This is a genomic window from Wandonia sp. (genome assembly GCF_984588085.1).
Genome location: NZ_CFIGVI010000011.1, coordinates 1 through 90,212 on the forward strand (window position 1 = coordinate 1; position 90,212 = coordinate 90,212).

The 90,212-nt window shown below is 38.6% G+C and carries 73 protein-coding genes and 2 pseudogenes; 29 read left to right on the forward strand and 46 right to left on the reverse strand.

Annotated elements, in window-relative coordinates; all coding sequences use genetic code 11:
- Positions 1–40 precede the first annotated feature (40 nt).
- Positions 41–310: pseudogene (locus tag AC4PL9_RS06250) on the reverse strand (IS30 family transposase); the annotation flags it as partial.
- Positions 311–493: 183 nt separating this feature from the next.
- On the reverse strand, positions 494–2,008 hold the full coding sequence (locus AC4PL9_RS06255; RefSeq protein WP_491603899.1) for a hypothetical protein: 1,515 nt from the start codon (positions 2,006–2,008) through the stop codon (positions 494–496).
- A gap of 321 nt (positions 2,009–2,329) precedes the next feature.
- Here AC4PL9_RS06255 and AC4PL9_RS06260 point away from each other — a divergent pair, with 321 nt between their 5' ends.
- Complete coding sequence (locus AC4PL9_RS06260) at positions 2,330–2,980, forward strand: HD domain-containing protein (RefSeq protein ID WP_491603900.1); 651 nt, start codon at positions 2,330–2,332, stop codon at positions 2,978–2,980.
- A gap of 63 nt (positions 2,981–3,043) precedes the next feature.
- Here AC4PL9_RS06260 and trxA read toward each other — a convergent pair whose 3' ends face one another.
- Positions 3,044–3,361 (reverse strand): thioredoxin, encoded by a 318-nt coding sequence (gene trxA / locus AC4PL9_RS06265; protein WP_343787504.1) that lies wholly within the window; start codon positions 3,359–3,361, stop codon positions 3,044–3,046.
- 125 nt (positions 3,362–3,486) lie between these two features.
- Positions 3,487–5,247, reverse strand: coding sequence for a MutS-related protein (locus tag AC4PL9_RS06270; protein WP_491603901.1), 1,761 nt, complete (start codon positions 5,245–5,247; stop codon positions 3,487–3,489).
- A 105-nt stretch (positions 5,248–5,352) separates the two neighbouring features.
- On the opposite strand from AC4PL9_RS06270, the gene AC4PL9_RS06275 reads away from it, so the two are divergent.
- Positions 5,353–5,772 carry a nucleoside-diphosphate kinase gene (locus AC4PL9_RS06275; RefSeq protein WP_491603902.1) on the forward strand — a complete coding sequence of 140 codons (420 nt, stop codon included), beginning with the start codon at positions 5,353–5,355 and terminating at the stop codon, positions 5,770–5,772.
- A gap of 79 nt (positions 5,773–5,851) precedes the next feature.
- Here the strand turns inward: AC4PL9_RS06275 and AC4PL9_RS06280 are convergent, their stop codons facing one another.
- Together AC4PL9_RS06280 and rho are read right to left on the reverse strand one after the other, a co-directional pair.
- Positions 5,852–6,412 (reverse strand): DUF4199 family protein, encoded by a 561-nt coding sequence (locus AC4PL9_RS06280; protein WP_491603903.1) that lies wholly within the window; start codon positions 6,410–6,412, stop codon positions 5,852–5,854.
- 24 nt (positions 6,413–6,436) lie between these two features.
- Entirely contained in the window at positions 6,437–8,086 is a 1,650-nt protein-coding gene (gene rho / locus AC4PL9_RS06285) for a transcription termination factor Rho (protein ID WP_491603904.1), read from the reverse strand.
- Positions 8,087–8,322: 236 nt separating this feature from the next.
- Between rho and fsa the strand changes: the two genes are divergently transcribed.
- The gene (gene fsa, locus AC4PL9_RS06290; RefSeq protein WP_491603905.1) at positions 8,323–8,979 is read left to right on the forward strand and encodes a fructose-6-phosphate aldolase; all 657 of its coding nucleotides are present in this window, start codon (positions 8,323–8,325) and stop codon (positions 8,977–8,979) included.
- A 60-nt stretch (positions 8,980–9,039) separates the two neighbouring features.
- Here fsa and AC4PL9_RS06295 read toward each other — a convergent pair whose 3' ends face one another.
- The 3 genes from AC4PL9_RS06295 to AC4PL9_RS06305 all read right to left on the reverse strand — a co-directional run bounded on the left by AC4PL9_RS06295 (position 9,040) and on the right by AC4PL9_RS06305 (position 12,481).
- Positions 9,040–9,816 (reverse strand): TerB family tellurite resistance protein, encoded by a 777-nt coding sequence (locus tag AC4PL9_RS06295; RefSeq protein WP_491603906.1) that lies wholly within the window; start codon positions 9,814–9,816, stop codon positions 9,040–9,042.
- Positions 9,817–9,877: 61 nt separating this feature from the next.
- A complete protein-coding gene (htpG, locus tag AC4PL9_RS06300) occupies positions 9,878–11,767 on the reverse strand; it encodes a molecular chaperone HtpG (RefSeq protein ID WP_491603907.1) in 1,890 nt (629 codons plus the stop codon).
- 123 nt (positions 11,768–11,890) lie between these two features.
- On the reverse strand, positions 11,891–12,481 hold the full coding sequence (locus AC4PL9_RS06305) for an SRPBCC family protein (RefSeq protein WP_491603908.1): 591 nt from the start codon (positions 12,479–12,481) through the stop codon (positions 11,891–11,893).
- A 71-nt stretch (positions 12,482–12,552) separates the two neighbouring features.
- On the opposite strand from AC4PL9_RS06305, the gene AC4PL9_RS06310 reads away from it, so the two are divergent.
- Both AC4PL9_RS06310 and rbp read left to right on the forward strand, forming a co-directional pair.
- The gene (locus AC4PL9_RS06310; protein WP_491603909.1) at positions 12,553–13,008 is read left to right on the forward strand and encodes a GtrA family protein; all 456 of its coding nucleotides are present in this window, start codon (positions 12,553–12,555) and stop codon (positions 13,006–13,008) included.
- A gap of 174 nt (positions 13,009–13,182) precedes the next feature.
- Positions 13,183–13,443, forward strand: a complete 261-nt coding sequence (rbp, locus tag AC4PL9_RS06315) for an RNA-binding regulator (RefSeq protein ID WP_343787525.1) — start codon at positions 13,183–13,185, stop codon at positions 13,441–13,443.
- Positions 13,444–13,581: 138 nt separating this feature from the next.
- Here the strand turns inward: rbp and AC4PL9_RS06320 are convergent, their stop codons facing one another.
- On the reverse strand, positions 13,582–14,265 hold the full coding sequence (locus AC4PL9_RS06320) for a carbonic anhydrase family protein (protein WP_491603910.1): 684 nt from the start codon (positions 14,263–14,265) through the stop codon (positions 13,582–13,584).
- 499 nt (positions 14,266–14,764) lie between these two features.
- On the opposite strand from AC4PL9_RS06320, the gene AC4PL9_RS06325 reads away from it, so the two are divergent.
- Entirely contained in the window at positions 14,765–16,474 is a 1,710-nt protein-coding gene (locus tag AC4PL9_RS06325; RefSeq protein ID WP_491603911.1) for a M3 family oligoendopeptidase, read from the forward strand.
- A gap of 8 nt (positions 16,475–16,482) precedes the next feature.
- Here AC4PL9_RS06325 and AC4PL9_RS06330 read toward each other — a convergent pair whose 3' ends face one another.
- The gene (locus AC4PL9_RS06330; protein WP_491603912.1) at positions 16,483–18,216 is read right to left on the reverse strand and encodes a M61 family metallopeptidase; all 1,734 of its coding nucleotides are present in this window, start codon (positions 18,214–18,216) and stop codon (positions 16,483–16,485) included.
- A gap of 124 nt (positions 18,217–18,340) precedes the next feature.
- Between AC4PL9_RS06330 and AC4PL9_RS06335 the strand changes: the two genes are divergently transcribed.
- Positions 18,341–18,994, forward strand: coding sequence for a hypothetical protein (locus tag AC4PL9_RS06335; protein ID WP_491603913.1), 654 nt, complete (start codon positions 18,341–18,343; stop codon positions 18,992–18,994).
- Between the two features lie 13 nt (positions 18,995–19,007).
- Positions 19,008–19,934 carry a lysophospholipid acyltransferase family protein gene (locus tag AC4PL9_RS06340; protein WP_491603914.1) on the forward strand — a complete coding sequence of 309 codons (927 nt, stop codon included), beginning with the start codon at positions 19,008–19,010 and terminating at the stop codon, positions 19,932–19,934.
- A gap of 10 nt (positions 19,935–19,944) precedes the next feature.
- Here AC4PL9_RS06340 and AC4PL9_RS06345 read toward each other — a convergent pair whose 3' ends face one another.
- On the reverse strand, positions 19,945–20,502 hold the full coding sequence (locus AC4PL9_RS06345; RefSeq protein WP_491603915.1) for an anthranilate synthase component II: 558 nt from the start codon (positions 20,500–20,502) through the stop codon (positions 19,945–19,947).
- Between the two features lie 51 nt (positions 20,503–20,553).
- Between AC4PL9_RS06345 and AC4PL9_RS06350 the strand changes: the two genes are divergently transcribed.
- From AC4PL9_RS06350 to AC4PL9_RS06380, 7 genes are all read left to right on the forward strand, one after another.
- Positions 20,554–20,931: a RidA family protein gene (locus AC4PL9_RS06350; protein WP_491603916.1), complete on the forward strand. Its 378-nt coding sequence runs from the start codon at positions 20,554–20,556 to the stop codon at positions 20,929–20,931.
- 6 nt (positions 20,932–20,937) lie between these two features.
- On the forward strand, positions 20,938–21,465 hold the full coding sequence (locus AC4PL9_RS06355) for a hypothetical protein (RefSeq protein WP_491603917.1): 528 nt from the start codon (positions 20,938–20,940) through the stop codon (positions 21,463–21,465).
- Between the two features lie 6 nt (positions 21,466–21,471).
- Entirely contained in the window at positions 21,472–23,424 is a 1,953-nt protein-coding gene (locus tag AC4PL9_RS06360) for a glycosyltransferase (protein ID WP_491603918.1), read from the forward strand.
- A 179-nt stretch (positions 23,425–23,603) separates the two neighbouring features.
- The gene (locus tag AC4PL9_RS06365; protein WP_491603919.1) at positions 23,604–24,944 is read left to right on the forward strand and encodes a dihydrolipoamide acetyltransferase family protein; all 1,341 of its coding nucleotides are present in this window, start codon (positions 23,604–23,606) and stop codon (positions 24,942–24,944) included.
- A gap of 56 nt (positions 24,945–25,000) precedes the next feature.
- Positions 25,001–27,343, forward strand: a complete 2,343-nt coding sequence (locus tag AC4PL9_RS06370; RefSeq protein ID WP_491603920.1) for an OmpA family protein — start codon at positions 25,001–25,003, stop codon at positions 27,341–27,343.
- A 60-nt stretch (positions 27,344–27,403) separates the two neighbouring features.
- Positions 27,404–29,752: an OmpA family protein gene (locus AC4PL9_RS06375; protein WP_491603921.1), complete on the forward strand. Its 2,349-nt coding sequence runs from the start codon at positions 27,404–27,406 to the stop codon at positions 29,750–29,752.
- Between the two features lie 112 nt (positions 29,753–29,864).
- On the forward strand, positions 29,865–32,216 hold the full coding sequence (locus tag AC4PL9_RS06380; RefSeq protein ID WP_491603922.1) for an OmpA family protein: 2,352 nt from the start codon (positions 29,865–29,867) through the stop codon (positions 32,214–32,216).
- Between the two features lie 51 nt (positions 32,217–32,267).
- Here the strand turns inward: AC4PL9_RS06380 and AC4PL9_RS06385 are convergent, their stop codons facing one another.
- From AC4PL9_RS06385 to AC4PL9_RS06405, 5 genes are all read right to left on the reverse strand, one after another.
- Positions 32,268–33,527, reverse strand: coding sequence for a M16 family metallopeptidase (locus AC4PL9_RS06385; RefSeq protein ID WP_491603923.1), 1,260 nt, complete (start codon positions 33,525–33,527; stop codon positions 32,268–32,270).
- 5 nt (positions 33,528–33,532) lie between these two features.
- Positions 33,533–34,180: a pyridoxamine 5'-phosphate oxidase gene (gene pdxH / locus AC4PL9_RS06390; RefSeq protein ID WP_491603924.1), complete on the reverse strand. Its 648-nt coding sequence runs from the start codon at positions 34,178–34,180 to the stop codon at positions 33,533–33,535.
- Between the two features lie 5 nt (positions 34,181–34,185).
- Entirely contained in the window at positions 34,186–34,782 is a 597-nt protein-coding gene (locus AC4PL9_RS06395) for a DUF4494 domain-containing protein (RefSeq protein ID WP_491603925.1), read from the reverse strand.
- 44 nt (positions 34,783–34,826) lie between these two features.
- Positions 34,827–35,921 (reverse strand): hypothetical protein, encoded by a 1,095-nt coding sequence (locus tag AC4PL9_RS06400; RefSeq protein ID WP_491603926.1) that lies wholly within the window; start codon positions 35,919–35,921, stop codon positions 34,827–34,829.
- 142 nt (positions 35,922–36,063) lie between these two features.
- Entirely contained in the window at positions 36,064–37,647 is a 1,584-nt protein-coding gene (locus AC4PL9_RS06405) for a S8 family peptidase (RefSeq protein ID WP_491603927.1), read from the reverse strand.
- Positions 37,648–37,773: 126 nt separating this feature from the next.
- On the opposite strand from AC4PL9_RS06405, the gene AC4PL9_RS06410 reads away from it, so the two are divergent.
- The gene (locus AC4PL9_RS06410) at positions 37,774–40,272 is read left to right on the forward strand and encodes a S8 family peptidase (protein WP_491603928.1); all 2,499 of its coding nucleotides are present in this window, start codon (positions 37,774–37,776) and stop codon (positions 40,270–40,272) included.
- A gap of 53 nt (positions 40,273–40,325) precedes the next feature.
- Entirely contained in the window at positions 40,326–40,928 is a 603-nt protein-coding gene (locus tag AC4PL9_RS06415; RefSeq protein WP_491603929.1) for a DUF5606 family protein, read from the forward strand.
- Between the two features lie 156 nt (positions 40,929–41,084).
- Here the strand turns inward: AC4PL9_RS06415 and AC4PL9_RS06420 are convergent, their stop codons facing one another.
- The 10 genes from AC4PL9_RS06420 to lhgO form a co-directional block, all read right to left on the reverse strand.
- A complete protein-coding gene (locus AC4PL9_RS06420; protein ID WP_491603930.1) occupies positions 41,085–41,762 on the reverse strand; it encodes a hypothetical protein in 678 nt (225 codons plus the stop codon).
- Positions 41,763–41,954: 192 nt separating this feature from the next.
- Positions 41,955–43,202 (reverse strand): RNA polymerase sigma factor, encoded by a 1,248-nt coding sequence (locus AC4PL9_RS06425; RefSeq protein WP_491603931.1) that lies wholly within the window; start codon positions 43,200–43,202, stop codon positions 41,955–41,957.
- Positions 43,203–43,205: 3 nt separating this feature from the next.
- On the reverse strand, positions 43,206–43,550 hold the full coding sequence (locus AC4PL9_RS06430) for a YciI family protein (protein ID WP_491603932.1): 345 nt from the start codon (positions 43,548–43,550) through the stop codon (positions 43,206–43,208).
- Between the two features lie 59 nt (positions 43,551–43,609).
- Entirely contained in the window at positions 43,610–45,346 is a 1,737-nt protein-coding gene (locus tag AC4PL9_RS06435; protein ID WP_491603933.1) for a S41 family peptidase, read from the reverse strand.
- Positions 45,347–45,830: 484 nt separating this feature from the next.
- Positions 45,831–46,310 carry a hypothetical protein gene (locus AC4PL9_RS06440; protein WP_491603934.1) on the reverse strand — a complete coding sequence of 160 codons (480 nt, stop codon included), beginning with the start codon at positions 46,308–46,310 and terminating at the stop codon, positions 45,831–45,833.
- A 240-nt stretch (positions 46,311–46,550) separates the two neighbouring features.
- Positions 46,551–47,384: a 1,4-dihydroxy-2-naphthoyl-CoA synthase gene (locus AC4PL9_RS06445; RefSeq protein ID WP_491603935.1), complete on the reverse strand. Its 834-nt coding sequence runs from the start codon at positions 47,382–47,384 to the stop codon at positions 46,551–46,553.
- 60 nt (positions 47,385–47,444) lie between these two features.
- The gene (locus tag AC4PL9_RS06450) at positions 47,445–48,338 is read right to left on the reverse strand and encodes an AAC(3) family N-acetyltransferase (protein ID WP_491603936.1); all 894 of its coding nucleotides are present in this window, start codon (positions 48,336–48,338) and stop codon (positions 47,445–47,447) included.
- Positions 48,339–48,349: 11 nt separating this feature from the next.
- Positions 48,350–49,141, reverse strand: a complete 792-nt coding sequence (locus AC4PL9_RS06455) for a hypothetical protein (RefSeq protein WP_491603937.1) — start codon at positions 49,139–49,141, stop codon at positions 48,350–48,352.
- The gene (locus AC4PL9_RS06460) at positions 49,141–51,243 is read right to left on the reverse strand and encodes a WG repeat-containing protein (RefSeq protein WP_491603938.1); all 2,103 of its coding nucleotides are present in this window, start codon (positions 51,241–51,243) and stop codon (positions 49,141–49,143) included. Before AC4PL9_RS06460 ends, AC4PL9_RS06455 begins: the two co-directional genes overlap by 1 nt.
- 77 nt (positions 51,244–51,320) lie before the next feature.
- Positions 51,321–52,553, reverse strand: coding sequence for an L-2-hydroxyglutarate oxidase (lhgO, locus tag AC4PL9_RS06465; RefSeq protein WP_491603939.1), 1,233 nt, complete (start codon positions 52,551–52,553; stop codon positions 51,321–51,323).
- Positions 52,554–52,859: 306 nt separating this feature from the next.
- Here lhgO and AC4PL9_RS06470 point away from each other — a divergent pair, with 306 nt between their 5' ends.
- The 6 genes from AC4PL9_RS06470 (at position 52,860) to AC4PL9_RS06495 (ending at position 60,557) form a co-directional block, all read left to right on the forward strand.
- A complete protein-coding gene (locus AC4PL9_RS06470) occupies positions 52,860–53,243 on the forward strand; it encodes a hypothetical protein (RefSeq protein WP_491603940.1) in 384 nt (127 codons plus the stop codon).
- 105 nt (positions 53,244–53,348) lie between these two features.
- The gene (locus AC4PL9_RS06475; RefSeq protein ID WP_491603941.1) at positions 53,349–53,840 is read left to right on the forward strand and encodes a GbsR/MarR family transcriptional regulator; all 492 of its coding nucleotides are present in this window, start codon (positions 53,349–53,351) and stop codon (positions 53,838–53,840) included.
- 86 nt (positions 53,841–53,926) lie between these two features.
- Positions 53,927–55,282, forward strand: coding sequence for a TolC family protein (locus tag AC4PL9_RS06480; protein WP_491603942.1), 1,356 nt, complete (start codon positions 53,927–53,929; stop codon positions 55,280–55,282).
- Between the two features lie 23 nt (positions 55,283–55,305).
- On the forward strand, positions 55,306–56,361 hold the full coding sequence (locus AC4PL9_RS06485) for an efflux RND transporter periplasmic adaptor subunit (RefSeq protein ID WP_491603943.1): 1,056 nt from the start codon (positions 55,306–55,308) through the stop codon (positions 56,359–56,361).
- A gap of 24 nt (positions 56,362–56,385) precedes the next feature.
- The gene (locus AC4PL9_RS06490) at positions 56,386–59,565 is read left to right on the forward strand and encodes an efflux RND transporter permease subunit (protein ID WP_491603944.1); all 3,180 of its coding nucleotides are present in this window, start codon (positions 56,386–56,388) and stop codon (positions 59,563–59,565) included.
- A gap of 89 nt (positions 59,566–59,654) precedes the next feature.
- Positions 59,655–60,557 carry a sterol desaturase family protein gene (locus AC4PL9_RS06495; protein ID WP_491603945.1) on the forward strand — a complete coding sequence of 301 codons (903 nt, stop codon included), beginning with the start codon at positions 59,655–59,657 and terminating at the stop codon, positions 60,555–60,557.
- A 4-nt stretch (positions 60,558–60,561) separates the two neighbouring features.
- Here AC4PL9_RS06495 and argS read toward each other — a convergent pair whose 3' ends face one another.
- The 3 genes from argS to AC4PL9_RS06510 form a co-directional block, all read right to left on the reverse strand.
- Positions 60,562–62,460 (reverse strand): arginine--tRNA ligase, encoded by a 1,899-nt coding sequence (gene argS, locus AC4PL9_RS06500; protein WP_491603946.1) that lies wholly within the window; start codon positions 62,458–62,460, stop codon positions 60,562–60,564.
- Positions 62,461–62,482: 22 nt separating this feature from the next.
- Positions 62,483–63,439 (reverse strand): arginase, encoded by a 957-nt coding sequence (locus AC4PL9_RS06505; RefSeq protein WP_491603947.1) that lies wholly within the window; start codon positions 63,437–63,439, stop codon positions 62,483–62,485.
- Between the two features lie 121 nt (positions 63,440–63,560).
- The gene (locus tag AC4PL9_RS06510; protein WP_491603948.1) at positions 63,561–64,157 is read right to left on the reverse strand and encodes a sigma-70 family RNA polymerase sigma factor; all 597 of its coding nucleotides are present in this window, start codon (positions 64,155–64,157) and stop codon (positions 63,561–63,563) included.
- 274 nt (positions 64,158–64,431) lie between these two features.
- Here AC4PL9_RS06510 and uvrA point away from each other — a divergent pair, with 274 nt between their 5' ends.
- The 5 genes from uvrA to AC4PL9_RS06535 all read left to right on the forward strand — a co-directional run bounded on the left by uvrA (position 64,432) and on the right by AC4PL9_RS06535 (position 71,261).
- Positions 64,432–67,224: an excinuclease ABC subunit UvrA gene (gene uvrA, locus AC4PL9_RS06515; protein WP_491603949.1), complete on the forward strand. Its 2,793-nt coding sequence runs from the start codon at positions 64,432–64,434 to the stop codon at positions 67,222–67,224.
- A gap of 287 nt (positions 67,225–67,511) precedes the next feature.
- A complete protein-coding gene (locus tag AC4PL9_RS06520) occupies positions 67,512–68,492 on the forward strand; it encodes a glycosyltransferase family 9 protein (protein ID WP_491603950.1) in 981 nt (326 codons plus the stop codon).
- 66 nt (positions 68,493–68,558) lie between these two features.
- Positions 68,559–70,022: an MltF family protein gene (locus tag AC4PL9_RS06525; protein WP_491603951.1), complete on the forward strand. Its 1,464-nt coding sequence runs from the start codon at positions 68,559–68,561 to the stop codon at positions 70,020–70,022.
- 45 nt (positions 70,023–70,067) lie between these two features.
- Positions 70,068–70,991 (forward strand): tRNA (adenosine(37)-N6)-dimethylallyltransferase MiaA, encoded by a 924-nt coding sequence (gene miaA, locus AC4PL9_RS06530; RefSeq protein ID WP_491603952.1) that lies wholly within the window; start codon positions 70,068–70,070, stop codon positions 70,989–70,991.
- A 63-nt stretch (positions 70,992–71,054) separates the two neighbouring features.
- Positions 71,055–71,261 (forward strand): membrane or secreted protein, encoded by a 207-nt coding sequence (locus tag AC4PL9_RS06535; protein ID WP_343787608.1) that lies wholly within the window; start codon positions 71,055–71,057, stop codon positions 71,259–71,261.
- 2 nt (positions 71,262–71,263) lie between these two features.
- Here the strand turns inward: AC4PL9_RS06535 and AC4PL9_RS06540 are convergent, their stop codons facing one another.
- The 6 genes from AC4PL9_RS06540 to AC4PL9_RS06565 all read right to left on the reverse strand — a co-directional run bounded on the left by AC4PL9_RS06540 (position 71,264) and on the right by AC4PL9_RS06565 (position 76,066).
- Complete coding sequence (locus AC4PL9_RS06540) at positions 71,264–71,869, reverse strand: hypothetical protein (RefSeq protein ID WP_491603953.1); 606 nt, start codon at positions 71,867–71,869, stop codon at positions 71,264–71,266.
- Positions 71,870–71,951: 82 nt separating this feature from the next.
- Positions 71,952–73,082 carry an FAD-dependent monooxygenase gene (locus AC4PL9_RS06545; RefSeq protein ID WP_491603954.1) on the reverse strand — a complete coding sequence of 377 codons (1,131 nt, stop codon included), beginning with the start codon at positions 73,080–73,082 and terminating at the stop codon, positions 71,952–71,954.
- 87 nt (positions 73,083–73,169) lie between these two features.
- Positions 73,170–73,742: a Crp/Fnr family transcriptional regulator gene (locus tag AC4PL9_RS06550; RefSeq protein WP_491603955.1), complete on the reverse strand. Its 573-nt coding sequence runs from the start codon at positions 73,740–73,742 to the stop codon at positions 73,170–73,172.
- A gap of 168 nt (positions 73,743–73,910) precedes the next feature.
- On the reverse strand, positions 73,911–74,504 hold the full coding sequence (locus AC4PL9_RS06555; RefSeq protein WP_491603956.1) for a hypothetical protein: 594 nt from the start codon (positions 74,502–74,504) through the stop codon (positions 73,911–73,913).
- A 200-nt stretch (positions 74,505–74,704) separates the two neighbouring features.
- Positions 74,705–75,169, reverse strand: coding sequence for an ankyrin repeat domain-containing protein (locus AC4PL9_RS06560; RefSeq protein WP_491603957.1), 465 nt, complete (start codon positions 75,167–75,169; stop codon positions 74,705–74,707).
- A gap of 153 nt (positions 75,170–75,322) precedes the next feature.
- Positions 75,323–76,066, reverse strand: a complete 744-nt coding sequence (locus AC4PL9_RS06565) for an HNH endonuclease signature motif containing protein (RefSeq protein WP_491603958.1) — start codon at positions 76,064–76,066, stop codon at positions 75,323–75,325.
- Positions 76,067–76,331: 265 nt separating this feature from the next.
- Here AC4PL9_RS06565 and AC4PL9_RS06570 point away from each other — a divergent pair.
- A pseudogene (locus AC4PL9_RS06570) lies at positions 76,332–76,799 on the forward strand (transposase); the annotation flags it as partial.
- 115 nt (positions 76,800–76,914) lie between these two features.
- Here the strand turns inward: AC4PL9_RS06570 and AC4PL9_RS06575 are convergent.
- The 10 genes from AC4PL9_RS06575 to AC4PL9_RS06620 form a co-directional block, all read right to left on the reverse strand.
- Positions 76,915–80,448, reverse strand: a complete 3,534-nt coding sequence (locus AC4PL9_RS06575; protein ID WP_491603959.1) for a T9SS type A sorting domain-containing protein — start codon at positions 80,446–80,448, stop codon at positions 76,915–76,917.
- Between the two features lie 370 nt (positions 80,449–80,818).
- A complete protein-coding gene (locus AC4PL9_RS06580) occupies positions 80,819–81,961 on the reverse strand; it encodes an alpha/beta hydrolase-fold protein (RefSeq protein WP_491603960.1) in 1,143 nt (380 codons plus the stop codon).
- Positions 81,962–82,119: 158 nt separating this feature from the next.
- The gene (locus AC4PL9_RS06585; protein ID WP_491603961.1) at positions 82,120–82,815 is read right to left on the reverse strand and encodes a hypothetical protein; all 696 of its coding nucleotides are present in this window, start codon (positions 82,813–82,815) and stop codon (positions 82,120–82,122) included.
- Positions 82,816–82,858: 43 nt separating this feature from the next.
- Positions 82,859–83,332 carry a hypothetical protein gene (locus AC4PL9_RS06590; protein ID WP_491603962.1) on the reverse strand — a complete coding sequence of 158 codons (474 nt, stop codon included), beginning with the start codon at positions 83,330–83,332 and terminating at the stop codon, positions 82,859–82,861.
- A gap of 158 nt (positions 83,333–83,490) precedes the next feature.
- Positions 83,491–85,743 carry an ATP-binding cassette domain-containing protein gene (locus AC4PL9_RS06595; RefSeq protein ID WP_491603963.1) on the reverse strand — a complete coding sequence of 751 codons (2,253 nt, stop codon included), beginning with the start codon at positions 85,741–85,743 and terminating at the stop codon, positions 83,491–83,493.
- Positions 85,744–85,905: 162 nt separating this feature from the next.
- Positions 85,906–86,451 (reverse strand): GNAT family N-acetyltransferase, encoded by a 546-nt coding sequence (locus AC4PL9_RS06600; protein WP_491603964.1) that lies wholly within the window; start codon positions 86,449–86,451, stop codon positions 85,906–85,908.
- A 103-nt stretch (positions 86,452–86,554) separates the two neighbouring features.
- Positions 86,555–86,761, reverse strand: coding sequence for a YoaP domain-containing protein (locus AC4PL9_RS06605; RefSeq protein ID WP_491603977.1), 207 nt, complete (start codon positions 86,759–86,761; stop codon positions 86,555–86,557).
- 266 nt (positions 86,762–87,027) lie between these two features.
- Positions 87,028–88,422: a hypothetical protein gene (locus tag AC4PL9_RS06610; RefSeq protein WP_491603965.1), complete on the reverse strand. Its 1,395-nt coding sequence runs from the start codon at positions 88,420–88,422 to the stop codon at positions 87,028–87,030.
- Positions 88,423–88,861: 439 nt separating this feature from the next.
- Positions 88,862–89,338 carry a hypothetical protein gene (locus tag AC4PL9_RS06615; RefSeq protein ID WP_491603966.1) on the reverse strand — a complete coding sequence of 159 codons (477 nt, stop codon included), beginning with the start codon at positions 89,336–89,338 and terminating at the stop codon, positions 88,862–88,864.
- Between the two features lie 308 nt (positions 89,339–89,646).
- On the reverse strand, positions 89,647–90,180 hold the full coding sequence (locus tag AC4PL9_RS06620; protein WP_491603967.1) for a hypothetical protein: 534 nt from the start codon (positions 90,178–90,180) through the stop codon (positions 89,647–89,649).
- Between the last annotated feature and the right edge of the window lie 32 nt (positions 90,181–90,212).

A 90,212-nucleotide genomic window follows, 5' to 3' on the forward strand; every position in this document is an offset into this window, starting at 1 on the left:
ATAAATAATAATTAATTATATTTAATCACTGTCCGAGAAAGGGTAAGGCTACAATCCAAAGCATACCAGAAGCTCTATCGTTTAGAGTAATAATAGCTCCCTTATGGTTTTTTCCAATTATGGTATCTACTTCTAAATGTCCAAATTCGCTTCGTTCTTCGGCTTCTTTTGGTCTTTTTTCAATACCCACACGACCTGTTAAAATACCTCTGGAATCCTTTTGATTACCTCGTTTTCGGTATTTTCTTCCCTTGTGTCTCAAATGTAAATAAAGGTCACCTTTCCTCTTCTTATCTTCCCAAACATATTGTGTAGCCTTACCCTTTCTCGTACAGTGATTAAATATAATTAAATGTTATTTATTTCATTCATTAATCGTTGACCAATAAACAACTGTAGATACCCCATTTAATAGGATAGTTTAAAAATTAGTTAAATCCCCCCCAATCAACAAAACCGGATTTTAGCAAAAAAATGGTAAATTATACTTCTCCTACCTCAAAATAACTCTGCTTTTACGAGATCCTTTCTTTCCGTTGTCGTCGTAGGTTTCAATTTTATGTTCTAACCATTTTACAAAAGGAAGACAGTGTAAACTGATATAATGGAATTCTCCCAGCTCTTCTTTTAGTACCTGTTGCAATTCCAGCAGTTCATTCTTATCTCTTTTCACTCCTGAAATGGTTTTCAGAACAACGTTTAGCTTTAAAGACACATTTTTCAGGTAATTCGGTTCGTCCTCAATCTCATTCAGGTTTCGGATATACCGGTTGACATAGCGTCTGAAAGAGTCTATATTTACATCATACGGTGTATCTTTCAGGTTCTGGTTAATCAGAAACTTCAGAATGGGAATATAATAACGCATAATCCCCATTCCGTTACGGTAAGTATTAAAACGCAAGAGTTGCTTGTCTGCTTCATTAAACTCTCCTGAAAGGTACATTCCTAATATCTTGTAATACTGGATTCTTCGCCGAAGATCAATACTAGACTCGAACAGATTATGCTGCCCCACTCTCTCAAGAAGTTCAAGCACCTCTCCTATTCTACCCGATAAGAAAAGTAATCGCAACACCAGATCAACTTCAAATGGTTGTGACTGAATCCGGTTAAAGAAAGTCTTTGAAAAGATTACATGATCGTCCGGAAGATGTAATTGTATGTTTCCATTCCTAAACTCCTCCAGATAACTTCCAATAGCATCCAATAATAAGAATTCATCCGAAAATTCACTTACCATCAACAGGTCATCCTTGGCTTGCAAGAGACGAATCTGATCCAGATGAAACTGGCAGGGGCTATTATCCTGTTTAATCAGACTAAGAATAAAAGAACCGGCGTGTAAATAAAACCCTATTGTAACTTCGTTGGATTCTACGTAGTACTTATAAATCGAGAGCCGCATACTTTCGAGCCTTTCTAATAGACCTTCATTCAGTTCATTCAGCAGAAAATAGCGCTTACAACTCAAATGAAACAACTTGGCTTCTGTAACGTACAACGAAATCCGGTGCACTTCTCCCAAGCGTTCCGTTAACTCAATCGGGCAGATATCCATATAAAAATTCTCACACTTGACACGCCCCAGTATGATCTGGTTTAAATGCAAATGCTTTAACCGTGCTGTTTCTTCCAGATAATCAAAACGAGCAAGAATCATATCTTTCCCATAGTCGTTTTCTATCAACGTTTTTAATTGCTTTACCGAATCAATGGTTGAAGACACACGGGTAAGCGAATGTCCAGGAGATTCTCTGGTATTGATAATCGACAAAACATCCTGTTGCAGTCGTTTCACCAGTTTTCTGAAGTTTTCTTTAGCATTCGGAGAATCCTTATACAACAGATTTATCGTTTCTATCTTTTTTGGTTTTCCCCGTTTTAATAAAACATCCAGTAATTCATATTTCTTGCGGGACCTTCCCCTTCCGGATGCTAATTTTCCTTCCAGTAAACTTTTTTCCCTTGAATTTAAATTCTCCAGTAATCTTTTTAGTTGGTTCATGTGTGTTTAAATTGTAAAGGCGTCTTAAAGGTTAAAATTTTGGATCAATAATCCTTAAAATCCTAACGAAAAAAATTCTCTTTTATTCGAGTAAAGCGGTTTATGTAACAGAAAACGGAATTTTAACTAAAAATTTCACTCAATGGTTAGATTTAACAGTTTTTATGATTTTTTAATTCATCTATTATCTACTCATTTATAATGAAATAAACAAAATCAGTTACATAAAAAATAATATTTCACATCTCTAAACATTGGAATCCTAAATACATTTACCTCTCTCTTTTCCTGATAAGTTTCATTTTTCATTAGCTTTAATCCATGGACTGGAAAAAAACAATTCAAGCGATTGAAAAAAGTGTGCAGGACAAATTCTCCGGGGAAGCAACCGGACATGACTGGCACCATATTGATCGTGTCAGAAGAAATGCTGTGGCTATTGCAGAGAAAGAAGGTGGAGATCTCATTATTACGGAACTGGCTGCCTTACTCCATGATATTGATGATCATAAATTCAACGGTGGTGACTGGGAAGCCGGAACACGCAAAGCAAAACAAATTTTAGAAGAACATCACGTACCGGAGCAAATTTGTCTTCATATTTGTCAGATTATAGGAAAGGTAAGTTTTAAAGGAGCAAATGTTGTATCTGTTCCCGATTCGATTGAAGGAAAAAGTGTACAGGATGCAGATCGTCTGGATGCAATAGGAGCTATAGGTATTGCAAGAGCTTTTGCTTATGGAGGAAACAAAAACAGAATGATTTATGAACCCACGGAAGAAATAGTTCTCCACGAATCACGGGAAGCTTATTTTAATTCAGGTTCTCATACCATTAACCATTTCTACGAAAAATTATTACTGTTAAAAGACACGATGAATACTCCCACAGGCAAACAGATGGCAGCATCGCGACATGCTTTTATGGAACAATTTCTGAAACAGTTCTATGACGAATGGGACACAAAATAAAAAAAGCCCGTATTACCGGGCTTTCTATAGTATGGTTTTATTCTAAACCACAAAGTCTTTTATTTATAAGATTGCATCCAGTTTGGAAGTCAACTGATTCTTAGGTACAGCTCCAACTGATTTGTCCACTACTTCTCCATTTTTAATGAACAATACTGTAGGAATATTACGTACTCCAAATTTAGCAGAAACTTCAGGATTCTGATCGACATCAACTTTACCAATTAACGCACGTCCTTCATACTCTCCGGACATTTCCTCGATAACGGGACCGATCATTCTACAAGGACCACACCAGGCAGCCCAGAAGTCTACAACAACCGGCTTATCTGATTTCATTACAACTTCCTCAAAGTTGGTGTCTGTGATTTCTAATGCCATAACTTTACTTATTTATTTACTATTTTTTTCAGTTCGTTAAAGATAACGATTGATTTTGGTGTTCAAATTGTTTGCCAATTATTTTTTTATGTCATTCTGACAGTCCTACAGGAAGTTCGTCATTATCAGGTTAGCCCCATTTTCTTTAATAAGAAGGAAGCATTCATATTCTGACAAACACCGGCACGCATTTTATAATCGAATGTCAGTTCGTCCTTTTCAATAATGGAATCAAAGTACAGGTTTTGAAAAGCACTGCTTTCATCTCCCAACCTGCAAAGCGATAAATCATGGGTAGCAATAATCCCTTTCGCTCCCAGTTCATTCAGTTTATTCAAAAATGCTGCAGAGCCTTTTTCTTTGTCGATCGAATTGGTTCCTTTTAATATTTCATCCAGAATAATGAATATTTTCTCACCTCTTTCTATCGCATCTACGATAAAACGCAAACGGGAAAGTTCAGCAAAGAAATACGAAGCAGAATTGGAAAGATCATCCGTTGTACGCATACTCGAATACAATAGTAAATCAGGCATCACAAACTGTTCGGCCACAACAGGAAATCCACAACGTGCCAAAATCAAGTTTACTCCAACGGAACGTAAAAAAGTACTCTTCCCTGCCATATTCGGACCTGTAATAATGGAAAAGGCGGTTTCTCCCGGCGCCTGAAAATCATTATAAATTGTTTCATCCGGAGAAAGTAACGGATGCCCCAATCGTTCCGTTTGAATCCGACTTCCCTCCAGTCTGCCGTAGGTCAGATCCTGACGATTGTGTGCATAATTAGCTGCACAAATCCATACTTCTAAGTGCGCTAAATCTTTTTCCCATTTACCAAAATCACTATTGTACTTTGCCAACCAGTCCATTTGTAACGTTTGCATCCAGAAATCCCAGGCCAGGAAAATGTTTAAAACAATTCCCATAAGCATATTCAAACGATAATCAGCCAGATCTATCAAACGGGTAATACGACGCAATGCTTCACGGGAAGAGTTCTCCCCCTGCAACAATTTTTCTTTAAAAACCTGCATCTCTTTCGAATCAAATTCGCACTTCTCCAGCTCGTTCAATCGAAACAAAATAGATTTCCATTTTTCACCCGCTTTTGAAGAAGTAAACAGAATCTTATTCGTCTCCTTCAGTCTGGCTCCGATCAGAAACATCGGAATCAATAAGGATAATATAAATTGCATGTCAGAAAGAACTCCTACCTGCCAGAAAACCAAAGAAGAAAGTGAAAAAACAGGTAATACCCATCTAAGAATACGAATAGCTACCATCTTTTTAACCGGAAAGTGAATCCATCTCTCTGCCGCTTCCTCCATTTCCTCATCTTCCTGACGCGAAACTGCAAGGTACTTTTGTCTCCAGTCTGTTTTATGTTTCAAATCTTCAATTACAGCCTGTACATGCTTTCGATCTTTACTTCCCTGCAACAGATACTCCGCCAACATCCTTTTTCCTGATCGTGTAGCAGTTCTGTTCAAAAAAGCAAACAGACCATTTTTGTGAAACAAATCCATGTCAATCGCATACGGATGTCCCGGGTCTGAAAACTCACTTCCCGAATCAAAAGCAGTGTACTCTTTTCTCAATGCCGCTTTTTCGGCCTGATTCATAACTACCAGTCGTTCATAAAAAGCCTGTTTTTCCGATAAATCAGTAAAGCGGGATACCAACCAGAGAAATCCCCCCAATAACACAATAACTATCGGAACAATTACTTTCCAATCGGGATAAAGCAAATAACCTGACAAAGGAATCAATAGAAAAACAAGTAACCGTAACCATCCAATAGTTACTTTAGTAGCTGCCACTCTTTTTCTCGCACTCTCAAATTCGTTTACACGACCGTCGTAAAAAGCGAATAGATCTTTCATTTTCATAGCGTGTAAAGCTAAGTATTTTAATGCAAAGCATGGCTGGCGAAAAAATTATATCTACCTTTGGCGCGTTTTTCTAAGCAAAGCATAAAATTAAAAATAATGGCAGGAAACAGAACATTTACAATGTTAAAGCCCGACGCGATCGAGAACGGGCACATGGGGAAAATCATTGATATGATTATCGGTGCCGGCTTCACTATCAAAGCGATGAAATTAACACGTTTGACTGAAGAGCAGGCGAAGAAATTTTACGAAGTACACAAAGAGCGTCCTTTTTACGGAGAATTGGTTGATTATATGACCTCCGGTCCTATTGTTGCTGCAATTCTTGAAAAAGACAATGCAGTAGCTGACTTCCGTACATTGATCGGTGCTACTGATCCTGCTGAGGCAGCAGAAGGAACTATCCGTAAGAATTATGCTGAGTCCAAAGGACGTAATGCAGTTCACGGATCAGATTCTGATGAAAACGCTGAGATCGAGTCTAATTTCCACTTCTCTGCAAACGAGATTGTTTAAGGAATACAGATAAAATTAAAAAACGGTCTACTGAATTCAGTAGACCGTTTTTTAATTCCTCACTATTTTACACTAAATACTACATTCCTCTAAATAGTATTTTGCGGAATAACAATGTGACAAAAAGAGCATAAATCACAGACAAAAGAAGAAACCCCATCAACAAGAATACAAACTGTACCTTTGGATTAAGAATCCCAACTGTCGTTTGTCGGATTTCCTCCACAATCTGCTCCCTTGATTTCAGTTCCGCATCCGGATTTTGTTCCTTAAACAACGTAAGATTTTTGTCATCAGACAGCTCCTTTTCTACCAAAACCATTCTTTCTTCGATTTTATAATCCAAGTACGAACTGTCTACTGAACTCAGATAGTACCAGGAAAAAGAAGCCACAATTACAGTATAGATAACACCTCCTGCGATAGCACTTTTTACATCCTCCAGAAAAGTTACCTTTTCGAATCCTGCCTGTTTTTTGGTAAGATATAAACCAATTGCCACGGCAGATAATAGTAAAAAGTTATTTATCAGGGCACTGATATTGTACCATTCAATACTATAGCCTGACAGGTAAATAAAAAGTTTGGCTGCAATCCACACTGCAGCCAAACTCAATCCTACTTTTATTGAAACTTTCATAAGTAGTTTATTTCATCAAAAAAATTATCCGTTCATTGAAATCAGGAACTCCTCGTTTGATAACGTTTGTCCCAATCGGTCTTTCACAAACTCCATGGCCTCTATCGGATTCATATCTGCAAGGTACTTACGTAATAGCCAAATACGCTGTAAGGCCTCTTTATCCATCAACAAGTCCTCGCGACGTGTTCCTGAAGAAAGAATATCGATTGCCGGGTAAATACGACGATTCGCAATTTTTCTATCCAGTTGCAACTCCATGTTCCCCGTTCCTTTAAACTCTTCAAAGATCACTTCATCCATTTTCGATCCTGTATCTGTAAGAGCTGTTGCGATAATAGATAAGGAACCTCCGTTTTCAATTTTTCGGGCCGCTCCGAAGAAACGTTTCGGACGGTGTAAAGCATTTGCATCCACACCACCGGAAAGAACTTTTCCTGAAGCAGGAGAAACCGTATTATAAGCTCGTGCAAGACGCGTGATCGAATCCAACAGAATACACACATCGTGTCCCGACTCCACCATACGTTTCGCTTTCTCAAGAACAATGTTCGCTACCTTAACATGACGGTCGGCCGGTTCGTCGAATGTAGAAGCAATAACTTCCGCATTTACACTACGCGCCATATCCGTCACCTCTTCCGGACGCTCATCAATAAGAAGAACGATCAGATATACTTCCGGGTGGTTTGCGGCAATTGCATTCGCCACGTCTTTCAATAGAACTGTTTTCCCTGTTTTCGGTTGCGCAACGATCATCCCACGCTGACCTTTTCCTATTGGAGCAAAAAGATCCATAACACGTGTAGACATGCTTTGTGACTTGTGTCCCGTAAGATTAAACTTCTCATCAGGAAACAATGGCGTAAGGTATTCAAAAGGAACACGGTCGCGCACCAAAGCAGGTTCTTTTCCGTTAATATTGTCCACTTTTACCAACGGAAAATATTTTTCACCTTCACGTGGCGGACGAATCGTCCCTTCCACTGTATCTCCGGTTTTCAATCCAAAAAGTTTTATCTGACTCTGACTGACATAAATATCATCCGGTGAAGGAAGGTAATTATAATCTGATGAACGAAGGAAACCGTATCCATCAGGCATTAATTCCATGACACCCTCCGCAGAAACAATTCCTGCAAGGTCAAACGCTTCTTCTTTCGCTTCCTGCTCAGCTGAAGAACGTTTATCGTCATTTCCGTTCTGTCTTCGAATATTATTGGTTGGGTTGTTGGTGGTGTGTTGTCGGCTTTCTTTTTTGAAGCTTTCTCTTACGGGGCGCTTCTCCTGTTGTTCGGGTTCCTGATAAGGCGTTTTCTTTTCACCTTCAGGACTCTCAAACAAATCAGGTTGTTTCGGTGGAGGTGAGGTACTTGTGGCTTTCTCAACCACATTTACTTTTTTAATTACCCGGGCTCTTTTTCGTTTTCCCTCCGAATGACTTTCCGCTTCACCTGCATCTGCCTCCGATTCAGTTTTGGTTTTTTCCCGTTGATTTTTTACCGGAACTTCTTTCTCCTCCACTTTCTCACTCTCAGCCTCCGCTCCTTCACCTATTATAAGGTCTATTAGATCAGCTTTTTTGTATGATTCAACTCTTTTGATGCCGAGTTGTTTAGCAATTACACGCAAATCAGGAAGTTTTTTCGCTGATAGCTCTTCTTTTGTTGACATAAAAAAGAAATAAAATTATTCTTAAAACGTGATGTTATAAACACTATAAATTTGGATTTATCTCAGAAATTCAGACTTAAATTTCAAAAAGATGGTGCAATAATACGAAAAAATTATATTCAAAAAATAATTTCCTTAGTTTTTTAAATTTTCTTTTCCTGTTGAAAACTAGCATCCAACCACTCCGTTTTTTTACTTCATACTCCTTACATTTGTAATTAAACAAAACTAATAACATGAAATTTTTCATCGATACAGCAAATCTATCCGAAATCAAAGAAGCAAATGACCTTGGGATTCTTGATGGTGTCACTACCAACCCTTCACTCATGGCAAAAGAAGGAATTACCGGTCACGATAACATTATGAAACACTACGTTGCTATTTGTTCTATCGTTGATGGTGATGTATCCGCAGAAGTAATTGCAACGGATTTCGAAGGAATGATACGTGAAGGAGAAGCACTTGCTGAGTTACACAAAAATATTGTGGTTAAAATTCCGATGACAAAAGAAGGAATTCAGGCAATCAAATATTTCTCCGGAAAAGGTATCCGCACCAACTGTACGTTGATTTTTTCAGCAGGACAAGCTCTTTTGGCAGCAAAAGCAGGAGCAACATACATTTCACCGTTCCTTGGACGTCTGGATGATATTTCTACGGATGGTACAGACCTTATCGCACAAATTCGCACGATTTACGACAACTATATGTTCCAGACAGAAATTCTGGCAGCATCTGTTCGCCATCCGATGCACATTATTTCCTGTGCTGAAATTGGTGCTGATGTCATTACTGCTCCGCTAAAAGCTATAACTGCGTTATTAAAACATCCTCTTACGGACAGCGGACTTCAGCAGTTTCTTGCTGACTATGCAAAAGGTAATAAATAGTAATCGTTTTCAAAAACATATTTTTCATAAAAAACGGAGCTTATTTATAGCTCCGTTTTTTTATATACCTCTTGCTTTTTTTATATTATCATAAGCATCCTGTACCGCCTGAAACTTCTCTTTGGCTCCGGTTTGGTACTCCTCTCCCATGTGAGCAACTTTGTCCGGATGATACTCTACAGCTAACTTTCGATAGGCTTTTTTCAACTCGTCATTAGTAGCGTTTTCAGGAACACCCAAAATCTTGTAATCACTTGATTCATCCCGGAAGAACATACTCTTCAATCGTTCAAACTCATAACCGGGAATACGCATAAAAACAGAGATTCGCTCTATTACTCCTAGTTCAACCTGACTGACTTTTCCATCCGAATGTGCAATCCCAAATAAATAGTGTAACAATTGCAGACGCACTTCAGGAGTTGTACGCATAAGAAGATCATTACAAATATCTTGCAGCGGAATATGTTCTGATTGCACAAACTGCTTCAGTGTTTGCAAATCATCTTTATCAAAAGCCGGACCAAACTGTCTTCTGAAAAACTGTTTTACATATTCAAGCTCGGCTTTCATTACTTTTCCGTCTGCTTTCATTACAGCAGCAGAAAGAGCCATAAGAACTGCCGAAAAATCACTGGTAGCCGTACGTTGTTGATAATACCGAAAAACATCTTCCGGGTTTCTGTACCCTTGCTGATAACGTCCTCTTGTCGCTTCTGTAACCTCTTCTGCACTATCCAGTAAGTATCCCAGAATAAACCCTGCTAACGCTCCAAAAATGGATTGAGTAACCAAGAAACCTACTCCTGCAAAAATAAATTTGTAAAAACCTTTCATTTGAAATAAAAAGAGACGGCTCTTTTATAAGTGAAGAAGAGCCGTCTCCTGTAATTAATTATTAAACAAGCTCAATACTGCGCTCAATAAACTTATCCAGGGCCTCTCCTTTCAGCATCCCCTGTGACAACAAAGCGAGATCAGCCAATTGTTTTACTGTACTCTTTTTAACAGCTTCATCATCTACCTCTACCAGTGAACTGATTTTGGGGTGATTGGAGTTTACTACAAGATTATAGCTTTCCGGAAATGCTCCCATAAATCCGGCTCCTCCTAACTTTTGCTGCTCCATCATCCGGCGAATAAACTCCGGTTGTGTAATAATAATAGGGGCATCTTTCTCTGACATACTCTGGAACTGAACCGTAAACTTCCCCTTATCAACTGCCTCTTCAAATACCGGCTTGATCGCTTCCTCCTGCTCCTTTGTAAGTTTCGAAGGAAGTTCATCCTCTTTCTGTATCAATCGGTCAAGTGAATCCGAATCAACTCTGGCAAATGAAATATCTGTATAGGTCTGCTCCAACTTTGAAATAAAGTGCGGAGTCAACGGAGAATTCATTTCTAACACGTCATATCCACGCTCTTTTGCACTTTTTACAAAACTATACTGACCATCTTTATCGTTTGTGTATAGAATAACGATCTTATCGTTCTTATCTGTTTGAGAAGCTTTGATTTTCTCTTTGTACTCTTCAACGGTATAAAAACCGCCTTCTGTACTGTTTAAAAGAACAAATTTCTCTGCTTTTTCTGCAAATTTATCCTCCGAAAGAATTCCATATTCAACAAATACCTTCAAATCATTCCATTTCGACTCAAAGTCTTTACGATCCTTGTTGAACATTTCCCGCAATTTATCAGCTACTTTTTTCGTGATATGAGCTGAAATCTTTTTTACGTTACTATCCGCCTGTAAGTATGATCGGGATACATTCAACGGAATATCCGGCGAATCAATAACGCCATGCAACAATGTCAGAAAATCAGGAACGATATTCTCAACTGAATCTGTAATAAACACCTGATTACTGTACAGCTGAATTTTATTACGTTGTACCTCCACATTTTCTTTGATCTTAGGGAAGAACAAAATACCTGTCAGGTTAAACGGGTAATCGACATTCAAATGAATATGAAAAAGAGGTTCTTCAAATGTCATCGGATACAACTCGTGATAAAACGACTTATAATCCTCATCGGTTAGTTCCGAAGGTGATTTTGTCCATGCCGGAGCTGTATTGTTGATCTGACGCTCCTGTTCAACGTCTATTTTCTTTGGATTTCCATCTTCATCTTTCTCTCCCGAAGGATCGTCTTGCTTAATGGTTTCTTTTCCAAAAATCACAGGTACAGGTAAGAATTTACAATACTTATCCAAAATACCTCTGACCCGGTTTTCTTCAAGAAATTCAAGCGAGTCCTCAGCGATATAAAGTACAATATCTGTACCTCTTTCTTTTTTCTCTATTTCCTCAATTGTAAATTCAGGGTTACCATTACTCTCCCACTGAACAGCCTGAGAACCTTCGTGTCTGGATAAGGTCTGAATCTGTACACGCTCTGCCACCATAAAAGCCGAATAGAACCCCAATCCAAAATGACCGATAATCTGTTCAGCTCCCTCTTTTCCTTTATATTGCTGTACAAACTCTTCCGCTCCCGAAAAAGCAATCTGATTAATATACTTGTCAATTTCATCGGCAGTCATTCCGACACCATGATCCCGAATTGTCAGTGTACGTGCATCCTTATCAAGAAGCACTTCCACTTTAAGGTCTCCCAATTCTCCATTAAACTCCCCGGAAGAACTTAAGACACGTAGTTTTTGCGTAGCGTCTACCGCGTTGGAAACCAACTCACGAAGAAATATCTCGTGATCAGAGTATAAGAATTTTTTAATAATCGGAAAGATATTCTCCGTTTGGACATTAATCTGACCTTTTTTCATATCTACTTAGTTTTTTAAGTTATTTTACTACTTGAAACTTTATTCTTTTCGTCGTAGCAACAATCTTCAAGATATGTGCCAGATCATGAAAACTGACAAAATGACAATCGTCCGGAATTGATACTACTTTTCAACAGCCGTTCTGAAGGAAGGCATTATGTGTTTTGGAGCATCCAAAATGAACATATTGACAATCCACGCCGGAAAACCATCTGCCGGGGTCTTTGATTCATGTGTTATACGCGTTGTATATTTAGTCAGTGGTTCAAACAACCACGATCCGGAAAGATTTTGCATCCGCTCATAATCCTCCTTCTCATTCACATAACCGCTAACCGTGTAAAATTTCACTTTTACAACACCATTCCCCAGGTTGTATCGCTTATACTTTGCTACCATATCCCGATCCGCATAAGGCCAGGGGAAATCAACCACACAATAAAGAATCCACTCGGAGTCTGAATTACTTTTTATGATTTCAGCATGGGTAGTCTTATAAGAAGTTTTAGAAAATTTTTCCAAATCTTTCAGATGATCAACACATTTTTCTACTCCAGCCTTTACATCCACTACTCCCCGATACTCTTTCACTGAAGACCCTTCGGCATTTCTAGTATATATTTTCACCCCGTTTTTATCATATTCTTTTTTCCATCCGGAATCATCAGCAATTAACAATCCGGTTATCATTGTCAGAAAAAACAGCGCTTTCATACTCTATTACGATTTTACTTCAAGGTCTACCAAATTTAAAAAGATTTATTTAGATTTGAAGCCTTCAAACCATGAAAAGAGCAAAAGATTTACCAGACATCCAAAAACAGTTGATCAAGTTTACACTGATAGGAATATTCGCTGTCATGGTTGACTTTATTTTTTACTATATGTTCATGCATACTCTCCCTGAAAAGGAGACATTACTGTTGGATAAAAACGATATTTCAAAAACGCTTTCTTTTATTTGTGGTTCTATTGTCACATACAACCTCAATAAATATTGGACGTGGAAACAGAAAGACAGGTCAAACACTCGTTTTACCAAGTTTATCTCTTTATATCTTGTATCCCTTTTACTTAATGTGGGGGTAAATAAAGGAGCTCTCCTTGCTTTTGAGAACGTTGATTTTCTGCAGTCCATACCATTCCAGTTTCCTATTGCTTTTGTTCTGGCAACCGGATTTAGTGCTGTTTTCAACTTCGCAGGACAGAAAGTTTGGGTATTCAAAGTAAAAGAGTCCTGAAATATTTTTTTCTTTTTTCAACTTGCATCAGGACAATATTTTAAAAATTCATGTATCTTTACGCTACATTTTGAAAATCGTTGGTTCAGATCGCTGATCTTTCCCGCTTTTTTTGAGATATTTTAGTTAGTTATCCGGTAAAACGGAGAGTATTATTTATTTTAATTTTTTTTTATGAACATTTTTGTTGCCAGACTTGATTATGGCGTAACAAGCGAAGACCTTAGAGAGGTATTCGAAGAGTATGGAGATGTATCTTCATGCAATGTAATCTTTGATAAAATGACAAGAAAATCAAAGGGTTTTGCTTTTGTTGAAATGCCAGACAACGCTGCTGCTCAAAAAGCAATCGCGGAACTAAACGAGGCTTCTATCAACGGAAGAACTATCGTTGTTAAAGAGGCTGAAAGCAGACCTGCTAATAACAGAAGATAATTAGTAAGCTATTATGCTGATCAAAGGTGACTTTTAGTCACCTTTTTTATTTTATGGAAGTTTTCAGGAACCACCTGTCAACAAAAAAACCGGAGAAAATTCTCCGGTTTTTTTGTTCTTTACATTCTATTCCTGTGATTATTTTGTCACCGGAAACATATCATTCAATGTTCTTTCACAACAAACAAACGTATCATCAAAGAACTCAACCGTTCCTTTTACAACATCATACATCGCACCAATTACACCTATCTCACCGTGGCGAATCAGTTGTTCAATTACCATAGAACGTTCAATCACAGCTTTTACGCTACGCTTAACGTTAATATCAGCTACTTTCTGAACAAACTCAGGGTTACTTCCCGTTCTTTTTTCCGACTCAAGGACTGTTCTTTCTTCATAAATTGCCGGTTGAATCTTTGACAACAGCGAAGTAAGGTTCCCCATTTCAACATGATTACAAGCTCCAGTAACCGCTCCGCATCTTGTATGTCCCAAAACGACAATCAATTTTGAACCTGCACCTTTAACCGCATATTCCAAACTTCCCAGAATATCCGAGTTAACCACATTTCCTGCAATACGAATAGAGAATATATCTCCCAATCCCTGATCAAAAATCAACTCGGCTGAAGTACGACTATCCATACAGCTCAAAATACCTGCAAATGGCCATTGACCATCCCGCGTGTCATTCATTTGCTTTAGCAAATCTCTATCAACGCTTAAATTTTCAACAAAGCGCTGATTTCCTTCCTTAAGGATCTCCAAAGCCTTCTCAGGCGTAATAGTACTTTGTGTTTCTTTTGTGTGTGCTCTCATGTTCATGGACTTTTTTAAGACAAAATTATTTTGTTCTAATCTATATTTATGTACCAATTATTACATACAATAAACCCATGCAGTCTAAAATTCTGAAAACTTCAGAAAACACGGATGAGGATTCCGAAGTACCTTTGTAATCCACTGTTCGACAAATGTCTCTTTCACTTTCGTGAATGCGGCCCGCCATTAGCACCTCAAGTTTTTCCCCAAATGATAAGTTGTTAAGTTTCAAAAAACAACTGCATGGGTTCCCGTTATACGGGTGAGGCTATCCGACCTTATCGGCAGTCACTCTAGAATCAAAAATACTTTTTTTCAACCATTCCGGAAAATGTAATTTCTAACATTTATGAAAAATTAACGTTCATTAAGATTTTCGATTCCTCCCCTATCCTTTTCTACCTGATTTCATACAGAATGAATGTTCCTTTGTTTTCCCTTTTACCTAAGTATGTTTATTATCTTTAACCCAATCGAAACAATTAGGATTAAGGATATGGATTTACAAATAACAGAACGCCATTTTTTACCCGAACAACTTTCCATTCAATCTTTCAGTGATATAGAGCCTTTTTTTGAAGAGTTGACGGATCGGGATATAACTTCACTGGAAAATCTGAAGAAATGGCTATCCGACCGAAGTGAACTAGATGCGGTTCTCGAGGAAAATATGGCCTGGCGATACATCCGGTTTTCAATAAACACGACCGATGAAGAATTAGCACAATCTTATCAATTATTTGTTACCCAAATACAACCTCATATTGCACCTTTTGAAGATCTTCTCAATAAGAAACTATTAGCATCTCCTGCTCGAAAGGAATTGCAAGGAGAAGAATACCGAATTTATCTGCGGTCCATTGATACTTCAGTTAAGTTATTTCGGGAAGAGAATATTGAACTGCAGTCGAAGATCAGCGAAAAAAGTCAGGAATTCGGTACCATATCTGGTGCTCAGAATATTGAGTTCGAAGGTCAGCAGATCACCATGCAAAAGGCAGCTACATTTCTAAAAGACCCGGATCGTGAAAAACGTGAAAAGGTTTTCCGGTTAATGACTGACCGGAGATTACAGGATGTACAAAAGCTCGATCACCTCTACTCAGATTTACTAAAAATGCGTCACCAAACCGCTGTAAACGCAGGTTTTGAAAACTTCCGGGACTATATGTTTGAGGCGATGGGTCGCTTTGATTATACCAAAGAAGATTGTTTCAATTTTCATTCGACGATTGCATCTGAAATCGTTCCGCTCGTTAAAGCATTTCAACAGGAACACTGCGAAAAAATGGGACTGGAAAAGCTGCGTCCCTGGGATACGGATGCTGATCCGGAAGGAAAAGAACCTCTGAAGCCTTTTGAGTCCGGAGAAGAAATGCTCCGTGGAACGATCAATATGTTTACTTCGATTGATCCGTTTTTTGGTGAATGTCTGCATAAAATGGACGAAATGGGACATCTTGACCTTGAATCCAAACCCGGTAAGTCACCGGGAGGTTATAACTATCCGTTGTACGAGACAGGGGTTCCCTTTATTTTTATGAATGCTGTGGGAACCCACAGAGATCTTGTAACGATGGTTCATGAAGGAGGACATGCAGTTCACAGCTTTCTAAGTCGTGACTTGCCGTTAACCGGCTTCAAAAGTTTACCAAGCGAAGTAGCGGAACTGGCTTCCATGAGTATGGAGTTAATATCCATGGATCAATGGCATAGGTTTTATGCTTCCGAAGAAGAATTGAAACGTGCAAAAAAAGAACAATTACAAACCGTCCTGCAGATTCTTCCGTGGATCGCTACAATAGATGAATTTCAACACCGACTCTATGAGAATCCGGAACACACCGAAGCGCAGAGAACTGAAATCTGGTTAACACTTCTGGATAAGTATGGAACCGGGATGGTAGACTGGAGTGGTTTTGAAACTACCCGTGAGAAAAGCTGGCAACGCCAGTTACACTTGTTTGAAGTCCCCTTTTATTACATCGAATACGGTATTGCTCAATTAGGTGCGTTAGGAGTCTGGATGAACTACAAAAAAGACCCCAACCAAGCTCTCGAACAGTACAAATCTGCTCTTGCTTTGGGATATACACGTTCCATTCCTGAAATTTATGCTACTGCCGGAATTCGTTTTGATTTCAGCAAAGAAAACTTACGTGAACTAGTAACATTTGTCAAAAAAGAACTGGAAAACTTACAGTAATTTTATCCTTACAAATCGGTTTCTTCCAATTTGAATCCGGTCCACTTTCTAAAAGCCTGAAGTTGTATAACGGAGGGCTTATAGACTTTTTTCAATGAATAACTCAGGTAATAGTTCTTATCTGTTTGTGGCAGTGTACGCTCTATTAACTTCCCTTTTCGGTTTACAATCATTGTTAGCTGGTCATTGCGGAAATAATCCAGCCATTTATCCAACTCTCCGTCTACAAAATAATTATTCACCGCCATTATCTTATCCCCAATCATTAAGCCTCCAACATCAGCATCAGACCCCGGGTAAACAGTTGTTATCAACCATCCCTCACCTGATTGCATGGTTTTCATACCAATAGCTGCCAAAGAAGTCTGTGATACCGGAGTTGCTTCCATTTCCAATCCCAGGTATTCAAATGAATCTGCCAAAATAGATTCAAATGTTGTTGTTCCATGGATATATTTCTCAAAAATCTCAGACATATCGCCACCGGAAACATCTTTTATTGCCTGTAAATAATCGGCTTCGGAAACACCTTTTTTGTCCAGGTAGTAATTGTAGTATAAATAGCGCATCACATCATTCAGACTTTTGCGATTGTCCGTTTTTTGCATAACAAAAACATCAGTGAGCAATGCGATTAAAGCTCCCTCGTTATAAATACTCACTTTTCTTCCGGGTGCACCCGCAGTATAGCCATCCAGCCAGGTATCGAACGAACTTTCGGCAACGGAATAATGAAATCTCCCGAAATTTTCAAAGTGCTTATTCAACAGCTTATATACTTCTTTTAAATATTCTTTAAGCGAAAACACACCTGATTTTAACAGGTAATAATCCCCCATATACGTTGTAACTCCCTCACATAAATATCCCAGAGGCGAATAATTTTCACGGCTATAGTCATACGGATACATCTCAACAGGACGAATCGATTTTACATTCCAAGTATGGTATAATTCGTGCGAACTGACTCCCAGTAAGTCATCGTACACCGAACCGAAAATATCTATAGATGGTCCCAGAACTATAATTGTCGAATTTTGGTGTTCTACTCCATGGTAAGCTCTTTGCGGCTGAATCAAGAAGATAAAATGATACTCTTCTACCGGAAACTCTCCGAAATCCTTCATTTGAGCAGTAGTAAAAGCCGTAAAATCCCTCAAAATACGCTCCCAGTCAGGACGATTCAATCCGTGGAACCAAATATGAAACACTACCCCGCCGACTTCATATGTATTGTGTTCCAGTTGTTTTGCAAAAACGAAAGGACTGTCAACCAACGCATGGTAACTCTCCGCTTCAATACGGTTTCCTTCTAGTTTTAATCCCCCCGCATATTCTCTGCCTTCAGGAACATTTACTTCCAACACACACGCCTCCTCTTCCCTTCCTTTACAGTAAATACAGCAATTCACAGGATTGACATACAACATACTATCATCCAGATAAGTTGATCCTGCATTCATATCAGCTGCGTAATACGAATATCGAACCTGAATCATTTTACATCCTGATGTATCTACTTTCCACACATCTTTGGAAGTCTTCGAAAAGTCTATTTTTTTACCCTCTTCTGAAAAAACCTGAAATGACCTGACATTTTTCGCAAAATTTCCCAACTCATATCGTCCCGGACGCCATGCAGGAAACTGCAAATACGTTACCTCTTCACGCACATCAAATTCCGCCTTAATTTGAATATATTGTTGTTGAGGAAAATCGGTAGAAAAAATATATTTCGTCATATCTGATTTTTTCTGCGAAATTAACATTTATCGAGTTTACTCTAAAAATGACAAGGCCTTTCTTCAATAATTTCCACAAATCAGCGTTTTTTTCTTACTTTCGGGAAAGAAATCTTCATGTCAGATGAGAAAACTAGCAGTACTTATTATATCACTTTCATTTTTCCTTGGGACATCATACAGTCAGGAAGTATTCAAACCGTCTCATTCACTGAAAGTAGACATGGGTTTACCTGCTTCACAGGGAAACAAACCTTTCAAATTTCTTATGCAAGGTTTATTCAATGTTTCTGCTTATTATCAATATACATTACCATTCGGGCTGAACTTCGGTGGAGGAGGAAACTTCAACTACTTTACACTTAATGAATTCAAACTACCCGGAACCGTCAAAGGCGGTATATCAACGATTGGAGGTTTTGGTAAACTCGGTTTTGAGAAATTCTTTTCTCCTAAACTCGCTATGGATGCCGGAATGAAATTCGGATATAGTTATTCTTTCAGTAAAAACTCAAGCACTATTGAGAAAACAGGTAGGTCTTTTGAATATGATGCTCCTTATCTGGAGCCCATGATTAACCTCTACCTAATGGCAGATGAACAATCGGGGTTTTCATTGAGTATTGGTTATGTATTCAAAGGAGTAAAGTTCAATGCTTCTCATTTAATGGTGGATGAAATTACAGGATTTGAACCGGAGGACTTCGGAGGGAATACACACTATCTGATTGTTGGCTTCGGATATACCTATTACTTCGGGAAAAAGAGTAATAATTAATTCACTTCTGCAAATGCTGCTTTCCAAAATCCTGTTTTACGGAGTTGTGTACCCGTTATCATTCCTTCCTCTTCCTGTTTTGTATCTGGCCACTGATTTCGGGTACTTTCTCTTGTATTTTGTAATCGGATATCGTAAAAAAGTAGTCCGAAAAAACCTAAAAAACTCCTTTCCGGAATTGAATGATACGACAATTCTGAAAATTGAACGCAAATTTTACCATCACCTTACAGATCTGATGGCAGAAGGAATCAAAAACCTGTCCATCTCAAGAAAAGCACTCTCAAAGCGTATGTCAGTTGAAAACCCGGGTATAATGGATACGTTACACGAGAAAAATAAAAGCGTGCTACTCGTCAGCGGACATTACAATAACTGGGAATTCCTAATTACTTCTCAGGCATTCCTTTTTCCGCAACAAGCAGTCGGAATCGGTAAACCCCTTACCAGTAAGTTCTGGGACAAAAAACTGAATGAATTACGCGGACGTTTTGGTATGCGTATTATTAACCATACCAATGTTTCTGACAAACTTACCGAATGGCAAAAAGAATCTCTTTCTATTCTCGCATTAGCTGATCAATCTCCCGGAGATTCACTTAAAAGTTATTGGACGAACTTCCTCCACCAACCAACAGCTGTTCTCTTCGGCCCCGAACTATTAGCCAATCAATACGATATGGCTGTCGTTTTTTTCCACATGAAGAAAGTAAAACGTGGGCATTATTCCATTTATCTGGATCTTATCACAGAAACTCCCCGCGAATTACCTTACGGAACCATCACTGAAAAACATACATCTTTACTGGAGGATGTCATCAGAAAACAACCTGAGTACTGGCTATGGTCACACAAACGCTGGAAACGTGAACTTCCGGAGAATCCCGAAGAATTAAGAAAAAAGCAAAAAGAAAGATTTGAAAAAAAATTCAGGAAGTAAAAAATCCGATCTATAAACTCAAAAAAGTTCGCAAAATATCTTTCCCGTCAGGAGTTAATACGGACTCCGGGTGAAATTGAACCCCGAAAACAGGTAATTCGGAGTGCTCTATTGCCATCACTACATTTTCTTCGGATAAACACGTAACCTTCAATTCATCTGGGATATCTGTCACAGCCCAGGAGTGATAGAGTCCGACAGGGAATTGTTGAGGAAGTTGTTCAAGGAGAATTGATTTCTCTCTCTTAAAGCAATTGAGTTGCTTTCCATGTCTGACTTTTTCCAAATTATACAATTTACCTCCAAAAAATTCGGTAACTCCCTGCATCCCCAGACAAACACCTAAAATAGGTTTTGAGAAAGAATAACTGGCAATTATATTGGGCATAATCCCTGCATCTTTAGGTAACCCCGGACCGGGAGATAAAATTATATGAGAATAAGCTCCTACTTCCTCAATAGAAATCTCATCGTTTCGTTTTACATCTACGGAAACACCAAAAGAAGCAACGTAATCATACAAATTGTATGTAAACGAATCATAATTATCTAAAATGAGTACACGCATCCCCTTGGTTTGGGGCAAAATTATTAAACTTGTCGAACAAAAGCTCTGTGTATGAAAAAAATCATCAGTATCCCGGGAGCACCTGCTCCAATAGGACCCTACAGCCAGGCTGTTTTAAAAGGAGATACACTCTTTGTTAGTGGTCAAATCCCCCTTAACCCGGTATCCGGAGAATTGGAAACAGACTCAATTGAAGAAGCCACACACCGCATCATGAAAAACATTTCTGCATTAGTAGAAACTGCAGGACTCCGTATGGAAGATATTGTTAAAACCTCTATCTTTCTGAAAGACCTGAATGATTTCGCAACGGTCAATACTGTCTATGCGTCTTATTTTACAAAGGATTTTCCGGCAAGAGAAACGGTTCAGGTAGCTAAACTACCTCTGGATGTTCCTGTTGAAATCTCCTGTATTGCGATAAAATAAATAATTATGAAACGTCTGACCACTTATTTACTGATGATAACAACTGTGCTTCTTTTCTGTACATCGTGCAGAAAACTAGGGACTTTCACCCTGGACTACTCTACAGACATTGTGATTCCTTCCCAGACGGGTATCAGCATTCCGTTTACCGTTTATTCTCCGGATGTTGAAACCAACTCGACGTCCCAGTTTGAATCAGAAGGAACCTCTACAAAATATGTAAATACAATTCAACTTTCACAATTAAAACTCTCAATCGTCAACCCCTCTTCGGCTAACTTTGATTTCATTGATGAAATACAGATATTTATTAGCGCACCGGGACAAAATGAAACGTTAATTGCTGAAAAACTTAACATCCCTGAAACACAACTTACATCCTTTCTTTGTAATGTTAAAGATGTTAATCTAAAGGATTTCATTTCTCAGGATTATTATGAGTTACGAGTACGCACAGTAACCGATCAGGTTTTAAGTCAGGAAATAACTATACGCGCAGATCAACTATACACGGTTGAAGCTAACATCCTTTAAAAAAACATGTCTACTAAACTTTCCGTCATTATTGTCAATTACAACGTTGAGTACTTTCTCGAACAGTGTCTCAACTCGTGTCGGAAAGCCATACAAAATGTAAGCTGTGAGCTTTTTGTCGTTGATAATAATTCGATTGACGGATCAGTAGAAATGGTCAGGAGTAAGTTTCCAGAAGTTCATCTGATCGCCAATACAGATAATGTAGGTTTCTCCAAAGCCAACAATCAGGCTATGCGTATCGCCAATGGAGAATATATTCTTCTCTTAAACCCGGATACAGTAGTTGAGGAAGATACCTTCGAGAAAGTGGTTCGCTTTATGGATGAGCATCCGAGCGCTGGAGGTTTAGGAGTACGAATGCTGGATGGAAAAGGAAAATTCCTTCCGGAGTCTAAAAGAGGTCTTCCCACTCCTTCTGTTGCGTTCTACAAGATCTTCGGAATATCGCGATTGTTACCAAAGTCAAAACGCTTCGGAAGATACCACCTGGGATACCTGAGTGAATTCGAAACCAATGAAATTGAAATCCTGAGTGGTGCCTTTATGCTCATGCGAAAAGAAGCTCTGGATAAAGTGGGTTTACTCGATGAAGCTTTTTTTATGTACGGGGAAGATATTGACCTCTCCTACCGTATCATTTTAGGTGGTTACAAAAACTATTATTTCCCCGAAACAAGGATTATTCACTATAAAGGTGAGAGCACGAAAAAGAGCAGTGTAAACTACGTGTTTGTTTTTTACAGGGCTATGATCATTTTTGCGCGCAAACATTTCTCACAGAAGAATGCCCGGCTGTTTTCTTTTTTGATCAATCTCGCTATCTACTTCCGGGCCGGAATAGCTATTCTGAATCGTTTCATTAAACGAGCTTTTCTGCCGGCTGTTGATTTCACCTGTATTTTACTACTCCTTAATTGGTTAACGTCATTTTGGCATGAAAAAGGAACCGATTTCCCCGAGAATATTCTTCGAATAGCTTTACCTGTCTATACGTTAATCTGGATGATTGCAATCCTCTTCTCCGGCGGATACGACAAACCTGTTCGTCTGCAACGTTTTGCAACAGGAGGTTTGTTAGGAACAGGACTCATTCTGGTTTTCTACGCCCTGCTTCCTAAAGACTGGCAATTCTCACGTCTGTTTATTCTGGTAGGAACGGCTTCTACAATTCTGTATTACCTGTTATCACGAATTCTACTTCATTTTACCATAGGCGGTAAATTTGACCTGTACGGAAACAGAAATAAAAACTTTGTTATTATTGGTTCGGAAGAAGAATCTCGGCGAGTAAAAACACTTCTGGAACATACCAATACTAAAATCAATCGTATCGAAATAGTTTCTCCGGCTCACGAGAAAGATGACGCTGCCGTAGGAACAATTAGCCAATTGGATCAAATCGTTCATATCCACAAGATGGATGAGATCATTTTTTGTGCTAAAGACACGACCGCACAAACCATCATTGAATGGATGACGCGAATTGATTCCTCCAAAATTGACTTTAAAATTGCACAACCAGACAGCCTGTTCATTATTGGAAGTAATTCCATTGACTCCAGCGGAGATCTCTATGTATTTGACGTAAACTCCATCTCTAAGCAGAAAAACAGGAGAAACAAGCGCACGTTAGATATTGCCCTTTCTGTCTTTTTCCTACTCACTTTCTGGATCTGGATGTGGTTTTTCACCAACAAATACTCATTTCTTCGGAATATGTGGCAGATTCTTTCCGGCAAAAAGTCTTTTGTCGGCTACCATTATCAATACGATGAATCCAGTCTGTACCTTCCCAGAATCAAACCGGGCATCCTTACACCAGCCGATGAATTCTCCGCTCAGCCACAGAAAAAAGAATCCATTCAAAAAATGAATCTCATATACGCCAGAGACTACTCCTGGTTAAAAGATTTACAGATTCTGTCGAAAAGCTGGAGAAAAATAGACCGGGACTAATGCGGGATTAGTCACTTCTCTTCGCATTGGACAAATTATCAGAAAAGAATCTTTCAAATAGTAAACATCATCGGTTTCAACTTCAATTTAACACAGATATTACTATTCCGAAACCTTGTTCTTTTAGAATTTTAGGTTATTTTTGTGCTCGATTATTCCAAAGAAAGAACATATAATATATGGCACAGATAGAGATTCGACTTCCCAAAATGGGAGAAAGCGTTACCGAAGCGGTAATCACAAATTGGCTGAAAGAAGTTGGTGATACAGTTGAAATGGACGAGCCTCTAGTAGAGGTTGCCACAGATAAGGTGGATAATGAATTACCTTCTGAAGCTGCCGGAGTTCTTGTGAAACGCTTATTCGAAAAGGATCAGACTGTTCAGGTTGGTGAAGTTATTGCGATCATTGCAACTGATGGTGATACATCAGAGCCTGTAGCTGCTCCTGCTGCCGATACTACTTCCGTACCTGCCGCAGCTGAAGCTGTAATGAATACAGTTGCAGAGGTTGCCGGTGAAGTATCCGCTCTTGATAAAAACGGACCTTCCGGGAAATTCTACTCTCCATTAGTACGAAGCATTGCTGAAAAAGAAAATGTTTCTATGGCTGAGCTAGAAAATATCCAGGGAACAGGTGCGAACGGAAGAGTTACAAAAACAGATATTTTAAGTTATCTTGATAATCGCGGAACAGCACCAGTAAGTGCTCCCGCTGCAACGCCATCTACAAATGGAGTTGTGACTCCTGCATTGGATAAACCGGCTCCTGCGCCAGCAGCACCAAAAGGACCGAATGTAGTAGTTAATCCAGGAGATGAAATTATCGAAATGGATCGAATGCGTAAAATCATCGCTGAGAACATGGTCCTTTCGAAACAAACTTCACCTCACGTTACTTCATATGTTGAGGCTGATGTTACCAACATCGTGAACTGGCGTAATAAAGTTAAAAAGCAATTTGAACAAAGAGAAGGAGAAAAAATCACCTTTACGCCTATCTTCATTGAAGCAATCGTAAAAGCGATCAAGGACTTCCCGATGATTAATATCTCCGTTGACGGAACCAATATCATCAAACGCAAAGACATTAACGTAGGAATGGCAGCAGCTCTTCCTTCAGGAAACCTGATTGTTCCGGTAATTAAGAATGCAGATCGTCTGAACCTTGTCGGATTGACAAAATCAGTTAATGATCTGGCAAACCGAGCTCGTCAGAATAAATTGAAATCAGATGAGATTTCCGGCGGAACTTATACGATTACGAATGTTGGTTCATTCGGAAACGTAATGGGAACACCAATTATTCCTCAGCCTCAGGTTGCAATCCTTGCCGTAGGAGCTATTCGTAAAATGCCGGCCGTTATCGAAACACCGGACGGAGACTTTATCGGAATTCGTCACAAGATGTTCCTTTCTCATTCCTATGACCACCGGGTGGTTGACGGTGCGTTGGGAGGACAGTTTGTGCGTCGCGTAGCAGATTACTTAGAGCAATTTGATGCCAACAGGGAATTCTAAAACACTGTAATATTGATCTTTACCCATCCTAAGTGATGGGTTTTTTAGTTTCTACTATGAAAACACAACTATTTGTACTGCTTCTTTTTGTAGCATCTTTTGCTTCAGTAAACGGACAATACACGCAGGAGGAGATGCAACGTATTTTGTCAAAATCCTCGCCGGGAGAATTATTGAGAGAAAATTCTCAACTCTTACTGGTAGCCAATTACTACCAGTCGATTCAGATTATTGATCGCTTACTGGAAACAGAACCGGATAATGCCAATTATAATTATCGTAAAGGATATGCGCTTCTCTTCTCTCAGTCGCAATACGAACAGGCACTTCCCTATCTTGAGAAAGCAGTGAAAAATGTAAAGAAACTTTACGATGCCAGTAGTGAAAAAGAAACGGCTGCTCCCATAGATGTATATTATTATTTGGGAAAATGTTATCATCAAAATGAAATGTTAGACAAAGCCACAGAGTTTTATCAAAAATATCTGGAGAGTTCCACATCAAAAAATGCTTTGTACCCCTGGGCTGAATTAGGTATCACCCAGGTTGGAAATGCAAGAAAAGAGTTAAAAAGCCCGAAAAATTATGAGTTGAAAAATCTGGGAGCTGTAATTAATACAGAAGCCCCCGAATTTTCTCCTGTTGTTTCTCTGGATGGTTCTGCACTTTTCTTCACTGCACGACGATTGTGGAAAAACGGGTTGAATAAAGACATGAAAGATCTGAACACGAACCATTACTGGGAAGACATTTATGTCAGTTATAAAAATCTGAACAACAGCTGGTCTGAACCGGCTCTTCTCGAATTCTGTCAGTCGGATCAGAATGAAGCAACTGTTTCTGTCAGTATGGACGAAAGAAAAATTTATGTCTATAATGATGTCAGCGGAAACGGGGATATTTACTTTTCAGAATTCAAAGGAAATCAGTTTCAGCAAATACAGGCTGCAGGCATCAAAAAACTAAACAGTAAATTTTGGGAACCTCATTTAACTGTAACACCAGATGGACAAACTATGTTGTTTGTGTCTGATCGTGCGGGTGGATACGGTGGACGAGATATTTACCGCATGGTGAAACTACCGGACGGAAGTTGGAGCGAACCCGTTAATCTCGGACCGGAAGTCAACTCCGAATTTGATGAAGACGCTCCGTTTCTTGCCATGGATAATAAAACTCTGTACTTTGCTTCTAACGGAACAAAATCAATGGGAGGATTTGACATATTTATGTCAGTACAGGATGAAAACGGAAACTGGTCTCCGGCCATCAACATGGGAGTTCCTTTAAACTCAACCGGAGACGATATTTTTTATACCACAACGATGGATGGGGCTACGGGGTATCTGACCTCTTTCAGAAAAGGTGGTTTTGGAGAAAAGGATATTTACGAAGTCAAGAATAACGAAACGGGACAACAAGGTATTTCTGTTCTGAAAGGAGAAATTGTTGTGGCAGGAAACCATCCGTTACCTCAGGATCTTTCTGTAACTGTTTCCTGTCTGAACTGCGGAAATAAAACCTCGGTAACCCTTTACCCAAGAGTGCGCGACGGTGTTTATTTTTCGCGTCTCGAAAAATGCAGGGAATATGAATTAGTCTATGCGTACGGTGAAAACGAAACTGAATTCTACAAAGAAAAGATTACAACTAAATGTGATACTGAGTTTGAAGAAATTCACAGCCGTGCCCTTCTCCGTCTCGATAACATGACAATCATTCCGTTTATGAAGTACCATCTCAAAGGAAGTATCTCTGATTTTGCAGACCAAACACCTGTAGAAAAAGCTACTGTTGAATTTTTCTCTGCTGATGGAAAACTACTCGAAAAACATTCTACATCCAACGACGGAATATTTACCTCTGCATTACTGGATAGCAGTTTCTTTGGTGACCCGATCCACTTTATAGTCAAAGTTACCAAAGACGGATACTTAACTCAGCAATTCGAAGTAAAAGAAACTCTTGGAGAAAAAGCGGCTATAGACCTTGCCTATCTAATCGATAAACCGGATGTAGGGAAAGAACTTTCTAAGGTTCTTAAACTGAATCCGATTTATTTTGACCTTGACAAGTCCACTATCCGACAAGACGCTAAAGTCGAATTGGATAAGATTGTACAAATAATGAATGACAATCCTTCCATTCGAATTGAGTTAGGCTCGCATACTGATTGCAGAGGTTCTGCAAACTACAATCTGGCTTTGTCAGAACGTCGTGCAAAAGCCTCTGCTGACTATATCCGAAAGAAAATTTCCGATCCTTCCCGAATTTCTGGGAGAGGGTATGGAGAAAGCAAACTCGTTAACAACTGTCCCTGTGAAGGAGGTATTGTTTCCGATTGTTCGGAAGAAGAACATCAGGCAAACAGAAGAACAGAATTCAGAATTATTGAATAATCTTTTTATTTAATTGGAAATTAGTATATTCGTATCCTTAGAGGTAGAAACAAAGTAAAGATGAAAAAACTAATCCTATTTACCGCTGTAGTGCTAACAAGCTCAATGACTTTGTATGCGCAAAAAACAGATCAGGAAATCATTGAATTTGCGCAAACCGCATCAACCAAACAGCTGCTAAAGAAGAATACCGATCTTTTGATGGATGGACGCTATAGAATGTCTATTATCGTGGCTGATAAACTGATTGAAAGCAATCCCGGAAATTCAAACTTCCTTTATCGTAAAGGATATGCTCTTTCTCAACAGAGTATTAATTACGAAGAAGCAATCAATATACTTGAAAAAGTTAAAGATAATACGACTCTGAAGTATAATGCTTCCAGCGATAAGGAAACGCAGGCTCCGATAGATGCGCTTTATCACCTGGCATCGTGTTATCACCATCAGGGAGATATTGAAGAAGCTAAAAAATACTATCAGTTATACATTGACAAAGCTCCTAAAAAAGCGGCACTGAGAGGCTTCTCTGAATTAGCTCTGATGCAATGTGAAAAAACGGAAGTTGCTACAGATAAAAGTTCGTCTGTTCAAATTCGAAACATAGGAGAATCCATCAATACGGAAGCTCCGGAGTATTCTCCGGCTGTTTCTCTTGACGGAAGCGCGTTGTATTTTACCTCAAGACGTTTGTGGGAAGATTCATCAAATGCCGAATACATTGACCCCAGAACAGATACTTATCTGGAAGACATCTATGTTAGTTACAAAGATTTCGACGGAGCCTGGGAAACACCTATTCGTCTTGAAAATTCACAGCCGAATCAAAATGAGGCTACTATTTCTGTAAGTTCTGATGAAAGAAAATTGTACACGTACAATGACCTTACAGGAAACGGTGATATCTATTATTCAGATTTCCAGAACGGAAGATTTAATGATTTACAAAAATTTGATCTTGAAGGTGTGAATACGGATTCCTGGGAACCTCATATTACCGTTACTCCTGATGGAAACACCATTTATTTTGTTTCGGATCGTAAAGAAGGAATGGGTGGACGTGACATCTATCGTATTACTAAACTACCTGATGGTAGTTGGAGTGAGCCCTATAACCTTGGTGCTCCGATCAACAGTGCTTATGATGAAGATGCTCCGTTTATTGCTGTAGACAATAAAACACTTTACTTTGCTTCGAACAATGAAAATTCAATCGGTGGATTTGATATTTTCGTTAGTGTTTGTGATGATATGGGTGTATGGTCTGCTCCTATTAATATGGGAACTCCAATAAATTCTACAGGAGACGATTTGTACTATACTACTACTTCCGACGGAAGATTTGCATATATTACCTCTTTCCGCGCTGATGGGAAAGGAGAAAAGGATATCTACGAAATTGAAGACAATTACTTCGGACGTAAAAACTCTGCTCTGCTTAAAGGACTTATAACAGTAGTAGGTGGAGAATCTTTACCAGAAGATGTAAACATTACGGTAAAATGTCTGAATTGTGGTGAAACGAATATCCGTACAGTTTACCCAAGAACATCGAACAACACCTATATGAGTAATCTTGACAAATGTCGTGAATATGAAATGGTGTATGCATACAATGATGGAGAAACTGTATTTCACACAGACAAGATCAAAACAAAATGTGATGATGAGTATGAGGAAATATATAAGCCGGTATTGTTAAGACTGGAAGACTGGACAATTATTCCGGCTCTTGATTACGAACTGGCAGGTACTATAACAGATACGGACTCAGGAGAGCCATTGGAAGGTGTTCTGATTGAAATTCTTGACAAAGACGGAAACGTAGTTGAGAAAATGATGACAGATAAAGACGGTAAGTATTCATCTGATATCCTTAAAGGAAAAGAATATGGTGATGATCCGGAACTTAGCCTTCGCGTTTCCAAAAACGGATACGTAACGTATGAAAACCCATTGAATACAAATGACCTAGGAAACGAGTCAACTGTTCTTAAAAATATCGGGTTGAATAAACTGGATCTTGGAAAAGACATCGGAAACATGCTGGCTGTTAATACCATTTACTTTGACCTTGACAAATGGAATATCAGAGATTCTGAAAAGCCAAAGCTGGATAAAATCGTGAAAGTAATGAACGAGAACCCTACTTTGGAAATTGAATTGGGAGCACATACTGACTGCAGAGCTTCTAAAGCCTATAACCAGTCTCTTTCCAACAAACGTGCAAAAAGTTCAGCAGAATATATCAAATCCAGAATTTCCAAACCTGCACGTGTTAAGTACAAAGGGTATGGGGAAACTAAACTGGTTAACAACTGTACATGTGAAGGTAAACAAGAATCATCTTGTTCAGAAGAACAACATCAGTTAAACAGACGTACTGAATTCACGATTACCAAGTTGTAATACAACATACATTATTACGAGAAAGAGGACATTTTTTGTCCTCTTTTTTATTTTGTAACCTTCTGATTATCTTCCCGTATAAAGCCATATCATACATTAATGAATTAAGCTTATGATCAATCGAATTTTACGAATTTCACGTATTCTCCTAATCACTTTAACTTTTTCTGGAATTTCTTACGGTCAGTACAGTGAAAAAGAACTACAACAACTGATCCGGGAAGGTAATCCAGAAAAGTTAGTCCACGCAAACAGCGAACTTCTTTTGAACGGAATGTTCAGACAGGCTGCCACGATTGCGGAAAACCTGGTGAACACTTCTCCTGAAAATGCCAATTTCCAATATCGGCTGGGTTATGCCTACTTATATTATCACCCGGATATCAATAGTCCTGTTGATCCGTTGACAAAAGCCTGTGCCAATGTTACCCAAAAATATGATGCTTCCAGCGCTAAAGAACAACAGGCTCCAATTGATGCTGTATACTATCTTGGTAAAGCACATCACCGGTTAGGAAATATAAAAAAGGCTGTAGATCACTACCAGAAATTTCTTGATCTGGCCGGGAAAAAGAATATTCTTTCTTCGTATGCCGAATTGGGACTTATCCAATGTGAAATAGCAGAAGAACTCATGAATAATCCATCAGATGATAAACTCTCTAATATCGGAGACTCTATCAATACCAGCGGTCCGGAGTATGCTCCTATTGTGTCACTTGATGGGACTTCGCTCTTTTTTACTTCCCGAAGGCTTTGGAAAGATGAAGAAAATGAAGATATGATAGACCCAGCGACAAACAATTATCTGGAAGATATCTTTGTCAGCTTTCAGGATGAAAATGGTAAATGGCAATCTCCTGAAATTCTGGACTTTTGTAAACCCAATCAAAACGAAGCTACTGTTTCAGTCAGTATTGATGAAAGAAAAGTATATGTGTACAACGATGAATCCGGAAACGGAGATATTTACTACTCCCAATATAACAACGGAACATTTAACGCGATTCAACCGATCGATAAACAAACCGTTAATACTAAAAATTGGGAACCACACTTGTACGTAACACCAGATGGTTCTGAGGTCTATTTTGTTTCTGATCGTCCCGGTGGATTCGGAGGAAGAGATATTTATGTCATGAAAAAAACAGGAAACGATTCATGGTCTGAGCCACAAAACCTTGGCCCTGAAATTAATACTCCTTATGATGAGGATGCTCCATTTGTAAGTATCGACAATGAATCCTTGTATTTTGCTTCAAACGGATCAAAATCGATGGGAGGTTTTGATATTTTCTGTGCAAAACGTAACGAAGAAGGAAACTGGGAAACGCCCGCTAATATGGGCTACCCTATCAACTCCCCTGCAGATGATGCTTTTTATACAACAACTACAGATGGTTTCAAAGGATATATCACATCTTTCCGTGCAGGAGGTAAAGGGGATCTTGACATTTATGAAATTCAGCATTTCCCTCCCCGAAACAGCAATACGGCGATTTTAAAGGGACAGATCTTTGTAGTGAACGATCAACCACTTCCCGAAGATATTGCCATTACAGTTGCCTGTACCAATTGTGATAAAAACTCTTCTGTCACTGTTTTCCCCAGAATCCGGGACGGAGTTTACTTTACCAAGCTTGAAAAGTGTAAGGAATACGAGTTAACCTATACCTATAACAATGGAAAAACAACTTTCCATACAGCTAAACTGGCAACAAATTGTATTCCTGAATATGAAGAAATATACAAACCGGTTTATCTACGACTGGATGATATGAAAATTATCCCCTACTACCAGTTGAAAATTGAAACGATTGATATTGCTTCTAATTCATCTGTTGGAACGGTTACCGTTCAGATTTTAGATGAAAACGATTCTGTTCTTGAAGAATTAGAAACGGATGAGATGGGAATGTATACATCAAAAATTCTTCAGTCAAGAGATGAAGGAGGAAATGCTAATCTGAAATTTAAGATTACAAAAGAAGGTTATCTTTCTAAAACTATTGACCTGTCATTCGAATTAACAGATGAGAGTATTCTAAATGCCCAGTTATTGATGGAGAAAGCTTCCGTTGGTGAAGACCTTGGACAAATTCTTAAACTGGATCCGATTTACTTTGACCTGAATAGCTCTTTCATACGTAAAGATGCTAAAGAAAAGTTGCAGAAAATTATTGATGCGATGAACAATAATCCGAATATGGTAATAGAGTGTGGGTCACATACGGACTGTCGCGAATCATACGAATACAATGAGTGGCTGTCAGACAGACGTGCAAAACGCACTGTCAATTATATAAGTAAACGTATCAGTAACCCTGACAGAATCTCAGGAAAAGGATATGGTGAAACACAATTAGTAAATGATTGTGGCTGTGAAGGAGACGTTGTTTCTGATTGTTCTGAGGCAGAACACCAATTGAACCGAAGAACTGAATTCAGAATTATTAAGAATTAAAAAACAAATAGATAAATGGAAACACCTCATTCAAAAGAATGGGGTGTTTTTTTAGATATATAACTCCTCCCCTTCCTCTCGTTGGTTATAGATCAGGTAAGTCAGTTTTTCAGTATCAAAGATTTCATTGGCAATATGCAGCAATTCCTCCGCAGTAATATTATCAATTCCTTTATAAATTTCCCGTGTGGTATCAATCTGGTCAAAAATCAATACACTTTTTCCCAGTGCAAGCATCAAGCCTGAATTGCTTTCTCCCGCCAATGCCAGATGTCCCTTCAGCTGTTCTTTAGCTTTGGACAGTTGTACAACTCCAAGTTTTTGTTCCTTTAACCGCTTCAACTCTTTATGGACCACCCGTAATGTATTTTGCACATGACGTTTATCCGTACCAAAATAAATGGAGAAAAACCCGGTATCCGCATAGGGTGTGTAATTCGACTCAATACTATACGAATAGCCATATTTTTCGCGAACCGATAAAGAAAGTCGTGAGTTAAGTGCCGGACCACCGAGAATATTATTCAACAATACCATTGCCTTTCGTTCTTTGGCTTTATAGGGGTATGCTAGTCCTCCCATAAGTCCGTGTGACTGATAGTTGGACTTATTTTTCTCAACTGTTACCGGAGCATAATTCTGAAAATGATTCAGTACCGGGGCCTTACCCAATCCATTATAATCACCAAAATATCGGGTAGACAATTCTTGTATTTTCCGCTCCGAGAATTGGCCCACAATTGATAAAACCATATTTTCGGGACCAAAATAACGAGCGACATACGCCAATAAATGTTCACGGGTAAACGAGTGAACGGTTTCCTGAGTTCCTAATATATTTCTACCAAGCGGATGATTGGCAAATAGCAGGCTTTCAAATTCATCAAAAATGCACTCTGAAGGACTATCCAGGTAGGAATTAATCTCATCAACAATCACTTCCTTCTCTTTCTGAATTTCTTTTTCAGGGAAAGTCGAATGGAAAACAATATCCGCCAATAGCTCCAGTGTCCGCGCCAAATACGTTTTTGAGAATGAGGCATAGATACAAATCTCTTCTTTAGCCGTATATGCGTTCAACTCTCCTCCTACCGAGTCCAGACGACTGAGAATATGGAATGCCTTTCTTTTGGTTGTTCCTTTAAAAATAGAATGCTCCAGGAAATGAGCCAGACCTTCTTCATGATCTTCCTCAAACCTTGAGCCGGCCAAAACAGTAATACCGGCATGCGCCACCTGATTTTTTACCGGTTGAAAAACTACTCTTAACCCATTTGGAAGAGTATACATATACGGGAGCTTTTCACTCATACTAACTACGGATTCTTACGGTACACCTGCCAGTTTGCACCTTCTTTTCGGAAACAAATTCTGTCGTGAAGACGATTAGGTCTTCCCTGCCAGAATTCATAATGTAACGGTTCAATAACATATCCTCCCCAATGTTCGGGACGGGGAATCGTACCAGCAAACTCCTTCTCCATCAGTTCCGTTTTCAGAATTAAATCCTTTCGGTCCGAAAGCTCATCACTTTGTTCCGACGCCCAGGCTCCTAACTGACTGCCTTTAGGACGGGATTCAAAATACTTGTCACTTAATGAAACGGGAGCTTTTCGGGCAATTCCCTCTATTCTGACCTGTCTTTCGAGAGGATGCCAGAAAAAATGAGCCGCTACTTTCGGGTTTTTTGCTATTTCCCTCCCTTTTTGGCTATTATAATTTGTGTAAAATACAAGACCTTCGTCGTAAAACTCTTTCAGATAAACAAGTCTTGAACTTGGTTGTCCATCCTCCGACACCGTTGCAATATTCATAGCATTGGGTTCAGGAGCAGCAGATTCAATTGCTTCTTTAAACCAAACTCCGAAAAAGTCAAACGGATTAACATTTTCAGCGATCCTTTCCAACTCTCCTTTCGAAAAATTGTGATGATCGTCCCGAAGTGCTTTCAGAAACCTATCCATTTTGCTTACTCTTCTTCACCATCATAATCGTCTTCCACTACCCCCTGAACTTCTTCGTCCGTGTCATCATCATCAGAACCCGAAGCCGAGAAAACACCTGCAGTAGCACCCTTAAAACCAATTGGTTCCGTATTATCCTCTACTGTCTGTTGTTGTTCATGGTACTCCATTTCCTCTTCATTGAAAGGGAAGATATCCAGAATAGGAGATAAAATAATCGATGGAATATCAAATGAAACCATCATCCCCTTCATACTTTCATTTGTTCTGTCAAAGGCCTCTTTTACACTCGAAGCATTTACAAGAAGATTGTTGGAAATACGTTTTTCTTTATCGCTATCCGGATCAGCAGAGACGTAAGTAATCTTTACTTTATACCAGGTATCACAGTCTTCGTAGTGAAAGATATCAGCAAAGTCAGTCTTAGCAATATTTGTGATCAGAAATTCTCCCTTCACCGTCTCTCCTATTTCCTGATAAGCGCGTGCTTCGGCATCAGTAAAAGACATTGCGTTGAACAGGTAAGGCTCGCTGACACGCTTTAACCTTCCATCTTCCAATTGTTTCGTATATTTAACCTTAACGGTAAACCAACTGTTCATAGTTTTATTTTTTTACAAAGATAGTCAGAGAAATGATTTTGTAATTACGATCGGATCTTTCTTCCATCTACATATGCCAGAAAAGAAGAATTCGGCAGTTCACACACAACCATGTTTCCCGAAATATAAAAATCAATCACCGGTTCGTTTGTTATGTTTATTACTTTTCCATCAATAACACAATCCACTCCTTTCATTTGATTTTGAAAAGCAATAACGTTGTTTTTCAGCTTCCATTTTTCGGGTTTGAAATAAGCTGCCGTTACTTTTCTTTTTCCATCCCATACCTGGAATAGATCACCCTCTCCCCAAACGACCATCTGATCTTTGGCATCCCAATAATCCGGAGCATAATTAGATAATGTTTTTACACTATTATTAGCGTAGTATTGTAAATTTCCATTTTGATCTGTATAAGTAACACAAGACCAACCGGCTATAAAGCGTTTGGCATGCATAGACTCGAGATCAAGAAATTCCCCTTTTTCAAAAATAGCAAAGGACATTTGTACCGGGTCATTAAACGCTACAATATCACGTCCACAGGAAAATGTAAGCGGATCACGATACGTTCCGGCTTCATAAAATGCTCCTTTATAGAATACGTAATGTGTTCCTCCAACGGCTGCAAAAGCAACTACGTTATCACCTACCCCCGCAGGTAAGTATATATCACCGATCACGGTGTACAGGTCTTTTATCTGACCATTATACCACACTTTTACGGAATTGAATTGTGTGTCCTCAAAAACAACCAAACTATCCGCTACAACATACCTTCGTCCGAAATTCGTCAGTAATTGTCCTTTACCATCTTTCCAGACCGAAGTAACAGGCCCCGTGTTAAACACAAGAATATTATCGGAAACACTATAGTTATTCGCTACTCCGGCTAATGTTTTTACCTGTTCTCCCTGAAATACTTTTACGTCTCCTTTATTATCGATATAAGCCAGAAGATTGTCTCCTACCTGAAATGATTTAACAGGCAGATACTCCAACTGACGGATAACCCCATTATGAAACGCCTTAAAGTATCCCTGTAGACTGGTAAATGGTCCGATTCCTTTAAACTCCTGCCCATACGATAATTGCACAAAGCATACTGTCACTAAAAGTGTTATGATTCCTCTCTTCATATTATTGATACTACAAAAAAAGTGCCCGAAAGAGGCACTCCCACAAATATAACGAAAAGTTAGACTTTTTCTTACTTTGAGTTTTCGTTAAAAAAGAAAGGGGCTGATCAAAGCCCCTTTACATTTTCTCTATACAACTGAATTAGTTTTTAGCGGCTGCTTTCACTTCTGCAAGTTTAATAGCCTCCATAACATCAACTACTTTTCCTGTTTTTGAAAGTGTAGCAAAGTCAACTTTTTCATCTGTACCTGGTTTTACATGCATCGTTCCCGAGTAATCTTTTCCAGACTCAATGATGATGTCCTTAACTTCTTTCATCGAAAGTGAAGGATAGTACGACTTAATCAAAGCTGCCACACCTGATACCATTGGAGCAGCCATTGAAGTTCCCTGTAATTTCATATATTCATTTTCAGGAACTGTGTTATAGATCTCAAAACCGGGAGCAAAAATATCTACTGATTTCTTTCCGTAATTTGAGAATGCGGCTGCCAATTCGCCTTTCTTTGCATGACGAGTAGACGCTCCAATTGTAAGCAACATTGAATTTTCCTTCTCCTGGAAATCATACATTACAGCCGGGAAATTTGGCTCCTCGTCAAGGTCCTTGCTATCATTACCTGCTGCATGTACTAACAACACTCCTTTTTCTTCCGCATAACGCATTGCCTCATACACTTCTTTCTGATTTGGAGAGTATGCTTTTCCGAAAGACATATTGATTACCATTGCTCCATTATCAACTGCGTAACGAATAGCAAGAGCAATATCTTTGTCATACTCATCTCCGTTAGGAACTGCGCGTAGTGACATCAATTTAACATTCGCTGCTACTCCGTCACCTCCCAAGCCGTTTCCACGAAGAGATCCAACAATTCCTCCAACGTGTGTACCATGTAGTGCATCCGGACCTTTTACATCTGTGTTTCCGTATTTAACATCTGAAAAATCATTCGGCTTGTCACCTACAATTGCACGAAAATCTTTATCCAGACTATAGTGTGTTTCCAACATTCCCTGAATTTGCTCCAACTGCTCTTCCAATACTTCAGGTGTAAGATCTCCTGTTTTCAATGAAATCGCAACCTGCTTCATTTGTTGCATCTGCGCATCTTCAGGCTTCCATTTCTTAAGGTCTTTCAATGTGTAGTCCTCTTTCCCCAATGCTTTTGAGATCATTGTCGGCACCATTGGTAACATCTGATCCTTAAACATAGTAATTTGCATTACATATCCTTCGTACTCGTTCTTTTTAGCATTGTAGTCGTCTTTCACTTTTTTGTAGAAAGCATATTCCTCTTTATCTTCTACTTCATCTTCCGACTTACCGTCATATTTAGCTTTAAGTTGCTGATACAAACGTGTAACTTCCAGTTTAGCATCGTTCATATTTTCTCCATTGGCATTTCCAAGGAAGTTCCAACCATGAACATCATCGATATACCCGTTTCCATCGTCATCAATTCCATTTCCGGGAATTTCCTTTTCATTTACCCAGATTTGCCCTTGTAAATCCTCGTGAAAAGTATCCACTCCGGAATCAATAATCGCTACAACAACTGTAGAAGACTCTTTCTTCTTCAATTTCTTGTAGGCCTTTTCGGTATTCATTCCCGGTGTTTTACCGTTATACCAATTCAGAACTCCCTTTTCCTGTCCAAATGAAACTGCCGACAGTCCTAACGCGAAAAATGCCAGCGATAACTTAACTACTATTTTTTTCATATCTTTAACTGTTTACTACAGTTTTCTGCAGTATTCATGCCAAAGATGATAAAACATCCTGAATTTTGGAATATTTTTTCCATTGATGGTAAAAAAAAGTTGAACATTGGACGAGAAATCTTACGAATGGTAAAGTACTGGCTTTTGATCTTAACAGGAGTTATTTCCTGTATTTCATGGGGACAACTATCTGTCTTTGATACCATACACAACGAAACTTCTTATGGTAATTATGCTGTAAAAATAAAGGAAGGTGTACAACTTCCCGATCCAATTGTCTACCGGTATTCAGCGAACGGATGGGCTTACGTTTCCGCTTCCTTTTCTGAACTCAAAAAAGCGATAAAAGACGGTTCTATAGCTGCGATTAATACTTCTTACCAACCTGTACTCCTCAATGACAGTGCTATTGTAACGCACTCAGTTACTCCAATTCATTCCGGGTTGGAGGGACTACCCTCCCCCTATACAGGGAAAGGGGTTATCATAGGATATGTTGATACGGGCTGTGATATTACACATGGTGATTTTCTGGATAGTGATGGCAACAGCAGAGTATTACGGTACTGGGATCAGACCGCTGCTATAAATGCAAGAACTCCTGCTAAATATGGATATGGGCAGATATATGACTCCAGCGACTTCAATACAGGTATTTATCCGGATTACGCAGGATCGGGACATGGAACCACTGTCGCTGGAACAGGTTCGGGAAATGGTCTTGCGAACGGAAGAAATAAAGGGGTAGCTCCTGAATCCTCCATCATTATTGTAAAAAACCCAGTATCAGGAGGTAATTTCACCACAACAGTGGCAGAAGCTGTCGATTATGTTTTTGCTGTAGCAGACACACTCAATATGCCGGCAGTAGTTAATCTGAGTTTAGGAACTTATCTGGGAAGTCATGACGGAACCGATCCCGCTACGTTATATATAGATAGTCTTTTATCTGATAAACCCGGAAGAATTGTTGTTGCCGCAGCAGGAAATTCAGGAGCATGGAGTCCGTATCATATTCACGGAGAAACAAACTCCGACACGTCTTTTACGTGGTTAATTCCTAATCCTTCTCTTTCTTTCGGAGCACCGGGAGTTTATGTTGATGTATGGGCCGACACCAATGACATTACTAATCTTCAATTTGCTTTCGGAGCAGATGCTCCGGGACCGGATTTCAGAGGAAGAACAGATTTTTTTCAGGCAGGCGCTGTATTAAATACAGATGTTTTTGAAACATTAGAAAACGGAAGTAACACAATCGGACAGCTGATTTATAATCAGCGAATTATCGGACCGAATTATAACCTGAGAGCCTTATTTTTTACCGATAGCCTAGATTACCGGATCCGCTTTATGGCGACCGGAGCAGAAGGTGTTTTTGATGCCTGGAGTCATGTTAATCTGGGGCTTAGTAACTTTGAAACTACTATTCCCGACCCTGTTAGTCATCCGGACTTCCAACACTACATTTTTCCCGACACGCTACAATCTATTGTATCTGCCTGGGCTTGTTCTCCGCAGGTTGTAACGGTTGCCAATATGCAAAACAGGAAGAATTACATTGATTTCGGAGGAAATGTTTATCCACCGGACGGGGGACTTATTCCTTCGGGACAGCTGAGTATAAATTCATCAAAAGGTCCCAACAGAAGAAATATTCTTAAACCAGATATTACCGCTGCGGGAGACCTAACTCTTTCTGCCCGGGTAATGAACGAATCATACGTGACCAATCAACTTGATGAAGGAGGGCTTCATGTCCGAAACGGAGGAACATCCATGGCTTCTCCTGTTGTCGCGGGTATTGCTGCCTTGTATCTGGAAAAATGTCCCAGGTCTACCTGGCAGGATTTTAAAAATGCTCTCAGGGAAACAGCTTTTGCGGATGAGTTTATCACCTCTCCTCTTCCCAATTATGCTTTTGGAGCCGGAAAAGCAAATGCACTTGCGACCTTACTCAGTACGAATTTTGCTCCCGAAGTATTTGGAGACACTTTACTATGTAGTAAGACCGGGTTACTTGAAGTCACTCCTGAACCACTATCAATCAACTGGAGCACCGGAGAAACTTCATACCCCTTAGAAGTGTTTGAAACCAATAATTATTCGGCTTATGTCGAAAACGAAAAAGGGTGTAAAGCACAATCTGACACACTACATGTTGTTTCCGGGAGTACTCCTAACCCGTCACTTATTTCACAATTAAACGGAGCTTTAATAGCCAGTAACAATATTAATTATCAATGGTATCTCAATGATGAACCATTACCGGGCGAGACTAATCAAACTACTTTTCCGCAAATTTCCGGTTATTATAGTGTTGCCGCTACTGATCCGTCAGGATGTACGGTTCGATCAAATACAGTTTTCTTTTCTGTGTTGGATCTTCAGGAAGATGAAATAAAATCGGAAATTACGCTCTCTCCCAACCCTTCTTCAGGAACACTTTTCACTTCAGAATCACTAAACGGGAGCTATACAATACTCAGTATGGATGGTAAACTGGTTCAGCAAGGATCGATCAACGGGAAAGAAATATCTGTCAGAGGGCTTGCCCGGGGACTTTATCAACTTTTCATAGTCACTGATCAATTTGTTAAAGAATCAAAATTCGTAAGGAATTAGCTCTTTTTTTAATGCTTTATGCTATTTTTGGCAACTAAATTCAAAAACACGAAATGAATCTAACAGGAATTATTTCAATTTCCGGAAAACCGGGATTGTACAAGGTTGTTGCTCACGGAAACAACAATGTTATTGTTGAGTCTTTGGTAGATGGTAAACGTTTTCCTGCGCACTCAAACAACAGAATCTCTGCTTTGGAAGACATCAGCATCTACACGTATGAAGAAGACATACCACTTAAAGATGTATTCCGTTCAATTTTTGACAAAGAAAATGGTGGACAAACTATTTCACATAAAGAAAGTCAGAAAAAACTGGCAGATTATATGGAAGAAGTACTTCCGAACTACGATCAGGACAGAGTATATCCTTCTGACATAAAGAAACTATTCCAGTGGTATAACCTTCTTCAAAAGGCCGGTGCACTTATTCTTGAAGAAGAAACAGCGGAAGAAGTAGTTGAAGAGGTAAAAGAAGAAAAGCCTAAAAAAGCAGCTGCAAAGAAAACAACGGATGCAGCTGAAAAGACAGAAAAAAAGGCTCCTGCGAAAAAAGCTCCAGCTAAAAAGGCTGCTGCTAAGACAGATGAAAAAGCCGCTCCGAAAAAACCAGCAGCTAAGAAAACAACTGCAAAAGCGAAAAAAGAAGAGGAATAATCCACGCATACATACTAGAACAAAAAAGCTGTCCCTATTTCTCTTTCGGACAGCTTTTTTGTTTTTCCATATTCTTCAAATATACTTTTACTTCTGAAGTATTTAGTTCCATAATTACAACCTTATCTTTCCCATTCAACTGGGGATCATTTGTTGTTACTCATTCTGAGTAATAGCATTTTTAAACATATTGTTCATTTTCTCAATGTATTCCTTTCGTGCCAATAACTGACTAATATCCGCCTCAAATGTTTTAGTTCTACTCAACTTTGGAAATGACAATCTGTTTTTTGCAAATGAATTTGAAATGAGGATATTGAAATAGTTATAAATTAAGATTACCTTTTCTATACTATCCGTTTTGACAATTTTAAACCCCATTTTTTCTGCAGTTCTATCATTTATTATATAGCTCGTACCGCGAATTTTCATTTGCTTATCGGATTCATATTTTTCTATCAGAGCCACTAATCCTTGCAAATATTGCTGAATTATAAAATTCGTCCTTTGTTTTCCGTTCATTTTCCGATCAATTACGAAATAGTAGTCAAATAACGTTCCACCATGAACTTTTATACATCCATTTTTAGGTTGTTCTGCTATGAACAGTGATGAGTAATAAATCATCTTTCCACTTTTCTGTAGGGATGGTACATCATAGAATGGAGCTATTACAGACAAGATTAACACAAATGTTACAACTCCGATCGAATACACCCCTGATGCTATTGCAATACTAACAAATAAACAGAGAATTAAAACAGAACAAATCCCTATGACAACATGAACTCTATTTTGCTCTTTTTTACTTTTTGTATAAAATCGATGGTTCACTTTTTCATTATTGTATTACGAACATAAAAGAAGGTAAAATTAGTACTTTTCTCAAGTATTGTTTGAAAACGTCATATACCAGTGAATATAGTATTTCATCAGAAATAAAGAATGTAATGAATAAATACTGTTGTTTAAGGTCGGATGAAAAAAGAAAATCCACATCTAAAGTGCTGTTTTACAAAAATAGTATTACCTCCCTTTTTTGATTTTCAGCCGTTCAATTTCTTTTTGTATAGTCAGTTTTTCCGTTTCCGATTTTGTCAGCTTTATGGATTTCTCGTAATGCTCAATTGCTTTTGAGGTGTTTGATTCGGTATATAAGTAGCCTAATAATTCGTGATAATAATTATTTTCTATCAGATGTAATTTCCCGGCTTCCAAAATTGCTTTTTCGTGTCCGTAAACTTTTGAGAAAGCAAATGTACGGTTCAATGCGGTGATGGGCGAATATTCGATTAAAATTAATTGGTTGTACAATTGTAGAATGTTTTTCCACTTGTCTTTCTGGTCAGTTGTATGCCAATAAGCGATTCCTGCTTCTAAATGATATTTCGAGATTTCGTTTCCGTTGGTGGCGTTTATCAAAAAATAACTTCCCTTTTCGATAAGCGATTTGTCCCAACGGTTTTTGTCCTGTTGATTAAAAAGTATGGCTTCGCCTTTTTCGTTGGTTCGGGCTTCAATCCGGGAACTCTGAAAACACATCAACGCCAACAAAGCATTTGCTTGTGGAGTGTTGGTCAAGGGGTTTTCTGTTAAGGCAAAGTTCAACCTGACGGCTTCCGAACAAAGTTCTTTTCGGATGAATTGGTTGTTCGATTGGGAGAAATATCCTTCGTTGAACAGCAGGTACAAGGTGTGTAACGCAGTTTCCTGTCTGGATTGGATTTCAGATCGGGTCAATGTTTTAATCTGGAAATTATCGTTTCGAAGGTTATTGCGCGCCCGTTGCAACCGCTTTTTTATGGTTTCGGTTTTTGCGAGGAACGCATGGGCTATTTCATCCACGCTAAAACCACAAAGAATCTGAAGAGCCAGTGCAATCTGACTTTCAGAGTTATTCGCAGGATTACAAACGGCAAAAATCATGGCCAATTGACTGTCTGAAATGATTTGTTCGTTCAATTCAAAATCGTTATCCTGCCTGAAGTTGTCCTGCTTTATGTCATTTTTGATTTTGGTTTCTACTACCGAAAGGTGTTTGAAATAATCTCTGGTTTTGTTTTTCGCAACCGTGTAAAGCCAGGCCGTAGGGTTTTCAGGAATTCCGTTGAGTGCCCAATATTCCGAAGCTTTCAGAAAGGTATCACTGGCAATATCTTCTGCTATTTCGATGTGTTTTAAACCAAAATGACGGCACAGAACAGCCGTCATTTTCGCATATTCCTGCCGGAACAAATGCGGTAACAATTCGTTGTATGATTGCGTTTTCTTCAACGATCAGTCACGTTTCAGTACTTCACGAACTTCGATACTTCCACCCACCTGTTCAAAAATTGGGTTGGCTTTGGCAATTTCTACTGCTTCATCAATGTTTTCAGCTTTTACAACAACGTAACCGCTAATAAATTCCTTGATTTCGGTGTAAGGTCCGTCCGTAACCACATTATTTGGTTTTACGGTTTTGGCACTTCCCGGAATGGGCAAAAGTGTGTTTCCTTTGTCGGCTATTTTGTTTTGTGCCGCAATACTGCCCAACCAATTCATTCGCTCCTGCATTTGCCCGGGCGAAGGTTTAAAGTCCGAAATGTCTTTTAGTCTGAAAATCAACGCGAATTCTTTCATGCTATTATTTTTAAAGTTCACCCTATTGACGATTGGCGATTCAAAAGGGGGACAACGTTTTAATTCATTGCTTTTAAAATGATCTCAAACGGAATATCTTTTTGATTCAATATATCAGCATCGGTGTAGTGAATTATCTCATCTATTTTAACCCCTACTTTTTGAGTGAGTGTATTATCAGGATAAAACACCGCATTGGCGGTAAACCCAAAGGAATATCCGCCTGGTAGGGTAAGATACTTCATATCACCATCTGCACCTGCCGTCTGTTCGCCAATCGTGATAGCTTGTGGAAATACATGCTGAAAATTCATAGTATTCCATTCGCTCATACTTTGCGTTGCGGGGTCAACAATGATAAAGACTTTCCCGTTGTAGTTGTGCGTGGTTTTGTTTGGAATATCTGGAAAATACTCAATTGTAGCACTTTTGTATACATAGGCATAGGTTCCTATGTTATTGAGGTTTTGCCGATAATATTTCCCAAACCAGTTTTCTTTGGGTGAAAAATAATTATATACATAGTTAAAGGCAAATCCACCCCAATCGGGATATGCCCGCATATCAAAAACAATCGCTTTTTTTGACGCAGCTTCTTCAAAAATTTTATTCATCGTAGCATCTATCTGGTCATCATCCACATCGTCTATCAAAGAGAAGGTTTGATCTGTTCTGAAATAGGCAATATCATCATGTTCCAACTTGCGAGCTGCTTTCTTATTCAACTTTTGTTGGTAGTATTCGTTGATTTGCAGGGCTTGTTCTTTATTGGTCGGATCTATTAATGCAAGCTTTATGGTTGTTTCATTTCTATCCGGGTATTTCTGAATTTGTAAACTTTTAGTTTGCAAATCATCTATCCAGATTAAGTTGTTGATATAGTCCGATAAATAGTACAATAGTTTGTTTTTATTAGAAGTGGAAAGCAGTGTAGATTTCTCTCTGATCATATCTTTCACAGAAATATCATTAATTGACATAATCCTGTCACCTACAGCAATACCGGCTTCTTTACATACGTCCGGAGTGATTAGGTTTGTCACAAGAATATGGTCTTCAAACACGTGATAATCAAAAGGAGCATAATAATTTTTATGGTAGATTTCTTTTTGGTAATGCAATTCTTTGTAAAAACCAAAGGCATGGGTATCCTCAAAAAGAGCGGCAGTTTTTGCCAAAATGGTTTCAAATTCTTTTCTGGATTCGCAGGTTATGGACTGTTGAATTAATTTTTTGAGTTCATCATTTGCATTTTCGGGCATTAAATATTTATAGGGATACAGATAGTCGATGATACCTATCATTTTTGCCATAGCGAGCAACCGATATGCTAAGGGTATTTGCGTTTCTACACCAAAATCGTAAGGTTTTTCATGTGGAATGATGTACTCATAGACGGTTTGCGAAACATCGTAGTAATGTTCCCCCGTAAAGCGATGGGAGTAAATTTTGTTCAGGAGTTTACGATATTTGCGTTTGATGTCTGGATTCTCCCGATACCAACTAAAATCCTGATTTATGCGTAAAACATCAGTTTCTTCATTGGGTTCTGATTTTGTCGTGAATTGATTATTCAAGTTTTTGGTAAGTAACTCAATGGATTCATTGATATCTAGGTACTGAGATTGATTGATGTTTTCCAGAAAAAGACTATCTGCATCGATTTTACCACTCGCTAAATCGGAGTGATAAAATTTTAGAAAGTTCCAAACTTTACTATAGTCATATTGGGGAATGTTTTGAGCAAATGCTTCAGAAACATAAACTACAAATAATAAAGAAATCAGTTTTTTCATTTTTTATTTACTGCATTACAACACTATACTCCATCCGTCTTGCTATCTCCTCAGCAATTTGCTTTCAGAAAAGTTTTTTGACAATATAAAAGGACATCGTTATTCCGGACGAGATCCCGCCTGAAGTAATTATATTGTCCTCATCAACATATCGTGTCCTGCTGTTTACTAAATACTTACAACCCTATACCCGTTAGTGATAGATTTAAAGTTACTATTTTTCGGGTAGAAACAGACTGCAATAGTTCTAAGTAGATTTAGACACTATTGAATCAGCCCAAATTGCAGCTATAGATTACCTGATCGGAACACATTTCCAGTTTAGCATCATCCTGTATTACTCTAATTTAGAAACTATTAGAAATACAAACGACTACTCAAATCAAAGATATTAAAACATTTCAATTCTTGCTTTCCGCTAATACAAACAGCAAAGGCAAGAATTATATTTGTTCAAAATGAAGCTGTAAAACGAATTTACAAATTACTTCGGTAATCCGTCAACGGAGGATTTTTTCCAGGGCTGGCCAGGAGCAAACCACCAGATTGAGTTATCTTCTAAAACGACAACATATCTTGTCCCACTGACTTTACTATATGCTTTTAGCTGATTAATTTTAAACTGTTCTGGTAAACCTTCAACAGAAGATCTTTTCCAGGGTTGTCCCGGAGCAAACCACCAGATTGAGTTATCTTCTAACGCGACAACATAACGACTTTCTCCATCTTCTTTCGAGTAACATGATATGTGTTTTATAGAATAGTTCTCTGGCAATCCATCCACTGATGACTTTTTCCAGGGGGCCTCCGGGGCAAACCACCAGATTGAATTATCTTCTAAAACGACAACATACCGAGAAGACAAATCATTCAGTCTAAGGTAGGATTCAAATAATTTAATGTCTTGTGAAAAAACAGCTGTGTGTAAGAGCAATACTAGTAGAACTAAGAATGATTTTTTCATCATGTTAAATTTTTAAGTTATTCAAAATGCTTGGCTAAAATAACTCTTTGCCTCTATATTTGAAAACGTTTCTATAACAGAATTTTACTTTCTTTTATTTGACAAAAATGATCTGTTCGATTTTTAAATCACCTGATTAAAAAGGGATTAATTGCATTACTTTTTTACAATCTTCACTACACGAACAAAAAAGTCTCCTCTTTTCAGAGGAGACTTTTTCTGTTTTTCTACTGTATCCATTTATGGAAACTTGGGGAATTTCGAAAAATCCCGTTCTCTTTTTTCTAAAAATGCGTTACGACCTTCTACAGCTTCTTCGGTCATGTAGATCAAACGGGTTGCTTCACCAGCGTACACCTGCTGCCCTACCAAACCATCATCGATAAGATTGAAGGCAAATTTCGCCATTTTCACGGCTGTCGGACTTTTTGTCAAAATTTCCTGTGCCCATTCGTAAGCTGTCTGTTCCAACTCTTCATGCGGAACAACGGCGTTTATCATTCCCATATCATACGCTTCCTGCGCAGAATACGACTTACCCAGGAAGAAAATTTCCCGTGCACGTTTTTGCCCTACCTGACGTGCTAAATAGGCCGATCCAAATCCACCGTCCACACTGGCTACATCTACATCCGTTTGTTTGAATACAGCATGTTCTTTACTGGCTAATGTCAGATCACAAACAACGTGTAAACTATGACCTCCACCAACTGCCCAACCCGGCACAACAGCAATAACTACTTTGTTCATAAACCGGATCTGACGCTGTACATCTAATATATTAAAACGATTTACACCATCCTCACCTTTATAACCGGTTGTAGAACGTACACGTTGATCACCTCCTGAACAAAAAGCCCATCCTCCGTCTTTGGGAGAAGGACCTTCACCACTAATCAATACGACTCCGATTTCTTGTGATTCATGGGCTATAATCAAGGCTTCCAGTAATTCGGAAACGGTTTTCGGTCGAAATGCATTTCGGACTTCAGGTCTGTTAAAAGCAATCCGCGCTACTCCGTTACATTTTCTGAAGGTTATATCCTGGTATTCTTTAATAGTTGTCCACTTCATATTTTCAATTTTGACAAAAGTAAAAATTTGCAAGTACTTCTTAGCTTCTATGGAAGAATATCAACTTCCCTGTGGCGTATACATGGTAATTCCGTTTTTTTCATACGCATCGATCATTACATCCAGCATTTTTCGGGCATCGATCAGTAAGGTTTCCGCTTCTCCCACCTGTACCTTCTTGAGAACTCCACGTTTTTCAAAAAGGGGTATCAATTCATCACATTTACGTTTTACCGACCACTCCGGGTTGTGAATTTTTGTTTCAACGATCTGTTCATTTCCCTCGTAATCCCTGATCTTTACTTTTTGAATTTCGTGATAATAGATCGGAAACTTAAAGTTCGTTACAGCATCTTCGAGACAATGAAGATTAGTCCCCGCGTTGTCCAATGTTACTCCTATCATCAGGATTTTACCGTTTTTCTCGGCTACTCTGTAAAAAGGACTGTTCTCGCTATAAGGTGTTAGTTGTCCGAAATGATCATCTACAAGATACTCTGTATCCGGTCCGATACAGGAAACCGGCTCTGTTGGATGTATACTCCTTTTAGCTTCCGGTAACTTCCTGAAATACTCTGTCACAGCTCCCAATCGCGAAGGTGTTTCCTGAACATCAAACACCTCCAGTTCTTTAATGTAATCCAGTTGTCTCTTATTATTGGGAGAAGTTGGCATTAGAATATTTCCTGTACTTCCCACTGTCTCCAGTAAAGCATCCACCAATGTACGGGGTCCATCTTTCAGGTAGCCTATTTTTGACAAAGCAGAGTGAACAAGGACCGTATCTCCTTCCGTAATTCCAATTGTACGCAGTTCTGCTATCAGATCTTCCTGTGTTAATCCACCTGTTTTTGCCTGTTGGTGCAATACCCGGTTTCTTCGCTTTTTTTTGAATTGCTGAACACTTTTGATAAAACGTTCCGGAGCAAAACGGAAGATTATTTTCTTTAACATACCGGTCATCACTACTTCGAATCAAAATTGTACATGATAAACCCGTCCTGCGATTTAGGCGCCGATTCCTTGTAAGCAAACCTGGATTTTAACGCATACTCTTCCGCTTTTTGTATCATACAGTTGTTCGCGTTCACTGATTTTTCAGCAACATAACGTGCAGAAATTACATCTCCGTTCTGATTAACACGAATCGCAATAACAACAGTCCCGTTGGAACCTGATCCACACGTATATCCCGGGTTGCGAATATACCAGTCGTTATTATTATGTGGTTTTCTTCCTTCCAGATCATAATTTACCATCGTTCTTCCTGCATATACCTTATCTCCACCAGAAGAGGAGCCCGATTCGTTATTCTGTGAGTCTGTTGTAGATGTACGTTGATTATTGCTTGTCCTTTGTTCCGTTGTTTCTCCGGAAGTTCCTGTCTGAGGACGAGAGTTTTTATATTCATTAAAAAACTCCTGTTCCAAATTCTTCACGTCCTGTTCCACTTTGTTATCGACAGATGACCGCGAAAACCCTTCATTTACCTTTTCCCGTTTATCGTGTACATCTTTTGTCAGGTTTTTAACCTCACCGCTTTGCTGCTGCATTTCCTCCGGAATCTCAATCTCGTCCGGTTCAATCGGAATCATTTCTTCGGGGACCTCAATCCTTGCATACACCTCGTTATCACCGAAGTACACATTTGAAGAATACGTTTCCAGCTGCAAATAGAGAAAAATACCCATGTGGACAACAAATGTCGTCAGAATCCCAAATCGGTGCTTTTCTATGAAGTCAAAAAACCTGTCCACTACTCTGCTGGTTCAATAATACAATCATTCTCTATCAAATAGTACTCCATTTTATCTTCTCTGAATAAACGAAGAATTCCCGGTAAAATCAACTCCACCCGTGAATAAGCGTGCGGAAGTTTCAATTTTCCCGATTTATCATAGATCCGGAAACCCTTATCATTATGAATCCGAAGTAAGTCTGAAGTAATTTCAATGATTTCATCATATTCCGGGGGAAGAACAAACTCTCCGTTTCGTCCGAACAAACCATACCTGTTCTCATCCATTACCACTGCCGTGGGTCCGGAAAACGATTCTGCAAGCGCAAAACGTCTGTTCCACACCCGATTCATTCCAGAATCAAAAAACTCCCAATACTCGTTTCGTTTGGCCGCAAAAATATCTGAATAATAGGAAATATCCTGATAGCGCGGTGCCACTTTCCATTGTCCTGTCGTATCAATCAATCCATATTTACCTGAACGTTCATCTAACATCTTGGCATATCCATTCTTAAACTGACCAAAAAGTAACACATTGGGATAACTGGCAAACTGAGGTTCAATTTTTATTTCCCCGTTTTCATTTACAAAACCTACTTTATCATGTTCCACATACGGAATGTATGCTCCTGTCTTCGGACCAAATCGTACAACCTCTCCTGAGAAAAGTGTATCCCCCGACAAGGCTACGATAAAGGTCGAATCCCCGTCTTCAAACAGGAATCCCGATCCGAAACGGGTTATTTTTTCCTCGCGTTCCAAAACTATCGTACCTTGTTTGTCAATGACAAGGTAATTTTCGTTCTGAATTACAACAGCTGTTCCACCCTCAAATGCTTCGACCTGATCAAATACACCTGGAAAGGCTCTTTTTCCGGATGGGTCATAAAACACATACCCTTCATCAGTCAGGACGTAAAACAATCCTTCCGAAGGTTCACCTATCTCCTCAAAGTCTGTTTCCAGAATCATTAATCCTGTGCGGTCAATAATACCGTAATAATCGTCTTCATCCGCAACAATGGCTATACCGTCTTTAAAAGCAGAAGCATCCGCAAATATCGGTTCTACAATCTGAGCACCAAGTGCATCAATATACCCCAGAGCACCATTTAACTGGACAACCGCCATACCTTCATTAAAAAGCGAAGCGCCATCAAATCGGGGACGAATAATAACCGTTCCTTCTCTGTCAATATATCCCCACTTTCCATTCTTTCTATACGGAAGTAACAAACGGTTGAGTGCATATAGCTCCCGCTCCAGTTCTTCCATAAACGGATAATTAGGAAACTCTTTTTTGAATTGCTCTACTTTCGCCAGAGAGAAATCCCTTATATACGCCCGGTATAGTAGTTGCCAGGCTTCCTCAATATGTGGATTATCCGGATATTGTCTGATGAATCTCTCGTACTCTGAAACCGTATGTTCTGAGGTAGCCACCTCGTACAGTTCTTTTTCAGCTTCAGAAACATACGGGTTATAGTGATAACGCGTGACAAAATTGGCAAAAGCTTCTTCCGTTCCGGGCTCAACCTGTTCAGCATACTGACTTCTGAAAAACAACTCTTTAGCCAAATTAGCAAACTCCGATTTGGGGTACTTTTCCAAAAAGTGTGCATAATCATGTGATGTATTGGATCGTTCTGCTTTTTCAAATGCGAGGAGATCTCTTCTGTACTTTGCCTGTTTGAGTTCTTTTGCCCAGGGATGCGCCGCAATAAAACGCACGTAAGCCAACTCTGTGTTTTCCAATTCTACATTTTGGAAAATTTCGGAAGAAACAGCTTGTCGTAAAACAAGAATTGAATCGTACGTATATTTCCATTTTTCCGCATACTTCTCCCTGGTCTTTTCCTTCTCCTCTTTATACTTCCTTTCGGCTTTTACAATCTTCACATACGCTGAATCCAGATTATGAAAGGGGTTGTCATCCCGTAAGTATATCACTGAAAGCCCAAAAGCAGCTATAGAAGGAGATTTCTTCTCTTTTTTTTCAAAGATTTTCTTTGCCTGAAAATAGTCATACATAGCAAGCGCCTCAAAGCCCTTATTCAGGTTTTGACCGGAAACAGATCCGGAAAATACGATAATCATGCACAACTGAACTAACCTCATACTACTGTTTGTATGCTAATTTACCCAATACTTAACGATAATAGTAGTAAAGTTGGTATAAATAGACAGAAACCTTGCTATTTCTCTGCTACGAGACCAAAGTGTTCCACCGCTTTTTCAGTCACATAGGAACCAATTGCCAGAGAAGCTGTTGCTGCAGGAGATGGTGCATTCAGAACATGGATAGAGTTCCCCTTGTATTCAATACGAAAATCATCCCGGGTATCTCCGTCCTCTCGCAACAACAAGGCTCTCACTCCCGAACGCCCGGGTTTCAGATCATCCATAGTCAGGGAAGGAACCATTCGTTGTAGTGTTTTCAGAAATAACTTTTTTGAAAATGCTCTTCGGTATTCATTAATTCCGAAACTGATATTGGAAAAGAATAATTTCCAGGTTCCTTTGTATGTCAACGCATCCCAGGTATCTTTTAAACTGAAATCCGTCTTTCCATACCCTTCGCGTTTAAAAGTAAACACAGCATTCGGTCCGCACTCTGTTTCTCCGTTTGTCATACGTGTAAAATGAACACCTAAAAAAGGAAAAGCAGGATTAGGAACCGGATAAATCAAATTCTTCACCTTGTGTTTTGCTTCTTCCGTCAACTCATAGTAATCACCCCGGAACCCAACAACTTTTTCCTTCAACTGAACACCATCTTTTCGCGCCAGTCGGTCAGCCTGAAGTCCTGCACAAAAGACCAGATAATTTGCTTCAAATACTTTTTTATCTGTAAGCACCTCTGAATATCCGTCTTTCTTTCTGACATCAAACACCTCGTGTCCTAACCGCAACTCACTCTCCGGGTTCGATTCCAAAGCAAGTTCTACCATTTTTGCCGTTGCAGCCCTAAAATCAACAATTCCTGTGCAGGGTACATGAATTCCGGCAATTCCTTCTACAAACGGTTCGTATTCCTTTATTTCTTCTCCTGTAATCTTACGAATACCTTCAATCTCATTCTTTAAACCTGTTTCAAATATCTTATCCAAATAAGGTAACTCTTCCTTATCGGTTGCCACAACCACCTTTCCACAAACATCATGTGGAATTTCATACGTTTTACAGAACTCGACCAGTTCTCTCCTTCCCTCCACACAGTTCTTAGCTTTCAATGATCCGGGTTTATAATACAATCCCGAGTGTATCACCCCTGAATTATGCCCTGTCTGATGATCTGCCAGTAAGTCTTCTTTTTCTATCAACACCATACTCAAGGAAGGAAATCGCTTTTGCATTTTATAAAAAGTAGCAGCCCCCACAATTCCTCCACCTATAATAGCAATATCAAATCGTTTTGAAACAGACATAAAAACTTTTTTCTACAAAAATAATCAAACAGACGATTTAGCCTTTCAAAATACACCGGGAATCCAAAATCTCTACTTTGCGATTTTTTTTCAGCAAAAAACAAACCGATAAACCGCAATTTTTCACAATAAAAAATGTGACATAAAAACAAAGTTTTAAGGTGAAAAAATACCCATTTCATTTTTTTTAAAAAAAATATCGAAAAAATTTTCAAGATTAATTTCTTTGTTGAACTTTGTAGCACTGAAAGGCTCTCGATATAAGTCTTTCAAGCTAAACACAATTTTTAGTATAAATAAAGAAACATGAGTACAAGCAAGCCCAGAGTCGTAAAAGACTATGAAAAACTTGACTTAGAGATCAAGGAGCAAATTAAACTGGCTTTTCCCCATGGTTTTTACAGTCATCTCGTTTCGTACGTTAATAAGGACGGACAAAAAGTAAGCGCACTACCCTTTGAAACAGATGACAAGTATTACCTTGTACGTATGACGGCTCAGGAAGCCCGAATTATTATTGAAGAAGATGATGATTTTGATGATGACGGAATACTAAAAGAAGACGTTAAAGAAGATTACAAAGAAAAGTTTGCCGATGTTGATTACATGTCGGAATACACTTCTGATGAAGAAGAGGACGATGACAGCTATGATGAAGCTGACAACGACGATGAAGATGATGAAGATTAATTGAAAAATCATATATTGCAATGGCCTGCCGTAGGGCGGGCCTTTTTTATTTTAACATTTTTTATCGTTCTCTTTGTTGAGAACTAAAAAAACTTACTTATTTTTGTGTCAGAATTTAATGATATGACAGATCAGGTTACCTTATCGGAAAAGCAAAAACAGCTGATTGAGCGTGTTGGTGTTCAGCACGAGAAAGCAGGTTTCTCTCCTGCTGCAGCCCGCGTTATTGCTCTTCTACTCGTATCCCCTGTTCCGGAATTAGGTTTTGACCAGATCCGGGAGAGCCTCGGACTGAGTAAAAGTGCAACCAGTAACGCTTTGAACTTTCTGATCAATACAGATAAAATTGACTATATCACTTATACGGGTGATAGAAAGCGCTATTTTAAAAGTAAGATCAGTTCGTGGCGGGAGAGTATGAAAGACGCTATTATTAAAATTACCGGGACAGCCGCTCTGATGGAAGAAATACTGGAACAACGTCCTGACAGTACTCCTGAATTTAATAAAAGTCTTTCAGAGGTTATTGACTTCATGAGATACATCAATCAGGAGTTACCTGCTTTGTATGAAAAATGGGAAAAAAGGAACACCTAATTTTTTTCTCTTTTTAGTTCTTTTAATTCAGAACTAAGTGTTTACAAAAGAACTTTTACCTAAAAAAATAAGTAATCAAATAAAAAATGAAAAAAAACAGAATTCTTAAGATTCTCACCGTTTCACTGGTATCCGGGCTTTCTTTTTCCGTATCGGCTCAGGAACAGGAGTACAATTTCAGTCTTCAGGAGGCATTAACTTATGGATTGGAAAACAGTCTATCTATTCGACAGGCTGTTATGGATCAGGATATTGCCGAAGGACAGATAGGTGAAATCAGAAGCTCAGGATTGCCACAAATCAACGGAGAGGGTCAATTCCAGAATTTCCCTAATCTCCCCACACAGCTTCTTCCCGGAGAGATTATCGGACAACCCGGCACCCAGATTCCTGTACAATTCGGTACTGATTTTACAATGTCCGGGACATTAAAATTGTCTCAGTTAGTATATAATCAGCAATTCTTCACCGGATTGAAAGCGGCTAAGAGTTCGCGGGAACTGTATCAGCAACTCAGATTAAAGACAGAGGAAGATGTTATTCTTGCCATCGCTCAATCCTATTATCAGATTTTGGAAACAGAAGCGCAAAAATCAGTGCTTGAAAGTAATGTCGATCGGTTAAATCAAATTGAACTACTTCTGACAGCTCAATACGAAAACGAATTGGTTACCAAAACAGATTTGAGCAGAATAAAAGTGAACAAGGTAAATCTGGAAACCAATCTCAAAAGTATCCAGACAGGTATTGAACAACAGTATAATTATCTAAAACTTTTGATTGGTATGCCTATGGATCAGCAATTGAGTATTAAAGATCCAGGTAATCTGGATCTGGTCGAACTCAACAATCGAAATTCGGAAAGAGAAACACCGGTAGAACTCCTGATTTTGTCTACACAGCAAGAGTTGAATACGCTGAACAAAAAGCAAATCAATGCCGGATATGCCCCTACTCTTTCCATTTTCGGACAACAAATGTGGCAGGCGCAACGAAATGAATTTGATTTTTTCAAATCAGGTCGCCCCTGGTTTGAACAGACCGTAATTGGCGTGCAACTTCAAGTACCTATTTTTGACGGTCTTCAGAAACACTACAAAGTTCAGCAGGTAAAAATAGAGCAGGAAAAGTTAAAGTTACAGCAAACAGAAGCTGAACGACAACTTGATATGCAGTTACAGAATGCCCGCGAACAATACAAGAATAGCTTGATTTCGGTACGGGCACAAATCGAAAACAAAAATCTGGCGGAAGAAGTACTACATCAAACACAGCTGCTCTATAAAGAACATGTTGTCGGTTTGACAGATTTACTCGATTCTCAGCAATCTTTCCGGGATGCCGAACTCAACTATTACCGTGAACTGATCCGGTACAAAAAATCAGAACTTGAGATGCTAAAAGCTCAGGGACAATTAAAAAGTATACTCAATCAAAATTGATCCAATTTTAAATAAACATCCAAATGAAAAAAGTAATCATCATCTTATCTGTTATTGGTCTATCCGGACTTGTAGGCTATAAACTTTTCGCCAACAAGCAGGAAATGCAACAGAATGCCAAATTATCTGAAATCACGAGTGACAAGATTCCGGTTCGTGTGATCCAGCCCGAAAATAAATCACTTGACCGACAGATACAATCCGACGGAACACTGGAAGCTATCACTGATCTGGTAGTTATTTCCGAAACTCAGGGGAAAATTTTATCTGTTTACAAAGAAAAAGGAGATCGCGTCAGAAAGGGAGATCTTTTGGCACAGGTAGAAAACGATTTGATAACAGCTGAAGTAGAAGCAGCCAAAGCCAATCTCGATAAATTGGAACTTGATCTGAACCGGTTTTCCAAATTATATGAAAGTGACGCCACAACAAAAAGACAAATAGAAGAGATTCAAATCGGGCTGAAAAATGCGGAAGCACAATACAAGAGTGCCAAAAAGCGATTGGATAACACTTCTATTCGCGCTACAGCAAACGGTATTATCAACGACGATTTTGTTCAGGAAGGAGCTTATATCAGCCCGGGAACAAAGTTGTATGAGATTGTGGATGTAAGCCAACTTAAACTCAACGTAAAACTAACCGTTACTGAAGTCCTTACCCTAAAAGAAGGAGATCTGGCTGAAATCACTATTTCTGCTTTTCCGGCTACCCGTTTTTCCGGAAAGGTTACCTCTATCGCCGCAAAAGCGGATAATGCACTAAAATATAATGTTGAGTTATCCTTAACGAATCAAAAAGAGTTTACGCTGAAGTCAGGAATGTATGCGAGCGCTCAGTTTGACTGGAAAGATACCACCGAGCGAACACTCCTTAACAGAAATGCTATTGTCGGAAGTTTACAAAACCCGCAGGTGTTTATCATCGATAATAATGTAGCGAAATTAAAAGACATACAGGTTGGCGAAACAACAGGAGATCAGGTGGAAGTCCTATCAGGTATCCGGTCTTCCGACAATGTTGTACTAACCGGGCATATTAACCTAAAAGACGGAACTAAAGTTGAAATACTCAACTAACTCCTGATAAAATAATCATTAGAAATGAAAATCACAAAAACTTCAATAAAACGCCCTACCCTGGTTGCTGTTCTGTTCATTCTGTTAATCGGAGTCGGTGCGTTCAGTTATACCAAACTGAATTACGAACTTATTCCCGACATGAGTGTTCCCGTACTTACAGTAACAACCGTATATCCGGGAGCCGCTCCGTATGAAGTTGAAAACTCTGTCACAAAAGAAATTGAAGATGCGCTTTCTACCGTCGAAGGATTGGACAGAATCAGCTCCAAATCCCTGGAAAGTGTCTCTATTGTTACAGTAGAACTACGACAAAACACAGATGTAGATCAGGCCTTACAGGAAGCTCAGCGAAAAATCAATGCCATGATCAACGATCTACCTGATGATGCAGAACTTCCTTCTCTTGGTAAATTTGATATCAACGACCTCCCTATCATGCGTCTGGGAGTAGCTGCAGAAATGTCAGAAACCGAACTGTATGATCTTGTCGATAAGAAAATACAACCTCAATTGGCCAAAATTCCCGGTGTGGCACAGGTAAATCTACTCGGAGGGCAGCCACGTGAAATTAAAATCAACATTGACAGAAATAAACTGGAGACGTATAACCTTAGTCTTCTTCAAATCAGTCAGGTTATTCAAAATGCCAATATGGATTTCCCGACGGGAAAAATAAAAAGCGGAGAATCAGAAACGTTGATCCGTCTGGCAGGAAAATATACTTCACTGGAACAGATGAGCTCATTAATTATCGGAACGACACGGGATGGTTCTAAAATTTATCTTTCTGATATTGCCGAAATACAGGATTCTCAGAAAGATGAAGAAATTATTTCACGGGTGAACGGAGAAAATGCAATCGGACTTTCCATTCAAAAACAAGGAGATGCAAATGCAGTAGAGTTAAGTGCCGAAGCTAAAAAAATAATGGAAAACCTTGAAAAGGAATACGCTGGTGACCAACTAAAATTCTCTATTGCTTCTGATAGTTCAGACTTTACACTTGAAGCGGCTGATGCCGTAATTCACGATTTATTGTTTGCCATCATACTTGTAGCACTGGTAATGTTATTATTCCTGCACAGTCTCCGGAATGCCGTAATCGTTATGGTTGCCGTACCGGCCTCTATTATTTCAACATTTACGGTCATGATGTTACTGGGGTTCTCTTTGAACCTTATGACATTGCTTGCTCTTTCACTGGTTGTCGGAATCCTCGTAGATGATGCGATCGTTGTTATTGAGAATATCTACCGACACATGGAAATGGGTAAAAACAAGTTTCAGGCCGCCTACGATGGGATTCGTGAAATTGGCGTAACCGTTATTTCCATTACCCTGGTAATTGTAGCTGTATTCGTTCCTATTTCACTCACAGGCGGTTTGATCGGAAACCTGCTTCGTCAATTTTCGCTTACCGTAGCCGTAAGTACATTACTGAGTTTGCTCGTTGCTTTTACTCTGATTCCGTTACTGGCATCCCGTTTTTCAAAAATATCACACATCAAGAACAAAGGGTTTATTGGGAAAACAATCACAGCCTTTGAAAATGTTATTAAAAGATTTGAAAATGCGATGTCAGGTGCTTTGAAATGGAGCTTCAATCACAAAATTATTGTTTTGGGTACAACGCTGGTTTTATTTGTGTCTTCCTTTGCTCTGGTCAAATTCGGCTTTATCGGAAGTGAATTTGTTTCGGCAGGGGACAGAGGTGAATTCACCATGGAAGTGGAGCTCCCTAAAAATGCAACACTGAGACAGACAAACTTGTTGTCACAGGACGTTGAAAATTACATTTCTGAACTTCCCGATGTACAGCGCGTTACTACCACTGTAGGACAGTCTTCCGGTAGTATGACGACAACATCCACTCCATATCTGGCTGAAATCAACGTACAATTAGTTCCGGCTGAAGAACGAACCATTTCGACTCAGGTTTTCTCCAGACGATTACAAATTGAACTACAGGAAAATCTGGCAGGTGCAAAATTCAAAGCCGTTCCTGTATCTCTTATCGGAACCGGCTCTGAAGCTCCTATTCAGGTAATTCTGAGCGGTACTGACCTGGATTCACTTGCTGCAACAGCTGCTTCGGTTCAGCAACTTATCTCTAATGTACCTGGTGCTGTTGAAGTTGAAAGTACAATTGAAGGAGGAAATCCTGAAGTGAAAGTTGAAGTCAATCGTGAAAAGATGACCAATCTGGGGTTATCTCTGGAAATGGTCGGAGCAACGATGCGAACAGCCTTTAACGGAGTTCAGGAAACCAAATACAGAGATGGAGACAACGAATATGATATTTCGATTCAACTGGATGCTTTTGACCGAAAAAATGTAGAAGATATTGCAAACCTGACTTTGATGAATAATAAAGGGGAACAGGTACGACTGGAACAATTTGCTTCTATTATTGAAAGTTCAGGGCCTACGGAGTTGAACCGTAGAGATAAAGTACCCACAGTAACCGTATCCGCACAGGTACTCGGAAGACCCGTAGGTACTGTCGGAGAAGAAATACAAACCCGTCTCGGTGAAATGAATCTGCCGACCGGAGTTGGTTATTCCATGGGAGGAGATCTTGAAAATCAATCAGAAGCATTCGGCGGATTACTGCTTGCACTTCTGGCGTCGCTGGTACTTGTTTACCTCATCATGGTTGCTCTGTACAATAGTTATGCTTATCCACTGGTTGTTATGTTCTCACTTCCTCTGGCGGTAATCGGGGCATTACTGGCACTGGCACTAACTCAGAATGCGTTAAGTATCTTCTCGCTACTGGGAATGATTATGTTAATTGGTCTGGTTGCCAAAAATGCCATTCTTGTTGTTGACTTTACCAATCAGTTAAAAGCAGCCGGATTGACAGTTAAAGAAGCCTTGGTTAAAGCAACACAAGTACGTATCCGCCCGATCCTGATGACAACACTGGCAATGGTGATCGGAATGCTTCCCATTGCTTTAGCCAGTGGCGCCGGAGCCGAATGGAAAAATGGTCTTGCGTGGGTACTTATTGGTGGATTAACCAGTTCAATGTTCTTAACTTTGATTGTTGTACCAGTTGTTTATTATATCTTTGACCGCGTAATGGCTAAGTTCGGTTGGGATAAAGAAGTGCAAATTGTACTTGAAGAAACTCCTGAAAACGAACTTAATACCGAAGTTGAAGAAACTATTCGAAGCCAGGCAGAGGTAGTTGCTTAGTTAATTCCAGTTAATCTAAGTTCTAAAAAGCGAATGTAGTTATTGCTCCATTCGCTTTTTTTATTCCAAAAAATCACGAAATTTAGACCATGGAAATACCTCATATCCCGGATCTTATTCTGTATGCCATTCCTTTTTTTGTCGTTACAGTAATTACTGAAGGGATTATTGTTGCCCGCAAATTTCCATCCGGATATTCCGTTAAAGATGCACTGGCATCGATTTCTATGGGGCTGGGGAATGTATTTATCGGCTTCGTTTCTCAATTGCTAGTCGCATTTGTGTTCACATTTCTCTATGATAACTTCCGCGTCACTACTCTTCCCTTTTCCTGGTGGGTATGGATTTTACTGCTTTTTGCGGATGATTTCTGCTACTACTGGACGCATAGAATCGGACATGAAAGCCGTTTATTCTGGGCTTCCCACATTGTTCATCATTCCTCCCGGAAATTCAACCTCAGTACGGCATTGCGCCAGACATGGACCGGGGGATTTTTTACTTTTTTGTTTTATCTGGCACTTCCGGTTATCGGATTTCATCCCGTAATGATCTTCACGCAAATGTCGGTGAGCTTACTCTATCAATACTGGATACATACCGAGTTGATTAAAAAGATGCCCCGTTGGTTTGAGGCTGTAATGAATACACCTTCCCATCACCGGGTACACCATGGCTCCAATCCATTGTATCTGGATAGAAACTATGCAGGAATTTTTATTATTTGGGATAAATGGTTCGGAACCTTTCAACCTGAACTGGATCATGAAAAAGTACAATACGGATTAACAACAAATATTGACAGCTACAATCCGGTCTACATCGGTTTTCACGAATGGGGTAATCTGTTCAGAGATATTTTTTCATCTGGCGCTAACTGGAGAGGAAAAATAGGATACCTGTTCCATCGTCCCGGTTGGCGACACGACGGAACAGGTAAAGTATCGGAAGATCTCAGACGGGAATATCTTGAATCTAAAAAGCAATCCTGAGCCACTACATACGTTGCGGAACATTAATCCCCAACAGACGCATAGCTGACTTCACTACTTTTGCAACATTTAAACTCAATGCCACACGTAATTGCTTCACTTCTTCATTCGTTTCTTTAACAATAGGAGGAACACTTTGATAGAAAGCGTTATACATTTTCACCAATTCAAATGTATAGTTTGCTATCTCAGCCGGGCTGTAATTTCTCCCTGCTTCTTCCACAGTTGAAGGGTACATCATCAACCACTTGATCAATTCTCGTTCTTCCTCTGTAATAACTGATTTTTCAGGAGCTTGAAGTGATCCTGTTTTTGCTACCAGTGACTGAATCCGGGCATACGCATACTGTAAAAACGGTCCGGTATTACCATTCAATTCAATAGACTCTTCCGGATTAAACATCATTCGTTTGCGCGGGTCTACTTTCAATAGATAATACTTCAATCCACCCAGTCCTATCATTTTAAACAGTTCCTGTTTTTCCTCTTCTGACATACCTTCAATATGCCCTCGTTCACGCGTCATTTCAGAAGCTGCCTGAATGACTTCGTGCATCAGATCATCAGCATCAACAACCGTCCCTTCGCGGGATTTCATTTTTCCTGTCGGAAGGTCAACCATTCCATACGAAAGATGGAAACATTCGTCTGCCCATGAATAGCCTAGTTTTTTAAGAATAAGGAACAATACTTTAAAGTGATAATCCTGTTCATTACCTACGGTATAAATAATTCCGTTCAGATCAGGGTAATCTTTAAAACGTTCAATGGCTGTTCCTATATCCTGAGTCATATATACTGCCGTACCATCCGAACGGAGTACTAATTTCTCATCCAAACCTTCATCCGTCAGATCAATCCATACGGAACCATCCTCTTTACGATAGAAAATACCTTTTCTTAATCCGTCTATTACGACATCTTTTCCAAACAGGAAAGTGTCCGACTCATAGTACAGGTGATCAAAATCAACTCCCATTGTTTTATAGGTCGTATCAAATCCATCATATACCCAACTGTTCATCGTTGTCCAAAGCAAATAAGTTTCAGGGTCTCTTGCTTCCCATTTCACCAACATCTCTTTGGCTTCTTTCAGAATGGATGTTTCGTTTTTCGCCAGTTCTTTTACTTTCGACAAAATAGCCTGTTTTGCTTTTTCATCTTCTTTTTCTGCCGCTGCCGCATACAATTTCGTTACTTCTTCAGCAACCTGATCTCCGATAGAAAAATCACTCTTTTCCCAGGCAGTCATAATCTCTTTCGCCTCGGCATTCAGCGCTTTGTCAAACTCAACATAGTATTTCCCTACAAACTTATCACCTTTCATTCCAGTTGTCTGTGGAGTTTCTCTTTCTCCTGCCGCATTTAACGGCGCAAATTTCAGCCAGGCCAACATACTCTTACAGATGTGAATTCCCCTGTCATTAATGATCTGAGTTTTGATCACTTTGTTACCATTCGCTTTCAGGATTTCAGCGACACTGTACCCAAGGAAGTTATTTCGCAAATGCCCCAGGTGAAGAGGTTTATTGGTATTCGGAGAACTGTACTCTACCATCAAGGTTTTTCCTGTCGGTTCTTTTGCCTGTCCGAATCTCTCGTCTGCATCGATATCCTGTAGTTTCTTTAACCAGTAGACATCATCTATCTCAAGATTAAGAAAACCTTTCACAACATTAAATCCGCAAATCAAATCAAGGCGTTCCCTTAGGAAATTCCCTATTCGTTCAGCAGCCTGATCAGGAGATGTTTTCATCATTTTAACAAAAGGAAAAATTACCAGCGTAATATCCCCCTTGAACTCCTTCCTTGTTTTTTGCAACTGAATCATTGATTCATTTACCGGCGTTCCGAATAACTCTCCGGCATTGTCTAAAAGGATTTGTTTTATGTTGTTTTCCATTTTTTAAAAATGAGATCGTAAATTACTTTTTAATAATCGGCACCAGTCGCTCCAAAAGATCAAAAGCGACTTCAGCCATTTTGTTTTTCTTTTCATCAAGACAAGGATTAATCTCGACAAACTCCAGACAACAAAGTTTATCCGACTTAATCAATCCCGTCATTATTCCTTCAGCTTCTTCAGGAGTCAATCCATTATCCACCGGAGTTCCTGTACCATGCGAAACAATTTTAGGATCCATGCTATCCACGTCAAAAGAAATGTAAATAAGGTCACAGTTCGTTAACTTCTCCAATACCTCATCAACCACATGATCTACTCCTGACGTACGTACTTCCCCAACGGTAATATTTCGGATTCCTAACTTCTTCATCAAAAGATCTTCCGGTTCTTCTGTATCTCGTACTGCAATAAACACCAAATCCTCCGGTTGAATTTTAGGAGAAATCCCCCCGAAATTTTTCAGGTTATCCCAAAGATCTTTTACATCTTCTTTTGGTTCATTAATCTGCGCATCCAGATTATCTGTTGCCAAAGCAGTTGCTAATGGCATTCCATGCATATTTCCCGAAGGCGTTGTGTATGGTGTGTGTAAATCTCCGTGTGCATCAATCCATACTACCCCCAGACGTTTTCCGGGATGACTGTTTTTAATGGCAGCGATTGTACCTCCGGCCGATCCGTGATCCCCCGCAATTATCAGCGGAAAGTCACCTTTCTCATACGTCGATTTTACAATCGTATCCAATTGCTCAAATACTTCCGTCAATCCTTCTATTCGTTTCGCAAAAGGATAAAGAGGAGGCTTGTTTAGCAGTTCTTCGTTATTTTTAATACTATATTGGTTCGTAAACTGCGAAAAAAAGTCACTTTCCTTTTTCCATGCAGCAACCTTAACGGCTCCGGGACCTAAACTAGCTCCCCGGGTACCTGCCGTTACTTCAGATTCGTTAATAATCAATTGAATTTTCCTGGCCATAGTGCAGAATTTGTTGCAAAAATACGATTATTCACCAAATACCACCCGCCTGCGCAGATGAACATCCGGAACAAAAAAACCGGAGCCTTCTGACTCCGGTCTAAAAAATATAGTTCCTATTTTATAAATCAACTACAACTCCGTGTTTTTCGATCAGTTTTCTCATATTGATGAGTGCATAACGCATACGACCAAGAGCTGTATTTATCGAAATATCTTTTGCTTCTGCAATATCTTTGAAGGACATATCCTGAAAAATTCTCATATACAGGATTTCTTTCTGTGCTTCGGGTAAGTACTGAATCATGTGCACGATTTGTCCTTCCAGTTCCTCTTTGGACAATGATTGTTCCACATTCAGATCTTCCTGTGCCAGAACACTGAAAATATTAAATTCTTCCGAAAAAGAGGTCGATTCGGATACCATACGTACTTTATTAGCACGTCGGAAATAGTCTACTACAAGGTTGTGAGCGATACGCAATACCCATGGCAGGAATTTCCCCTCTTCGTTATAATTGCCGGCTCTTAATGTCTTAATGACTTTAATGAACACATCCTGAAAGATGTCATCTGCCAGATCTCTGTCTTTTACTTTAGACAGTATGTAATGGAATACATTATTTTTGTGACGCATTAGTAATACTTCAAATGCTTCTTCACTTCCTTTAATATACTCACTGACAAGAACCTTGTCGCTTCGTTCGGATTTACACATAGTTTGCCCGGTTTAACTTAATTTTTCAAAGTAATTTTCAAGCGTAAATGTGTTCTATAAGCGACTGTTTTTAGATGTTTAACAAGGGCTAATATACGACATTCTTGCTAATTAGCAAAAAATGAATTATCTTTTTTGGCTAATTTTATACAGGTCTGACTTATCTTTTTCACTCCCGGATAAACGCAAAATCGAAAGTCCGTTCGCAAAACTTTCTTCAGCTGTTTCTTAGCCCATGGAAAACCACTATTTTTGGAAACAGGAAATTGAACACATGTCATCAAACGAATATATTCACATCAAAGGAGCGCGGGTACACAACCTCAAAAACGTAGAAGTAAAAATCCCTCATGGTAAACTCACCGTTATTACCGGACTTTCCGGATCGGGAAAATCTTCGCTCGCTTTTGATACGCTTTATGCTGAAGGACAACGTCGGTATATCGAAAGTCTTTCGGCCTATGCCCGCCAGTTTCTTGGCAAACTGGACAAACCGGATGTTGACTTTATAAAAGGTGTGGCTCCGGCTATAGCGATTGAGCAAAAAGTTATTGCCACGAACCCCAGGTCAACGGTTGGTACATCAACAGAGATTTATGATTACCTGAAATTGTTGTTTGCCAGAGCAGGAAAAACGTTTTCACCTGTATCCGGAGAAGAAGTAAAAAAACACACGGTTACGGATGTTGTTTCGTATATTTCAAAACTGGCTGAAGGGACGCGATGTCTCCTGCTCGCTCCTTTCTCTACAGAAAAGTATGGAGTAAAAAAACAACTCCAATTATTTATTGATCAGGGGTACGGACGGATTTTTATCGATGGGGAGATGCGCGAATTAGATGAAGTGCTTGCCCAACATCCCAAAAAACTAGAGTCCCCTTATCTGTTGATCGACCGGATCAGCGTTCCTGCTCCGGATGATGAAGCAGGCTTTTCGCGGATATCGGACTCCGTTCAATTGGCCTTCCTTGAAGGAAAAGGACACATGGAAGTCTATTTACACGGCGATCAGCAATCGAAAGCTTTTTCTTCACTTTTTGAACTGGACGGTATTTCCTTTACCGAACCTTCTGTTCATTTTTTCACCTTTAACAATCCCTACGGAGCTTGTAAAACATGCGAGGGCTATGGTAGCATTATCGGTGTGGATGACAGCCTTGTAATCCCTGACAAATCACTCAGTGTTTATCAGGGTGCTGTTCAGCCCTGGAAAGGAGATACGCTTGGAGAATGGCTCAGACTGTTCGTATTAGGGGCAGAAAAAAATAACTTCCCTATTCACAAGCCGATTAGTGAACTAACCGACAAGCAATATGAAATGCTTTGGAGAGGCGGAAAAGGCATGGAGGGAATTGACGCATTCTTCCGCTACCTGGAAAGTAAAAGTTATAAGATTCAGTATCGTGTTTTACTCTCCCGATACAGAGGAAAAACAAAATGCCCCGATTGTAGAGGAACGCGATTACGTAAGGACTCCAACTATGTGAAAATCGGGGGTAAAAATATCAGTGATCTTGTTTTAATGCCGATTTCGGAGTTGATTCCGTTTTTTAAATCACTTAATTTAAATGAGCACGATCAGCAACTTACAAAACGTTTGTTACCTGAAATAGAAAACCGGCTTGAGTTTCTGGATCGGGTCGGACTGGGATATTTAACGCTCAACCGACAGGCAAATTCGTTATCCGGAGGCGAATCTCAGCGTATTAATCTGGCTACCTCTTTGGGAAGTAGTTTAGTTGGTTCCATGTATATTCTTGACGAACCAAGCATTGGTTTACACCCCAGAGATACTGCACGACTGATTTCTGTTTTAAATAATCTGCGTGATATCGGTAATACCGTTATTATTGTGGAACATGAAGAAGATATCATGCAGGCTGCCGACGAACTTATCGACATGGGACCTGAGGCCGGGATTAATGGTGGTACTATTGTCTTTCAGGGCAAACCTGTTGATCTTAAGAAGGTCAAAAATAGTCTGACAACACAGTACCTCTCAGCAGAGTTACAAATTCCGGTTCCGGAAAAAAGACGAAACTCCAACCAAAGTATTACGGTACTAGGCGCACGAGAAAACAACCTGAAGAATATAGATGTTACATTTCCTCTGAACAATCTGGTTTGTGTAACAGGAGTCAGCGGATCCGGGAAATCTTCGCTTATCAAAAAAATTCTGTATCCACTGGTTAAAAAGAGCCTGGGGATATACGGTGATAAAGTAGGAGAATGCAATGGATTAACCGGAGATACCGGGGCGATTTCCAATGTCGAATTAATTGATCAGAATCCCATTGGGAAATCTTCGAGAAGTAACCCGGTGACCTATTTAAAAGCGTTTGATGATATCCGCGATATTTTCTCTAAGCAGCAAATTTCCAAGATCAGAAATTATAAGCCAGGATTCTTTTCCTTTAATGTTCCGGGAGGTCGATGTGAAACTTGTGAAGGAGAAGGAACCGTTACAATCTCTATGCAATTCATGGCTGACGTTCATCTCGAATGCGAAGCATGCAAAGGAAAGCGATACAAAACAGAAACGTTGGATGTCATTTACAGAGGAAAAAACATTGCTGATATTCTGGATATGGATGTTGACAATGCTATCGCTTTCTTCTCAGAAGGGAAAAGTAAATCCGACGAAAAAATTGTGGCGAAATTACTCCCACTTCAAAGAGTTGGGTTGGGTTATGTAAAACTCGGACAGTCCTCTTCCACATTGAGTGGTGGAGAAGCACAGAGAATCAAGCTCGCCTCTTTCCTGATCAAAGGAAGAACGTCCGAAAAGACATTATTTTTATTTGACGAACCAACAACCGGCTTACATTTCCATGATATTGCCAAGTTGATGATTGCATTTAATGAATTGATAGCTCTGGGACATTCAGTAATTGTTATCGAACATAATATGGAGGTGATCAAATGCGCAGACTATATTATTGATATCGGTCCGGAAGGAGGAAAAGAGGGCGGCTCGTTAGTATTCACAGGTAGTCCGGAAGATTTAACAAAGTGTGAAAATTCTTATACTGCTAAATACTTAAAAGACAAACTTGTTTATCAGTAATTTTCAGCATCTAGGTATAAATACCTATTTTCCGGTTTTACAAACCTTTATTTTATTGATTTTGAGTAAAAAAACATCATCTTTGTAATGTAATGAACAATTGAAATCAGTTCATTCCGGACTCTACACTAAACGACAAACTATCGGGATACCTTATCCAATGTAACCTGTTTTGATTTCAGGCGCGGAATCTTCTGCGCTTTTTCGCTGTTTCCCGTACTTTCTTATTCTGTTGTTCTGTTGTTTCTATTAACTGGTAATAGAGATGTTTTTTTTAGCTTTGGGACGTGAAGCAATTTCTGATCATACAAACCGCTTTTTTGGGTGATGTCATTCTGGCAACTCCGCTAATCAGGGAACTTAAATTACAATACCCCGATGCGGAAATTGATCTTCTTGTCCGTAAAGGAAATGAGCAACTGGTAATGACTAATCCACATATACGGGAGGTGCTTATCTGGAATAAGAAAGCAGGTAAGTATAGACAGCTTTTTTCTCTTTTAAAAAGAATCCGTAAGCAAAAGTATGATGAAGTTATTGGTATACAACGTTACTTTAATTCCGGATTACTAACTGCCCTCAGTGGAGCTTCATCCCGGGTCGGATTTTCGGAAAACCCACTTTCCTTTTTGTTTACACGTCGTGTTCCCCATCAATTTGGTGACGGGACACATGAGGTCGCAAGAAATTTTGAACTGGTAGCGCACCATTCACTCTCCCCTACTTCCCTGCGCCCGGAACTGTTTCCTTCTACTGAAGATTATTTAAAAATTCAGCCGTTGGTACAAGACTCTTTTTATTGTTTTGCCCCCGCTTCGGTATGGTTTACCAAACAACTTCCTCTGAAAAAGTGGCTGGATCTCGCTCATCATATAGGTAGTGAACATCCGATATACATTTTAGGAGGTCCCGGGGATTTCGAAACCTGTGAACAGGTGTTGACTCAGCTTCCCGGTTTTAATTGTACCAATCTGGCAGGAAAACTAAACTTACTTGAATCAGCTGCTCTCATGGGCAAAGCAACAAGGAACTACGTCAATGATTCAGGACCGCTTCACTTATCAAGTGCGATGAATGCTCCGGTAACCGCTTTTTTCTGTAGCACAGTACCCAAGTTTGGTTTCGGACCACTTTCCGACGATTCTCAACTTCTCGAAACAACAGAAAATCTGGAATGCCGACCCTGTGGAATACACGGACATAAAGCCTGTCCGAAAGGACATTTCAAGTGTGCAACCACCCTTCCTGTAGAGCAAGCCAGATACTAAATCAGAAAGTTAGCAACAGATTTTCAGGTTTTGTCAGTGTGTATTTTTTTTTCGTATATTGACGAAGTGAACAAACCAAAAAAGATCATAGCTACTATCTTTGCTGCTACCGTACTTCTACTACTGGTTATATATATTCCTTTCGGCACAAAAGAAGAGGGAAAAATAAAGCTGGACTTCAAAACGGAGGAACAAAAAGAGAAGGATAACAGCTTAAATAAAATCATTGAAAAAGGAAAACTGATTGTTCTGACAGAAAACAGTACTGTCTCCTATTTTGTGTATAGAGGTCAAAAAATGGGATTTGAATATGAAGTACTGAAGCAGTTCGCCAAAGATCTGGGAGTTAAGCTGGAATTTCGTGCTGTCAAAAATCTCGACCATGTCATTACCGATCTGAATTCGGGAAAAGGAGATCTTATTGCCTGCAACTATACAATTACCCGTGATCGTCGTGACCAGATTAATTTTAGTATCCCGCACCTTCGTTCCAGTCAGGTTCTCGTTCAGCGAAAACCAGAAAACTGGAGAAAAATGAACAGTAAAGAAATTAAGGCTCACCTCATAACTGATCCCGTGCGTTTGGCTAAAAAGAAAGTTCACGTCTGGGGGGAGTCCAGTTATTATAAGAGAATGGTAGCTCTGATGGATGAGATCGGTGATACGATTTATATCCAACCGGAAGACGGAAATATTGAAACAGAAGAATTGATCCGTCGTGTATCCGAAGGGACGATTGATTATACCGTTGTGGATAAAAACATAGCCCTGATTAACAAACGTTTTTTTGATAACATTGATATTTCCCTGGAACTGAGCATTCGACAGCAGATTGCCTTTGGTGTTCGTAAATCTGACGAACAGTTGCTCGACTACCTCAATGACTGGTTGAAGAATTTTATGCAACAGCGTTTATACAGTTTTCTGAAGCATAAGTATTTCGATATCGGCACCCATACCCGAAAGGCTATGGATCAGTATTCCAGTCTGGGAGGAGGTAAAATCTCTCCGTACGACGAAATTCTGAAAAAGGAAGCAAAAAAAGCTAATTACGATTGGCGATTGGTTGCATCATTGATTTTTCAGGAGTCAAAATTTAATCCCCACATAGAATCATGGCAGGGCTCCTACGGTCTGATGCAATTTATGCCTGAAACAGGAGAACGATTTGGTGTTTATCCCGGTTCTCCTCCCGAAGTTCAAATCCGTGGCGGGATCAAGTACCTGAAACGTATCGAAAAGAATTTTATCGATGTCAAAGACTCTATCCAGCGCATGAAATTCACGATCGCTTCTTATAATGCTGGTCCCGGACATGTTTTGGATGCCCAGACAATTGCTAAAGCTGACGGTGCAAACCCGCATATCTGGGATGATGTTGTGGAAGAGTATTTCCTCCGCCTTACAGAACCGGAAATGTTAGCTGTAAAAGGTGTAAAGTCGGGTTACTACCGGGGCAATATGACCTATCGATATGTACGCGAAGTATTCAGAAGGTATAATGAATATAAAAACCTTTTCCCCGGATAGCCCGGAATCACTTCTCTTTCTTCATGATTCCGTATCTTTGTCCCTGTGCAGAACAAGGACAAACATCTTATCGTTTTAGCCGGTGCTACTGCGTCCGGAAAAACAGCACTTGCCGTAGAACTGGCTCTTCAGCTTAATTGTTCTGTTCTTTCTGCTGACTCCCGACAATTTTACCAAGAGTTATCCATCGGTACAGCAAAACCTTCTGTTGAGGAAATGAAAGGTGTCAGGCACTACTTCATCAACAACCTGAGCATTCGTGAAGAATATACAGCCGGGCAATTTGAGACAGATGCTCTTCGTGTACTGGAAGATGAGTTTAAAGAAAAAGATGTTGCTATTCTAACCGGAGGATCTGGGTTATACATTGATGCTTTGTGTAAAGGGATTGATGATCTTCCCCGTTCGAAAGAAATTCGCCAGCACCTTATCCGTGCATTTGAAAAAGAAGGTATTCATCCCTTGCAGGAAGAGTTAAAAGCCTGTGATCCTGAATCAGCAGCAATACTAGACCTACAAAATCCGCACCGCGTTATGCGGGCATTGGAAGTCTTTCGTTCCAGCGGAAAAAAGATGTCAGAGTTACAGTCAAAACAAGATAAAGAACGACCATTCTCCGTTCATTATTTCGCCATTCATCATCCACGGGAACAATTATACGACCGGATCAATCAACGCGTTACCGAAATGATTCAAAACGGACTCGTTGATGAAGTGAAAAGCGTAGAAAACTTTCGCAATCACCAGGCTTTAAACACGGTGGGGTATAAAGAAATCTTTGATTATCTGGATGGTCAATTATCGTTGGATGAAGCAGCTGATGTCATACGTCAGAATACCCGAAGATATGCGAAACGACAGTTAACCTGGTTTCGACGCGAAGCTTCCACAAAATGGATTGATTACGCTGCCCCCAAAGACAATGCTATAGAAATTATTCGCCTGCTTTCCCCCCTGTTGGATCACTGATATTTTCATTCGAAAACTTGAGAGTGCTCTCAATATTCATTAACTTTGTAAAAAACATGTAAGATGGCGTTAATCTTGATTACCATATTGCTTTTGGCTCTTGCTTTTGCAGGAATTGCTATAAAAATCTGGGCAAAAAAAGACGGTCAGTTTGCCGGAACCTGTGCCAGTAATAATCCATTGTTGCAGGAAGAAGGGGCTACCTGTAGTCTTTGTGGTGCACGTCCGGAAGAGCAGTGCAAAGGTGATGATCTGAAGCTTGAAAAATAGTTTCAGGGAGTACCCGTCAATATTTCTATTTGGTGAAGGAATCTTTTTTCCTGCAATTCGGCAGGAAATGATTGATAAGCTATGGTGTAGAATTCTGCCTCCCGGCAATTTTGTTCATTGATACTGCAATTCAGTACTAATACATAGATAAATTCCTGCCAGATTCGTCGATCTGTAGCCTGCATGGTGAGTGCGTTTCTATACTGTATAATTGCGTTATCATAATGTCTTTCTGCCACCCATTTCCGGGCGTCCTCGGTGAAAAAAGTTAATTTTTCTTCCAATTGTTTTTGCTTTCGTAAACGTTCTTCATTAACGTGCTCCACTTTAACGGTTTCTTTCTTAAAGATCGGAAGAACAACTATTAAAAAAAAGACGATGGAAGCGAGCGTTACACCAACTAATACGCGCCGTTGAAAAACCCGGGTTCTCTTCGATTTTGCCCGAATATCGTCTATTACTTCAGGAGAGGCATCCGGTGTTCTAATTTTACTTTTTCTTACCGTTGCCTCTCCAAGATTAATTTTGCGTCCCTTTCCCGAAAGCGTGAGATTGTGATTATCACGAAGTACATTACGAACCGACTGTACAACCCCTCCAAATAGCATCCGCGTAATTTTTCTTATTTAGTTAGATGCTCTAAATATACATTTTTGTTTCATAAAAGAGTGATAAAACAAAACGCCTAAATCAAATGATTTCATCCAGGGTAAATAGCTTATCCATCATTTTTTCATTCATCCGTCGTGGAGTGGCGTACTTAAGAATCGAATTACGGATTCCTTCAGCCAACGGATGATTCAGGTGAGCTATTTTTCCGAATTTCCAACTTCTATTCACCACCGAAGTAGCCTTTGCCCGACGAATTTCAGGATATTTCACAAAAGCTTCCACTACGTCATACTTTGCGACAAGTTCTCCCAAAACGTAAGCGTCTTCAATTGCCTGACAAGCTCCCTGCCCCAGATTCGGGGTCATGGCGTGCGCAGCATCACCTATCAGGCACGTATTCTCCTTCTGCCAGATCCGGATAGGTTTCACGTCATAGAGTTTTGCCTTGATTACCTTTTCGTCTGATGTTGCCCGAACCAATTGTTCCGCAATCGGATGAAACCCTTTTGTAAACACATGATGATCGGCGTCCAGATCCCCCAAATTATCATTGATTAATAAATACCAGTATACTTTTTTCTCCGAGATGCGTACAAACCCAAACCGTTTTCCTCCAGACCAGGCTTCGATCAATCTATGTTGGTATTCAGAAGGAAGATCAAACTCAACAACTCCTCTCCAACATAATTGCCCGGAATTCCGATACTCATTTTCATTATATAGTTTCTGACGCACCACCGAACGAATTCCATCAGCTCCAATAATGAAATCGGCTGTTCCTTCTGTTCCTCCTTCAAAAGATAATTGATACCCGTTTTCCTTTTTCTGTATATCTATTAAACGACGGTTAATTTCGATATATTCTTCTCCTAACGCTTCTACTAAAATGGTGTGCAAGTCCGCTCTGTGTATGGCATGATTTTGCAAGCCGTATTTTTCGACAAATGCATCTAAGCGAACGGAAGATAAAGGAGAAAAATTTCCTTTGGTGATATCCATTGCATCTATGCGGTTTCCTTTTGCATAAATCTTTTCATGAATCCCCAGTTTACGAAATACCTGTAGTGCATTATTAGCCATAATGATACCAGCCCCTACAGCTTTTAATTCCGGAGCCGCTTCGTATAACTTAAAATTCACTCCCGCTTTCTTCAAAGCCAGAGCAGTCGTTAGCCCTCCTATTCCTCCACCTATAATTGCTATCTTCATGACATACTGTATTATTTGTTCTGTCACAAAATTACGTCCTCTCCTACCTGTAATTCGTTCACTTAAGTTAATTAATTCCTCCGGCTGTTAACCTATTCTTTTCCGGATACGGCTTAACGACTGTGGGGTAATTCCCAGATAAGTTGAAATATATTTCTGAGGAATTTTCTGTATTACTTCTCCTGATCTTTTCAAAAGGTTATTGTAACGTTCTTCCGGTGTATTAAACAACAGGTCATCTAATCTTTCTTTTGCTTCAAGAAAGGCTACATCTGACATTTTTTTACTGAATTTCAACCAGAACACATCCCTGTCGCATAAATCATCAATGCTTTTTTTATCAAAAAGTAAAGCTTCCGTATCAAGAATAGCCTCAAGAATTAATTCAGATTGCGAACCGGAGATATAGCTTTTATAATCCCCAAAAAAACTTCCGTTCACCTGTAACAGGTAGCTAATTTCCTGTCCTTTATCATTCACAGCATAAGTGCGTATAGCCCCATCAACAATCACCCCTAATTTATCACACACATTTCTCGGAAAGGTAATTTTATCTCCTTTTTTGTATACGACAGTTTCACCAACTTCCAGTAATTCATCGAGACGTTGAACGGTCATCTCCAACAATTCAGAAAATAGTTGCTTATCTATTCCGGACATATTTTGCGCATTTCAATCTTCGGTAAAAATACGGATAAGAAGGCAAACCTTTTCTTCTGGATTACTGCATTTTTCGGCAATATAAACCGTATTTCGTATTCGGATGTCTAACTACCTTTAAGTATTGGTAGACACTTATTCTTCAATACAACTTATAATCGTATTGTTTTAAAATGTATACCCAATTCCCAAACCACCGAAAAAGAGCCAGGTGTGATGTGGAACATTGGGGTCAGGATTAATCACTAACCAATCATAAAGTGGTACAAATCCAATTTTCATAAAGAATCCTCCTTCTGGTCTTTGAAACCTATAACCTAAACGCAACGCAAGAATGATTATATCTTCTGTATGTCGTGTGACGTTATCAAAGCTATTCAGATAAGTGAGTCCAGATCCGAACTCAATAAAGTGTTTCTTTTTATAAAACGAATACAACCCGGAGAATTCTACTGGAAAGCTAATAGTTCTGTAATACCGGAGTGGAAATTTATTGGTAAAATGAACCCCAATTCTCCCTGATAACTTAAATTTTTCGGAGACATCAAATAACCTGTCATAGTTAATCGAGTAGATTACTCCGTTCCCACCAACTTCAGCAAAAACAGTGTTCTTTCGCACAACTGAAGTTGAGTCTTTACATTGAGCAACCGTCGTATCAAATTGCTTCCTCTCTAATGAGTCAATTTGAGCTGTCGCAAATCCGGTTGCGAAAATTGAGAGTATTGTGAGAATTACGCTTTGTCTCATATCTCTATCCATCCGTGTTTTGTATTAAAGTATTTTCATTATTGCTACTATGATTGTCAGGGTCCGGACAAATATTAATAGCAAAACATCTCCCCATCACTAAACAACTAGTTTTGTGTAGGCACTGTTGAGCTGTCTTTATTTATTTTTAGAATTTACACCTATCTATCTGCTACTCTCCAAAAGCATTTATCAATCAAGCCCAGTACAAATTATTTATGTTGTTCCAATAACTCTATTACAGCAGTAAAACCATAATGTTTTGCATAACTTAAAGCAGTAAATTTTCCTGCCGGCGGGGTTACAACAATAGTAGGATCCGCGCCATTTTCCAATAATACTTTTACTACTTTTGCCTTTCCCTCCATAGCTGCCAATATCAATGCTGTTTGTCCGTGTCTATTCCTTTCATTAACCGAGGCACCTTTTTCAATCAATAGCTTTACAACCGTATTCAAGCCTTTCCAAGCAGCACTCATTAGGGGCGTGTCGTCCAAGTTTTCACAAGGCTTATTTACATCTTCACAGTATGGTAGTAAGAGTTTAATAATAGTTATACTTTTAATATATATTGCCAAAGTCAAAACAGAGGAGTTTACTTCCGCACCTGCTTCAAGCAGTTCTTTTACTTCTTTCTGATCTTTGTTTTTTATTGCCTCCTCAAGTTTTCCTTTCATTTCTTCTTCTTATTCTTATTGGTTAATTATTCGTAATTACTAACGCTATAATTTTTCAGTTTGACTCGTCAATCCTAGAACTATAAGATCCATTGAGGGTTATTGTTACTGCTTCTCTTTTGCCTTATTCCCCGCATATATCAGCGACTTATTCTAATCATCTTCATTAGAATCACCACTATGAAGTGATGCTTCCCATCCTGCAATTCCTCCATAATGCCACATTGCTCCATGTGTATTCATATCGATTAATTCCATTTTTCCCACGTCTTGTTTGTGATGCCAGGTGTATTTATTCGTTCGATCAATGCCATGGGCAGCGTCTGCATGTGCGAAATGCTGTGCACGCGTACCATTAGCAATTATATTCGTTGATAATGCCGGAGTATTACCATATTGTTTTTTTAAATCATGACTAGCTACCTTAACAGTAATATTAGGTGTATTAATTCCTTGATATATCGTTCCATTCGCGATATTATTATCTGCAATATTTGTTCCGTTAAAAGTATCAATTACATAACCATTATCTTTATACTGATATTTAAAAAGACCGCGACCGCCTTCTTTTTGATCTATTACTTTCGTTGATGTTTTTCCATCTCCTTTGTCTCCAAAATCATAAACTGCTTTGTCTTTTTTTCTTTGGATTAGCCCAGTACTTTGTGGTTCAAAATGCTGTTTATTCGGTTGGCGGTTTGATATATTCTGAGAAGCTATAAGTTGTTTCACTTGAGAGCTACTATTTGCCACCTCCCGCAATTTCCGTTGAGCAACTGCTTCAGGTCTATTATCGACAAGTTGAAAAATAGACTTACTATCGTTCTTCTTGTGAGGTGTAGCGGCAGAAAACAACTGGTTCTCTTTCTTGTTGGTTTTGTCAGCGTAAGTATTCATATACTATTTCTTTTCAGGTTTTAGGTAATTGCCCGTAAGGGTTTTGTATAACCGTCACGGGATTAAAGATAATGATTTTCAGTTTAGAACCGGTGTTAGCAATTCCGAGTGGATTTGGACGTATTCGAATCTGCCGTAATTGCGGTTATAACATTTTCTTTTGTTTTATACGACTAAACCGCTATTCTTTATATACAATGGACATAAAGTCTGTTTTAAGGTTGTTGAATTCAAGTAGTCTCGTTCTTTAAATCGAAACGAAATAATGAATTTTCTAGAAGCAAAACTTAAAAAACTCATTAAAGAGAACTATCCAGATTTGTATTCGCGTCTCCAAAGTATGCCTGGAATAGGCGAAAGCACAGCTGTATTTATGCTCATACTGACCGAAGGATTTGAAAAAATCGAATCGGTTAAACAACTCATTTGTTATTTTGGTTTATCTCCAACAGAAAAATCATCAGGAAGCAGTGTTAGAGGCAGTTCTAGAATCAGTAAATAAGGGAATCCGAAAATTAGGAATTTACTATTTATGTGTAGTTTCAACGCTTGTAAAACCAACAAAGCTTGTCGCGAATTGTACCAAAGAATAATTGTAAAAGGAAAATCGAAAAAACTAGCGTTAATAGCTGTGGCCAATGAGTTAATTAAACAAGCCTTCGCTATTGCTAAATCAGGATTGGTTTATGATGAAAATTACCGAAGTGTAAATCCCTTATTTTTGAAAAAATAAGGGATTTTTTTCTTGGATTTTACCACAGTTCATCCTTAAGGTTCAAGTTTTTTAGTATCCATAAATGACAAAAAAAGGGAGACCGTTTCGCCTCCCTTTAATTTATTCAGATCGATTATTTTTTAATCATTTTTACAATTGACTTTCGGTAATTGGATCTCACTTCAATGAAGTATGTTCCACGATTTAATCTAGAAACATCTAAACCACTAGTCTTTACTTGATCAATGTTTGTAGCTATCACAAGCGATCCTGTGATGTCAAATATTTGAATATTGCTGTTAGCCTCTACATTATTAAAATAAATAAGGCTATTTGCAGGGTTTGGATAAATAGATGTTTCATTCGTCAGCTCATCAAAACCAACACCTGATTCAGAATAGTTATATGTGTCTGATTGACTAGAACAACCATTTTCGGTTACTTCAACCATATAAGTACCATCTTCTACAGGGTCAATTGTTTGACCTGTTTCAGTTGGGATGAGGGTCCCGTTAAAATACCATTGATTACCAGTCGTTGCGCTAGAGATTAATTGCCCGCCGAATAATGTGATTGTAGGTGTTGCTGGAGCCGCATTAACCGTAATTGTTACCTGTTCAGACCCCTGACAACCACCTCCGTCATCACCAGAAACTGTATAAGTCATTGTAGAAGAAGGCGAGAATGCAACACCATTTGTAACATTGTTATCCCAAGAAATATTTTGAGCACCAGAAGCTGTTAGAGTAACTTCATCACCCTCACAAATTTCTGTTGCAGTAGCATTTACGCTGAAGTTAACACCTGTTGTTGTAACGTCGAAATCACCTAAGTAATTGAACGTACCGTCATTTGCTGTTAATGTAATGGTTGCTGTACCAGTTGTATTGTTATCTAAATTAGCAATCACAACTTCGTAACTTCCCGCGCCAAGATCATTTACAGTAATGTCAGAGTTGTCAACGACTGCCTGATCTGAACTGCTAGCTGTTACAGACTGGATTGCGTAACCATTATTGGTAATTAACGCGTTAACACCAGACATTCCTAAAGATTTACAAAAAGTTTGAGTTCCAGGCATTGTTAATGTAGCATCATCGTCGAGGTTTGTTATTCCTAACGTTGCATCAGCCAAAGAACTGTATTCTGTATCTGTTGAGTTCATGGTCGTTACTGAAACATTTACTTGTATATTACCATCATCTACTACATCGTCAAGACCAGTTACAACTAAGTTCTGAGTTTGATCCCAATTAGAATTAGTAAATGTAAATGAAGTCTGACTTAATGAGATTTCACTCATATTAGGATTTGTCAATTCAACAACAACATCTTGCGAAGGTTGTGTGTTTAATTTAAGACTGATTGAAACTGACGTTCCTGTTTCTGCAACCTCATAATTTCCAGTAGTTTCAAAGTCAACACCTAATTCAGAATAGTTATCAGAATAGTTATATGTATCTGATTGACTAGAACAACCATTTTCGGTTACTTCAACCATATAAGTACCATCTTCTACAGGGTCAATTGTTTGACCTGTTTCAGTTGGGATGAGGGTCCCGTTAAAATACCATTGATTACCAGTCGTTGCGCTAGAGATTAATTGCCCGCCGAATAATGTGATTGTAGGTGTTGCTGGAGCCGCATTAACCGTAATTGTTACCTGTTCAGACCCCTGACAACCACCTCCGTCATCACCAGAAACTGTATAAGTCATTGTAGAAGAAGGCGAGAATGCAACACCATTTGTAACATTGTTATCCCAAGAAATATTTTGAGCACCAGAAGCTGTTAGAGTAACTTCATCACCCTCACAAATTTCTGTTGCAGTAGCATTTACGCTGAAGTTAACACCTGTTGTTGTAACGTCGAAATCACCTAAGTAATTGAACGTACCGTCATTTGCTGTTAATGTAATGGTTGCTGTACCAGTTGTATTGTTATCTAAATTAGCAATCACAACTTCGTAACTTCCCGCGCCAAGATCATTTACAGTAATGTCAGAGTTGTCAACGACTGCCTGATCTGAACTGCTAGCTGTTACAGACTGGATTGCGTAACCATTATTGGTAATTAACGCGTTAACACCAGACATTCCTAAAGATTTACAAAAAGTTTGAGTTCCAGGCATTGTTAATGTAGCATCATCGTCGAGGTTTGTTATTCCTAACGTTGCATCAGCCAAAGAACTGTATTCTGTATCTGTTGAGTTCATGGTCGTTACTGAAACATTTACTTGTATATTACCATCATCTACTACATCGTCAAGACCAGTTACAACTAAGTTCTGAGTTTGATCCCAATTAGAATTAGTAAATGTAAATGAAGTCTGACTTAATGAGATTTCACTCATATTAGGATTTGTCAATTCAACAACAACATCTTGCGAAGGTTGTGTGTTTAATTTAAGACTGATTGAAACTGACGTTCCTGTTTCTGCAACCTCATAATTTCCAGTAGTTTCAAAACCAACACCTGGGAAGGCTACAGCACTATATGCTCTAGAGTATACCCCCTGAGTGTCTCCTTGAAATCCATTACCTGACCAGGCAGCAACAAAGTTTCCGTCAGAAAGTTTCGTTACTGAACAAAATTCTTGCGGACCTGAGCTCGTAGAATTCATAAGTAATAATCCACTGTTTGACTCATTAAAGTTTTTTCCATAGATAACATATGCTTCACTATCATTTGGGTCATTCCATCCACCTATTCTAATTCCTTTAGTAATAACAAAATCACCATTATCATATAGTTGCCCTTCAATTTTACCAAACCAATCACCTCCAGAATGAAGGATGTCATTGTTTACAATTAAATTTCCAGACGCATCTAACATCCATAACCTCATAAAACGTTGCGAAGCAGTAGTTCCATGGGTAGTTGTAACGATTACTTCGCTGTTAACATTTCCTTCAGCATGTAAGTCATTTCCAACATTTTGTTCAGAATCAACTGTCCAGATGGAATATTCAGGAATTTCAGCTAGATAGTTAGCATTAAAGGACTTTCTCATTACTCTACGATCAAAATCACAGCATCCAGATGTATTGATGTAATAATGATAAATGATGGTCATTCTGCCATCTGGATGGTAAACAACGTTAGGTTGGGAATACCTGTTAGATAGATCCTCAGTCGCTAATACTTCTGTATTAATCCACCCGTTCGTATTCATATTATATCCACGAAGATATAACTGATCATCTCCTCCATCGTAACGATAAAGCCAAGCTAAAGAATCACCTTTTACGTCGAAATCATATTGGTCAATCGAACTAGCTACAGTTACCTCAGTTCCTAAGGTGTTTTGATCGTCAAGTGTTACAAATTTTAAATCTCCACCGCTTTCGATATATGAAATTATGTAGGTTCCATTTCCCTTGTATTCAACTCGAATATCTGATGCAGCTGAACCTTTGATAGTAATCTCATTTGACGTTGCAACATGATCACTTCCAAATTTACGAGCGATGACATTTCCACCATTCCATGCTCCTGCTGTCCAAACAATAATGTAATTATCATTTTCGTCTGAAGTAATAGCTGTTTCATGTTGATCTGTAGGGACATCAGTATTGATTAATTGCTCCAAGTACAATGGTTCGAGCGACTGACCAAATACAACCGAAGTTGTAATCAGAAATGCGCTTAAGATGATAGTTTTCATTTTAGTTATCGTTAAATTTATTTCCGCGAATTTACCAAAATATGTCGAATGAAAAAAAGTCTTCAAATATGCATTGAAAGATTGAATATAATCTATTTAGACATAGGTACTGGTTAATCAGATATTCGCCTAACCCGGGTTCGCCCCAATAGTTGTTCTCTAGATTTTCTAAAAGATTTATCTTGCCAATTATTTTCATATTTGGTCTTAGTCGATTTCAATGATTTCTTTGGTTATGTTTAATGTATCACAACGTTTGGTATATGAAAAGTAAGCAATTTCGAAGCACAAAACTTTCAATTAACAAGAAGATTAAACATGTTACAACCATTGAAATCAGTGAATTACTACTTATTTTTTATATATAATGTTACCAACCGTTTTTTATTTTTTCAGCTTCAATTTCTTCAATAATTTCACGTTTCCCTTCCCAGTTGTTTTCGACTGTTTTTAAAAGAAGTTCTGCCTTTTCCAGATGTTTTCTTGACGTTACCTTGTCCTTATTTCGTGTTAACTCATAAAGTGAAAGGTAGAATTCATAATAACTGGGATAATATTTTAACCCAAATTCATAAATTTTAGCAGCATATTCTTCAAGTTCATTGTTCCAATAGCGGGAAGCAATTCCGTTTATATCCGAAATTTCAGGTGGATAATCGTAAATTCCAATTTTTGAAGCAATCTCTATTCTATTCAACTCTTCAGATATTGAACCTGGCCTATTTATTAGCTTATACTCCATATCTACTTTAGCAATTTCAAAGTAGCGACTTCTATAATCTTCAAATACTTTTGTCAGTAAAGTAGGCATTGCCACAATGGGAACAGAATTGTGAGCCGAATAATTAGCTTCAAAAGTAATAATCGAGTCAAAAAATGATGAGAATTCAATTTTTAGTTTGTCGTATTTCTTTCTGTGTGCAAGATCTTTATCGACACCACCTATTGAGATTGAAATTTTTGACTTATCTATTACTTTCGATTGTTCAAATCCTTCAACAAGCAGTTCCATTTGGTCATAAGGTGAATTTGCAATTACAGAAGTGTAATAGTCTGGATGCTTGTAAAATGAATAGAGTGAAAATGATGCTGAAAAAGAGTGTCCTATAATTATTTTAAACTCACTTGGATTATATCTTATTAATTCTTCGTCAAGTTCTTCGGTTATAAATTTATCTAATGGTAACTCTGTTTTTAAATCTACAATAGCGCATTCTTTAATTCTATCTTTTAATGGAATTACAACAATAATAGCACTTGGCATTTCTTTGGTGAATCGTAAATACTGAATATCAGAAATAGTTGGTTTAACGAACCACTTGTGCTGTCCATCAAGCAGATATATTACAGGAAGTTTTACAGAATCCGATTTGTAGTTGTAAAATTCTGGTTTGTAAACATATACAGTCCTTTCTTCATTGAATGCTTTTGAGTAAAAAGAAAGTGTGTCTACTTCCTGTCCAAATGTTATGGAAGGAATGAAAAATAATATCAGAATACGTATAATCTTCATTAGCTAGTTTCTTTTAATGGCTGGTAACGGTTTGCCGCTTTTCGAAGGCGTTTTTTTCATCACTAAACTTCATTAGATTTACTAAGCTTGAATTTAACACTTCACTATCGTAAGAAGTACGCCCCCGGCTTTTGAAAAACGGCTGCTCCCTGCTGACATTATTCGTTTTCAAATTCTTCAATTGCTTTTTTAAGGTATTCGTCATCTATTTCACTTACATTAACCCTTTCTCCCCATATGATATAACCGTCTTTATCTTTAGCAACGCATCCTGTAAATCCCTTTTTAGTTTTAAATGTTTTATAGTCAACATTTGTTAAAATGCCCGACCGCATTTCAAAGATATGGTTTTTGTCTTTTGCGTAGCAATCTCCAAGAATTTGAAAAGTTTGGTAGTCAGCTTTTTCAAATATATAAAAGCTACCACCATCAGACATTCCATAATGGTGATAGATATGGTTTTTGTCTTTATAGTAGGTGTTACCGAGTTCTCTAAATGTTGTTGTATCAATTATATCTTTTAACGGTGGATTTTCGTCAAATCCAAACTTTGTAATATAGGCTTCTGCAATTACTTGTCCGTCTGAGCAAATAACACGGTTGGTTTTAAATCCAATTTCACCCAGCTTATTCTGCCAAAGACCACATTTTAGAAGTTTCCATTCAAGTGATAGGTTAACACTGTCTAATTTTTTTAAATACTGTTCGCATTTTTTGATTTTATCATTTTCAACTTCTACTTTATTGTCTGTTGCACTTTCATTATTGCCGTCTGTTTTTATCTTGAAAATGATAATAATAGAGCATATTATTACTGTAAGCAGTATTCTAAATATCAGGACTTTATTTTTCACCTATTGTCATCTTGTTATACTTACTGGTAACGGTTTTCACCCGTTATTTATTTCTAATCATGACACCTGAACTTGGTATTATTTCCGGAGTTGAATCCGAAACTACTCTTAATAATGCTAATGTCGTGTCTGATCTATTCAACATAAGACCCAATTTAATACTTTCCGAATACGTTATGTACTCAATAGCCCCATGTTCTACACCGTTATAAGTAATACTTGTGTTTCCAACTTCTGAGTTAACAACTGCCATCCAAGGTCGATCCCCTTGAATATTTAATGAGTCGGGTCTTATAGTAAACGTTACAGTGCTATCATCCCAATACCAAAGAACTAAGCTTTGGTGATGTGTAAATGTAGAGTCTATATTCTCACTGATTTCAAAATATAAAGAATCGGAATAAGCAACTTTTAGATTTTCAATAGCTTTGTTGAGTTCTTCGCTTTTATTTGAACAAGATGCTATTGCTATCAAGAAAATTACAATTGACATCTTTAAAACAATATTTCCACTCATGATGTATCTTTCTTAATGTTTACTATCGGTTTTGTATATGAAAAGCAGCGGAAATCAAGAACATATCCCTCTATAGTTAAGACATTTACCTATCATACCGAAACGATTCAGGTTAGCGCCTACATCGCTATTTTTTATATACATTATTACCTGCCGTTTTAATTTTCCAGGTATTTTCGTAAATATTCAGCAGTTGCTGACGTTTTGTGATTCACTAATTTTTCTACCGTTCCCTCAAATATTACTTTTCCTCCATATTTTCCTGCACCTAAGCCCATATCGATAATCCAATCGGCTTTGGAAATAATATCTAAGTTATGTTCAATAACAATGATCGTGTTTTTTTGGTCAACAAGCCTGTTGAGTATCAGCATTAATTTTTCAGTATCAGACGGGTGCAATCCTGTACTCGGTTCATCCAATACGATTATATTATCCTTATTATCAAGTTCTTTTGTTAGCTTTAACCGTTGTCTTTCGCCACCTGAAAAAGTGTTCAACCGTTGGCCGAGTGTTAGGTAGTCCAAGCCTAAGTCGATTAATAAATCGAATTCCTTCATAAAGTCGTTGTCATTAAAAAACGATTTCGCCTCTAAAGTGGTCAGGTCTAAGACTTCCGTAATATTCTTGCCTTGATAGGTGTAGTTCAATACTTTTGGCTGAAAACCACTACCATTGCAAACTTCGCAAGGAGCTTCTATATCATCCATAAAGGCTAAATCTATTTTCTTTATTCCAAGACCGTTACAGTTTGTACAACCTCCTTCGCTATTACTGCTGAAAAGTTTACTACTCACGTTATTAGCCTTAGCAAATAGGCGTCTTATTTTGTCCGAAAGACCTAAATAGGTCAATAAATTAGATTTTGAGCTGCCTCTAATTGGCGATTGATCAATAATTTTCGTTTTGGGGTGTTGCTTTGGTAGCACCTTGCTAATAAGCGTACTTTTCCCTGATCCGGCAACACCGGTTACAACAGTTAAGAGGTTTACAGGTATTTCAACCGATACATTTTTTAGATTGTATAAATTGGCTTCCGCGATTTTTATCGTGTCCTTTACCTCTCTTGGGGTTTGATTAATCTCCCTTTTAAGCGAAAAATAGTGTCCTGTTTTACCTTTTGAATTCTTTAAGTCTTGAAAATTACCTTCATAAATAATTTCTCCACCATTTACGCCCGAAAGTGGGCCTAAATCTACCACGTGGTCAGCGATTTTTATCAAATCCGGGTCGTGTTCAACAATAAGAACGGTATTCCCTTTTGCCTTTATTTGCTTAATGATTTGCGAGATATTGTCTAAATCTTTCGGATGAAGTCCAATGCTTGGTTCATCAAATATATACAACAAGTCTTCTAAACTATTACCCAGATGCCTTACCATTTTAATCCGTTGCGATTCGCCACCTGAAAGGGTTGTGGTCACTCTGTCTAAAGTCAGGTATTGAAGACCAATGGTAACCAGATTTTGCAGTTTTTTTGTCAGTTCGTTGATTACGCTCTGGTAAGTTTCGGATGAAATAGATTGAATAAATGAAAGTAAATCATCAATCGATAGAGAACTACAATCGGCAATATTTTTGCCCTTAATTTTGCAAGACAAAATTTTATCATTCAATCGTTTACCCAAACAGTGAGGGCAAATTTCGGTGGTAATAATTTTCTGTAAATCCGTTTTCCGCCGTTTTTCCTCTTTCGAATTCTTATTCAGGAAACCTCTCTCAATTCTTGGTAAAACGCCTAAATACTTCACTGTTTTCCCCCAATCCTTGGAAGGATTCTTTGGCCTATGTTCTGCTGAATGGAGCAATAAATCCCATTCTTCATCTGTATAATCCTGCAGTTTTTTGTCGTTATCAAAATACCCTGAATTCACATAGCGCAACCAACGATAGCCACCAGGTTGAAAAGTAGGAAATTGAATGGCTCCTTCATTCAATGATTTGGTTTTATCAAATAATGTTTGAATATTGATACTGCTGATCACGCCTAAACCATTACAACTAGAACACATTCCCTGCGGATGATTAAAAGAAAACACATTTGAATAACCGACAAAAGGGTTCCCCATTCTTGAAAAAAGTAATCGCAATGAAGCGTAAATGTCTGTTGCTGTTCCGACAGTAGAGCGCGCATTTCCGCCTAAACGTTTTTGGTTGATGATAACGGGAACATTGAGGTGCTCTATTTTATCTACATCAGCTACTCCAAACCGCAACATCCGGTTTCTGGCAAAACTATTCTGGGTTTCATTGATTTGGCGCTGCGCTTCTGCCCCAATGGTTTCAAAAACCAAAGATGATTTCCCCGAACCGGAAACTCCGGTAAAAACTGTGATTTTATTTTTAGGAATTTCTAACGTTAGGTTCTTTAGGTTGTTCTGTCTTGCTCCATATATTTTTATGTTCTTCATTTCTTCTCTTACAATTGCTCTATATTTCTATGTTTAAATTGTGGGGGACATTGTTGTATAACCAACCGTCAGTTACGGATTTATCTGTGTTCATTTTCGTTTAACACAGATGTTAACAATCCCGAGTGGATTCGAACGTAGTCGAATCCGCCGTAATTGCGGTTATACTATGTTAGTCACAGTGTTTTGTATTATTTTCTTCATTGCAATAAACTCAAAATTTTCTTTCCCAATTTGAAAGTCGTGATCACCAATTTTTTCAAATCCACTTTTCTTGTAAAAGCTTATAGCTCGTTCATTGCTATTTAGTACAGAAAGCCAAATTTCTTTAAATTCCAGTTCCTTGGCTTTTTCCAAGAGTCTATTTTGTAATTCAAATCCAATTTTCATTGACAAAAAATCTTTCAAAACGTATATTTTTTGAAGTTGGCAAGTGCTTTCCGAGTCGGAAAATTCTGATTTGGAATTCAATTTAAGTTTTGCGTAACCAACAGGTAATCGGTTTTCAAAAGCTATCCAGAAAATATTATTTGGTTTGGTAATTCCATTTTCAATTTTTTCAACTGAAAATGTTGAATTGTAATAATTCAATAAATCTTGCTTATCTCTAAAAAAATGTCCGAAAGTTTCGGTAAATGTAATTCTTCCAAGAAGAGCTATAAACTGAGCATCTTCCTTATTCGCTAATCTGATTTCTATATTGTTCATTTTCCAACGCCTGTTGTCTATATTGTACCCTACGGTTCACTTGCAATTTAAGAATGATTCAGGTGATTTTAAAAAGTTTCTATCTGTTATTTCTTCGCATATATCAAATATTTTGGCCTTTCGCTAATTTTCTTAAATTTTCCCTTGATTTGGCAAGGATATTAATGTAATAGTCAAACACTTTATCGAAACGACTGTCCGTACATACGCTCAAGTCTGTGGTCATAAACGTTCTATCTAAAAATAGGCTGAAAATTGTCGCAGGACTTGGAGCATTTTGTGCTTCTTCCATAGTTTTCAGCTTAATCACTTTTAATGGTATATTTCTGTTTTCTGCCGTTTCTACCAACGATTCTTTAACGTGAAATTCAGCAAAAGGACATCTGTTTGAATAATAGACAACGATTCCCTTTTTATCAGAACATTCGCCACTTCATACGGATTCATTGAATTTTGGATTATCGTCACTTGTGTCAAATTTCATTACCAATAGACTAAATCCGCTTGAAATTCTTTCGATTTCTTCAAATGATGCATAACGTTTTATTTAGGTCGTGTTGTGCTTGTTCATTTATTCTAGAGACAAACAATATAGGGATAATCACTAATCCCCATTTTTGTTTGCCAGTCTTCAACCGCATGAACTTGTCCTAAAGTAATATTATCAGAAGTGTATAAATTTTCAATCCGATCAGGTTCCGGATAAATCCTATTATGCGCATTTTGTTTTTCGTGTATACCCATTAGTTTTTCCAAAGTAATTTTGAGTTTCTTTTTTTGTTCATCAGCATACGAAAAGTCTTCTTTCAACATGTATCGCTCCCGTGCTATGAGATAGATCAAACAGCCTAATAAGTTTTCTAACATGTATTCATAAGAATAATTCTTTTCAACAATGTGATCATCTTTTTTATGGTACTCCGAACCATCAACGGTTAATGGCTGCATTTCCGTATAATTATCTGTCACATTTTCGATCCAGTTATTACAAATTGTGAGGATGATTTCAGAAGATTCTTCAAGAGTAAGTGTTGTGAATAATTGAACAAAGCGAATTGAATCACACGGGTAAGAAGGAAGAGTCTCATGATCTATTCCAAACCCAAAGTATTGATCTTGACTCATTGCTATTTTTGCAAGAGAAACAATCGAGTCTTCTGCCTTCATATTACTTAAGGCTATCAATGATTCTTTAGGGTTGATTATAAGGGATTCGTAGTAATCTTTTTTACTTGATATTATTTTCAAGTCACCAGAATCCATCCAGTAGGTTTCGCCTATATCAAATTCAACTAAAGTAAAATCCTGACGACCATAAACGTCTTTTTCTTTAGACATGTATTGCCGAATGACCTTCCCTCTATGAATAGCCCCCTGCTTTGTTGAAACTCTTGTACCTGGCAATAAAACTCTTCTTTTTTCCGGTGGAGCATCAAACAGGGCTTTAATTTTTTTAATTTCTTCCTTATAAATAGTGGGATTTCCCCAGCCCAAAGCGAGACCATTCTCAATAGCTAATTCGATCCAGGATGCAAGGTTATCGGCAATGACAGTATATTCATTTTCTCTTGCTGAAACAGCTGTGATTATTTTGGCTTTCTCTAAATCCGTTTCATCCTCCGGGAGGCAATAGAAAAATGGAGAATATTGTCCCTCAATCCATTCAAACAATAATATCTTTAATCCTTCGTCAAAGTTATATTCATCAGAGGCTGTTTCAAATTTCCCTAGATCTTCGATAGGAGGAATATTGATCCCAACCTCGAGACTTGAATTATTAGCAAAAGACGAGAGCAGATAACATCCATTCATGACAGAATAGAAGGATAATAGATCATCAGGGATTTTACCTTTAAACCCTTTTAAAGTTTCTCGATCTACCTTATCTCGGATTTCACAAGATACAATGTTTAAATCTCCTCTTTTCGTGATTTTTTCTAAATATTTTTTGAGTTCTTTTGCTGCTTTCATTTCATACAAATCTTAACACTTAATTATAACGGTTTTCAAATAGTAAACGCAGACCTATTACAGGTCTTTTAGTTGATGTTATGTACCTTAATTTATTTGAGTGAACTTACACCCTTTAATTCCAGAGTTACAAATATCTTCCATTATTTTTTCCGAAACGCATACTATTGATGTATACTTTTCCATTATTAGCCGAACATCACTGTCAGTTGAATTTCTACCTTGTTCGAATAAGATATAGCTGTATTCATCATAAGTTATCCTTTTCTTCAGTAAAGGTAAATCATATATGTAATGTTCGGGTAATTTATAATTCTTTACTAGTTTAAGTAGTCTATTGCTAACTACAAGTCCTTGTTGTCTATTTATAAAATCACCTTTATCATTTATGAATCTTTCTTCCTGTATTGGCTTCAACATGCGAAGCTACCGTTCTTTGTTAATTAAGGTGATCAATCATTTTTTTATAAAAATTAATGATTGGTAATATTGATTCTTCTTTGTTCTCAAAGCCCAAGTAAAATTGCATTTTTACATTGAATCCAGTTTGATCTGTTTCACCAATTACGAAAGGTTCAAATGACGTTTCCTGTACGATTTTTTCGAGGTCAGTTTCCTTTAGAAAAAGCTTGATTTTTTCAGCCAATAATCCATCAGAGCATTTAATTTTCCAGGGATTCCTACCTTTTGTAAATAATCTGCCTAGATTACTTCTTGTTTCAATTTTAAAGTCAGGAATTCTTTTTCCTGATTTGATTGTACACAAAAATTCCCCGAGATTAAAATTCCCAAATTCGTACCTAATGTTTATGCTACTTCCATTGTAGTCAATGTCTAATCGATGGAGGGTCACAGGCAACCGAGCTCCCATACCTCCATTATATTTTTTTGTTTCATGTTGGTAATTACCATTCAATTCTTGGGAAATTTCCTAAAATTTCGATTCAATCATAATTTTTCAAATTGTTGCTATCGGTTCGAAAATAGGCACATTCACCCAACGAATATAGTACTTTTGGCGCTTTTACTCATTTAATGTTATGGGCATTTTTTTCCTTTATGGACAACATTTCCCTTATTGTCATAAATAGTGATATAATTATCATTGTAAGTCCGACTTATCACACCAAGTTTGTTAAGTAAGCTATTCGATTTTGCCTTATTGCAGCCCCAGTTTCGTGATTGTCGATAAATTCATAATCCCAAATTTCATTCGGTATTTCATCAACCTCTTTCTTGAAATTCAACAGTTTGTTTTCCTCTTATTCTTCCTTGTTCGAATTTCTTTTTCAAATGATCTATTAAGTCTAATTTTAATTGATCACTCTCAATTGATTTAAAGGAAATATAGTAATATTCACTCCATGAAATTTTGAAAAGAAGTCCAGTTTCAGAAATCAAGCATTGTCTCATGCTATCAAATTGATGAGTTTTTGATATTTCATCGAAAGAAATTTTCAACTTATCATCAGAAATCTCAAATTCTAATTCTTTATCAAACAACTTCTCCTTTTCTTTTTTCTTTACCCACCTTTTTTCACGGGTTGGGTATTTGATTATCTCAAATAGTCCAATCACCATAAATGGTGTTCCAACTAAACGATTATCGACAAATAGTAACGAAATTATGAAGCCAACTATAAAAAATCCGATAGCCACATAAAGCTCATTCCTTCCTAAAAATCCGAAGTTAATTGAAGACTTTGCATGTTCTTCTAATAAGTCTCTGTTTTGCTTTTGTATAATCTCAAATTTCATAGTTCTCTAATGACACACAACGTTTTGGCTAT

Bases quoted from the DNA above. Each gene is read 5' to 3' on its own strand.
- AC4PL9_RS06255 (WP_491603899.1), bottom strand. From the start codon at position 2,008: ATGAACCAACTAAAAAGATTACTGGAGAATTTAAATTCAAGGGAAAAA.
- AC4PL9_RS06260 (WP_491603900.1), top strand. From the start codon at position 2,330: ATGGACTGGAAAAAAACAATTCAAGCGATTGAAAAAAGTGTGCAGGAC.
- trxA (WP_343787504.1), bottom strand. From the start codon at position 3,361: ATGGCATTAGAAATCACAGACACCAACTTTGAGGAAGTTGTAATGAAA.
- AC4PL9_RS06270 (WP_491603901.1), bottom strand. From the start codon at position 5,247: ATGAAAGATCTATTCGCTTTTTACGACGGTCGTGTAAACGAATTTGAG.
- AC4PL9_RS06275 (WP_491603902.1), top strand. From the start codon at position 5,353: ATGGCAGGAAACAGAACATTTACAATGTTAAAGCCCGACGCGATCGAG.
- AC4PL9_RS06280 (WP_491603903.1), bottom strand. From the start codon at position 6,412: ATGAAAGTTTCAATAAAAGTAGGATTGAGTTTGGCTGCAGTGTGGATT.
- rho (WP_491603904.1), bottom strand. From the start codon at position 8,086: ATGTCAACAAAAGAAGAGCTATCAGCGAAAAAACTTCCTGATTTGCGT.
- fsa (WP_491603905.1), top strand. From the start codon at position 8,323: ATGAAATTTTTCATCGATACAGCAAATCTATCCGAAATCAAAGAAGCA.
- AC4PL9_RS06295 (WP_491603906.1), bottom strand. From the start codon at position 9,816: ATGAAAGGTTTTTACAAATTTATTTTTGCAGGAGTAGGTTTCTTGGTT.
- htpG (WP_491603907.1), bottom strand. From the start codon at position 11,767: ATGAAAAAAGGTCAGATTAATGTCCAAACGGAGAATATCTTTCCGATT.
- AC4PL9_RS06305 (WP_491603908.1), bottom strand. From the start codon at position 12,481: ATGAAAGCGCTGTTTTTTCTGACAATGATAACCGGATTGTTAATTGCT.
- AC4PL9_RS06310 (WP_491603909.1), top strand. From the start codon at position 12,553: ATGAAAAGAGCAAAAGATTTACCAGACATCCAAAAACAGTTGATCAAG.
- rbp (WP_343787525.1), top strand. From the start codon at position 13,183: ATGAACATTTTTGTTGCCAGACTTGATTATGGCGTAACAAGCGAAGAC.
- AC4PL9_RS06320 (WP_491603910.1), bottom strand. From the start codon at position 14,265: ATGAGAGCACACACAAAAGAAACACAAAGTACTATTACGCCTGAGAAG.
- AC4PL9_RS06325 (WP_491603911.1), top strand. From the start codon at position 14,765: ATGGATTTACAAATAACAGAACGCCATTTTTTACCCGAACAACTTTCC.
- AC4PL9_RS06330 (WP_491603912.1), bottom strand. From the start codon at position 18,216: ATGACGAAATATATTTTTTCTACCGATTTTCCTCAACAACAATATATT.
- AC4PL9_RS06335 (WP_491603913.1), top strand. From the start codon at position 18,341: ATGAGAAAACTAGCAGTACTTATTATATCACTTTCATTTTTCCTTGGG.
- AC4PL9_RS06340 (WP_491603914.1), top strand. From the start codon at position 19,008: ATGCTGCTTTCCAAAATCCTGTTTTACGGAGTTGTGTACCCGTTATCA.
- AC4PL9_RS06345 (WP_491603915.1), bottom strand. From the start codon at position 20,502: ATGCGTGTACTCATTTTAGATAATTATGATTCGTTTACATACAATTTG.
- AC4PL9_RS06350 (WP_491603916.1), top strand. From the start codon at position 20,554: ATGAAAAAAATCATCAGTATCCCGGGAGCACCTGCTCCAATAGGACCC.
- AC4PL9_RS06355 (WP_491603917.1), top strand. From the start codon at position 20,938: ATGAAACGTCTGACCACTTATTTACTGATGATAACAACTGTGCTTCTT.
- AC4PL9_RS06360 (WP_491603918.1), top strand. From the start codon at position 21,472: ATGTCTACTAAACTTTCCGTCATTATTGTCAATTACAACGTTGAGTAC.
- AC4PL9_RS06365 (WP_491603919.1), top strand. From the start codon at position 23,604: ATGGCACAGATAGAGATTCGACTTCCCAAAATGGGAGAAAGCGTTACC.
- AC4PL9_RS06370 (WP_491603920.1), top strand. From the start codon at position 25,001: ATGAAAACACAACTATTTGTACTGCTTCTTTTTGTAGCATCTTTTGCT.
- AC4PL9_RS06375 (WP_491603921.1), top strand. From the start codon at position 27,404: ATGAAAAAACTAATCCTATTTACCGCTGTAGTGCTAACAAGCTCAATG.
- AC4PL9_RS06380 (WP_491603922.1), top strand. From the start codon at position 29,865: ATGATCAATCGAATTTTACGAATTTCACGTATTCTCCTAATCACTTTA.
- AC4PL9_RS06385 (WP_491603923.1), bottom strand. From the start codon at position 33,527: ATGAGTGAAAAGCTCCCGTATATGTATACTCTTCCAAATGGGTTAAGA.
- pdxH (WP_491603924.1), bottom strand. From the start codon at position 34,180: ATGGATAGGTTTCTGAAAGCACTTCGGGACGATCATCACAATTTTTCG.
- AC4PL9_RS06395 (WP_491603925.1), bottom strand. From the start codon at position 34,782: ATGAACAGTTGGTTTACCGTTAAGGTTAAATATACGAAACAATTGGAA.
- AC4PL9_RS06400 (WP_491603926.1), bottom strand. From the start codon at position 35,921: ATGAAGAGAGGAATCATAACACTTTTAGTGACAGTATGCTTTGTGCAA.
- AC4PL9_RS06405 (WP_491603927.1), bottom strand. From the start codon at position 37,647: ATGAAAAAAATAGTAGTTAAGTTATCGCTGGCATTTTTCGCGTTAGGA.
- AC4PL9_RS06410 (WP_491603928.1), top strand. From the start codon at position 37,774: ATGGTAAAGTACTGGCTTTTGATCTTAACAGGAGTTATTTCCTGTATT.
- AC4PL9_RS06415 (WP_491603929.1), top strand. From the start codon at position 40,326: ATGAATCTAACAGGAATTATTTCAATTTCCGGAAAACCGGGATTGTAC.
- AC4PL9_RS06430 (WP_491603932.1), bottom strand. From the start codon at position 43,550: ATGAAAGAATTCGCGTTGATTTTCAGACTAAAAGACATTTCGGACTTT.
- AC4PL9_RS06435 (WP_491603933.1), bottom strand. From the start codon at position 45,346: ATGAAAAAACTGATTTCTTTATTATTTGTAGTTTATGTTTCTGAAGCA.
- AC4PL9_RS06440 (WP_491603934.1), bottom strand. From the start codon at position 46,310: ATGAAAAAATCATTCTTAGTTCTACTAGTATTGCTCTTACACACAGCT.
- AC4PL9_RS06445 (WP_491603935.1), bottom strand. From the start codon at position 47,384: ATGAAGTGGACAACTATTAAAGAATACCAGGATATAACCTTCAGAAAA.
- AC4PL9_RS06450 (WP_491603936.1), bottom strand. From the start codon at position 48,338: ATGTTAAAGAAAATAATCTTCCGTTTTGCTCCGGAACGTTTTATCAAA.
- AC4PL9_RS06460 (WP_491603938.1), bottom strand. From the start codon at position 51,243: ATGAGGTTAGTTCAGTTGTGCATGATTATCGTATTTTCCGGATCTGTT.
- lhgO (WP_491603939.1), bottom strand. From the start codon at position 52,553: ATGTCTGTTTCAAAACGATTTGATATTGCTATTATAGGTGGAGGAATT.
- AC4PL9_RS06470 (WP_491603940.1), top strand. From the start codon at position 52,860: ATGAGTACAAGCAAGCCCAGAGTCGTAAAAGACTATGAAAAACTTGAC.
- AC4PL9_RS06480 (WP_491603942.1), top strand. From the start codon at position 53,927: ATGAAAAAAAACAGAATTCTTAAGATTCTCACCGTTTCACTGGTATCC.
- AC4PL9_RS06485 (WP_491603943.1), top strand. From the start codon at position 55,306: ATGAAAAAAGTAATCATCATCTTATCTGTTATTGGTCTATCCGGACTT.
- AC4PL9_RS06490 (WP_491603944.1), top strand. From the start codon at position 56,386: ATGAAAATCACAAAAACTTCAATAAAACGCCCTACCCTGGTTGCTGTT.
- AC4PL9_RS06495 (WP_491603945.1), top strand. From the start codon at position 59,655: ATGGAAATACCTCATATCCCGGATCTTATTCTGTATGCCATTCCTTTT.
- argS (WP_491603946.1), bottom strand. From the start codon at position 62,460: ATGGAAAACAACATAAAACAAATCCTTTTAGACAATGCCGGAGAGTTA.
- AC4PL9_RS06505 (WP_491603947.1), bottom strand. From the start codon at position 63,439: ATGGCCAGGAAAATTCAATTGATTATTAACGAATCTGAAGTAACGGCA.
- AC4PL9_RS06510 (WP_491603948.1), bottom strand. From the start codon at position 64,157: ATGTGTAAATCCGAACGAAGCGACAAGGTTCTTGTCAGTGAGTATATT.
- uvrA (WP_491603949.1), top strand. From the start codon at position 64,432: ATGTCATCAAACGAATATATTCACATCAAAGGAGCGCGGGTACACAAC.
- AC4PL9_RS06535 (WP_343787608.1), top strand. From the start codon at position 71,055: ATGGCGTTAATCTTGATTACCATATTGCTTTTGGCTCTTGCTTTTGCA.
- AC4PL9_RS06540 (WP_491603953.1), bottom strand. From the start codon at position 71,869: ATGCTATTTGGAGGGGTTGTACAGTCGGTTCGTAATGTACTTCGTGAT.
- AC4PL9_RS06545 (WP_491603954.1), bottom strand. From the start codon at position 73,082: ATGAAGATAGCAATTATAGGTGGAGGAATAGGAGGGCTAACGACTGCT.
- AC4PL9_RS06550 (WP_491603955.1), bottom strand. From the start codon at position 73,742: ATGTCCGGAATAGATAAGCAACTATTTTCTGAATTGTTGGAGATGACC.
- AC4PL9_RS06555 (WP_491603956.1), bottom strand. From the start codon at position 74,504: ATGGATAGAGATATGAGACAAAGCGTAATTCTCACAATACTCTCAATT.
- AC4PL9_RS06560 (WP_491603957.1), bottom strand. From the start codon at position 75,169: ATGAAAGGAAAACTTGAGGAGGCAATAAAAAACAAAGATCAGAAAGAA.
- AC4PL9_RS06565 (WP_491603958.1), bottom strand. From the start codon at position 76,066: ATGAATACTTACGCTGACAAAACCAACAAGAAAGAGAACCAGTTGTTT.
- AC4PL9_RS06575 (WP_491603959.1), bottom strand. From the start codon at position 80,448: ATGAAAACTATCATCTTAAGCGCATTTCTGATTACAACTTCGGTTGTA.
- AC4PL9_RS06580 (WP_491603960.1), bottom strand. From the start codon at position 81,961: ATGAAGATTATACGTATTCTGATATTATTTTTCATTCCTTCCATAACA.
- AC4PL9_RS06590 (WP_491603962.1), bottom strand. From the start codon at position 83,332: ATGAGTGGAAATATTGTTTTAAAGATGTCAATTGTAATTTTCTTGATA.
- AC4PL9_RS06595 (WP_491603963.1), bottom strand. From the start codon at position 85,743: ATGAAGAACATAAAAATATATGGAGCAAGACAGAACAACCTAAAGAAC.
- AC4PL9_RS06600 (WP_491603964.1), bottom strand. From the start codon at position 86,451: ATGAACAATATAGAAATCAGATTAGCGAATAAGGAAGATGCTCAGTTT.
- AC4PL9_RS06610 (WP_491603965.1), bottom strand. From the start codon at position 88,422: ATGAAAGCAGCAAAAGAACTCAAAAAATATTTAGAAAAAATCACGAAA.
- AC4PL9_RS06620 (WP_491603967.1), bottom strand. From the start codon at position 90,180: ATGAAATTTGAGATTATACAAAAGCAAAACAGAGACTTATTAGAAGAA.